Annotated in this window: 95 protein-coding genes and 1 pseudogene (1 of these 96 running past the window's edge); 56 read left to right on the forward strand and 40 right to left on the reverse strand. The window is 64.6% G+C overall.

All coding sequences use genetic code 11. The annotated features are described in order from the left end of the window. Positions 1-154: 154 nt before the first annotated feature. Positions 155-1102, reverse strand: coding sequence for a phosphotransferase (locus JQ627_RS28600; RefSeq protein ID WP_212487697.1), 948 nt, complete (start codon positions 1100-1102; stop codon positions 155-157). Between the two features lie 182 nt (positions 1103-1284). Beyond that, positions 1285-2607, reverse strand: a complete 1323-nt coding sequence (gene ugpB, locus JQ627_RS28605; RefSeq protein WP_212487699.1) for a sn-glycerol-3-phosphate ABC transporter substrate-binding protein UgpB — start codon at positions 2605-2607, stop codon at positions 1285-1287. Between the two features lie 209 nt (positions 2608-2816). Here ugpB and JQ627_RS28610 point away from each other — a divergent pair, with 209 nt between their 5' ends. From JQ627_RS28610 to JQ627_RS28655, 10 genes are all read left to right on the forward strand, one after another. Continuing rightward, positions 2817-3812: a TRAP transporter substrate-binding protein gene (locus JQ627_RS28610; protein WP_212487701.1), complete on the forward strand. Its 996-nt coding sequence runs from the start codon at positions 2817-2819 to the stop codon at positions 3810-3812. Between the two features lie 83 nt (positions 3813-3895). After that, complete coding sequence (locus tag JQ627_RS28615; protein ID WP_249143468.1) at positions 3896-5896, forward strand: ATP-binding protein; 2001 nt, start codon at positions 3896-3898, stop codon at positions 5894-5896. After that, positions 5866-7611: a DUF3369 domain-containing protein gene (locus tag JQ627_RS28620; protein WP_212487704.1), complete on the forward strand. Its 1746-nt coding sequence runs from the start codon at positions 5866-5868 to the stop codon at positions 7609-7611. Before JQ627_RS28615 ends, JQ627_RS28620 begins: the two co-directional genes overlap by 31 nt. A gap of 24 nt (positions 7612-7635) precedes the next feature. Further along, positions 7636-8373 carry a response regulator gene (locus JQ627_RS28625; protein ID WP_212487706.1) on the forward strand — a complete coding sequence of 246 codons (738 nt, stop codon included), beginning with the start codon at positions 7636-7638 and terminating at the stop codon, positions 8371-8373. 280 nt (positions 8374-8653) lie between these two features. Then, on the forward strand, positions 8654-9265 hold the full coding sequence (locus JQ627_RS28630; RefSeq protein WP_212487708.1) for a sigma-70 family RNA polymerase sigma factor: 612 nt from the start codon (positions 8654-8656) through the stop codon (positions 9263-9265). A 540-nt stretch (positions 9266-9805) separates the two neighbouring features. Then, positions 9806-10504, forward strand: coding sequence for a cytochrome c biogenesis CcdA family protein (locus tag JQ627_RS28635; protein WP_212487710.1), 699 nt, complete (start codon positions 9806-9808; stop codon positions 10502-10504). A 31-nt stretch (positions 10505-10535) separates the two neighbouring features. Beyond that, positions 10536-11099 (forward strand): thioredoxin family protein, encoded by a 564-nt coding sequence (locus tag JQ627_RS28640; protein ID WP_212487712.1) that lies wholly within the window; start codon positions 10536-10538, stop codon positions 11097-11099. Between the two features lie 84 nt (positions 11100-11183). Next, complete coding sequence (locus JQ627_RS28645; RefSeq protein ID WP_212487714.1) at positions 11184-12158, forward strand: hypothetical protein; 975 nt, start codon at positions 11184-11186, stop codon at positions 12156-12158. Positions 12159-12415: 257 nt separating this feature from the next. After that, entirely contained in the window at positions 12416-13009 is a 594-nt protein-coding gene (locus JQ627_RS28650; RefSeq protein ID WP_212487716.1) for a L,D-transpeptidase, read from the forward strand. A gap of 85 nt (positions 13010-13094) precedes the next feature. Beyond that, positions 13095-14132, forward strand: a complete 1038-nt coding sequence (locus tag JQ627_RS28655) for an amino acid ABC transporter substrate-binding protein (RefSeq protein ID WP_212487829.1) — start codon at positions 13095-13097, stop codon at positions 14130-14132. A gap of 289 nt (positions 14133-14421) precedes the next feature. Here the strand turns inward: JQ627_RS28655 and JQ627_RS28660 are convergent, their stop codons facing one another. Next, complete coding sequence (locus JQ627_RS28660; protein ID WP_212487717.1) at positions 14422-15561, reverse strand: acyl-CoA dehydrogenase family protein; 1140 nt, start codon at positions 15559-15561, stop codon at positions 14422-14424. A gap of 182 nt (positions 15562-15743) precedes the next feature. Continuing rightward, positions 15744-16943 carry an acyl-CoA dehydrogenase family protein gene (locus JQ627_RS28665; protein WP_212487719.1) on the reverse strand — a complete coding sequence of 400 codons (1200 nt, stop codon included), beginning with the start codon at positions 16941-16943 and terminating at the stop codon, positions 15744-15746. A gap of 135 nt (positions 16944-17078) precedes the next feature. Here JQ627_RS28665 and JQ627_RS28670 point away from each other — a divergent pair, with 135 nt between their 5' ends. Then, positions 17079-17624, forward strand: a complete 546-nt coding sequence (locus tag JQ627_RS28670; RefSeq protein ID WP_212487721.1) for a carboxymuconolactone decarboxylase family protein — start codon at positions 17079-17081, stop codon at positions 17622-17624. A gap of 90 nt (positions 17625-17714) precedes the next feature. Continuing rightward, complete coding sequence (locus tag JQ627_RS28675; protein WP_212487723.1) at positions 17715-18209, forward strand: VOC family protein; 495 nt, start codon at positions 17715-17717, stop codon at positions 18207-18209. Between the two features lie 156 nt (positions 18210-18365). Here JQ627_RS28675 and JQ627_RS28680 read toward each other — a convergent pair whose 3' ends face one another. Together JQ627_RS28680 and JQ627_RS28685 are read right to left on the reverse strand one after the other, a co-directional pair. Next, complete coding sequence (locus JQ627_RS28680; protein WP_212487725.1) at positions 18366-19604, reverse strand: MFS transporter; 1239 nt, start codon at positions 19602-19604, stop codon at positions 18366-18368. Between the two features lie 183 nt (positions 19605-19787). Further along, on the reverse strand, positions 19788-21035 hold the full coding sequence (locus tag JQ627_RS28685; RefSeq protein WP_212487728.1) for an MFS transporter: 1248 nt from the start codon (positions 21033-21035) through the stop codon (positions 19788-19790). 196 nt (positions 21036-21231) lie between these two features. Here JQ627_RS28685 and JQ627_RS28690 point away from each other — a divergent pair, with 196 nt between their 5' ends. Continuing rightward, entirely contained in the window at positions 21232-23298 is a 2067-nt protein-coding gene (locus tag JQ627_RS28690) for a prolyl oligopeptidase family protein (protein ID WP_212487729.1), read from the forward strand. Positions 23299-23348: 50 nt separating this feature from the next. Here JQ627_RS28690 and JQ627_RS28695 read toward each other — a convergent pair whose 3' ends face one another. Then, on the reverse strand, positions 23349-24020 hold the full coding sequence (locus JQ627_RS28695) for a DUF938 domain-containing protein (protein ID WP_212487731.1): 672 nt from the start codon (positions 24018-24020) through the stop codon (positions 23349-23351). A 250-nt stretch (positions 24021-24270) separates the two neighbouring features. Between JQ627_RS28695 and soxX the strand changes: the two genes are divergently transcribed. The 11 genes from soxX (at position 24271) to JQ627_RS28750 (ending at position 33978) form a co-directional block, all read left to right on the forward strand. Further along, positions 24271-24627 (forward strand): sulfur oxidation c-type cytochrome SoxX, encoded by a 357-nt coding sequence (soxX, locus tag JQ627_RS28700; RefSeq protein WP_212487734.1) that lies wholly within the window; start codon positions 24271-24273, stop codon positions 24625-24627. Positions 24628-24652: 25 nt separating this feature from the next. Further along, entirely contained in the window at positions 24653-25144 is a 492-nt protein-coding gene (soxY, locus tag JQ627_RS28705) for a thiosulfate oxidation carrier protein SoxY (protein ID WP_212487736.1), read from the forward strand. A gap of 10 nt (positions 25145-25154) precedes the next feature. Then, a complete protein-coding gene (gene soxZ, locus JQ627_RS28710) occupies positions 25155-25466 on the forward strand; it encodes a thiosulfate oxidation carrier complex protein SoxZ (RefSeq protein WP_212487738.1) in 312 nt (103 codons plus the stop codon). Continuing rightward, a complete protein-coding gene (gene soxA, locus JQ627_RS28715) occupies positions 25466-26329 on the forward strand; it encodes a sulfur oxidation c-type cytochrome SoxA (protein WP_212487740.1) in 864 nt (287 codons plus the stop codon). The genes soxZ and soxA overlap by 1 nt, the downstream gene beginning before the upstream one ends. Continuing rightward, complete coding sequence (locus JQ627_RS28720; RefSeq protein WP_212487742.1) at positions 26326-26631, forward strand: hypothetical protein; 306 nt, start codon at positions 26326-26328, stop codon at positions 26629-26631. The genes soxA and JQ627_RS28720 overlap by 4 nt, the downstream gene beginning before the upstream one ends. 136 nt (positions 26632-26767) lie before the next feature. After that, on the forward strand, positions 26768-28519 hold the full coding sequence (gene soxB / locus JQ627_RS28725; RefSeq protein WP_212487744.1) for a thiosulfohydrolase SoxB: 1752 nt from the start codon (positions 26768-26770) through the stop codon (positions 28517-28519). Further along, entirely contained in the window at positions 28516-28974 is a 459-nt protein-coding gene (locus JQ627_RS28730; protein ID WP_212487745.1) for a hypothetical protein, read from the forward strand. The genes soxB and JQ627_RS28730 overlap by 4 nt, the downstream gene beginning before the upstream one ends. Before the next feature lie 291 nt (positions 28975-29265). Further along, a complete protein-coding gene (locus JQ627_RS28735; RefSeq protein ID WP_212487746.1) occupies positions 29266-30303 on the forward strand; it encodes an MBL fold metallo-hydrolase in 1038 nt (345 codons plus the stop codon). Between the two features lie 81 nt (positions 30304-30384). Further along, entirely contained in the window at positions 30385-30552 is a 168-nt protein-coding gene (locus JQ627_RS28740) for a hypothetical protein (RefSeq protein WP_212487747.1), read from the forward strand. A gap of 280 nt (positions 30553-30832) precedes the next feature. Continuing rightward, positions 30833-32038 carry an MFS transporter gene (locus tag JQ627_RS28745; protein ID WP_212487748.1) on the forward strand — a complete coding sequence of 402 codons (1206 nt, stop codon included), beginning with the start codon at positions 30833-30835 and terminating at the stop codon, positions 32036-32038. A 221-nt stretch (positions 32039-32259) separates the two neighbouring features. Next, positions 32260-33978 (forward strand): amidohydrolase family protein, encoded by a 1719-nt coding sequence (locus JQ627_RS28750; protein ID WP_212487749.1) that lies wholly within the window; start codon positions 32260-32262, stop codon positions 33976-33978. A gap of 188 nt (positions 33979-34166) precedes the next feature. Here the strand turns inward: JQ627_RS28750 and JQ627_RS28755 are convergent, their stop codons facing one another. Then, complete coding sequence (locus JQ627_RS28755; RefSeq protein WP_212487750.1) at positions 34167-35516, reverse strand: MFS transporter; 1350 nt, start codon at positions 35514-35516, stop codon at positions 34167-34169. A gap of 144 nt (positions 35517-35660) precedes the next feature. Here JQ627_RS28755 and JQ627_RS28760 point away from each other — a divergent pair, with 144 nt between their 5' ends. The 4 genes from JQ627_RS28760 to JQ627_RS28775 are packed head-to-tail and all read left to right on the forward strand — an operon-like array spanning position 35661 to position 40263. Then, entirely contained in the window at positions 35661-36314 is a 654-nt protein-coding gene (locus JQ627_RS28760; protein WP_212487751.1) for an ABC transporter ATP-binding protein, read from the forward strand. Continuing rightward, entirely contained in the window at positions 36311-38773 is a 2463-nt protein-coding gene (locus JQ627_RS28765; RefSeq protein ID WP_212487752.1) for an FtsX-like permease family protein, read from the forward strand. Before JQ627_RS28760 ends, JQ627_RS28765 begins: the two co-directional genes overlap by 4 nt. Next, positions 38763-39845 carry a lipocalin-like domain-containing protein gene (locus tag JQ627_RS28770; RefSeq protein WP_212487753.1) on the forward strand — a complete coding sequence of 361 codons (1083 nt, stop codon included), beginning with the start codon at positions 38763-38765 and terminating at the stop codon, positions 39843-39845. Before JQ627_RS28765 ends, JQ627_RS28770 begins: the two co-directional genes overlap by 11 nt. A 28-nt stretch (positions 39846-39873) precedes the next feature. Further along, positions 39874-40263: an MAPEG family protein gene (locus tag JQ627_RS28775; RefSeq protein WP_212487754.1), complete on the forward strand. Its 390-nt coding sequence runs from the start codon at positions 39874-39876 to the stop codon at positions 40261-40263. Between the two features lie 82 nt (positions 40264-40345). On the opposite strand, the gene JQ627_RS28780 is transcribed toward JQ627_RS28775, so the two are convergent. The 3 genes from JQ627_RS28780 to JQ627_RS28790 all read right to left on the reverse strand — a co-directional run bounded on the left by JQ627_RS28780 (position 40346) and on the right by JQ627_RS28790 (position 46232). Beyond that, complete coding sequence (locus JQ627_RS28780) at positions 40346-41539, reverse strand: ABC transporter substrate-binding protein (protein ID WP_212487755.1); 1194 nt, start codon at positions 41537-41539, stop codon at positions 40346-40348. Between the two features lie 311 nt (positions 41540-41850). Next, complete coding sequence (locus JQ627_RS28785; protein WP_212487756.1) at positions 41851-45018, reverse strand: efflux RND transporter permease subunit; 3168 nt, start codon at positions 45016-45018, stop codon at positions 41851-41853. Then, positions 45015-46232 carry an efflux RND transporter periplasmic adaptor subunit gene (locus JQ627_RS28790; RefSeq protein ID WP_212487757.1) on the reverse strand — a complete coding sequence of 406 codons (1218 nt, stop codon included), beginning with the start codon at positions 46230-46232 and terminating at the stop codon, positions 45015-45017. The genes JQ627_RS28785 and JQ627_RS28790 overlap by 4 nt, the downstream gene beginning before the upstream one ends. Before the next feature lie 482 nt (positions 46233-46714). On the opposite strand from JQ627_RS28790, the gene JQ627_RS28795 reads away from it, so the two are divergent. The 7 genes from JQ627_RS28795 to JQ627_RS28825 all read left to right on the forward strand — a co-directional run bounded on the left by JQ627_RS28795 (position 46715) and on the right by JQ627_RS28825 (position 55184). Next, positions 46715-47869, forward strand: a complete 1155-nt coding sequence (locus tag JQ627_RS28795) for an iron-containing alcohol dehydrogenase (RefSeq protein ID WP_212487758.1) — start codon at positions 46715-46717, stop codon at positions 47867-47869. Positions 47870-47887: 18 nt separating this feature from the next. Further along, a complete protein-coding gene (locus JQ627_RS28800) occupies positions 47888-49438 on the forward strand; it encodes an AMP-binding protein (protein WP_212487759.1) in 1551 nt (516 codons plus the stop codon). Positions 49439-49709: 271 nt separating this feature from the next. Continuing rightward, positions 49710-51308: an ABC transporter substrate-binding protein gene (locus JQ627_RS28805; RefSeq protein WP_212487760.1), complete on the forward strand. Its 1599-nt coding sequence runs from the start codon at positions 49710-49712 to the stop codon at positions 51306-51308. A gap of 35 nt (positions 51309-51343) precedes the next feature. After that, positions 51344-52291, forward strand: coding sequence for an ABC transporter permease (locus JQ627_RS28810; protein WP_212487761.1), 948 nt, complete (start codon positions 51344-51346; stop codon positions 52289-52291). Between the two features lie 9 nt (positions 52292-52300). Next, the gene (locus tag JQ627_RS28815; protein ID WP_212487762.1) at positions 52301-53194 is read left to right on the forward strand and encodes an ABC transporter permease; all 894 of its coding nucleotides are present in this window, start codon (positions 52301-52303) and stop codon (positions 53192-53194) included. Further along, positions 53194-54201 carry an ABC transporter ATP-binding protein gene (locus tag JQ627_RS28820; protein ID WP_212487763.1) on the forward strand — a complete coding sequence of 336 codons (1008 nt, stop codon included), beginning with the start codon at positions 53194-53196 and terminating at the stop codon, positions 54199-54201. The genes JQ627_RS28815 and JQ627_RS28820 overlap by 1 nt, the downstream gene beginning before the upstream one ends. After that, positions 54198-55184 (forward strand): ABC transporter ATP-binding protein, encoded by a 987-nt coding sequence (locus JQ627_RS28825; protein WP_212487764.1) that lies wholly within the window; start codon positions 54198-54200, stop codon positions 55182-55184. The genes JQ627_RS28820 and JQ627_RS28825 overlap by 4 nt, the downstream gene beginning before the upstream one ends. Here the strand turns inward: JQ627_RS28825 and JQ627_RS28830 are convergent. The 8 genes from JQ627_RS28830 to JQ627_RS28865 form a co-directional block, all read right to left on the reverse strand. Continuing rightward, a complete protein-coding gene (locus JQ627_RS28830; RefSeq protein WP_249143464.1) occupies positions 55156-56091 on the reverse strand; it encodes a hypothetical protein in 936 nt (311 codons plus the stop codon). The genes JQ627_RS28825 and JQ627_RS28830 overlap by 29 nt on opposite strands. A gap of 132 nt (positions 56092-56223) precedes the next feature. Further along, positions 56224-58200, reverse strand: coding sequence for an acetyl-CoA carboxylase biotin carboxylase subunit (locus tag JQ627_RS28835; protein WP_212487765.1), 1977 nt, complete (start codon positions 58198-58200; stop codon positions 56224-56226). Further along, positions 58197-59813 (reverse strand): acyl-CoA carboxylase subunit beta, encoded by a 1617-nt coding sequence (locus JQ627_RS28840; RefSeq protein WP_212487766.1) that lies wholly within the window; start codon positions 59811-59813, stop codon positions 58197-58199. Before JQ627_RS28840 ends, JQ627_RS28835 begins: the two co-directional genes overlap by 4 nt. 114 nt (positions 59814-59927) lie before the next feature. Next, a complete protein-coding gene (locus JQ627_RS28845; RefSeq protein WP_212487767.1) occupies positions 59928-60794 on the reverse strand; it encodes a 3-keto-5-aminohexanoate cleavage protein in 867 nt (288 codons plus the stop codon). A 197-nt stretch (positions 60795-60991) separates the two neighbouring features. After that, positions 60992-61795, reverse strand: coding sequence for a helix-turn-helix domain-containing protein (locus JQ627_RS28850; RefSeq protein WP_212487768.1), 804 nt, complete (start codon positions 61793-61795; stop codon positions 60992-60994). 173 nt (positions 61796-61968) lie between these two features. Further along, positions 61969-62625, reverse strand: coding sequence for a glutathione S-transferase family protein (locus JQ627_RS28855; protein WP_212487769.1), 657 nt, complete (start codon positions 62623-62625; stop codon positions 61969-61971). Next, complete coding sequence (locus JQ627_RS28860) at positions 62622-63788, reverse strand: acyl-CoA dehydrogenase family protein (RefSeq protein ID WP_212487770.1); 1167 nt, start codon at positions 63786-63788, stop codon at positions 62622-62624. The genes JQ627_RS28855 and JQ627_RS28860 overlap by 4 nt, the downstream gene beginning before the upstream one ends. Before the next feature lie 142 nt (positions 63789-63930). Then, complete coding sequence (locus JQ627_RS28865) at positions 63931-65067, reverse strand: acyl-CoA dehydrogenase family protein (RefSeq protein WP_212487771.1); 1137 nt, start codon at positions 65065-65067, stop codon at positions 63931-63933. 267 nt (positions 65068-65334) lie between these two features. Between JQ627_RS28865 and JQ627_RS28870 the strand changes: the two genes are divergently transcribed. Then, on the forward strand, positions 65335-66885 hold the full coding sequence (locus JQ627_RS28870) for a long-chain fatty acid--CoA ligase (protein WP_212487772.1): 1551 nt from the start codon (positions 65335-65337) through the stop codon (positions 66883-66885). Between the two features lie 87 nt (positions 66886-66972). Continuing rightward, the gene (locus JQ627_RS28875; protein WP_212487773.1) at positions 66973-68193 is read left to right on the forward strand and encodes an ABC transporter substrate-binding protein; all 1221 of its coding nucleotides are present in this window, start codon (positions 66973-66975) and stop codon (positions 68191-68193) included. A gap of 119 nt (positions 68194-68312) precedes the next feature. On the opposite strand, the gene JQ627_RS28880 is transcribed toward JQ627_RS28875, so the two are convergent. Further along, positions 68313-69083, reverse strand: a complete 771-nt coding sequence (locus JQ627_RS28880) for a helix-turn-helix transcriptional regulator (protein WP_212487774.1) — start codon at positions 69081-69083, stop codon at positions 68313-68315. 186 nt (positions 69084-69269) lie between these two features. On the opposite strand from JQ627_RS28880, the gene JQ627_RS28885 reads away from it, so the two are divergent. From JQ627_RS28885 to JQ627_RS28905, 5 genes and pseudogenes are all read left to right on the forward strand, one after another. Further along, positions 69270-71534 (forward strand): marine proteobacterial sortase target protein, encoded by a 2265-nt coding sequence (locus tag JQ627_RS28885; RefSeq protein ID WP_212487775.1) that lies wholly within the window; start codon positions 69270-69272, stop codon positions 71532-71534. 135 nt (positions 71535-71669) lie between these two features. Then, a complete protein-coding gene (locus JQ627_RS28890; protein WP_212487776.1) occupies positions 71670-72239 on the forward strand; it encodes a class GN sortase in 570 nt (189 codons plus the stop codon). An 85-nt stretch (positions 72240-72324) separates the two neighbouring features. Beyond that, positions 72325-72687, forward strand: a pseudogene (locus tag JQ627_RS28895) (glycosyltransferase); the annotation flags it as partial. Positions 72688-72902: 215 nt separating this feature from the next. Next, complete coding sequence (locus tag JQ627_RS28900) at positions 72903-75122, forward strand: acetate--CoA ligase family protein (RefSeq protein ID WP_212487777.1); 2220 nt, start codon at positions 72903-72905, stop codon at positions 75120-75122. Between the two features lie 135 nt (positions 75123-75257). After that, positions 75258-76088 carry an MlaD family protein gene (locus JQ627_RS28905; protein WP_212487778.1) on the forward strand — a complete coding sequence of 277 codons (831 nt, stop codon included), beginning with the start codon at positions 75258-75260 and terminating at the stop codon, positions 76086-76088. 43 nt (positions 76089-76131) lie between these two features. Here JQ627_RS28905 and JQ627_RS28910 read toward each other — a convergent pair whose 3' ends face one another. The 9 genes from JQ627_RS28910 to urtA all read right to left on the reverse strand — a co-directional run bounded on the left by JQ627_RS28910 (position 76132) and on the right by urtA (position 87271). Next, on the reverse strand, positions 76132-79269 hold the full coding sequence (locus JQ627_RS28910; RefSeq protein WP_212487831.1) for an autotransporter outer membrane beta-barrel domain-containing protein: 3138 nt from the start codon (positions 79267-79269) through the stop codon (positions 76132-76134). A gap of 185 nt (positions 79270-79454) precedes the next feature. Next, complete coding sequence (locus JQ627_RS28915) at positions 79455-80495, reverse strand: aliphatic amidase (RefSeq protein WP_212487779.1); 1041 nt, start codon at positions 80493-80495, stop codon at positions 79455-79457. Positions 80496-80539: 44 nt separating this feature from the next. Continuing rightward, entirely contained in the window at positions 80540-80917 is a 378-nt protein-coding gene (locus JQ627_RS28920; protein ID WP_212487780.1) for a zinc ribbon domain-containing protein, read from the reverse strand. Positions 80918-81010: 93 nt separating this feature from the next. Beyond that, complete coding sequence (gene fmdA / locus JQ627_RS28925) at positions 81011-82240, reverse strand: formamidase (RefSeq protein ID WP_212487781.1); 1230 nt, start codon at positions 82238-82240, stop codon at positions 81011-81013. A 27-nt stretch (positions 82241-82267) separates the two neighbouring features. After that, positions 82268-82957, reverse strand: a complete 690-nt coding sequence (urtE, locus tag JQ627_RS28930) for an urea ABC transporter ATP-binding subunit UrtE (protein ID WP_212487782.1) — start codon at positions 82955-82957, stop codon at positions 82268-82270. 70 nt (positions 82958-83027) lie between these two features. Further along, on the reverse strand, positions 83028-83783 hold the full coding sequence (gene urtD / locus JQ627_RS28935) for an urea ABC transporter ATP-binding protein UrtD (RefSeq protein WP_212487783.1): 756 nt from the start codon (positions 83781-83783) through the stop codon (positions 83028-83030). A gap of 10 nt (positions 83784-83793) precedes the next feature. Next, a complete protein-coding gene (urtC, locus tag JQ627_RS28940; RefSeq protein WP_212487784.1) occupies positions 83794-84936 on the reverse strand; it encodes an urea ABC transporter permease subunit UrtC in 1143 nt (380 codons plus the stop codon). 18 nt (positions 84937-84954) lie between these two features. Next, positions 84955-85881: an urea ABC transporter permease subunit UrtB gene (urtB, locus tag JQ627_RS28945; RefSeq protein WP_212487785.1), complete on the reverse strand. Its 927-nt coding sequence runs from the start codon at positions 85879-85881 to the stop codon at positions 84955-84957. Between the two features lie 130 nt (positions 85882-86011). Then, entirely contained in the window at positions 86012-87271 is a 1260-nt protein-coding gene (urtA, locus tag JQ627_RS28950; protein WP_212487786.1) for an urea ABC transporter substrate-binding protein, read from the reverse strand. 168 nt (positions 87272-87439) lie between these two features. Here urtA and JQ627_RS28955 point away from each other — a divergent pair, with 168 nt between their 5' ends. Beyond that, entirely contained in the window at positions 87440-90811 is a 3372-nt protein-coding gene (locus tag JQ627_RS28955) for an ATP-binding protein (RefSeq protein WP_212487787.1), read from the forward strand. Further along, complete coding sequence (locus tag JQ627_RS28960) at positions 90795-91721, forward strand: response regulator (protein ID WP_409363824.1); 927 nt, start codon at positions 90795-90797, stop codon at positions 91719-91721. The genes JQ627_RS28955 and JQ627_RS28960 overlap by 17 nt, the downstream gene beginning before the upstream one ends. 230 nt (positions 91722-91951) lie before the next feature. Here JQ627_RS28960 and JQ627_RS28965 read toward each other — a convergent pair whose 3' ends face one another. Then, on the reverse strand, positions 91952-93454 hold the full coding sequence (locus JQ627_RS28965; RefSeq protein WP_212487788.1) for an NAD(P)/FAD-dependent oxidoreductase: 1503 nt from the start codon (positions 93452-93454) through the stop codon (positions 91952-91954). 125 nt (positions 93455-93579) lie between these two features. Then, positions 93580-94335, reverse strand: coding sequence for a trypsin-like serine protease (locus tag JQ627_RS28970; RefSeq protein ID WP_212487789.1), 756 nt, complete (start codon positions 94333-94335; stop codon positions 93580-93582). A 107-nt stretch (positions 94336-94442) separates the two neighbouring features. On the opposite strand from JQ627_RS28970, the gene JQ627_RS28975 reads away from it, so the two are divergent. Then, positions 94443-95078, forward strand: coding sequence for an HAD-IA family hydrolase (locus JQ627_RS28975; RefSeq protein WP_212487790.1), 636 nt, complete (start codon positions 94443-94445; stop codon positions 95076-95078). Positions 95079-95203: 125 nt separating this feature from the next. On the opposite strand, the gene mtnA is transcribed toward JQ627_RS28975, so the two are convergent. The 3 genes from mtnA to JQ627_RS28990 form a co-directional block, all read right to left on the reverse strand. Next, on the reverse strand, positions 95204-96310 hold the full coding sequence (mtnA, locus tag JQ627_RS28980) for an S-methyl-5-thioribose-1-phosphate isomerase (protein WP_212487791.1): 1107 nt from the start codon (positions 96308-96310) through the stop codon (positions 95204-95206). A gap of 18 nt (positions 96311-96328) precedes the next feature. After that, positions 96329-97204 carry an S-methyl-5'-thioadenosine phosphorylase gene (locus JQ627_RS28985; protein WP_014491154.1) on the reverse strand — a complete coding sequence of 292 codons (876 nt, stop codon included), beginning with the start codon at positions 97202-97204 and terminating at the stop codon, positions 96329-96331. A 303-nt stretch (positions 97205-97507) separates the two neighbouring features. Further along, the gene (locus JQ627_RS28990; protein ID WP_212487792.1) at positions 97508-97780 is read right to left on the reverse strand and encodes a phosphopantetheine-binding protein; all 273 of its coding nucleotides are present in this window, start codon (positions 97778-97780) and stop codon (positions 97508-97510) included. A 359-nt stretch (positions 97781-98139) separates the two neighbouring features. Here JQ627_RS28990 and JQ627_RS28995 point away from each other — a divergent pair, with 359 nt between their 5' ends. From JQ627_RS28995 to JQ627_RS29025, 7 genes are all read left to right on the forward strand, one after another. Then, entirely contained in the window at positions 98140-99357 is a 1218-nt protein-coding gene (locus JQ627_RS28995; RefSeq protein ID WP_212487793.1) for an acyl-CoA dehydrogenase family protein, read from the forward strand. A 65-nt stretch (positions 99358-99422) separates the two neighbouring features. Beyond that, positions 99423-100403 carry an amino acid--[acyl-carrier-protein] ligase gene (locus JQ627_RS29000; protein WP_212487794.1) on the forward strand — a complete coding sequence of 327 codons (981 nt, stop codon included), beginning with the start codon at positions 99423-99425 and terminating at the stop codon, positions 100401-100403. Positions 100404-100498: 95 nt separating this feature from the next. Next, positions 100499-101374, forward strand: coding sequence for an acyl-CoA acyltransferase (locus JQ627_RS29005; protein ID WP_212487795.1), 876 nt, complete (start codon positions 100499-100501; stop codon positions 101372-101374). A 252-nt stretch (positions 101375-101626) separates the two neighbouring features. Then, positions 101627-104494: a PAS-domain containing protein gene (locus tag JQ627_RS29010; protein WP_212487796.1), complete on the forward strand. Its 2868-nt coding sequence runs from the start codon at positions 101627-101629 to the stop codon at positions 104492-104494. A 203-nt stretch (positions 104495-104697) separates the two neighbouring features. Then, on the forward strand, positions 104698-105672 hold the full coding sequence (locus JQ627_RS29015) for a tripartite tricarboxylate transporter substrate binding protein (protein WP_212487797.1): 975 nt from the start codon (positions 104698-104700) through the stop codon (positions 105670-105672). 174 nt (positions 105673-105846) lie between these two features. Continuing rightward, complete coding sequence (locus JQ627_RS29020) at positions 105847-106332, forward strand: tripartite tricarboxylate transporter TctB family protein (RefSeq protein ID WP_212487798.1); 486 nt, start codon at positions 105847-105849, stop codon at positions 106330-106332. A gap of 4 nt (positions 106333-106336) precedes the next feature. After that, positions 106337-107845, forward strand: coding sequence for a tripartite tricarboxylate transporter permease (locus tag JQ627_RS29025; protein ID WP_212487799.1), 1509 nt, complete (start codon positions 106337-106339; stop codon positions 107843-107845). Here the strand turns inward: JQ627_RS29025 and JQ627_RS29030 are convergent, their stop codons facing one another. After that, positions 107846-108310: a MarR family winged helix-turn-helix transcriptional regulator gene (locus tag JQ627_RS29030; RefSeq protein ID WP_212487800.1), complete on the reverse strand. Its 465-nt coding sequence runs from the start codon at positions 108308-108310 to the stop codon at positions 107846-107848. Between the two features lie 97 nt (positions 108311-108407). Between JQ627_RS29030 and JQ627_RS29035 the strand changes: the two genes are divergently transcribed. Beyond that, positions 108408-108776, forward strand: coding sequence for an antibiotic biosynthesis monooxygenase (locus JQ627_RS29035; protein ID WP_212487801.1), 369 nt, complete (start codon positions 108408-108410; stop codon positions 108774-108776). Positions 108777-108929: 153 nt separating this feature from the next. On the opposite strand, the gene JQ627_RS29040 is transcribed toward JQ627_RS29035, so the two are convergent. Continuing rightward, on the reverse strand, positions 108930-110624 hold the full coding sequence (locus tag JQ627_RS29040) for a bifunctional diguanylate cyclase/phosphodiesterase (protein WP_212487802.1): 1695 nt from the start codon (positions 110622-110624) through the stop codon (positions 108930-108932). Positions 110625-110845: 221 nt separating this feature from the next. Here JQ627_RS29040 and JQ627_RS29045 point away from each other — a divergent pair, with 221 nt between their 5' ends. Further along, positions 110846-111106, forward strand: coding sequence for a hypothetical protein (locus JQ627_RS29045; RefSeq protein ID WP_212487803.1), 261 nt, complete (start codon positions 110846-110848; stop codon positions 111104-111106). A 129-nt stretch (positions 111107-111235) separates the two neighbouring features. Here JQ627_RS29045 and JQ627_RS29050 read toward each other — a convergent pair whose 3' ends face one another. The 3 genes from JQ627_RS29050 to mtgA form a co-directional block, all read right to left on the reverse strand. Continuing rightward, on the reverse strand, positions 111236-111889 hold the full coding sequence (locus JQ627_RS29050) for a hypothetical protein (RefSeq protein WP_212487804.1): 654 nt from the start codon (positions 111887-111889) through the stop codon (positions 111236-111238). Between the two features lie 143 nt (positions 111890-112032). Beyond that, positions 112033-112215: a 50S ribosomal protein L32 gene (rpmF, locus tag JQ627_RS29055; protein ID WP_007598106.1), complete on the reverse strand. Its 183-nt coding sequence runs from the start codon at positions 112213-112215 to the stop codon at positions 112033-112035. Between the two features lie 162 nt (positions 112216-112377). Further along, entirely contained in the window at positions 112378-113052 is a 675-nt protein-coding gene (gene mtgA / locus JQ627_RS29060; protein WP_212487805.1) for a monofunctional biosynthetic peptidoglycan transglycosylase, read from the reverse strand. A 161-nt stretch (positions 113053-113213) separates the two neighbouring features. Here mtgA and JQ627_RS29065 point away from each other — a divergent pair, with 161 nt between their 5' ends. Then, positions 113214-114137, forward strand: coding sequence for a polyprenyl synthetase family protein (locus JQ627_RS29065; RefSeq protein WP_212487806.1), 924 nt, complete (start codon positions 113214-113216; stop codon positions 114135-114137). A 9-nt stretch (positions 114138-114146) separates the two neighbouring features. Next, positions 114147-114836: a DUF1345 domain-containing protein gene (locus JQ627_RS29070; protein ID WP_212487807.1), complete on the forward strand. Its 690-nt coding sequence runs from the start codon at positions 114147-114149 to the stop codon at positions 114834-114836. A gap of 45 nt (positions 114837-114881) precedes the next feature. On the opposite strand, the gene JQ627_RS29075 is transcribed toward JQ627_RS29070, so the two are convergent. Beyond that, on the reverse strand, positions 114882-115343 hold the final stretch of the coding sequence (locus JQ627_RS29075) for a caspase family protein (protein ID WP_212487808.1). 1365 nt of this gene lie beyond the right edge of the window; the window shows 462 of its 1827 coding nt (coding positions 1366-1827); its start codon lies beyond the right edge, outside the window; the stop codon is at positions 114882-114884.

A 115343-nucleotide genomic window follows, 5' to 3' on the forward strand; every position in this document is an offset into this window, starting at 1 on the left:
AGCTATTATCCCGCATCGGATCGGCCTCCAGTGGAGCGATCCAATCAGCGAATTAGTGAACATGCACAATTGCGAGCGCAGCGAAGCAATCCAGAATCTTTCCGCGGTGACAGTCTGGATTGCTTCGCTGTGCTCGCAATGACGGCCGGGATGGTCAGCTTGCCCAGATCAGCTCTTGCAGCTCGACCAGATCGCTCGCCTTGTCCTGCCAGCCCTCGATACAGACGTGGCTATTGAGGTCGCTGGCGCGATGCAAAAGCATGAGCGCCATCAGCCGACGCTTGAGCGCGAAGTCCGGCTTCGCATAGCCAAAACCCTTGAGCAGGCTGCGCACCCTCCCCGGCCGGCCAGCCGCCATGAAGGCGCCGGGGCCGAGCAGGTCGTAGTCGCGCCATCCCGCCAGCACATCGCCGAAGTCGAACAGGCCGACTAGCGACCATTGATCGTCATGGCAGGCGAGCAGGAAATTCTGGGGGATATATTCGCCGACCAGGATCACCGGCGGCGCATCCATCGGAATCAGCTCGGCGGCATCGCGCAGGAGATCGTCGAGGCCTTCGAGGAATTTCGGCGCAAGGCCGAGGCGTGTATGCCGCGCCCTGCAGCCCTGAATCTGGGCGCGCATGAAGTCGTCCCAGCGCGGCTGGATTTGCGCGAGCGGTCCGAGCGGCGCGCGCTGCACGGCGGCGATGGTCTCGCCGATCTGGCGCAGCAGGCGCTCCTTCTGCGCCTCCGGGAGCTGCGGCCACACCTCCGAGCCGAGCCTGCCGGCAAGGCGCGTGATGACGAGATAAGGCCAGCCATCACGCTCCCCTTCCGCGACGATCTCGGGGATCGGCAGATGAAGACGGCCGGCGAGCTGCGTCAGCGAGGCGCGCTCGGAGACGAACTGTGTGCGCAAGTGCGGCGGGAAGATTTTCAGGATCAGCTTTTCGCCCAAGCCCACGACGAGATTGGTGCCGGTCGCAAACACCTGCGGCGCGCTGACATCGAGACCGTGGCTGCGCGCGATGTCGAGCGCGATCGGCAGCCATCGCGACGAATCGGAGCGGAAGGCGCGGAAGCTTTCCGCGTCGGCGAGGTGGGGGAGTTTCATCGACATCGCGAGCTTAATCGTTTGAGTCCGTCATGCCCGGGCTTGCCCCGGGCATCCACGTTCTTCGTGCCAAGGCGTGGATGGCCGGGACATAGGCGAGCGAAGCGACGCCGTCCTTCGGACGACTATGCCCGGCCATGACGACGTGGAAAGGTTTCGCGCTCCAACCAACGTCAAGCTTCCCGCCGCTAACGGTCCGGGCTGGCGCGCTCGAACTGGCGCAGCAGCTTGTTGCCGCGCTCGACCGCGGCATCGAGCGCAGCCTGCGCGCCCTTCTGGCCGGTAAAGGCCTGTTCCAGCTCGTCCTCGATTGCGCCGCGGATCAGCACGAAGGAGCCGAGCCGGATGCCCTTCGAGTTCTCCGTCGGCGGATGCAGCGTGATCTCCTCGAACGAGATCGCGGAGCCCGGATTGCGCTCGTAAAAACCCTGTGCGCGCGTCAGCTCGAAGGCGGCACGGGTGATCGGCAGGTAGCCGGTGTTCTGGTGCCAGGCCGCCTGCACGCCGGGCTGCGACAGATAGGCGAAGAACCGCGCCACGCCCTTGTATTCCGCGCGCGGGCGGTCGCGCAGCACCCACAGCGTGGCGCCGCCGATGATCGAGTTCTGCGGCGCGTTCTTCACGTCGGGCCAGTACGGCATCATGCCGTAGCCGATATCGAACTTCGAATTCGCCTTGATATCGGCGCGCGTCGCCGAGGAGCCGATGAAGATGCCGCATTCGCCATTCTGGAAACGCGGCTCGGCCGACTGCCCGCGGCCGCCGTAGTCGAACACCTTGCCCTTCTGCCACTCGGCGAGCTGGGCGATGTGTTGCACGACGGCCGGATTGTTGATGGTCAGCTCGGCATCCAGCCCCGCAAAGCCATTGGTCCGCGTCGCGAGCGGCAGATCGTGGAAGGCGGAGAAATTCTCGATATGGATCCAGGACGGCCAGGACGTGGTGAAGCCGCACACCGCGCCGCGCTCGCGCAGGCGTTTTGCAGCAAGCCCAAGTTCGGGCCATGTCTTCGGCGGCGTCTCCGGATCGAGGCCCGCGTCGCGGAACATGGTCTTGTTGTAATAGAGGATCGGCGTCGAGGAATTGAACGGGAAGGACAACAGATTGCCGGCCGCATCGGTGTAATAGCCGGAGACGGCGGGAAGGTAATCGCCCAGCGAGAACGGCTCGTTCATATCCCGCATCATTGTGAACACGGGATAGATCGCGCCCTTGGCCGCGGTCATGGTGGCGGTCGCGACCTCGTTGACCTGGACGATCGCGGGCTGGCTGCGCGAGCGGAACGCGAAGATCGCCGCCGTCACGGTCTCGGTGTAGTTGCCCTTGTAGCTCGGCACGATGCGGTAATCGGACTGCGAGGCATTGAAGTCGGAGGCGAGCTTCTCGAGCTGCCGGCCGAGCTCGCCGGACATGGCGTGCCACCACGCGATGTCGGTGGCGGCGCTGGCCTGCCCGGTGAATGTGAGGGCCGCGGCGGCGGCAACGATCTGCAAGAGGCGCCATGCTGACATCACGATCGATGATCCTGTCTCGCGCGAACAAAAGGCGATCCTGCCCGCCACATGCTTAAAGCGCCGCTTTTGCGGATTCAATCAGGAATGACAACCGGCCGCGTCGTACAATCGGATAACGCCCCGCGGGATAGCCTTCCCTTAACCTTCTGCTAGATTGCGTTGAACCTTTTGGTCCCGCCATAGACTCCACCACTGAGGGGTTGAGTGTGCCAGTGCTGAACCGTGCCGAACTCTCGCGGACCGGGGTGATCTTCGTCGCGCTTCTGCTCGCGATCTGCGCGACGGGCGCTGCTGCGCGCGAATTCCGCGCCGCCGACACCCAGGCCGAGGATTACCCGACCGTCCAGGCGCTGCGCTACATGGGCGTCCTGATCGCCGAGCGCACCGGCGGCCGGCACGAGATCAAGGTGTTCCACTCCCGTCAGCTTGGCGAGGAGAAGGAGACCATCGAGCAGACCAGGGTCGGCGCGATCGACCTCAACCGGACCAATGTGGCACTGGTCGGCAACTTCGTTCCGGCGATGAACGTGCTCGCCATGCCGTTCCTGTTCCGGTCCATCGAGCACATGCAGAAGGTGCTGGACGGGCCGATCGGCAGCGAGATCCTCGGCAGTTTCGAGCCCTACGGCTTCGTCGGGCTCGCCTTCTACGATTCCGGTGCGCGGTCGATCTACAACGGCGTCCGTCCGGTAAGGGGTGTCGCCGACCTCAGGGGATTACGGATCCGGGTGCAGCAATCGGAGTTGATGAGCCAGATGATCCGCTCGCTCGGCACCGAGCCGGTCGAGATGCCCTATGGGCAGGTGCTCACCGGGCTTGCCAACCATCTGATCGACGGCGCCGAAAACAACTGGCCATCTTTCGTGACGACAGACCATTACAAGCATGCCGGCTATCTCGCACTGACCGAGCACACGATGAGCCCGGAGGTGCTGGTGATCTCGCTCAAGGCCTGGCAGAGCCTGTCACCGGACGACCGGACGGTCTTCCGCGACGCCGCGCAGCGCTCCAGCCGGTTCATGCGCGAGAAGTGGCGCGACCTCGAGGAGCAGTCGCAGCGCAAGGCTGAAGCCGCCGGCATCACCGTCGCCAGGGATATCGACCGCAAGTCGTTCGAGGACGCGATGGCTGCGATCTATGCCAAGGCGGGGCGTGATCCCGCCGCGGCCGCGCTGATCGAACGCATTCGCAAGGTGGAGTGAGCCTCTTGGCTGCACTTGGACACAGCGAGCACGCAGACAGGCCGACCGGCCCGCTCGGGCGGCTGCGGGCACGTCTGGTCGGCATGCTCCGCGCGGTGCCGATCCGCTGGCGCATCCTGTCGATCGCGGCCCTGAACTCGGCCGTGGTCGTGGTGCTGGTGGGGCTGATCTGGAATGGCACGCAGGTGCTGGGCTCGGCCTGGGGCGACGTCCGCCAGGTGCGCGAGTCCGACCGTATCCTGGCGCTGCTCGAAAGCGAGACCGGGCGCCTGCACAATCTGATCCACCGCTACATCAACCAGCCGAGCCCGGACCTGTTCGCCGAGATCTTGCTGCTGCGCGAGGCGGTGCTGGGCACGCTGACCGACCGGGCCGCCAAGGACCCGATGCTGTCGGGCTCGGTCGAGGAGCTGGAGCGCACCACCGACCGCTTCCTCAACGGCTTTGGCGAGCTGCGCAGCGTGCAGGCGACCATCGCCAAGACCTATGAGGAGCAGGTGCAGGGCCCGGCCAGGGACATGGCCGGTCTCTATTCCATCATCGAAGGCGCCACCGGCCATCGCGACGCGCTGATCTGGCCCTCGCTCGGCAAGTCCCGCGAGGCCTTCACCGCGATGCTGGTGGCCGCCAACTCCTACTATCTCTCGCTCTCGCCCGGTGCTGCCGACGACGCGCGCCGCAACACCGAGACGATCGAGAAGACCATTCCGGTCATGATCGATCTCGCCGACAACGACCTGCAGCGCATGGCGCTGCAACGGCTCGGGACCCGCACCACGGCGCTGCGCGAGGGTTTCGCCAAACTCTCCGAGCAGCTGACGAACCGCACCGAATTGCTGCGCAACACCATCGACGCCAGCCAGGCCGAGGCGATCGGCGCCATCGACGACCTCTCCACCAAGATGCGCCAGCGCGAGCAGAAGGCGCAGGAGACGTTTGATCGTACACTGGCCGATATCTCGCGGCGGGTGCTGTCGATCGCTGTGATCTTCCTCGGCATCATCCTCACCGCGGGCGTGCTGATCGCGCTGTCGATCCGCCTGCCATTGCAGCAGATCATGACCGCGATGCGCGCGATCACGCTCGGCGACCTCGACCGCGAAGTGCAGGGCACGCGCGCGCGAGACGAGGTCGGGGCCATGGCGCGCGCGGTGGAAGTGTTCCGCGAGAACGCGATCGCCAAGCGTGAGACCGAGGACGAGCTGCGCGCATCCAAGGAAAAGGCCGAGAGCGCGCTGCTCGAGCTCAACACCGCGCAGCAGAATCTGATCGACGCCGAACGGCTCGCGGCACTCGGCGGCCTCGTCGCCGGCGTCGCGCACGAGGTCAACAACCCGATCGGCATCAGCCTGACGGTCGCCTCCAGCTTCGCCCGGCGCACCGAGATCTTCGAGGCCCAGCTCAAGGGCGACGGCGGCCTGCGCCGCTCGCAGCTGGACGAGTTCGTGCAATCCTCGCGCGATGCCTCGCAGCAGCTCGTCGCCAACCTCACCCGCGCCGGCGAGCTGATCCAGTCGTTCAAGCAGGTCGCGGTCGACCGCTCTCATGCCGAGCGGCGGCAATTCTCACTCAGCGAAGCCACCGACCAGATCATCGCCAGCCTGCGGCCGGTCCTGAAGCGCTCGCCGATCACGCTCCAGGTCGACGTGCCCGAGGGGCTCTTGCTCGACGGCTATCCCGGCTCCTACGGCCAGATCCTGACCAACCTCTTCCTCAACGCCGCCAACCACGCCTTTGCCGACGGCCGCGCCGGCACGATCACGATCTCGGCCAAGCCGCGCGGGGCCGACGACATCGAGATCATCTTCGCCGACGACGGGGCCGGCATGACCCCTGACGTGCAACGCCAGGCCTTTGACCCATTCTTTACCACCCGGCGCAATGAAGGTGGTACGGGACTCGGGCTCCATATCGTCTATAACCTCGTCACCCAGCAGCTTGGCGGACGCATGATGCTGGAATCCAAGCTGGGACAAGGCACTACTTTTCGGATTATCATGCCGCGGATCGCCAAGGGCGGCACGCAAAGCACAGAGACTGACGGGACTTCTCAATGGCCGAACAGGACGATGTCCTCCACCTGATCGACGACACCGGTACCGCACCGGAGGACCAGAACACCAGAAGGTGGAAGATCGCCGTCATCGACGACGATCCGGCCGTGCATGACGGCACCCGCTTCGCGCTGTCCGACTACAGCCTCAACGGCCAGGGGCTGGAGATCCTCTCCGCCCATTCCGCGGCGGAAGGTCGCAAGCTGATGGCCGCGCACGGCGATATCGCCGCCGTGCTGCTCGACGTCATCATGGAGACTGACGTCGCTGGCCTCGAGCTGGTCGAGTTCATCCGCAACGAGCTCAAGAACGAGACCGTGCGTATCATCCTGCGCACCGGACAGCCCGGCCAGGCGCCGGAGCGGCGCGTGATCGTGCAGTACGACATCAACGACTACAAGGCCAAGACCGAGCTCACCGCCGACAAGCTGTTCACCTCGCTGACCGCGGCGCTGCGCTCCTATCAGCAGCTCGAGCGCATGGTGCAGACGCGGCGCGGGCTCGAGATCATCATCGACGCGGCGTCGACGCTGTACGACTTCAAGTCGATGCAGCGGCTCGCCGAGGGCGTGCTGACCCAGCTCGCCTCGCTGCTCAATGTCGATTGCGCCGGTATACTGGTCTTGCGCGACAATGGCGGCATCGACCCCGAACTTTCGGTGCTCGCCGGAAGCGGCTGCTACAGCCGCTTCATCGGCACGACCTCCTCGAAGGCACTCGACCCTGATCTGCGCGCGATGGTGGAAGCCGCCTTCCAGGGCCGCAAGAACGAATTCGCCGACCATCGCAGCGTGATCTATTTGCGCACCGGAAGCGGCCGCGAGGTCGTGGTGCTGCTCCAGGCCGAACGCGAGCTGTCCGAGACCGACCGCTCGCTGGTCGAGATCTTCTCCAGCCGGCTCTCGATCGCGTTCGACAACGTGATCCTTTATCAGCAACTCCAGGACGCCAACACGCAGCTCGAGGACCGCGTCGCCCAGCGCACCCGCGCGCTGATGCAGGCCAATCGCCGCCTGTCGGCGCAATGGCTGCGGCTGCAGCGCGCCAACGGCTTCAAGAACGAGATCCTCGGCACCGTCGCGCATGATCTGAAGAACCCGCTCGGCGTCATCCTCGGCCGCACCGAGATGCTGAAGGAGCTGATCTCGACCGGCGCCTCGTCCGACGGCGTGGTCGCCCAGGTCGATCACATCCGCGATGCGACGAAGCGCCTGACCACGATGGTCGATCATCTGATCTCGGACGCGATGGCCGATGCCTTCGACATCACCATCCGCCGCGAGCCGGTCGACGTCGCGGCGCTGGTGAAGGAGGTCGCCGACGCCAACCAGCCGCTCGCGGTCAACAAGCAGCAGGCCATCCACGTCACGGCGCCGCCCAACATCGTCACCATGTGCGACACCGACCGCATCCGCGAGGCGATCGACAATCTGATCAGCAACGCCATCAAATACTCACCGATCGGCGGCAAGATCATCGTCGCCGTCACCCATGAGGCCAGCGATACCGTCGTCCGCGTCAGCGACGAGGGCGCCGGCCTGTCGCCGGAGGATCTCGGCCGCCTGTTCGGCCGGTTCCAGCGGCTGTCGGCCAAACCGACCGCTGGCGAGAGCTCGACGGGGCTTGGGCTTTCCATCGTCAAGCGTATTATCGACATGCATGGCGGCGAGGTGACGGCCGAGAGCGACGGTCCCGGCAAGGGATCGACCTTCACCATCACCCTGCCCGCGACCGAGTTGCCGTGATTCGAGTACCGAGATCTGAGTGATATGACCCAAAGCCAGCACATCATGATCGTCGACGACGAGGCCCCGGCCCGGGAGATGGTCGGTGATTACCTCAAGATGCACGGCTTCACCGTGACGCTGTGCGATGGCGGCAAGAGCTTGCGCACCGCGATCGACGGCAGCATGCCCGACCTCGTCGTGCTCGACCTCAACATGCCCGAGGAAGACGGCCTCTCGATCATCCGCGACCTCAAGAGCCGCATCAACGTGCCCGTGATCATGCTGACGGCAACCGCGAGCCCGATCGACCGCGTCGTCGGTCTTGAGCTCGGCGCCGACGACTACGTGGCCAAGCCGTGCGAGCTGCGCGAGCTGATGGCGCGCATCCGCTCGGTGTTGCGGCGGAGCACACCGGTGAAGGCTGCCGCGGCCGAGGCGGCGCCTGCGAAATCGGACAAGGAACAATTGGTGCGCTTCGGCACCAAATGGCTTGACCTGGAAGCGCAGGCCTTGCGCGACGACGAGGGCAACGAGCATCCGCTCACCGCGTCCGAATTCGGGCTGCTCAAGGTGTTCGCGGCCAATCCGAAGCGCGTGCTGTCGCGCGAGCGGCTGCTCGAATTGGCGAATGCACGCGACGCCGAAGCGTTCGACCGCGCCGTGGATCTGCGCATCATGCGCATCCGCCGCAAGATCGAGCCCGACCCGACCAAGCCAGCCGTGATCCGCACCATCCGCGGCGGCGGCTACCTGTTCTCGCCCGCGGGCGAGAAGCCGTAAGGCGCGCGCGACAGCGGAGAGTGTGGCGCAACCGAACGCAACATCCGGAAATGCGTTCCCGCAGGCTCCAGGCGCTTTCCAAGCCCACCCCGTATTTTCCGTACATTGAAATTCCACGACTTTTAGCCCCGAATGTTTCGTCGCGCCCAGTCCGACGAAACAATTTGGCGGCGCACGAAACCATTTTCCCCTTTTCGTGCAGACGTCCCGAAACGTTCGCTCATTAACACTTTGGTCCAAGGAAACGCCGCTCGGTTGCGGCGCTACGGGGAGCAAGTCCATGCCGAACGTCATCGCCATCAACGCCCAAGCCAGCCAGAGCATCATCGCCGCTCAGGCGACCTCGGACGACATGCTTCTGGAAAGCATTGCCGACGGCAACCGGACAGCGATGCACATCCTCTATTGCCGGCACAATGTGCGGGTCTATCGCTTCATCCTGCGCATCGTGCGTGACGCGACCACGGCGGAAGACCTCGTCAGCCAGGTGTTCCTCGACGTGTGGCGCACCGCAGGCCAGTTCCAGGGCCGCTCGCAGGTCTCGACCTGGCTGCTCTCGATTGCCCGATTCAAGGCGCTGACCGCGATGCGCCAGCGCCGCTTCGAGGACATCGACCAGGACGACGTGCGCCAGATTCCTGACGATGCCGAGACGCCGGAGAGCTCGCTCGACCGCAACGACACCAGCGCCATCCTGCGCGCCTGCGTGCAAAAACTGTCGCCCGCGCATCGCGAGATCATCAACCTCGTCTACTACCACGAGAAGTCGGTGGAGGAGGTCGGTCAGATCATCGGCATCCCGCAGAGCACGGTGAAGACCCGGATGTTCTATGCCCGCAAGCAACTGGCCGATTTGCTTAAGGGCGCCGGCGTCGACCGGTTCGCCGCCTAAGATCAATGATTTCAATGGGATAGGACCGATCTTTCGGCCCTGTCCCGGACACGGAAGTGTTACCGCCGACGAAACAATTGAAACAAGGCACAACATCAGGCGGAAAAACTTCCCTCCTATAAAGCTCACATACGGTTTTCGTTAAACCTCCCAAGGACCTCCAACGACCCGGACGATGCCCCCGTCCGGGTCGTTTTGTATTTGGGTTTTGCTGATGCCGTGGCTCCGATGATTTTTGCCGCACCTGAGTGAGGCGGCCTCCGCTCTTTCATTCCCTCCCCCCTTGCGGGGAGGGGCAGGGAGAGGGGGCCACACGGGGGCTCTCTCGATTGGTGCGCGCGGTACGATCGCAGGTGGATAGACCTCGCCCGGGGCCACCCCTCTCCCCCGCCCTCCCCCGCAAGGGGGGAGGGGGCGCACCATCGCTGTGGTCGGCAGAGTGCCTCCGCCAAGCAATCGCCCGTCACGAAGGCGTGACGGCACGTAACGACCGCACCGCCACGCGCGAACTGCCCTCGTGACCTCCTTCACGAGTGCCTCATGCTCGACCTGATCTTCGCCGTCCTCGCCGGCATCCTGACCATCGCCGCGCCCTGCACGCTGCCGATGCTGCCGATCCTGCTCGGCGCCTCGATCGGGCGCGCGGGGCATCTGCGGCCCGCGATGATCGCGCTCGGCTTCGTCGTCTCGTTCTCGGCGACCGCACTGCTGCTCGGCGCGATCACGCGGCTGTTCGATTTCGATCCGAACGTGCTGCGCGAGGCCGCCTCGATCCTGCTGCTCGGCTTCGGCCTGCTGATGCTGTGGCCGGCGCCGTTCGAATGGCTGTCGATCCGGCTCAATGGCTGGCTCGATCTCGGCAACGCCGGCGCCATGCAACGCGAGGGCGCGCTCGGCGGCCTCGTGCTCGGCACCACGCTCGGCCTGGTCTGGACGCCCTGCGCCGGCCCCGTGCTCGGCTCGATCCTGACCCTGGTCGCGACGTCGAAGAACGCCAGCTGGGCCGGCGTGCTGTTGATTGCCTATGCCATCGGCGCAGCGATCCCGATGCTCGCGATCGCCTATGGCGGACAGGCTGCGACCACGCGGGTGCGCAGCCTCGCGCGGATCTCGCCTCGGCTGCAGCAGGGCTTTGGTGTCGTCGTGATCGCCTTCGCGGTCGCCGCCTATTTCCAATACGACACGCTGATCGTGGCGTGGCTCACCGGCTTCTACCCCACCGGCCAGATCGGCCTGTGATCATCCCTCACCTTCACCGGAGGATTTTTCCATGACTTTCAAGCTGCTCACTGTGACCGCCGCACTGATCGGCATGGCCGCAACAGGCGCCGTCATCCCCGGCATCTGCGACGAGGCCGCGCGCGCCACCCCTGTCGTCACCGCTGCCGCGAGCCAGCAGACCGCGCCCGATTTCGCCGGCATCAACAATTGGTTCAACTCGAAGCCGCTCAGCATCGCCGACCTCCGCGGCAAGGTCGTGCTGGTCGACTTCTGGACCTATGGCTGCGTCAACTGCGTCAACACGCTGCCGCACGTCACCGACCTCTATGCCAAATACAAGGACAAGGGCCTCGTCGTGGTCGGCGTGCACACGCCGGAATTCCCGTTCGAGCGCTCGGCCTCCAATTTGCAGGCCGCACTGAAGCGCCACGGCATCACCTATCCCGTGGCGCAGGACAATGATTCCAAGACCTGGAACGCCTACAGCAACCGGTACTGGCCGGCGCAATACATCATCGACCAGACCGGCAAGATCGTGTTCCAGCACGAGGGCGAGGGCCGCTACGACGAGATCGACCGCACCGTGGCAAAGCTGCTGAGCGCCAATAGCTGAGGCCGGATTGCCGCGTCCGCCGTTGTTGCTTGACTCCACGGACCCGTCCGTGGAGTTTCGCCAGCGACGGAATCAGCGCCCGCAATGGACGACGCGACCACCAGCACCGACATTCGCCTTCGCGAAGGCTCCTCGATCGCGCAGCGGCTGGTCATGGCCGGCTCCGCGGCCGCCGTTGCGCTGTGCTTCACGCCGGGCCTGTTCACGCACGACACACTGGAAATCATCATCTCGGCGGTCGCGCTGATCGTGGGTGCAGGGTTCGTTATCGGCATCATGCTGGCGCCGGCGGTGGTGTGGATCATCACCGCGAACGAGATTCTGATCGGACGGCAAAGTCCATTCGGAAAGCTGCGCACGCGGGTCGTCGCGAAGGACGACATCGCCGGATTGCAGGTTCCCGGCAGCAAGAGGGTGAAAGCCCGCTTTCAACTCGTCTTCACGCTTGTCTCGGGGGAACGCCTGACGTCCCCGCCGATCTCCGATGTCACGCATGTCCGCGAGACTGTGGCCCGGATCGCCACGCAGTTCGACGTCCCCAATTTCGAGGAGCCGGTCAATCCGCTCGATGCCAGCAATCCCGAGATGCATCTCGGCGAACCCCTCGAGGCGTTTTCCACCCGGGACATCCGGATCGTGTCACTGATCGCGGTCGCGCTGTGCGCCGTGCCCTACGCCTACAAGCTCTGGCGCGGATGGCCGCCCAGCCATGTCGACATCCTGCTGCTGCCGCTCGGCGCGCTCGCCGCGTTCGCCGTGCACCGATACGCCAACCTCGTGACCGGCGCCTTCTGGATCATCCGCGAGAGCGATATCCGCGTCGAACGCCTGTGGGGTGACGGTACGCCGCGCGCGGACCACATCGAAGGGCACGAGGTAAAGACGATTACCGTCGACCGCCGCGGCCGGTCCGAGGACGAGCACTGCATCGTCACGATCCGCCTGCGCTCGGGGCGACGCTTTCGCAGCCCCCGCATCGGCTCACGGGTCGAGGCCCGCGCCGTGGGGACGGAGATCGTGCGACGGCTCGGGATCGCGGCGGAGAGCAACAAGATTTAGAGCACGCTACGTCCACATCGTCATGGCCGGGCTTGTCCCGGCCATGATGGATGCAGATTTGACAGCCTGCCACCCGGAGGACGTCGCCGACACTGCTTTTGGCGCCATCCCCTGTTTGTGGCATTGCGAGGGCCCGTCAAAAAACCAAAGCATTCTCGTGACATACCAGCCGGGCGCGCCATCAACTTGCCATGAACATGCCCCTGAGATTTGATGGTTTCGAATGAATTGCGCTGTGGCAGCGGGGAGAGCTTGAAATGACGGATTTTCGTCGCCTGACCGGGATGTTTGTGGCCGCGATCGGCCTGATCCTATCCGCACCACAGGCCATCGCCCAGCAGCCCGACCGCGGCGACGAGCCCGGCCTGGTCGCCGACGACGCCTACCAGCTCGATCCGGAATGGCAGAAGCAGGTGGTCTACTTCCGCACCACCGAGACGCCGGGCACCATCATCATCTCGACCGCTGAGCGTCATCTCTACCTGGTGCAGCCGGGCGGGCGCGCCATCCGCTACGGCATCGGCGTCGGCCGCGACGGCTTCCAGTGGCAGGGGCTGGTGAACATCACCAACAAGAAGGAGTGGCCGGATTGGACGCCGCCGCCGGAGATGATCCAGCGCCAGCCCTATCTGCCGCGCTTCATGGCCGGCGGTCCCGGCAATCCGCTCGGCGCCCGCGCCATGTATCTCGGCACCACCGTCTATCGCATCCACGGCACCAACCGCCCTGATACGATCGGCACCAAGGTGTCCTCAGGCTGCTTCCGTCTCGTCAATCACGACGTCGCCGATCTCTACGACCGCGTCCCTGTTGGCACCAAGGTGGTCATCCGGCAGAAGCCCGAGCTCTAAGTTTATCGTTTGAGCATGATCTTCCGGATCATGCTCTTCGCCCTCCTCCCAATTCCTTTTCCCGATTTTTCGAGAGAGCAACATGATGCGCACATTTCGAGGCGGCCTGCTGATCGGGCTCGCAGTCGCCGTGCTGGTCGCTGTCCTGGCCATCATCTATGAATTCTACGATACCCGCACGCTGAAGCGCACCGTTCGCCGCGGCGAGGTGCTGTGCGGCGTCAACAGGGGCCTGCCAGGCTTCTCGATCCCGGACGACAAGGGCAACTGGACCGGCTTCGACGTGGATTTCTGCCGCGCTGTGGCGTCGGCGATCTTCAACGATCCGGCCAAGGCGAAGTTCGTTCCGCTCGATGCCGGCGAACGCTTCAAGGAATTGCAGAGCCGGAAAGTCGACATCCTCTCGCGCAACTCGACCTGGAGCATGGCGCGCGAGCTCGACTACGACCTCTATTTCCCGGCGGTCGCCTATTACGACGGCGCAGGCTTCATGCTGCCGCGTTCGCGCAACAAGGAGACGTCGCTGGACCTGACCGGCAGCAAGGTGTGCGTCCAGGCCGGGACCACGACGGCGCTCAACGTCGCCGACTACTTCCGTGCCAACAACATGAAGTATGAAGAGATGAAGTTCGACAAGCTGGACGATGTCGTGAAAGCCTACGACACCGGCAAGTGCGACACGCTTTCCGCCGACGTCTCGCAGCTCTACGCCCTCAGGCTGAACCTCTCGAAACCCGGCGACAACATGATCCTGCCGGACATGATCTCCAAGGAGCCGCTCGCCCCCGTCGTGCGCCAGCGCGACGACGACTGGATGATGATCGTGAAGTGGACGCTCTACGCGATGATCAACGCCGAGGAGCTCGGCGTCACCTCGGAGAACATCGACGAGGCCCTGAAGTCGAAGAAGCCTGAAGTGATGCGTCTCGTCGGCACCGAGGGCAATTACGGCGAGCAGCTCGGCCTCACCAAGGACTGGGTTGTCCGCATCATCCGCAACGTCGGCAATTACGGCGAGATGTACGAGCGCAATATCGGCGAGAAGTCCAAGCTGAAGATCCCGCGCGGCATGAACCAGCTGTGGAATGCCGGCGGCGTGCAGTACGCGCCGCCGATGCGGTAACGGCTTCTGGCTCGGCCACGCTCTCAATCGTCATGCCCGGGCTTGTCCCGGGCATCTACGTTTTTGAGGCACCGTAAGAACGTAGATGGCCGGGACAAGCCCGGCCACGACGGAGCTTGGGGCAGGCACTCTCCACCTTCTCAACTGTCATCGCCCGGCTTGACCGGGCGATCCAGTATTCCGAGACGTCAATCGTATCCGGAGGGGCCGCGGCGTACTGGGTCGCCCGGTCAAGCCGGGCGACGACACTGCGTGTGAGGCACGTCCTCGCGCCTCACATCCACTCGCCTCAATACCCCCGCGCTCTTGCCAGCTGCTCGGTGTGGTAATTCGCGTCGCCGAACAGCTCCTCGCACACCCTGGCGCGCTTCATGAAGAAGCCGATGTCGAACTGGTCGGTCATGCCCATGCCGCCATGCATCTGCACGCCTTCCTGCACCGCGCGCGTGGCGGTGGTGCCGGCACGCGCCTTGGCCACTGCGACGGCTGAGGCGGCCTTGGTGACATCGGCATCCAGCGCCTGGAGGGCCTTCATCGTGGCGGCGCGGGTGATCTCGATGTCGACATAGAGCTCGGCGGCACGGTGCTGGAGCGCCTGAAATTCGCCGATCAGCTTGCCGAACTGTTTTCTGTTCTTGAGGTACTCGACGGTGCGGTTGAAGACCTCTTCGCTCAGGCCCACCATTTCGGACGCGACAGCGCCGCGACCGATGTCGAGCACACCGTCGAGCAGGCCAGCGCCCTGATCGACCTCGCCGAGCACGCTGTCGGCGGTGACCTCGACATTGGCAAGCTCGATCCGCGCCGCGTTGTGCGCATCGACCATGATGGTGCGCTCGATCGAAACGCCCTTGGCCTTGGGGTTGACCAGGAACAGCGTCAAGCCGTCACGCTCGCCGGCAGAGCCCGCGGTGCGCGTGGCGACGATGAGGAGATCAGCGACATGGCCGTCAACCACCAGCGCCTTGGCGCCGGAGAGCTTGAAACCGTTGCCGGCGCGCACCGCCTGGAGACTGGTCTGGAGCGGGCGATGCTTTGCGCCCTCGTCGATCGCGAGCGTGGCAAGCAGCGAGCCGTTGGAAATCTTCGGCAGATACTCCGACTTCTGTGCGGCATTGCCGCCGAGGTTCAGCGCCGAAGCTGCGACCACGCTGGTGGCGAGGAACGGCGACGGCATCAGCGTGCGGCCGATCTCCTCCATGACGATTCCGGCCTCCATGAAGCCGAGGCCGCTGCCGCCGAACTCTTCCGGCACCATGAGGCCGGCAAAGCCCATCTCGGCGAAGGAGTGCCAGAGCTCCTTGGAGAAGCCGGTCGGATCCTTGGCGTCGCGCAAGGATCGCAGGTGCGACACCGGCGCCTTGTCGCTGATCAGCCCGCGCGCGGAGTCACGGAGCATCGATTGTTCTTCGGTGAGGACGAGGGCCATGTGCGTGTTTCCGGTTCGAAATCTACTTTTTGTTCGTCATTCCGGGATGGCCCGTAGGGCCAGGCCCGGAATCCATAACCACGATCGAGAGTATGGCTTCCGGGCTCGCGCTTCCGCCTTCGCTCTTCGAGCTTCGGCGGGCAAGTCGCGCGTCCCGGAATGACCGGTGATGAGGGGACGCCTCACGCCCCCGGCAAATCCAGGATGCGCTTGGCGACGATGCCGAGCATCACCTCCGTCGTGCCGCCCTCGATCGAGTTGGCCTTGGTGCGCAGCCAGGCGCGCGGGCGGGCGCCCTGCTTGGAGCGCTCGCTCTCCCATTCCAGCGCGTCGACGCCGCCCGCCGACATCAGGATCTCGTAGCGGCGCTTGTTGAGCTCGGTGCCGTAATATTTCATCGCGGACGAAAACGCCGGATGCGCCTGGCCTGCCTTGGCGAGATCGACCGCGCGTTCGGCGCAGGCGGCGAGCGCGGCTTCATCGACGTCGAAGCTCGCGATCTGGCCGCGCAGCATGGAATCGTCGAGCTTGCCCTGTGCATCGGTGCCGACGGAATCCGCTGCGATCTGGCCGAGCGGCCGGCCGACGCCGCGCTCGCCCATGCCTGATATCATCGCGCGCTCGTGCTGGAGCAGATATTTTGCGACGTCCCAGCCGCGGTTGACGGTGCCGACCACGTGCGACTTCGGCACGCGGACGCCGTCGAAGAAGGTTTCGCAGAACGGCGAATAGCCCGAGATCAAGAGGATCGGCTTGGTCGTCACGCCCTTCGAGGCCATGTCGAACAGGATGAAGCTGATGCCGTCGTGCTTCTTTGCCGCCGGATCGGTGCGGACGAGGCAGAAGATCCAGTCGGCGTAATTGGCGTAGGATGTCCAGATCTTCGAACCGGTGATGACGAAATCATCGCCGTCGCTCTCCGCGCGGGTCTGGAGCGAGGCGAGATCGGAGCCGGCGTTCGGCTCGGAGTAGCCCTGACACCAGCGGATCAGGCCCGCCGCGATTTTTGGCAGATGCTCCTGCTTCTGCGCCTCGTTGCCGTATTTGAGCAGCGCCGGCCCCAGCATCCAGATGCCGAAGCTCGACAGCGGTGGCCGCGCGCCCATCCTGGCCATTTCGGCACGCAGCACCTTGTGCTCGGCGGCGCTCAAGCCACCACCGCCATACTCCTTCGGCCAATCAGGCACGGTCCAGCCCTTGTCGCGCATACGCTCGAACCAGATGCGCTGCGGCTCGGAGGAGAATTTCGTATTGCGTCCGCCCCAGAACACGTCGCCGTCCGAGGTCACGGGCTTGCGCATCTCCGGCGGGCAGTTGGCTTCCAGCCAGGCGCGCGTTTGCTTGCGGAATTCTTCGAGATCGGCAGCTTCAGATTCACTCATGGTCGTTTCCATCAATCAAAAAGACTTGTTGGGCGCGACTCTGGGCCATCGCACCGTGGAATTCAACCACTTCCGTGGCGCGCGTTCGGCTATAGTCGCCGCCACGGCGAGCTTGAAAACAAAGAGGAAATAACAATGCGCCTGAAACTACTTTCGCCTGGCGAAATGAACGAGAGCCAGCGGCAGACCTATGACGAGTCGATTGCCGGCAAGCGCGGCAAGCCGCCGGCGCCGATGATGGCCTGGCTCAACAGCCCCGACATGGCCCGTCACGCCACGCGGCTCGGCGAGGTCTTGCGCTACGACACGATCTTCCCGGCAAAGCTTTCGGAGATCGCGATCCTGGTGACGGCGCGGCACTGGACCGCGCACTACGAATGGTATGCGCATAAGCGCCTCGCGCTCGCGGGCGGCATGGATCCTGGCATCATCGACGCGATCCGCGATCGCCGCACGCCTGTCTTCGACGATCCCAAGGGAAAGATGATCTACGACGTCGCGAAGTCGCTGCACGAGGGCCATGGCGTCGAGAAAGGTCTCTACGACGAGGCGGTCAAGCTGCTCAGCGAGCGCGGCGTCGTCGAGGTGATCGGGCTGTGCGGCTATTACACGATGGTATCGATGACGCTAAACACGTTCGAGTTCGAGCTGCCCGAGGGCGAGGTGCGGGAGCTGTCATAGTTTCGCATCTGGAAACGATGGGTTTCAGGATGGGCCCGTAGCGCCATCCCGAGACCCGGCCTATCTGGAGTTCAGCAACGGAGCAGCAACATGTCGCAGAACCCAGCCGTCAATGCCGGCACCCGGATCGGCCACGTCCACCTCAAGGTCGCCGATCTCGACCGTGCGCTCGGCTTCTATTGCGGCGTGCTCGGCTTCGAGCTGATGCAGCGCATGGGTTCGGGCGCGGCCTTCATCTCGGCCGGCGGCTATCATCACCACATCGGGCTCAACACCTGGGAGAGCAAGGGCGGCTCGCCGCCGCCGCCGGGCACGACCGGGCTGTTCCACACCGCGATCCTCTATCCGACGCGGCCGGCGCTGGCGGACGCGCTGCATCGCGTGCTCACGGCCGGCATCGCGCTCGACGGCGCCAGCGACCACGGCGTCAGCGAGGCGTTGTATTTGCGCGATCCCGACGAGAACGGCGTGGAGCTGTATTGGGACAAGCCGAAAGAGCAATGGCCGTTCGGGCCGGATGGGAAGCTTGCGATGTTCACGAAGCGGCTGGATGTCGAGGCGTTGCTGAAGCAGCGCGAGGCGTAAACTTCGCTCACTCCTCGTCGTTGCGAGAAGCCCGCGACAAAATTGCGAAGCAATTTTGCGCTGGCGACGAAGCAATCCAGCATCTTTCCGCAGTGGCAGTCTGGATTGCTTCGCTGCGCTCGCAATGACGGAGTGTGTTGAGGCGCCGTCGCGCCTCTATGCCGTTTTCGCTCGCGGCGCCCCCCGCACCATGATCAGCGCCGCGGCCGCCACCTCCAGCGCGATACAGAGGTAGAACGGCAGCGAATAGCCGCCGGAGAGATCGCGCAGGAATCCGACGATGCCGGGGCCGAACGCGTAGGTCACCTGGTTGATCGCGGTATTGAGGCTGATCAGCACGCCGAACGAGGCACTGTCGAACTCCTGCTGCACGATCAGCGACGGCAGCGTGATGAGATTGCCGACCGAGAAACCGAACACCGCGCAGGCCGCGATCAGCACATAGTCGTTGTGCAAATTGATGACGACGAGAAGCGCCGCGGCCTGGCTGAGGAACGACAGCGCCGAGGCAAGGCGCTGGTTGAGGCGGTCGATCACCATCGAGAACAGCACGCGGCCGATCACCGCCATCGCGGTCAGCACCGCGACCGCCACCGCTGCGCGCTCGCGGCCGATCACGGGATCGAGGAACGAGATCAAATGCACGATGAAGCCGACCTGCGCGAACAGCACCAAAGCGAACGCAATGGTCACCGTGAGAAAGCCGACGTCGCGTAGCGCCCATGCGCGGATCTGCGTCGACGATTGCGGTTTTGCCTTCGCCGTCGCGTGCCAGCCGTGAAGATCAGGCGGCCGGCCGACGAGAAGGAGGATCACCGGCAGCATCAACACCAGCATGGCGCCGGCGGCGGCGTACATCGCGCTGGCGAAGCCGACGTGGCCGATCAGGGTGACCAGCAGCGGCACGCCCACGATGCCGCCAAAACTGGCGCCGTTGAGTGCGAGGCTAATCGCCATGCCGCGCTTGTGGTCGAACCAGAGACTGATCGTGTTGGTGATCATGGCCAGACTGGTGCCGGCCCAGCCGAAGGCGAGCACGGCGTCGGCGACATAGAGTTGCCAGGGCTCGCGCACCGCGCCGATCGCGACCGCGGCGGCCGCCATTGCCAGCGTGCCGGCGATCAGGCAGAGCCGCGGGCCATGTTTCCGGACAGCCTCGCCAACGAAGACGACGAGCAGCGCGCCGAACAGATAGAAGAACGTGGTGCCCGAGGAGATCAGCGAGGCCGGCCAGCCGCGCGCACGCTGCAGCTCGGCGACATAGACGCTCTGGCCGTAGAAGCCGAGCCCCCAGCCGAAGGTCGCGAGCAGAAAGCAGACCGCGACGATGCGCCAGCCTTCGTAGCGGAGCGAAGATTCGTCGATGGGCGCGTCGTGCCGGGGATTGTCGAGCATTGGCGCTTTTCCTTCGCTGTCCCCGTGTCGGGACAACTTCTCCATGACGACCATCATGTAACGATGCAGGACCAGAAAATCACTTCGACCGCGATCGAAGTGTCAACGCTGCTGACAGCCTCCCGCCAACCTATTGAGCATGATCTTATCGGAGAACCGCTGCGCACTTTTCCGGATCATGCGTCAGATCGCATCCGGGAACTCGCCCATCGCCGCGTCCAGTCGCGCCTTGCGGCGGCGGTCCCAGGACGCCAGCGAGAGCACGGCGAGGCCGAGCACCACCGGCGGGAACACCACCATGTTCACGGCCGACCAGCCGTAGTTCGCAAGCAGCTGGCCGGACGAGAACGAACCGATCGCCATCATGCCGAACACCAGGAAGTCGTTGAAGGCCTGCACCTTGTTCCGCTCCTGCGGACGATGCGTCTCCAGCACCAGCGCGGAAGCGCCGATGAAGGAAAAATTCCAGCCGACACCGAGCACGATCAGCGTGGCCCAGAAATGCATCGCGGTGATGCCGGAGAGGCCGATGCCGGCGGCCACTGCCTCCAGCAGCAGGCCGGCGGCGACGATGACAGGTGCGCCGAAGCGGGCGATCAGCGCGCCGGTGAAGAAGCTCGGCCCGTACATCGCGACGATGTGCCATTGAATGCCGAAATTGGAATCGCTGACACTGAGGCCGCACAACTTCATGGCGAGCGGCGCCGAGGTCATGACGAGGTTCATCATGGGATAGGAGATGACGCCGCACAGCGCCGCCGCGATGAAGCGCGGTTGGGTAACGATGTCGAGCAGCGGCCGGCCGCCGTGCAGATCGGCCGGCGCCGGCTTCGGCATGTCGACGCCAGCGACGATCCCCATCGCGACCAGCGCCACGGCGGCCTGCACCAGGAAGCTGAAGGCGAACAGATAGGGCGACCAGACGTCCATGGTCCATTGCACGAGCTGCGGACCGAGCACGCCGGCGAACACGCCGCCCGCCATCACCCAAGACACCGCCTTGGGTCGGTAGGCCGCGCTCGCGCCGTCGGCGGCGGCGAAGCGATAGGATTGCGCCACCGCGCCGTAGAGGCCGCCGAGGAAGGTCGCGACGCAGAACAGCGCGAACGAGGCATGCAGGATCGCGAACGAACCGGCGAGCCCGGTCAGCGTGCCGAGGCCCGTACCGACGATGAAGGCCGCACGGCGGCCGAAGCGGCGCGAGATCGCGCCGGTCGGCAGTGTGCCGGCCGCAAGCCCCAGCACATACATCGAGATCGGCACCGTCGCGAAGGACATGTCGTGCGCGAGCGTCGCGCCGACGATCGAGCCAGTGGCGAAGATCACCGCGGAGTTGGCGCCGGTCAGCGCCTGCGCCGCAGCGAGGCGCACCACATTGGTACGCACGCGGGCGTCGTCGGCGATCTCATTGGCTGTCGTCACGTCTAGCATCGGCATTTCCGCCCAAGGGTCTTTAAGGCGCTCTGTTGATTCCCGGCACTATGGAGGGGCACGGGAGGGCGGGCAACCGGCGCAAACGGGCGCAGGCCATGCCTCTGACGCAATCGGAGGGATCATAGCGAGCCGCGCTCTTGACGGCTTGCGCTCGATCAAATCCTATCCGCCGCGATCCCAGGGAGTTTCGTTCATGTCCGTCGACGACAGGCCTACGCTCAGCGCTCCCGACGACGATCCCTGGCTCTGGCTCGAGGAGATCGAAGGCAAGCAGGCGCTCGATTTCGTGGCGCGGCAGAATCAGCTCACGCTCAGCGCGTTTGGCGGAAAAGCCTTCGAGCGCGACCGCGACATCCTCGCGTCGATCTACGATCGTCCCGACAACATTCCCTATGTCAGCCGGCGCGGCACCGACCTGCATAATCTCTGGAAGGACGCCACCAATCCGCGCGGCCTGTGGCGGCGGACCACGCTGGCGGAGTTTCGCAAAGCGAGTCCTGCGTGGGAGGTCATGCTGGATATCGACCAGCTTGCGGCAAAAGAAGGCGAAGACTGGCTGCTGAGCGGGATCGCCACGATGCCGGGAAGCTCGCGAGCGATCCTGAGCCTGTCGCGCGGGGGCAGTGACGCCGTGACGTTGCGGGAATTCGACCTCGCCACGAAGAGTTTTGTGGCGGGCGGCTTTGCGCTGCCGGAGGCAAAGGGCGGTGCTGACTGGCTCGATGCCGACACGCTGCTGCTGTCGAGCGCCCATGGCGAGGGCATGGCGACTGCTTCCGGATATTCGCGGACCGTTCGCGTATGGCGGCGCGGCCAGCCCGTCGATCAAGCGCAGGTGGTCCTCGAGACCACCGCCGATCACATGGCGATGTCAGGCATGGCCGACGACACCGGACCGGCGCCGCGGGTCTGGATCGTCGACCAGATCGACTTCTTCAATCATGCCATCTGGCTGCGCGATGCCGCCGGCGCGTTGACGAAGCTCGATCTGCCGACCGGCATCTGGATGCAGGCCCATGGCGACTGGTTCGCGATCAAGCTGCGCAAGGACTGGACGGTTCAGGGGCGGACCTATGTCACCGACACCGTGCTTGGCACGTCGCTGTCAGCCTTCCTCGCAGGCAATCGCGATTTCGCAGTTCTGTTCGAGCCATCGCCGCGGCGCGCGCTGCAAGGTCTGTTCTGGGTGGCGGGCAAGCTGCTTCTCTCGATCCTCGACGAGCTCAAGCCGCAGTTCGAGATTCGCACGCCGTCCGCCGCAGGCTGGAGCCGCGAGACGCTTCCAGGCCTGCCGCAGATCGGCGTCGTCGACGTCTGGCCGCTCGACCGTCATCCTTCGGAGAGCAATGGCGATCTGCTCGCCAATGTCCAGGATCCGCTGACGCCGCCCTCGCTGCTGTTGATCGAACGCGGCGTCGCAAGCCCGACCGTGCTGAAGCAGGCGCCGAAGACGTTCACCGCCGACGGCCTCGTGGTCACACAGCACGAGGCGATCTCGATCGACGGCGAGCGCATTCCCTATGTGCAGACCGGTCCCACCGGGGAGACCGGCGATGCGCCGGTCTATATGAGCGCCTATGGCGGCTTCGCCCATTCGGTGAAGCCGTACTACAACCCCTCGCTCGGCAAGCTGTGGCTCGAGCGCGGCGGCACCACCGTGCAGGCGAATTTGCGCGGCGGCGGCGAGTTCGGCACCCGCTGGCACGACGCCGGCCGCCTCGCCGGCAAGAAGCTCTCGCACGACGATTTCGCGGCCGTTGCTGCCGATCTCGTGCGACGCGGCGTGACGAAGCCAAGGCGGATCGCGGCCCAGGGCGGGTCGAACGGCGGCATCCTGATCACCAACATGCTGGTCCGCTACCCCGAGCGCTTCGGCGCGCTGTTCTGCACCATCCCGCTGATCGACATGCGCCGCTACACAAAACTGCTCGCGGGCGCGAGCTGGATCGCGGAATATGGCGACCCTGACAAGCCCGAAGAGTGGGACTGGCTGAAGACCTACTCGGCCTATCACAACGTCAAGGCCGGCCAGCCCTATCCGCCGATCCTGATCGCCACGACACGGCGCGACGACCGCGTTCATCCCGGTCACGCGCGAAAGATGGCCGCAAAGCTCCAGGCGATGGGCTACGAAGCGTGGCTCTACGAGCCGGAAGCCGGCGGCCACGGCTACGGCAAGGACAACAAGGAGCGCGCCGGCTTCGAGGTGCTCGGCTTCCGGTTCTTGAAGGAGAGGATCGGCTGGCGGGACGAAGGCTAGCGTTCGGGCGCTGCCGCTTCCGCATCGTCATGGCCGGGCCTGACGAACTCCTAACGCGCAAACACCAGCGTCAGATTATTCGCGGGCATGTCGATCGTATCGACGAGGCGAAGACCCGCGCCGCGTGCGAGCGTCTCGACGTCGCTGATATCACGCACGCCCCATTCGGGATTGCCTTCGCGCAAGGAGGTGTCGAACACGGCATTGCTGAGAGCGGTGTGCTTGCCGTCGCGCTTGAACGGGCCGTAGAGGAACAGCTTGCCGTCGGCGCGGAGATAACGGCCAGCACCGGCGAACAGGCCCTCGGCCACGCTCCACGGCGCGATGTGGATGACGTTGGCGCAGAACAGGGCGGCGAGACTCGTCGGGCCCTGCCCGCTTCGCATCTCTGGACACCAGTCGGGGTCGGTGAGATCAATCCGCAAGGGCGAGCGGATGTTTTGCAGGCCCGAATGGACGCGCCAGGCCTCGATGCTCTTGAGGTGGCGCTGGTTGAGGTCGCTCGGCCACCAGACCAGGCCGGGCGTGTGCTGCGCGAAATGGACCACGTGCTGGCCGGTTCCGCTGCCGAGCTCGACCACGTCGCCGGTCAGGCCTGTGAGATGCTTTTCCAGCGCGGTCCAGAGCGGCTCGTGATTGCGATGAAATGCCGGCGCATCGAGCCGCCCATCCGGCTCGACCCGTCCGCCGTCCCTGCCAAATTCGACGACATATTCAGCCAATTGAGGTCCCCTTGAAAAAACGAGAACGGGAAAAAAAGACACGATGGGCGCCCAAACGCCCTGAAAACAGCCGGCCACAGCGCTCCTGGCCCGAATCCGCCGAACAAGCAGTCTCCTTAGTTGCAATGCGGAAGATATTAACTCCATTTTGCCGCGCGCATAGTCTTGATTGTCAGCCGATGCCCTTTGTGCTTTGGAACACTATATTTCCGCGAACGAGATCATCGACATAACGCCTCGGAACGACGCCTTGACCGCCTTTCCACGGACGCCCGTCCTTTACCTCCTGCTGGCCATCGCCGCCGGCCTTGCCGCAGGCCCCGTACGGGCGCAATCCGCCGTGGCCGACGGCCAGAAGCTCGCCTTCGACCGCGGCAAGGGCAACTGCCTGACCTGCCACGTCATCAAGGGCGGCGACCTGCCGGGAACGATCGGACCGGAGCTGAAGGACATCAAGTCAAAATACCCTGATCGCAACGAGCTGGTCGCGATCATCTTCGACGAGACCAAGCGCAATCCGCAGACCATGATGCCGCCGTTCGGCCGGAACCGGATTTTGACCGAGCAGGAGATCAGCGCGATCGTTGATTTCCTCCAGACCCTGTGACTTCAGGCACGCCAGGAGACCTCCGATGACCACGACCAGCGGCCCACTCGCGACGCGTCGCCTGATCCTTCAGGGCGCAGCCGGCGTCGCGCTGCTCGGCCTCGGCAACCTGCCGTTCGGCGCCACGTCCGCACTCGCGGCGGCGAACGACAAATATCCGGAAGAAGCATTCAAGCAGAAGAGCGAGGCGGACGCGATCAAGGCGCTGTATGGCAAGACCGCCGAGCCGTCCGACAAGGTCAAGCTCGACGCTCCCGAGATCGCCGAGAACGGCGGCGTCGTGCCGATCTCGGTGACGACGACGCTCGACAAGGTCACCTCGATCTCGTTCTTCGTGGCCGAGAACCCGAGCGCGCTCGCAGCGTCCTACAGGATTCCTGATGGCACCATCCCTGCTGTCGCCAACCGCCTGAAGATGGCGAAGACCACCAACGTGACTGCGATCGTGGAAGCCGACGGCAAGCTCTACAGCGCGACCAAGGAAGTGAAGGTCACCGTCGGCGGCTGCGGCGGCTAGGAGAATAAAGATGGCATCCAGCATTCGCGTACGCGCCACGGCCAACGGTGACATCACCGAAGTGCAGACGCTGATCCAGCACCCCATGGACACCGGCCTGGTCAAGGACTCCAAGGGCGAGGTGATCCCGGCGCACTTCATCCAGCAGCTGAAGTTCGAATGTAACGGCAAGAACGTCTTCGTCGCCGATTGGGGCACCGCGGTCTCCAAGGACCCCTATGTGAAGTTCAGCTTCAAGGGCGCCAAGAAGGGCGACGATCTCAAGGTCACCTGGACCGACAACAAGGGCGGGTCGGACACGACCACCGCGAAGATTTCCTGATGAAGGCCCGCTTCTTTCTCCTGCTTGGTTCGGTGAGCGCCGCGCTGGTCGCGTTCGCCCTCACCTCTCCGCGCGTGATCGCGGCCGACAAGGTCGATCCCGCGGCCGATGCGAAAGCGTTCCAGGACTTCTTCTTCCAGAAGTTTCCGACCGTGAAGCACGACGACTTCGTCAACGGTCCCTATTCCATGAACGAGGACATGAAGCGGCAGTGGCAGGAGAAGGAGGAATTTCCGCCCTACGAGTTCGCGCTCGATGCCGGCAAGGAGATGTTCGCGACCCCGTTCAAGAACGGGAAAACCTATGCCGACTGCTTCCCGAACGGCGGCATCGGCATCCGCCAGAACTATCCTTACTTCGACGAGAAGGAAGGCAAGGTCGTCACGCTGGAGCTCGCGCTCAACCGCTGCCGCGAGGCCAATGGCGAGGCGCCCTATTCCTACGTCAAGGACGAGATGGCCTCGCTCACCGCCTACATGGCCTTCACCTCGCGCGGCAAGCCGATGGACATCAAGATCCCCGATGACCCCCGCGCGCTCGCGGCGTTCGAAAACGGCAAGCGCTATTTCTACACGCGCCGCGGCCAGATGAATTTCTCCTGCGCGAGCTGCCATGTGCAGAGCCCGGGCGAGCGCATCCGCGCCGAGATCCTGGCGCCAGCGCTCGGCATCCTGAATGCGATGCCGATCTACCGCTCCGAATGGAGCGGCATGGGCACGACCAGCCGCCGCTTCGTCACCTGCAACAGTCAGACCCGCGCGGTTCCGCTGGAGCCGCAGGCGGATGAATATCGCGATGTCGAATATTTCCTCTCCTACGTCGCCAACGGCCTGCCGATTTCCGGCCCGGGAGCGCGGCCATGAAGCTGTCACTTCCTCTCGCCATGGTGCTTGCCCTGAGCCTCGCACCAGCAGCGCGCGCGGCCAATGAGGCGGACTACAAGGCGGCCTATGCCGCTGCGGAAGCTGCTTCCAAGGAGGCAGCCGGCATGCGCAACCAGTGGACCGTGACCGTATCTGCGCTGGCCGCGGCCAGGAAGGCGGCCGACGGAGGCGATTTCGACCGCGCGGTTGCCGCTGCGAAGGAGGCCGAGGCGCTGGCGAAGGCCTCGATTGTCCAGGCAACGTCTGAAAAAGAAGCCTGGAAGGCGATGGAAATCCGCTAGACTGGCCTGGAGCGCGACAAGATCGCGCTCCGGAGTATTGTTTGAGCATGATCTTGTCGGAAAACCGCTGCACACTTTTCCGGATCATGCTTGTGGAACCGTCGAACTGCCGAGAATAGGCGCGGAGATTTTTGGGATGGCCATCCGCCGCCGCGATTTCCTGAAGAGCACAGCCGCTGCTGCCGTGTCGCTTGGCCTGCCGCGGCTCGCGCGCGGCGCCGACACTGCGAGCATTTACGACCTCGAACGGTTCGGCAATGCGCGCATCCTGCACACCACCGACACGCATGCGCAGCTCAACCCGGTCTATGTCCGCGAGCCCAGCGTCAATATCGGCATCGGCGAGATGGCAGGACGGCCGCCGCATCTGGTTGGCCGCGCCTTCCTCGAACGGTTCGGGATCCGCTCGGACAGCGCCGATGCCTATGCCTTCAGCTGTTTCGAATTCGAGAAGTCCGCGGGCCGCTTCGGCAAGCTCGGCGGCTTCGCTTATCTGAAGACACTGATCGATCGCTTGCGCGGCGATGCCGGCGAAAAGCACTCCGTGCTCGTCGACGGTGGTGATCTCTGGCAGGGCACGGGTCTTGCCAACATCATGCAGGGCCGCGACATGGTCGAGGTTGCCAATCTGCTCGGCATCGAGGCGATGACCGGGCATTGGGAATTCACCTATGGCGAGCAGGCGCTGCGCGACAATCTCGAGCGCTTCAAGGGCGAATTTCTGGCGCAGAACGTCTTCCTGACCGAGGAAGCCGCGTTCAACGACGCTCCCGCGTTCGACAAGGCGAGCGGGCGCGTGTTCAAGCCCTCCGTGATCAAGGAGCTCGGCGGCCATCGCGTCGCCATCGTCGGCCAGGCTTTCCCCTACGTGCCGATCGCGCATCCCAAGCGTTTCACGCCGGACTGGACCTTTGGCATCCGCGAGGAAGAGCTCCAGAAGCATGTCGACGGCCTGCGCGGCACCGACAAGGTCGATGCGGTCATTCTGCTGTCGCACAACGGCATGGACGTCGATCTCAAGCTCGCGAGCCGCGTCACCGGCATCGACGTCATCCTCGGCGGCCATACCCATGATGCGATCCCGCAACCCATCGCGGTGAAGAACGCCAGTGGCACGACGCTCGTCACCAATGCCGGCTCCAACGGAAAATTCCTCGGCGTCCTCGATCTCGCGCTCGACAAGGGCAAGGTCGGCGATGTCAGGTACCATCTGCTGCCGGTCTATTCCGAGTTGCTGAAGCCCGACCCTGGCATGGCCGAACTGATCGGCCGGGTGCGCGCGCCGCATGTGACCGACTGGTCGGAGAAGATCGCAACGCCAGACCGCCTGCTGTATCGCCGCGACAATTTCGCCGGTCCCGTCGACGAGCTGATCTGCACCGCGCTGCGCAGCGAATTCGACGCCGAGATCGCGCTGTCGCCGGGCTTCCGCTGGGGCGTCACCGCACTGTCCGGCCAGCCGCTGACCATGGAGGATGTGCTCGCGGAAACCGCGATCACCTATCCCGAGACCTATGTGCAGGAGATGACCGGCGCCCAGATCAAGGAGGTGCTGGAAGACATCTGCGACAATCTCTTCAACCCCGATCCCTACTACCAGCAAGGCGGTGACATGGTGCGCGCCGGCGGGCTTAGCTACACCTGCACGCCGACGGGTGCGATCGGCAGCCGCATCTCCGAGCTGAAGCTCAATGGCGGCAAGGCGCTCACCGCGAGCCACCGCTACAAGGTCGCGGGCTGGGCCTCGGTCAACGGCCAGCAGGGCGCGCCGGTGTGGGATGTCGTCGCCAAATATCTGCGCTCGGGCCGGATGTTTCAGGAGCGGCTCGGCTCCGGCGTCACGCTGAAAGGCGTCGAGGGCAATCCAGGCATTGCAGGACAGGGATGATGCGGTCGCAGATCTTATCCGCGATGCTGCTGGCGACGTTCGCCTTCGTCGCCACGCCATGGGCCTCGGCACAGCAGGTGCCGCTCCAGGACAAGCCGTTCGCCGAGCACAGGATCGTGCTTCAGCTCTCCGACGGCGATGTGAAGAAGCACGCGCTGGTGCTGAGCGTCGCCAACAATCTCCTGAAGGCCTACGATCCCGACAAGGTCGCGATCGAGGTGGTGGCGTTCGGCCCCGGCATTGATCTCCTGTCATCAGGCAGCGAGCGCCGCAAGCAGGTCGAAAGCCTGATCGCACAGGGCGTGCGCTTCGATATCTGCCTCAACACGGTCGACACGATCGAGCGGGAGACCGGGAAGCGGCCGGAGTTCATCCCGTCGGCGACGCCGGTGCAGGTCGGGGTCGGGCAGATCCTGTTCCTGGCGGAGAACGGGTACACGGTGGTGCGGCCCTGAGCCTTCGGCCGTGGCACGACGCCGCGACACCCTCGGTGTCATTCCCGCGAAAGCGGGGAATCCAATACGCCGCGGCCCCTCCGTATCCCACCACTGCCTCTGGAATACTGGATCGCCCGCCTTCGCGGGCGATCCAGCGGTGGTGGGGCGAGGATCTGCGGCAAAACCGCCCCCACCCCATCACGCAGAGTAAGAATTTTCTAAATTCTACTCTCCACACAGTGAATTGCTTCTCTTTCCAGCCTCTGGCGTAGTAGAATCCTCGGAACCAGTTCCACACCGGGTTTTGCCATGATCTTTCGCCAGCTCTTCGACAGCGTTTCGGGCACCTACAGCTACGTCCTCGCCAGCCGCCCCGGCGGCGAGGCGCTGATCCTCGATCCCGTGCTGGAAAAGGTCGACCGCTACTGCCAGCTGCTGCGCGAGCTCGACCTCAAGCTGGTCAAGGCGGTCGACACCCATCTCCATGCCGACCACGTCACCGGGCTCGGCGAGCTGCGCGACCGCACCCATTGCATGACCGTGATGGGCGACCAGACCAAGGCCGACGTGGTGGCGATGCGGGTCGCCGACGGCGACAAGGTGACGATCGAGGGCCTGTCGCTCGATGTGATGTACACGCCCGGCCACACCGACGATTCCTACTCGTACCTGATGGGCGACCGTGTCTTCACCGGGGATACGCTCTTGATCCGCGGCACCGGCCGCACCGATTTCCAGAACGGGTCGTCGCGTGCGCAGTACGATTCGATCTTCAACCGCCTGCTCAAGCTGCCGGACGAGACGATGGTCTTCCCGGCGCATGACTACAAGGGCGATACCGTCTCCACCATCGGCGAGGAGAAGCGCTACAATCCGCGGCTCCAGGTGCGCTCGGTCGACGAATATATCGAGCTGATGGCGAACCTGAAGCTGCCCAATCCGAAGATGATGGACGTGGCGGTGCCCGCCAACATGCATGTCGGCCTGCATCAGGAGGAGCTGGAGAAAGAGGGCCGCGCAGTCAGCGCCGTCGAGGCGATCCGCATCCTCGGCCGTCCCGATATCCTGCTGGTCGATCTGCGCGAGACCAATGAGCGGACGAAGCACGGCATGCTCGAAGGCGCGCTGCATACGCCCTATCCGTCCGTTGAAGACAGTCTCAAGCCCGGCGGCATGCTGCGCGAGGTCGCGGCCGCCACGGGCCGCCGCGTCGTGTTCTTCTGCGCCTTCGGCGAACGCTCGGCGATGGCTGTCGCCGCCGCCAAGGAAGCCGGCCTTTCCAACACCGCCCACATCGCCGGCGGCATCGATGCCTGGAAGAAGGCGGGCGGGCCGGTGGTGCACTGACGCCCCCTTCTTGCGGTAAGTCAGGAACCGCACATATTTTCGGGGTAGAAGCGGGTGAGGCATCACCATCCGGGATCACCCATGGCCAAGATTGGCAAACCGGGCAAGCCGCCCAAAGTCGCTGATAACCAGCAAGCGGACGACAGGGCGAAGAAGCCCCCGCCTCCGCTCGACGACGACGATTGCGACGACGGCGACATCGCGACGCCGAAACGCGACCGATACGGCAATGATGACGAGCCGTTGTGAGGGATCGCTGCTGGTTTTGACCCGACCCTCGCGCCACACTCTCCGCTGTCGTCCCTGCGAAAGCAGGGACCCATAATCCCAGGCAGTAGTTTGGCGGGGAATCGTCGTTCGGTACTGCGACCAATCACGATCGATAGATTCCGCGGTATGGGTCGCTGCGTTCGCAGGGACGACAGGGGGATGCGTCCGCGCTACCTGCCATGCGCCCGCGTTCATGGACAAATAACGGCTCTCCCCGATAGTTTGCACGTCTCCCTTAAGGACGTGAAACGGAACTGCAATGGTCGACGTTCTCGCCGCACCGCAACAAGGCAAGGCGGACAGCGCGCTGCGCACGCTGACCGGGATTTCGATCGCGCATTGGGTCAGCCATTTTCATCTGCTGGTCCTGCCGATGCTGTTTCCGTTCCTGAAGAGCCAGCTCGGCGTCGGCTATATCGAGCTCGGCTTCGCACTCACCGTATCGGCGGTCGTATCCGGCCTGACGCAGGCGCCGACCGGCTATCTCGTCGACCATTTTGGCGCACGCAAAATCCTGCTGGGCGGGCTCACGCTCGGCGGCTTCGCGCTGATCCTGCTCGGCGTGCACCTCAGCTATACCTCGCTGATTGCCTGCGCGGTGCTGCTCGGGCTCGCCAACAGCGTCTATCACCCCGCCGACTACGCGATCCTCGCCGAACACATGGATGAGGCGCGGATGGGACGTGCCTTCTCGATCCACACCTTCGCCGGCTATCTCGGCGGCGCGCTGGCACCGGCGATTGTTGCCGCACTGATCACCGTCTCCGGCGGGACAGGCGCGATCATCGCTTCGGGTGCGATCGGCGTGCTGGTCGCGGCACTGCTGGTCGTGATGAACATTCCCGATGCCGGCGCATACAAGAAGAAGCCCGGCGCCGCGGATACGCCGAAGCAGGCCGTCATCACGCCGGCGCTGATCACGCTCACCGTTCTGTTCACGCTGCTCAGCCTGTCGGTTGCCGGCATCAATAATTTCGGCGTGGTGGCGCTGATGAGCGGCTACGGCTCGTCCTACTCCGTTGCCAATGTCGCGCTGACGGCATTTCTCGGCTCCAGCGCCGTCGGCGTGCTCGCCGGCGGCTTCCTCGCCGATTACACAGAGCGCCACGGCTATGTCGCCGCCGCCTGCTTTGCCGCAAATGCGCTGATCGTGCTTCTGATCGCGCTGGTGACGCTGCCGGGCTGGGCTTTGACCGTCACGATGGCGAGCGCGGGCTTCCTCTCCGGCGTGATCGCGCCCTCGCGGGACATGCTGGTGCGCAACGCCGCGCCTCCCGGCGCCGCCGGCCGCGCCTTCGGCATCGTCTCCACCGGCTTCAATCTCGGCGGCATCGTCAGCCCGCTGCTGTTCGGCTGGATCATGGACCAGAGCGCGCCGCACTGGGTGTTCGGGGCGTCCGTGATCTTCATGCTCGCAACCGTGGTGCTGTCGCCGTTCACCGAGCGGAAGCCTGCCAAGGCTTAAGCTACAAACTCAACTGTCGTCCCTGCGAAAGCAGGGACCCATAACCACAGGGAGGAATGCGGCGCGAGACTGATAACTCCGAGTCTTCGCCAAACACCTCCCTGTGGTATCGCGACGAGCGCAAGCGCTCGCGCGGGGGTCCCGGATCTGCGCTTCGCTTGTCCGGGACGACGGCCGCGAGAGATGCGCACAACAAACCAAACAAAACGGGAAGAAACACCATGAGCACCCCTGATCTCGTGATCCGCGGCGGCACTGTCGCGGACGGCAACGGCGGCGAATTGTTCGAGGCTGACGTCGCCATCACCGCCGGCAAGATCACCGAGGTCGGCAAGGTCTCCGCCAAGGGCAACGAAGAGATCGACGCGCGTGGCAAGCTCGTCACGCCCGGCTTCGTCGACGTTCACACCCATTATGACGGCCAGGTCACCTGGAGCCAGGACATCACGCCATCGTCGCAGAACGGCGTCACCACCGCGATCATGGGCAATTGCGGCGTCGGCTTTGCGCCGTGCAAGCCCGCCGACCACACCCGCCTGATCCAGCTGATGGAAGGCGTCGAGGACATTCCCGAGCCGGTGCTGAGCGCCGGCATTCCCTGGGCCTGGGAGAGCTTTCCGGATTACATGAACTGGCTCGGCAAGCGCGACTTCGATATCGATGTCGGCGCGCAGCTGCCGCACGCCGCGCTGCGCGTCTATGTCATGGGCGAGCGCGGCGCGCGCCGCGATCCCTCGACGGCGGAGGACAACGCCGCAATGGCGAAGCTCGCGGGCGAAGCGGTGCGTTCGGGAGCACTCGGTTTCTCGACCTCACGTACGCTCAACCACCGCACCTCGACCGGCGACTTCACGCCGACGCTGAAGGCCGGCGAGGACGAGCTCACCGCGATTGCCGGCGCCATGCACAGCCAGGGCCGCAGCGTGCTGCAATTCGTGCTGGACCTTTCAACCATTCACGAAGACCTGCCGATGATGCTGCGGGTCGCGGATGCCACCAAGTGCCCGATCTCGTTCTCGATCACGCAGAACGACAAGGCGCCAAACCGCTGGCGCCAGACGCTGGACGAGATCAATGCGGCCGCCAGGCGCGGCCTCTCCATCACCGCGCAGATCGCGGCGCGCCCGGTCGGCCTGCTGCTCGGTCTCGAGCTGTCACGCAACCCGTTCCAGACCCATCCGAGCTACAAGGCAATCGCGCATCTGCCGCTGAAGGAACGTCTCGCACGGCTGCATCAGCCGGACGTGCGCAAGGCCATTTTGAGCGAGACGGCGACCGCGACCGACGATCCGCTGTTCTTCCGGCCCAACTACGACAAGATGTTCTTGCTCGGCGATCCCCCTGACTACGAGCAGCCGCCGGAGAACGCGCTGGGCCCGCAGGCGCGCAAGCAGGGCCGGCAGCCGGAAGAGCTCGCTTACGAGGCGATGCTCTCCGACGAAGGCCGCGGCATGCTCTACGTGCCCTTCCTCAACTATGCCGACGGCAATCTCGACGCGACGCGCGAGATGCTGATCGATCCGCAATCGGTGCCCGGCCTCTCCGACGGCGGCGCGCATTGCGGCATCATCTGCGACGCGAGCTTCCCGACCTATCTGCTGACGCACTGGACCCGTGATCGCAAACGCGGCGAGAAGCTCTCGATCCCGTTCGTGGTCGCGGCGCAGTCGCGCAAGACCGCGCTCTCGGTCGGCCTCACCGATCGCGGGCTCGTTGCGCCCGGCTACAAGGCTGATGTCAATGTGATCGACTACGACCGGCTGCATCTGCATCCGCCGAAGGTGCATTACGATCTGCCCGTCGGCGGGCGGCGGCTGTTGCAGGATGTCGACGGCTACGAGGCGACGATCGTCTCGGGCGTGGTGACGCGGCGGCACGGTGAGGCCACGGGACGCCGGCCGGGGAAGTTGATTCGCGGCGCGCAGGGGATGGCGAGCTAGCGCGGCGTGGCCGCTTACCCTCCCCTGGAGGGGGAGGGTCGATCGCGCGCAGCGCGAGCGGGGTGGGGTGATCTCTCCACTCGGGCACTGTTCGTCGCGGAGGGACCGTCACCCCACCCCGCTACGCATTCCGCTTCGCTACATGCGTAGCGACCCTCCCCCTCCAGGGGAGGGTAAGACAGCGCCCCTTACGTCGGCGAGACCGCGCCCTTCAGCGCTGCGCCTTGCGGGGCCGCACCGCGGGTCAGCCTGGCCTTTTCCGTGTTCGGCCAGAGCAGGAGCAGACCGATGACACCGGAGCCGACCATGACCACCGCATTGATGGTGAAGCCGGTCATGTAGCCGTCGAGCATGCTGCCGGCACGCTGGATCACGGTGCCCATGACGTTCGGCGCGATGATCCCCGAGAGCGTATAGAGGGCGCCGTAGATCGCGATGACCGCGCCGCGCTGCGAGGCCGGGGTGAACTCGCCGAGCATCGGCGGGCAGACGACATAGATCGCGCCACAGAGGCCAGAGCCGACGACGAGCGCCGCGATCTGAAGACCAGCGCCTTGGACGTGCGGCATCATCGCCAGGATCAGGCCGCCGATGATCAGCGGCACCGAGCCGAGCACGCCGCGCGAGATGCGCGTGGTATAGCCGCGCGCCATCATCACCTGCGAGATCCACCCCGTGAGGATGACGATTGTGGCGCCGAACACCCAGGGCAGGATCGAGACGAAGCCGGCCTGACTCTGCGAGAAGCCGAGGCCCTTGACGATGAACGGCGTGAACCAGGTGAGGCCGAGCGACAGCGCCCAATAGGCCCCGAAGGTCGCGATCACGCAGCCGAGGAAGGTGCGCGAGGTCAGAAGCTGAACATAAGGAATTTTCGGCTCCGTGACGGCGAGAACCTGCGTGTCCTCGAGCGGGCCTTCCTTGCCGAACGTCAGCCAGGCGCAAACCCACATCAGGCCGACGACGCCGAGCGCGCCAAAGGCGTAGTGCCAGGAGTGGTTGACGATGACCCAGTTCAGCGCCGGCACGGCCAGGATGACGCCGAAGGCCGAGCCTTGCGACAGGATCGCGGTCGGCAGCGTACGCTTCTCGTCGGGAAACCATTTGTAGATCGCGTGGGCTGCGACCGAGAAGGCAGGTCCCTCGCCCGCGCCCAGCACGATGCGGCAGATCAGGAGCGTGGTGAAGGAGACGGTGCCAACCATCGGAAACTGCGCCAGCGCCCAGATCACCGCCAGCGTCAGCAGCACCCAGCGCGTCGGCACCTTGTTGACGATGAAGCCGACCACGATGGCCGAGATCGAGAACAGGAAGAAGAACGAGGAGCCGAGCAGGCCGAATTGCTCGGCGCTGAGCTTCATGTCGGTCATGATCGGCACGCCGGCGAGACCGACGACGATCTTGTCGGCGAAGTTCACGACCATGAAGAGAAAGAGGAGAAAAGTGACGGTCCAGGCGCCCTTCGGCGTTTGCGTTGCCAAACCCTTAGATTCCCCCGCCGTCCTGCCCGCAACGTCGGGCGTTCCCTGAGCGCTCATCGTTCTCCCCGTATGTCTTCTTGTCGGCACTTTTGATTTGGCCGTCTTTGGAGCTAACAACGGCTTGAAAGCCAACGCAACCCCGGCATTTCCACGGCAAGTGTGCTACGCAGCATTGAGTTAATTCCGTCCGGCGCATTGACCTTGCTGAGCATCCGAAACCTCTCAAAGACCTTCTCCTCGGCCGGCGAGCCGGTCCATGTGCTGCGCGGGGTCGACCTCGACCTCAAGGCCGGCGAGCGCGTCGCGCTGACCGGCGAATCCGGCAGCGGCAAGAGCACGCTGTTGCATCTGATCGCAGGCCTGGATGCCGCCGACGATGGCTCGATCCGGCTGGAAGATATCGAGGTCACTGAGCTCTCCGACGCGGGGCGCGCAGGTTTGCGGCGCGACCGGATCGGCCTCGTTTTCCAGCAGTTCAACCTGATCCCGAGCCTGTCGGTCGCGGACAATCTCGCCTTCCAGGCCCGGATCGCCGGCCGGCATGATGCGTCCTGGACCACGGAGCTGGTCGAACGGCTCGGGCTCAGCGGCCTGCTCAAGCGATATCCAGAGCAATTATCAGGCGGCCAGCAGCAGCGGGTCGCGATCGGCCGGGCGCTGGCGACAAAGCCCTCACTGCTGCTCGCGGACGAGCCGACCGGCAATCTCGACGAGGATACCGCCGAGGACGTGCTGGCGCTGACGCGCGATCTCGTCTCGCGGACCGGCTGCGGCTTCCTGATGGTGACGCACAGCCTGCATCTGGCCGGCACGCTCGACCGCCACGTCACCCTGCATGCGGGGCGGATCGCATGAGGCGCGCGCTGTGGGTCCTCGCGGTGCTCCTGAGCCATTGGCGACGGCACAAGATGCAGTTCGCCACGCTCCTGATCGGCCTGATCGCGGCGACGGCATTGTGGAGCGGCGTGCAGGCGATCAACCAGCAGGCCCGCAATGCCTATGATCGCGCAGCGGCGACCTTCGGCGGCGTGCGCACGGCCATGCTGGTCGCTCCGAACGCCGCAACCTTCCCACAAGAGCTGTTCGTCAAGCTCCGCCGCGCGGGCTGGCCGGTTTCGCCCGTGCTGGAAGGACGCGTTCAGGTCAACGGGCGCTCGGTGCGCCTGCTCGGCATCGAGCCGGTGACAATGCCGACCGATGTCGGCAACGCGCCGCGCCTCGGTGCCTCGGATTTGAGCAGTTTCGTTGCGCCGCCCGGTCAGACGCTGGTGGCGCGGGAAACGCTGACCGACTTGCAGGAGCAGGAAGGCACAGCACCCCCGATCAGCAGCGGCGCAAAGCTGCCGCCGCTACGCGTGCTGCCGCAGCTGGTGCCCGACGTGCTTGTCGTGGATATCGGCGTGGCGCAGCGGCTGCTGAACAAGCCGGAGCAGGTCTCGCGACTGCTGATCGGCAAGCCCAAGGGCAAGCCGGCGCCGCTTCAAAGTGTCGTCGGTGAGCAGTTGCAGCGAGTCGAGCCGAACGCGGAGACGGAGCTGGAACGCCTTACCGACAGCTTTCATCTCAACCTCACCGCCTTTGGCCTGCTGTCGTTCTTCGTCGGCCTCTTCATCGTCAATTCCGCCGTCGGCCTCGCCTTCGAGCAGCGGTTGCCGATGCTGCGCACCTTGCGGGCCTGCGGTGCCTCGGCGCGGCTGGTCAACACGGTGCTGGTGGTCGAGCTGGTGGCGCTGGCGCTGGTCGCAGGATTGATCGGGCTGGTCTGCGGCTATTTCATCGCGGCTGCGCTGTTGCCCGACGTCGCGGCGTCGCTGCGGGGGCTGTACGGCGCGCAGATCCCGGGACAACTCACACTGCGTTCGGAGTGGTGGCTCGCCGGTATCGGCATCAGCATTGCGGGTGCGCTGGTCGCTGCGGCCACCAGCCTGATCAAAGCAATCAGGATGCCGGTGCTGGCAACGGCGCAGCCCCGCGCCTGGCAGCAACGGCAGCGGCGCTGGCTGGTCCTGCAAAGCCTGGCGGCCTGCGCTGTGTTCGCAGTAGCTCTCTTGCTCCTACACTACGGACAATCCTTGATCGCGGGCTTTGGCGTGCTGGCGGCGCTGATGTTCGGCGCGGCATTGATCCTGCCGGCCTTCCTCGAAATCATCCTCCTGGTGGGCCAGCGCTGGGCGCGGAAACCGCTCGCGCTGTGGTTCTGGGCTGACAGCCGGCAACAGCTCTCGGGGCTCTCGCTGGCGCTGATGGCGCTGCTGCTCGCGCTGGCCGTCAATGTCGGGGTGTCCACCATGGTGGAAACCTTCAGCCGCACCTTCATCGGCTGGCTCAACGGGCGGCTTGCCGCCGACGTCTACATCAGCGCCTCCGACAATTCGCAAGGCGTTGCGATCCGGAGCTGGCTGAAGGAGCGCAACGACGTGCAGGCGATCCTGTCGGGCGGACGCGCCGAGGCGCAGGTGCAGGGACAGCCGGTGGAATTGCTCGGCCTGCCCGATCACGCGCTCTATCGCGAGCGCTGGCCGCTGCTGGAGACCGCGCCGCGCGCCTGGACCCAGCTCGTGCCGGGCAATGCCGCCTTCATCAGCGAGCAGCTGAGCCGCCGCCTCAACGTCCGCGTCGGCGACGTCGTCGATGTGCCGGCGCCCGGCGGAAGCTGGGAGCTCGACATCGTGGGCATCTATGCCGATTACGGCAATCCCAAGGGACAGCTCGCCGTCAACGTCGCGGCGCTGATCCGGCACTTTCCGCAGACGCCGCAGACGCGGATCGGCCTCATCGTCGCGAAGGAGAATATTCCCGGCCTGATCGCGGCCTTGCAGAAGCAGTTTGCCCTCGACGACCGCAGCGTCGCGGATCAGGCAACAGTGAAGGCGGAATCGATCCGGATCTTCAACCGCACCTTTGCGGTGACGTCGGCGCTGAATGCGTTCACGCTCGGCGTCGCCGGCATTGCGCTGCTGACAAGCCTTTTGACGCTCGCGAATTCCCGCCTGCCGCAGCTCGCGCCGCTCTGGGCGATCGGCATCACCCGGCCGCGCCTTGCCGCGATCGAACTGACCAAGACGCTGTCGGTCGCGCTGTTCACAGCGCTGCTGGCCGTGCCGCTCGGATTGCTGGTGGCGTGGTGCCTGATCGCGATCGTCAACGTGAAGGCATTCGGCTGGCGGCTGCCGTTCCACGTGTTTCCGCTGCAATTGGTGGAGCTGGTCGCGGTCGCGCTGATCGCTTCGCTGCTTGCCGCGTTGCTGCCGATGATACGGCTGGCGCGGATGCAGCCGGCCAGCCTCGTCAAGGTGTTCGCCAATGAGCGCTGACAAGATTTCGCGGCGCGCGTTCGCCGGCGGCATCGTCGCCCTCGCGGCGGCCCGCCGCGCTGGCGCGCAAGGCTATGCCGGGCTCGGCGAGACCGCCAACGGCTTTGCGAAGGTGACCCCGGGAAAGCTGTTCAGCTTCCCGGCCGATCACGGCCCGCATCCGGAGTTCCGCATCGAATGGTGGTATCTCACGGCGAACCTCGTCGACAGCAGCGGCGCGGCGTGCGGCCTGCAATGGACGTTGTTCCGCCAGGCGGCGCAGCCGGGGCCGCAAGGCGAAGGCTGGGCCAATCAGCAGATCTGGATGGCCCATGCGGCGGCGACGCGCGCCGACACCCATCGCTTCAACGAGGTGTTTTCGCGCGGCGGCATCGGGCAGGCCGGCGTCACAGCAAAGCCGTTTGCTGCCTGGATCGACGATTGGGAAATGAAGGGGTCCGAGCGCACCGACGATCGCTCCTTGGCGCCGGTGACGCTGAAGGCCTCGGGCACCGATTTCAGCTACGCGCTGACGCTTGAAGCCGATCGTCACCTGGTGCTGCAGGGCGATCACGGCTACAGCCGCAAGTCGGAGCGTGGCCAGGCGTCGTATTATTACAGCCAGCCGTTCTACCGCGCGCGCGGCACGCTCGTCATCGACGACAAGCCGGTCGGCGTCTCAGGCCAGGCCTGGATGGATCGCGAATGGAGCAGCCAGCCGCTCGATGCCGACCAGACCGGCTGGGACTGGCTGTCGCTGCATCTCGCGTCCGGCGACAAGCTGATGCTGTACCGACTGCGCCAGAAGGACGGCAAGGATTATCCGTTCGGCAACTGGATCACCGCCGCCGGCGACACGCAGATGATCGCGGGTGGCGACATCCAGATGACTCCGAAGGCGACGGCGGAAGTCGCGGGCCGCAAGCTGCCGGTGGAATGGCAGATCGCGATCCCCTCGCGATCGTTCTCGATCTCCTGCAAGCCGCTCAATCCCAGGGCCTGGATGGGGACCGGCTTCTCCTATTGGGAGGGGCCGATCAGCTTTGCCGGCACGCATGACGGCGTTGGCTATCTCGAGCTGACCGGGTATTGAAGCGCGACCTGTTTGAAGGAATCCCGCGATGTACGATTTCACCGCCCTCGTCACGCTGCTGGCGATTGCATTTTATCTTTTCGTCACCATCAACGTCTCGCGAGCGAGGTCGAGGACGGGCATCAAGGTGCCGGCGACGTCAGGTCATCCGGATTTCGAGCGCGCCTTCCGCATCCAGGCGAACACGCTGGAATGGATGCCGATTGTCCTGCCGTCGCTCTGGCTGTTCGCGATCTATATCGGCGACGCCATCGCAGCCGGCATCGGCGCGGTCTGGATCATCGGCCGCATCGTCTATTTCATCGGCTATTCGAAGGCGGCGGCAAAGCGCGGCCCGGGGTTTGCTATCCAGGCGCTCGCGGCGCTTACGCTATGGGCGGGGGCGCTGGGCGCGGTGGCGTTGCGGCTGGTGAAGTGAAGCGCGGCAACACGCCCGCTCGTGTCCCGGTTCTGCGGTGCACCGCTAAGAAGCGCTGCACCGCGTCCGGAACACGAGAGGTTCACTTCGTCAGCGGGCAGCCGCTTTCCTTGGCGGTGAAGAAAGCCTTTTCACCGGGGACTACGGCGAGCTGCTTGTAATAGTCCCACGGCTTCTTCGATTCCGACGGTTTCTTTACCTCGAACAGATACATGTCATGGACCATGCGGCCGTTCTCGAGCACCTTGCCGCCTTGCGCGAAGTCGTCGTCGACCGGCAGCTCCTTCAGCTTCTTGGCGACCGCGTCGGGATCCTTGGTGCCGGCGGCCTTGACCGCCTTGAGATAGCTCAGCGTCGCCGAATAGGTGCCGGCCTGGATCATGTTGGGCATCCGGCCGGTGCGCTTGAGGAAGCGTTCGCCGAGATTGCGCGTGCGGTCGTTGACGTCCCAGTAATAGCCTTCGGTCAGCACCAGGCCCTGCGCGGCCTGCAGGCCGAGACCATGCACTTCGGCGAGCGTCATCAAGAGGCCTGCGAGCTTCTGGCCGCCGGCGACGATGCCGAATTCGGAGGCCTGCTTGATCGAGTTGGTGGTGTCGAGGCCGGCATTGGCGAGGCCCACGATCTTCGCCTTCGAGCTCTGCGCCTGCAGCAGGAAGGAGGAGAAGTCCGAGGAGTTGAGCGGCACCCGCACCGAGCCGACCACCTTGCCGCCATTGGCGGTGACGATCTCGCTGGTGTCCTTCTCCAGCGCATAGCCGAAAGCGTAATCCGCGGTGAGGAAGAACCAGGTGTTGCCGCCAGCCTTGGTCAGCGCACCGCCGGTGCCGACGCCGAGCGCGCGGGTGTCATAGGCCCAGTGGAAGCCATAGGGCTGACAGGCATCGCCGGTCAGGCGCGATGTCGCGGCGCCCACCACGATGTCGATCTTCTTCTTTTCCTTTGAGAGCTCGTGGATCGCGAGCGCGACCGAGGAGGTCGTCAGCTCCGTGATCATATCGACGTTCTCGACGTCGTACCAGCGACGCGCGATCGAGGTGGCGAGATCCGGCTTGTTCTGGTGGTCGGCGGTGACGAGCTCGACCTTCTGACCCAGCACCTCGCCGCCAAAATCCTCGATCGCCATCTTGGCCGCTTCGACCGACCATTTGCCGCCGTAATCGGCGTAGACGCCGGACTGGTCATTAAGGATGCCGATCTTGACGCCTTGCGCGAAGGCCGGCGCAGCCAGCAACATAGCAGACGTTGCGACAGCGGCCAAAAGTGCTGATTTCATATGTTGGCTCCCAGCAGTTTTCTGTTCTGAAATCGCGCGGATACTAGTGAAGAACCCCGCGCCTGCCCATCCATTTCATGTTGGTCGTTAGTATGGAGGATGGTGCGACAAAAACGATGTCGTCCCGGTGCCCGCGAAGCGCGAGCCCGGGACCCATAACCACCGGGAGACGTTTGGCGACGACTCGTGGTTACCAGCTTCGCCCCGCAACTTCTCCCCGGGGTTATGAGTCCCCGCGCCCCGTGCGCAATTGCGCACGAGGCGGGGACGACAGCGGAGAGTGTCTTGCGATCGTGGCCCCCTGACTTACGTCAGGCCGCCACCTCCGGCTTCTTCCCCTCGTTCCGCCCTTCGGCGAGGTTCCGCACCACCACATAGAAGATCGGGGTGAACAGCAGGCCGAACAGGGTGACGCCGATCATGCCGAAGAACACGGCGACGCCGACCGCCTGCCGCATCTCCGAGCCGGAGCCGGACGATATCACCAGCGGCAGCACGCCGAGGATGAAGGCGAAGGAGGTCATCAGGATCGGCCGCAGGCGCAGGCGGCAGGCGTCGATCACGGCCTCCAGCCGCGGCTTGCCTTCCTTCTCGATGTCGCGCGCGAACTCGACGATCAGGATCGCGTTCTTGGCAGCTAACCCCACCAGAACGACGAAGCCGATCTGGGTGAGGATGTTGACGTCCTGCCCCATGATGCGCACGCCGATGGTGGCCGCCAACAGGCACATCGGCACGATCAGGATCACCGCGAATGGAAGCGTCCAGCTGCCATATTGCGCGGCGAGCACGAGATAGACGAACAGCACGCAGATCGGGAACACGAGCAGGCCGGCATTGCCGCCGGTGATCTGCTGGTAGGAGAGGTCAGTCCATTCGAAGGTGAAGCCGCTCGGCAAGGTATCGTCCGCCAGCTTCTTGATGGTGTTGAGCGCGGTGGTCGAACTGACGCCCGGCGCCGGTTCGCCCTGGAGCTCGGATGCCGCATAGAGATTGTAGCGCGCGACGCGGTCGGGGCCGGAAACGTCCTTGAACTCGACCACGCTGCCGAGCATCACCATGTCGCCGGAGGCGTTACGCGTGCGCAACCGCGAGAGGTCGCTGGGTTCTTTCCGGAACGGGAAGTCGGCCTGCGCGGTGACGTGATAGGTGCGGCCGAATAGGTTGAAGTCGTTGACGTAGGTCGATCCGAAGTAGGTCTGGATCGTGTCGTTGATGCCAGCGATGGGCACACCGAGCTTCTGCGCCTTGGTGCGGTCGATGTCGACGAAGAGCTGCGGTGTGTTGGCCGTGAACGGGGAGAACACCGTGGGGCCGAGCAGCAACGGCGATTTGCGCGCCGCGGCGACAAGCTCGTCGGTGGCTGCGGCGAGCAGCTCGGGCCCGCGGCCCTGGCGGTCCTGGATGCGGATGGTGAAGCCGCCGCCGGTGCCGATGCCGGGCACGGCCGGCGGCGGAATGACGATGATGAACGCGCCCTGGAGCGCGGCGAGCCGCTTGCGCAGTTCGGCCGTGATGGCGTTCGCCGTCAGCCCCTTCTTCAACCGCGCTTCGGGCTCGTCGAACACCGGAAACAGCGCCGCTGCGTTGCCCTGCTGCGTGCGCGTGGCCCCCGAGAATCCGGCGAAGACGGCAACACGGATGATGCCCGGGGTATCCAGCGCAATCCGCTCGATCTCGCGCACGATCTCAGTGGTGCGCGCGAGCGACGCCGCGCCGGGCAATTGCACGGAGACGATGACGTAGCCGCGATCCTGCGCGGGGATGAAGCCCTGCGGCGTGGTCCCGATCAGCCAGCCGGCGCTGCCGATCAGCACGACGTAGATCAGCAGCATCGCGACGGAATGACGGATCACGAAATTGGCAAGGCCCGCATAGCCATGCGAGAGCCGGTCGAACACGCGGTTGAAGACGCCGGTGAAGGCACCCCAGGCCCGCGCGATGACGTTCCAGGCCGCCGGCGGTCGCTTCTCCTCGTGCGGCGTGAGGATCAGCGAGGCCAGCGCCGGCGACAGCGTCAGCGAGCAGAAGCAGGAGATCGCGGTCGCAACCGCGATGGTGACGGCGAATTGCTGGAAGAACTGCCCGGAAATGCCGCCGAGGAATGCCGTCGGCACAAACACGGCGCAGAGCACCAGCGCAATCGAGACCAGCGCGCCGCCGACCTCCTCCATGGTTTTGAGTGCCGCATCGCGCCGGCTGAGGCCACGTTCGAGGTGCCGCTCGACATTCTCGACCACCACGATGGCGTCGTCGACGACGATACCGACGGCGAGCACGAGCCCGAACAGCGTGAGATTGTTAATGGAGAAGCCGAGCGCCGCCATCACCGCAAAGGTGCCGACCAGCGAGACCGGGATGGCGATGATCGGGATGATCGCCGGCCGCCAGCCCTGCAGGAACACCAACACGACGACGACCACCAGCAGCATGGCCTCGTAGATGGTCTTGATCAGCTCATGGACGGACTGCGCGATGAACTCGGTCGGATTGTAGCCGATATTGTAGTCGAGGCCCTTCGGAAAACTCTCCTTCAGCTTGGCCATGGTGTCGGAGATGCTTTTCGCGGTCGCCAGCGCGTTCGACCCGGGCCGCTGGGTCACCAGCATGCCGACCGCCGATTTGCGCAACAGGAAGCTGTTGGTGGAGTAGGAGAGCGCACCGAGCTCGATGCGGGCAACATCGCGCAGGCGCACGGTTCGGCCGTCCGAGCCGGCCTTGATCAGGATATCCTCGAACTGTCTCTGGTCCTTCAGCCGTCCGGTGAAGACGAGGTTCGGCTGGAAGGCGCGATCGGTGATCGGCGGCTCGGCGACCTGGCCGCCTGCGATCTGGATGTTCTGCGCGCGGATCGCGGCGATGACCTCGGTCGAGGTCAGGCCGAGATTGGCGATACGGTCGGGGTCGAGCCACAACCTCATCGAATAGTCGCGTGCGCCGAAGATCTGGATGTCGCCGACGCCGTCGAGCCGCAGCAGCTGGTCGCGGACCTGGAGCAGCGCGTAATTGGAGATGTAGAGCTGGTCGAACGTGTCGTCGGGCGACAGCATGAACACGACCATGAGGATGTCGGGCGAGTTCTTGCGCGTGGTGACGCCGTTGCGCTGGACTTCCTCGGGGAGCCGAGGCTGCGCGATCGCGACGCGGTTCTGCACCAGCACCTGGGCCTTGTCGAGGTCGGTGCCGAGCTTGAAGGTGACGGTGATGGTGAGCTGGCCGTTCGAGGTCGCCTGGCTGTAGAGATACAGCATGTCCTCGACGCCGTTGATCTCCTGCTCGATGGGAGCTGCGACCGTGTCGGACACGGTCTGGGCGGAGGCGCCGGGGTACTGCGTGGTGACGACCACGGTGGGCGGCACCACTTGCGGATATTCGGACACCGGCAGCGTGGTGTAGGCGAGCGCGCCGATGATCAGCAGCACGATCGACAGCACCATCGCCAGGATGGGCTGGTTGATGGAGAGACGGCCAAGATTCATGACTTGCCACCGGCCGGGGCTTGAGCCGTCTGCGGGGCGACCTTGGCGCCGACGCGGGCGCGCTGGATGCCGTTGACGATGACGCGGTCCTCGGCCTTCAGCCCGTCGCGGATTACGCGCAGGCCTTCATCGAGCGGACCGAGCACCACGGGACGCGCCTCGACGGTGTCGTCCGGCTTGACCACGAACACGATCTTGCGGGACTGGTCGGTCGCGACAGCGACATCGGGAATCAGCAGCGCCTCATAGGGCGCGCTGCCGATCAGGCGGACACGGCCGAACTGGCCTGGCAGGATCGAGAGATCGGTGTTCTTGATCACGGCGCGGCTGCGCAGCGTGCCGGTGGAGACATCGAGGCGGTTGTCGAGGAAGTTGATGGTGCCCTCATGCGACGGCTTGGTCTCGCCGGCGAGCGTCACCTGCACCGGGTTCGCGGTGTCGCGCGAGCTCGGGCGGCGGCCTTCGAACCACAGCTTGCTGTATTTGATGAAGGTCGCCTCATCCATGTCGAAATAGACGTAGATCGGGTCGAGCGCGACGATCGAGGTCAGCAATGTCGAGGTGCCGGTATCGCTGCCCTGCACGAGATTACCGGGGCTGACGAGATGGCGACTGACCCGGCCGGTGAGCGGCGCGGTGACATGGGTGAACTCGATATTGAGCCGGGCGGCCTTCAGCGCACCTGCGGCCTGCGTCTCCGCGGCATGCGCCGCCTGCAGGGCCTGCCGGCGCTGGTCGACGGCCTGCTCGGAGACGGCGCTGGTCTGGACCAGGTTCAGGCCACGGTCGAGCTCGCGCTTGGCAAGCTCCACCTTGGCACGCGCGTCGGACAACTGGCCGTCCGCCTGCTCGGCCACCGCCTCGAACGGGCGCGGGTCGATGACGTAGAGCAGGTCGCCCTGACGCACGATCGCGCCGTCCTGGAATTCGACGGAGTTGACGAAGCCGCCGACACGGGGGCGCACCTGCACCTCCTCGACCGCCTCGAAGCGGCCGGTGAACTCGTCCCAATCAGTGACAGTGCGCTTGACAGGTTGGGCGACGGTCACCGGCGCGGGCGGTGGCGCCGACGCTTGCGAGGCGGGCTGCCCGCAACCGGCGAGCGCGAAGGCCGCTACGAGGAGGCCGGCAATTGCATAAGGCATTACGCAGGGCCCGGGCTGGACGAAATCGTGCCTTTTGACAAACTGCTCGCTTCCGTCCGGTTCAGTCATCCCAGGTCCTCGCATAAGAGCCGCCGAAAAACGCAGGGTACGCCTCTACCCGCGGGCGCCACAAGATGATTGGCAATGATGAACTCTTCAAGACCAATGCACGCGCAATGCTTCGAAGAATGCCCTGGCCGGATGGCGGGTTGACAGGAAGCGAGATGATGACAAGCGGCGGCTGATGCGCGTCGGCGTAACGTCAGCAATCAAGACGCGACGTTCGCCCCCCTGGAGCGGGAGGGTCGGCTCACATGGAGCGCAAGCGAAATGTGAGACGGGGTGGGGTGATGGTCTCTCCGCGTTGAGCAGCGCCCGTGTGGATAGATCACCCCACCCCGCTCGCGCTGCGCGCGATCGACCCTCCCCCTCCAGGGCCCCTCCAGGGGAGGGTGGGAGCGTGGCCAGCGTCTTCACACATGACGGATACCGTCCGCTCGGCTAGATTACTCCCAGAAAAAACAGAGCCGAATTGTCCTGGGAGGACAGGCGTGCACCAGGGACGTGTCGTTTACGGCGCGATCGAGGAGGTCGTGTTCGGCCATCCCGCGGCCGAGGCCGTCGTTGCGCAGATGGACCGGCTGGGGACGCGCCGCGCCTTCCTGATGGTGTCCGGCACGCTGAACCGGCAGACTGACGAAATCGAAAAGATCAAGCAGGCCGTGGGCGCGCGCTGCGCGGGGCTGTTCGACGCCATGCCGGCGCATACGCCGCGCGAGGCGGTGATCGCCGCCACCAACGCGGCGCGCGACGCAGGCGCGGACCTGATCGTCACCGTGGGCGGCGGTTCGATCACCGACGGCGCCAAGGCGGTGCAGCTCTGCCTTGCCAACGGCATCGACGATATCGAGGGCATCGAGCGCATCCGCGTCCACAAGGGCGTCGCACCCGAGATGACCGCTCCTTCCGTGCGCCAGATCAGCGTGCCGACCACGATCGCCGGCGGCGAGTTCAGCGCGATCGCCGGCGTCACCGACCGCGGCACGCATGTGAAGCAGATGCTGCGGCATCCGCTGACGGTGCCGCGTGCGACCATCCTCGATCCCGCCATCACCGTGCACACGCCGGAATGGCTGTTTCTCTCCACCGGCATCCGCGCCGTCGACCATTGCGTCGAGGCGATCTGCTCGCGCGAGACGCACCCTTATGCCGACGCGCAGTCGGTGAAGGGCCTCGCCATGCTCGCCGACGCGCTGCCGCGGGTGAAGGCCGACCCTGCCGACCTCGACGCCCGCATGGATGCGCAGATCGGCACCTGGCTGTCGATGGGCGCGCTCGCGGCCGGCGTGCCGATGGGCGCGAGCCACGGTATCGGCTATGTGCTGGGTGCGGCCTTCGACGTGCCGCACGGCTACACCTCCTGCATCATGCTGCCGGCGGTGATGCGCTGGAACGCGCGCGACAACGCCGAGCGCCAGATGATCGTCGCCGCTGCGATGGGTTTTGCCGGCCACAACGCCGCCGACGTGCTCGATGCCTTCATCCGCTCGCTCGGCATGCCCCGCAGCCTCGCCGACGTCCGAGTCTCGCCTGAGCATTTCGACGCCATCGCCGAGCAGGCGATGCGCACGAACTGGATCCCGCGCAACCCGCGCAAGATCGACGGCCCCGCCGACATTCGCGAAATCCTGCTTCTCGCCGCATAATTTCAAGCCGGAGGACTGATGTATCCAGGTCAGCATGCCCGTCTACGCCCGCTCCAGCCCGCCTTCATCATGGCTGCGACCGGCGAGGCCGTCACCTATCGCGAGCTCGATGCGCGCAGCAACCGCCTGGCGCATCTGTTCCGCAAGCGCGGCCTGAGGCGGCTCGACCACTACTCGATCTTCATGGAGAACAATTCGCGCTACCTCGAAGCCTGCGGTGCGGGCGAGCGCTCCGGGCTGTACTACACCTGCATCAACTCGTTCCTGACGCCGGGCGAACTCGCTTATCTCCTCGTCAACAGCCAGTCGAAAATCCTGATCACGTCCGTTGCAAAACTCGACATCGCCCGCGAGGCGATCAAAGCCTGCCCGGACATCAAGCTCTGCATCGTCGCCGACGGTCCCGGCGAGAGCGATCGCATCGTCGGCCTTGCCGAGGCGACGGCCGACCTGCCCAAGGCTCCGATCGCCGATGAATGGCTCGGCACCGCCATGCTCTATTCCTCGGGCACGACCGGACGCCCGAAGGGCATCCTGCGCCCGCTGCCTGAGGAGCCGCCAAAACACAATCTGCCGCTGTTCGATTTCCTGACAAAGCTTTGGCACTACCGCGAGGGCATGGTCTATCTGTCGCCGGCACCGCTCTATCATTCGGCGCCGCAGGCGGCCGTAAACCTCACGATCCGCATGGGCGGCACCGTGATCATCATGGAGACGTTCGATCCCGAGCGTTATCTCGAGCTCGTCCAGCAATGGGGTATCACCCACACCCAGCTGGTGCCGACGATGTTCTCGCGCATGCTGAAGCTGCCGGAGGGGGTGCGCGACCGCTACGATCTGTCGTCGCTGGAGATCGCGATCCACGCCGCCGCGCCCTGCCCGGCGCTGGTCAAGGACGACATGATAGAATGGTGGGGACCGATCATCCACGAATATTACGGCGCGACCGAAGGCCTCGGTTTCACCGCCTGCAACAGCGCGGAATGGCTTAGCCATCGCGGCACCGTCGGCAAGGTGCTGCTCGGCGACCTCCATATCCTCGACGAGAACATGAAGGCGTGCCCGACCGGCACGCCGGGCCAGGTCTGGTTCAAGACCGCATCGCCGTTCGAATATTTCAACGACCCCGAGAAAACCAGGGAGGCACGCTCGGCAGACGGCAGCATGAGCACGGTCGGCGACGTCGGCTATGTCGACCAAGATCGTTTCCTCTATTTGACCGACCGCGCAACCTTCATGATCATCTCCGGCGGAGTGAACATCTATCCGCAGGAATGCGAGAATCTGCTGATCACCCATCCGAAGGTCGCCGATGCCGCGGTGTTCGGCGTGCCCAATCCCGATCTCGGCGAAGAGGTGAAGGCGGTGGTGCAGCCGATGCCGGGCGTCGTGCCGGGCGAGGGGCTCGCCGAAGAACTGATCGCCTTCTGCGGCCAATCGCTGTCGCGGCAGAAGGTGCCGCGCTCGGTCGATTTCGAGAAGGAACTGCCGCGGCTGCCGACGGGCAAGCTGTACAAGCGGCTGCTGCGGGACCGCTATTGGGGTAACAAGACGTCGCGGATCGTGTGAGCCGCACTGTCGTCCCGGGGCGCGACGAAGTCGCGAGCCCGGGACGACAGCGGAGCTCGTCGATCGACTGCGCGCAACATCCGCACAGGAACCATCCGTTCGCACCTGCACTCTCACACGATGAGAGCGTGAAGCCCCCCGCGACCTTCCGTCATCCGAATTGTCGAGAGCGCAAGCGGCCTTGCCGGTTGCCTCGCTGTGCTCGCGTCGCTATCGTCCTGACAAACAGGCCACAAAAGGCCCAAAAAACTAATGTCCAGGGAGGACGAGGATGCGGAGCGTACGGGCGCTCGCCGCGACGGCGGCGCTATCTTTGCTGGCGTTTTCGACCATTGCCTACGCCGGCGAGCCCAAACAGGGCGGAATCCTGCGGATGTACCACCGCGACAGCCCCGGCAATGCCTCGATCCATGAAGGCGCGACCTATTCGCTCAATGTTCCCTTCATGCCTGTGTTCAACAACCTCGTCATCTACAAGCAGGACGAGGCGCAGAACAGGATGGACAACATCGTCCCGGAACTCGCGGAGAGCTGGGCCTGGGTCAACGACAACAAGACGCTGACCTTCAAGCTGCGCCAGGGCGTGAAATGGCATGACGGCAAGCCGTTCACCTCCGCGGACGTCAAATGCACTTTCGACATGCTGATGGGCAAGTCGCAGCAGAAGTTCCGGCAGAATCCGCGCAAGACCTGGTACGAACAGGTCAACGACATCTCCACCAACGGCGACCTCGAAGTTTCCTTCAACTTGAAGCGGCCGCAGCCTTCGCTGCTAGCCCTGCTCGCCTCGGGCTATACGCCGGTCTATCCCTGCCACGTCTCGCCCGGCGACATGCGCACGCACCCGATCGGCACCGGCCCGTTCAAATTCGTCGAGTTCAAGGCCAATGAATCGATCAAGCTGACCCGCAATCCCGACTATTGGCGCAAGGGGCGGCCCTATCTCGACGGCATCGAGTTCACCATCATCCCGAACCGCTCGACCGCGATCCTCGCCTTCGTCGCCGGCAAGTTCGACATGGCATTCCCGACCGAAGTGAGCATTCCGCTATTGAAGGACGTCAAATCGCAGGCGCCGAATGCGGTCTGCGTGGTCGAACCCAACAATGTCGCGACCAACATCATCGTCAATTCGTCCGCGCCGCCGTTCGACAATATCGACATCCGCCGCGCCATGGCGCTGTCGCTCGACCGCAAGGCGTTCATCTCGATCATGTTCGAGGGCCAGGGCGACGTCGGCGGCACCCTGCTGCCGCCACCGAACGGGCTGTGGGGCATGCCTAAGGAGATGCTCGAGAGCATTCCCGGCTATGGCCCCGATGTGAACGCCAACCGCGAGGCAGCCAGGAAGCTGATGCAGAAGGCCGGCTACGGACCGGACAAGCACCTCGCCGTCAAGGTCTCGACCCGCAACATCCCGGTCTACCGCGATCCTGCGGTGATCCTGATCGACCAGCTCAAGAGCATCTATATCGACGGCGAGCTCGACGTGGTCGAGACCGCGAACTGGTTCCCGAAGATCGCACGCAAGGACTACATGCTCGGGCTCAATTTGACCGGCAACGCCGTCGACGATCCCGACCAGTCGTTCTACGAAAACTATTCCTGCGGTTCCGAGCGCAACTACACCAATTACTGCAACAAGGAGATCGAAAAGCTGTTCGACGTGCAGTCGCAGGAGACCGACGTCAACAAGCGCAAGAAGCTGGTGTGGGACATCGACAAAAAGTTGCAGGAGGACGTCGCCCGTCCGATCATCTTCCACGCGCGCACCGGCTCCTGCTGGCAGCCTTACGTCAAGGGCGTGACCGTGATGTCGAACAGCTCCTATAATGGGTATCGCTATGAGGACGTCTGGATGGACAAGTAGCGCAGGCGACTGACGGTTTCGACAGGAGGCGATGCATGTTTGCCTATCTGGTGCGGCGCCTGTTCCTGATGCTCGTGACCCTGTTCGGGATCTCGGTCGTCATCTTCTTCCTGCTGCGCGTCGTGCCAGGCAACATCGTCGACATCCTGTTTGCCGCGGCCGGCTACGTCGATCCCGCCGACAAGGCCAATCTGGAGAAGGAGCTCGGCATCGACCAGCCGCTGATCGTGCAGTACTGGCACTGGATCAGCGGTTTTCTGCGCGGCGACTTTGGTTACTCCTATGTCTCCGAAAAACCGGCGCTTCAGGAGATATTGCCGCGGATCCCGATCACCGCGCGGCTCGCCGGCCTGGCGCTGCTGTTCTCCGCGTCGATCGGCATTCCGCTCGGCGTCATCAGCGCGGTGAAGCAGGGGACACGGCTCGATTACGCGCTCCGGGTCGTCAGCCTCAGCGGCTTGTCGCTGCCCTCGTTCTGGCTCGGCCTGCTGATCCTCACCGCCTCGGTCGCCATGTTCGGCCAGATGCCGATCTTCAATCCCAATCCGCAGACCTGGCTCGAGGCGTTCGCGACTTACGCCGTGCCGGCCGCCGCGGTCGGTTTCCGCAGCGCGGCACTGACCATGCGCATCACCCGTTCCTCGATGCTGGAGGTGCTGCGGCAGGATTATATCCGCACCGCCCGTGCCAAGGGCGCATCGGACGCGGCCGTGAACTATCACCACGCGCTGAAGAACGCGATCCTGCCCGTCATCACCGTGATCGGCATCGAGGCGGCGTTCCTGATCGGCGGCCTGATCGTGACCGAGACCGTGTTCAACATCCCCGGCGTCGCGCGCTTCCTGGTCGAGGCGATCCGCTGGCGCGACTATCCGATCGTCCAGAACCTCGTGATGCTGATTGCGGTCGTGGTGGTGAGCGCGAACTTCATCGTCGACATGCTCTACGCCGTGTTCGACCCGCGTATCCGGTATACGGATTAGGAGATCAGTTTGGCCGCGATTGACTATGATCTTGAACTGAGGCGCGCCGGCGCGCATGCGACCGGCGGCTGGCGGCGCGTGCTGTATTTGGCGCAGCGGCACGTGCTGGGTGCGGCCGGGCTCATTATCATGACGCTGTTCGTGTTCACGGCGATCTTTGCCGACTTCATCGCGCGCTACGATCCCCTGACGATCGACGCCGCCCGCGCGCTGGCGCGCCCGAGCGCGACGCACTGGATGGGCACGGATTCCTTCGGCCGCGACGTGTTCAGCCGCATCATCCACGGCGCACGGATCTCGCTCGCGGTCGGCATCGGCTCGACCGCGCTGGGCGGGACGATCGGGGTCATCGTGGGGCTGACGTCCGGTTATCTCTCCGGCTGGGTCGATCTGGTGTTCCAGCGCGTCTCGGATATTTTGCAGGCATTACCGCTGCTGGTCCTGGCCCTGATCATGACGGCCGCGCTCGGTCCATCCCTGCCAAACGTCATCATCGCCATCGCGATCCCGCTGATCCCGACCGTGTCGCGCGTCATCCGCGCCAACACGCTGGCGCTGCGCGAGCAGCCGTTCGTCGAGGCCGCCAAGTCGATCGGCATGAGTGAGGTCCGGATCGCGCTGCGCCACGTGCTGCCGAACACGCTGGCGCCGCTGATCGTGCTCGCAACCGCGCAGCTCGGCTCGACCATCCTCACCGAGGCTTCCCTCTCCTTCCTCGGCCTCGGTATTCCCGAGCCCTATCCGTCGTGGGGCCGCATGCTCTCTGAATCCGCCGCCGAATATGTCCGCACGGCGCCATGGCTCGTGATCTTCCCGGGCATCGCGATCAGCCTCGCCGTGTTCGGCGCCAATCTGTTCGGCGACGCCCTGCGCGACATCCTCGATCCCCGGCAGCGCGGCTGATGGCTGAAAAATCCGATATCGTGCTCGATGTGAAGAACCTGAAGACGGTGTTCTTCACCAATTCCGGCCTGTTCAGGGCGGTCGACGATCTGTCGTTCACCGTGAAGCGCGGCGAGACGCTGGCGATCGTAGGCGAATCCGGCTGCGGCAAGAGCGTCACCGCGTTGTCCCTGATGCGGCTGGTGCCCGATCCGCCGGGCCGCATCGTCGGCGGGTCGGTCTCGCTCGAAGGCACCGACCTGCTCGCGCTGGACGAAGCCGACATGCGCGCTGTCAGGGGCAATCGCATCTCCATGATCTTCCAGGAGCCGATGACCTCGCTCAATCCGGTGATGCGGATCGGTGACCAGATCGTCGAGGCCGTCCGGCTGCACAGGAACTTGTCGTCCAAGGAGGCCCAGAACATCGCGGTCGAGATGCTGCGGCTGGTGCGTATCCCCGAGCCGGCACGCCGCGCGCGCGAATATCCGCATCAGCTTTCCGGCGGCATGCGCCAGCGCGCGATGATCGCGATGGCGCTGGCCTGCCGGCCGGTGCTGCTGATCGCGGACGAGCCGACCACTGCGCTCGACGTCACCATCCAGGCGCAGATCCTGGCACTGATCCTCGACCTTCAGAAGGAGCTCGGCACCGGTCTCGTGCTGATCACGCATGATCTTGGCGTCGTGGCGCAGACCGCACAACGCGTGATCGTGATGTATGCGGGCCGCAAGGTCGAGGAAGCCAGCGTCGAAGCGCTGTTCGCCGCGCCAAAGCATCCCTATACGCGCGGGCTGATGGCTTCGATCCCGGCGGTGCCGGCATCCGGCGTCACGGCGCAGGCGCGGCTCAACGAAATTCCCGGCACCGTGCCGTCGCTGGTGCGGCTGCCGAAAGGCTGCGCCTTCGCGCCGCGCTGCAAGCTTGCGATCAAGCGCTGCGAAGCCGAATATCCGCCGCTCGCGGATTGGGGCGGCGGCCATCTCGCGGCGTGCTGGCGTGCCGCAGAAGTGGCGGAGGTGGCATGACCGAGGCGCTGCTCGAAGTCACCGATCTCAAGAAGCACTACGCGGTGCGCGCCGGCGTGTTGCGGCGGCAGGTCGGCACCGTGCACGCGGTCGACGGCGTCTCGTTCTCGGTTCATACCGGCGAGACGCTCGGCCTTGTCGGCGAATCCGGCTGCGGCAAATCGACGGTGGCGCGCAGCGTGCTGCGGCTGGTCGAGCCGACGTCGGGCCAGATCCGCCTCGAGGGAGAGGACATCACCCGTCTCTCCAAAACCGCGCTGCGCCCGCATCGCCGCTCGATGCAGATCGTGTTCCAGGATCCTTTCGCTTCGCTCAATCCGCGCATGACCGCGGGCGACATCGTCGGCGAGCCGCTGGCCGTGCATGGGCTCGCCACCGGCAAGGCGCTGGAGGCGCGCGTCGCAAAGCTGTTCGAGCAAGTGGGACTGCGACCCGATCAGATGCGAAACTTCCCGCATCAATTTTCGGGCGGCCAGCGCCAGCGCATCTGCATCGCGCGGGCGCTCGCGCTGGAGCCGCGCCTGATCGTCTGCGACGAGCCGGTCTCCGCGCTCGATGTCTCGATCCAGGCGCAGGTGATCAATCTGCTGATCGACCTGCAGCGGCAGCACGGCTTCTCCTATCTCTTCATCGCCCACGACCTCGCCGTGGTCGCGCACATCAGCCACCGCGTTGCGGTGATGTATCTCGGCCGGATCGTCGAGATCGCCGACAAGGACGAGCTGTTCCGCAATCCGCGCCATCCCTACACGCAGGCGCTGCTCGCTTCAGTGCCGGTTGCGAACCCGTTTGCCAAGAAGCTCGCGCCGCTCGTCGACGGCGACGTGCCGAGCCCGGTCAATCCGCCGCCGGGCTGTGCGTTTCACACCCGCTGCCGGTTTGCGATGGAGCGGTGCAAGACGGAACGGCCGGCGCTGGTGGAGGCCGGCGCCGGACATCAGGTGGCGTGTCTGCTCAACGAGGGGACGGGGCGGGGCCAGTAGGAACAGGCCGCAACGCCCGGATCACCGGCCAGGCCGCCAGCGCGGCGGAGAGATGCTTGAGCGTGTGGCCCGAGACGATGTGTCCGGTCGCTTCGAACACGGTCACGTCACCCAGCTCGAAAAGCTTGGCCAGCGCATAGAAGAAGATCACGCCGCCGAGCGGCACCCCAAGCGCGCCGGGCCGGGGCCGTGTCAACGCCAGTCCCACAGCGAGCGCCATGCCGCCGAACTGCACGACCACCCACGGCGTGAGGTTCTCGCGGGCCATCCAGGCCGCGAGCAGGCCCGCAACCGTCATCAGCACCACCACCGCCCGACCGGCGCGCACGCTGACGCGCTCGCCGGCCGCGATGCCCAGAAAGCCGGCGAACGCGACCGCCATACCGAGACGATCGGCCACGAGCCGCTGCGGCGCGTCGGGGACGAGATGATAGATGCTCGACCCGACACAAGTGAGGATCAAGCCCACGAAGAGGCAGCTTGCACCCACGGGCGCATCAGGACGGGCACGAAGGCGCGCCAAACCCCAGACGCCCATTGTGAGGAAGGCGAGATTGCTCAGCACGTCGCCGGCATTGGGCACGCCCAGCCAGGCGCGAGTGTCGACGAAATGCGGGACGTGCCAGGCGGAAGCGGGCAGCGCGGGCGCCAGCAGCGCCACCAGCATCAGGACGGCTAGCGCGCCGAGCAGGCATTTTTCGCGGATTTGGAGTGGGACGAACGAGAATCGGCGCGACGTCGACGGGAGCAAGGCATTGGTCGCTTGGGCTTGGTCACGGGCGCGCAACATGCTGGCCTCCAGACTGATTGCACAGCCTTCTACATTAGTAGCCGATACATGAACAATGTTCAATATAGATTCGACGCAATCCGGAGTAGATTCTAAAATATTGAAATTATTCAGCATCCTAGCGCAACTTGGGGAGCTTCCGTAGGGTGGGCAAAGCGAAGCGTGCCCACCCTACGGGTGTGCCTGCCGTATGATGGTGGGCACGGCGCTGCGCGCCTTTGCCCACCCTACGGCACCGCGGTCGCCGCGCTAGCCTGCCGCGATCTCCGCCACGATCCTGCCCGTCGTGACCTGCTCGCCCTCGGCGACGTCGATCGCGGCGACCACGCCGTCGATGCCGGCCTTGTGGACGTGCTCCATCTTCATCGCTTCCAGCGTCAGCACCGGTTGACCGGCGGTGACGCGGTCGCCAGGCCTGACCAGGACGGCAACGACGCGGCCGTTCATGGCGGCGCGGACTTTGCCATCTCCGCCATTGCTCGCAGCGGCCCTTGGTGCGGCGAGGGTGAGATCGGTGACCGCGAGCGGGATGCCGCGATGCTGGACGTAAAGCCGGTCGCCGTCGCGCAGGAATTTTGCGCTGTCCATCACGCCGTCATGACGGAAACGGATCGCATCGGGATCGAGCTGGTCGATCTCGAACTTGTCCTGACGGCCTTCGGTGGCGACAGTGTAACTGCCATTGCGCTCGCGGGTGACTTCAAGCTCACGCGTCTGGCCGGCGATCTCGATTTTCGCAGGCAGCGGGAATGTTGCCGACAGGCTTCGGCCACCTTGCCATGACGGCGCGCGCGGATTGGTGACGTAGAGCAGCAGGGCCGCGAGCGCCGTATCGAATGCGGCATTCGCCGACGGCGCCAATAGCTCGTCGCGATGCGCGCCGATGAAGGCCGTGGTCGCCTCGCCGCGTGCAAATCCGGGATGGCGCAGGCAGGACATCAGGAACGCCTGATTGGTAGTCACGCCAAAAGCGGTGAGTTGCTCCAGGCCGACGATCAACCGCCCCCTCGCCTCCTCCCGTGTCGTGCCATGGCTGATCACCTTGGCGATCATGGAATCGTAGAATGGCGGAATCTCCGTGCCCGATTGCAGCGCGTGCTCGACGCGGATGCCGTCAGGCACCTGCCAGCGCGCCATGCGGCCGGACTGCGGCATGAAGTCCTGCGCGGCATCCTCCGAGCAGAGCCGCACCTCGATGGCGTGACCCGTGAAGCGGATGTCCTGCTGCTTCACCGGCAGATGCTCGCCGCGCGCGACGCGCAATTGCAGCTCGACCAGATCGAGCCCGGTGATGGCCTCGGTCACGGGATGCTCGACCTGGAGGCGCGTGTTCATCTCCATGAAGTAGAACTCGCCGCTGGCATCGAGCAGGAATTCCAGCGTACCGGCGCCTTCGTAACGCAGCGCCTTCACCGCGGCGACTGCGACCTCGCCCATTTTTGCACGCAGCTCCGGCGTCACGGCCGGTGACGGCGCCTCCTCGATCAGCTTCTGGTGCCGCCGCTGCACGGAGCAGTCGCGCTCGCCGAGATGGATGGCGTTGCCATGGCTGTCGCCGAAGACCTGGATTTCGATGTGGCGCGGGTTCTGGATCGCGCGTTCGAGGATGACCGTGGGATCGCCGAACGCCGCCTTCGCCTCCGACCGCGCGCTGCGCAAGGCATCGGGGAAGGATGCGGCATCGGTGACGAGCCGCATGCCGCGGCCGCCGCCGCCGGCAACCGCCTTGATCATCACGGGGAAGCCGATCTTCCTGGCTTCCGCGAGCATGACCTCGTCCCCCTGGTCCGCGCCCTGATAGCCCGGCACACATGGCACGCCGGCCTTCTTCATGATCTCCTTGGCGCCGGCCTTGTTGCCCATCGCCTCGATCGCCTGCGCCGAGGGGCCGATGAAGACGAGGCCGGCCTCCTTGCAAGCTTGCGCAAAATCCTCGTTCTCGGCCAGAAAACCATAGCCGGGATGAACGGCATCCGCGCCGCTCGCTTTCGCAGCGGCAACGATCGCGGGAATGTTGAGATAGGATTGTGCAGGCAGCGCTTCCCCAATGCGCACGGCCTGATCGGCCCGTCGCACATGCAGCGCATCGCGATCGGCATCGGAATAAACCGCGACGACGCCGAGGCCGAGCTGCCGCGCGCTGCGCATGACGCGGAGCGCGATCTCGCCGCGGTTGACGACCAAAACCTTGAAGAACGGCCGGTGCTGCACTGATCCGTTCCTCATGGGCGGGCCACCGAGAATTGCATGCGCTGGGGCGTTCGCGCGTCGCCTTCACGGCAGATCGCGAGCACCTCGGAGAGGACCGCGCGGGTATCACGCGGATCGATCACCCCGTCGTCGAGCACGCGGGCGCTGGTCGAGAACACGTCCATCTGGCCGTCGAAAACGCCGATGATCTGCGCCTTCATGGCGTCCAGCTTCTCTTTCTCGACCGGCTTGCCGCGGCGCGCCGCGGCGGCTTCGGTCACGATCGCCATGGTCTCGGCGGCCTGCTCGCCGCCCATTACGGCGGTCTTGGCGTTCGGCCACGAGAAGCAGAAGCGCGGATGGAAGCCGCGTCCGCACATGCCGTAATTGCCGGCGCCGAACGAGGCCCCGCAATAGATGGTGATCTGCGGCACCGTCGCCGACGTCACCGCCTGGATCATTTTCGAGCCATGCTTGATCATGCCGGCTTCTTCATAGGCTTTGCCGACCATGTAGCCGGTGGTGTTGTTGAGATAGAGGATCGGCGTGCGCGTCTGGCAGCAGGCCTGGATGAAATGCGTCGCCTTGTTGGCGCCGGCGGGATCGAGCGGCCCGTTGTTGGTGATGATGCCGATCGCCTGGCCCTCGATGCGGGCATGGCCGCAGACGGTGGCAGGACCGTAATTCGGCGCCATCTCGGTGAAATCGGAATCGTCGATGATGCGCGCGATCACCTGCTTCATGTCGACCGGGCGCTTGTGGTCCATCGGCATGATGCCGAGCAGCTCGTCCTGGTCGTAGCGCGGCGGCTTGAACTCTGGAGGCGCCTTGTCCGGCCGCTCCCATTCCAGCGCCGCCATGATTTCGCGCGCAATGCGCAGGGCGTCGCGGTCGTCCTCGGCGAGGTAGTCGCCGAGGCCGGAGATTTGCGTGTGCATCTCGGCGCCGCCGAGCTCTTCCTCGGTCGCGATCTCGCCGGTTGCGGCTTTCAGCAGCGGCGGGCCGGCAAGGAAGGCACGGGTGCGGCCGCGGACCATGACGATGTAGTCGGACAGGCCCGTTTGATACGCGCCGCCAGCGGTGGACGAGCCATGCGTGACGGTGACAACCGGAAGGCCCGCGGCCGAGAGCCGCGCGAGATTGCGAAAGATGTTGCCGCCGCGGACAAAATCCTCGACGCGGTAACGCAGCAGATTGGCGCCGGCGCTTTCGACGAGCTGGACGTAAGGCAGCTTGTTCTCCAGCGCGAGCTCCTGCACGCGGATCGTCTTGTCGAGGCCATAAGGCTGCAGCGCACCGGCGTCGATGCCGGCGTCATTGGCGCTGACCATGCAGCGGATGCCGGAGACGAAGCCGATACCGGCGATGACGCCGCCGCCGGGCACGCTCTTGCTCGCATCTGGCACGTCGAACATGTAGCCGGCGAGCGTCGACAGCTCGATGAAGGGCGCACCGGGATCAAGCACCAGCGCGACGCGCTCGCGCGGCAGCAGCTGGCCGCGCTTGTGGAAGCGATCCTTGGCCGCCGCCGACGCCGCCCGCGTGCGCTCTTCCAGCGCGCGCATGCGGTCGATCAGCGCGAGCATGCCGTCGCGATTGGCGTGGTAGGCGGTGCTGCCGGGGGAAATGGTGTTGTCGAGAATGGACATCATTCAATCCTGCTCGTCATTGCGAGGAGCGAAGCGACGGTGCAATCCAGACTGTTTCCGCGGAGAGATTCTGGATTGCTTCGCTTCGCTCGCAATGACGGGTGAGGCGATAGCTTACCTGTTCGTCCCAAAGATCTTCCGCGCCTCGGCGGGGCTCGCGATCTCGCGGCCGGCGCGGCGGGCGCAGGCGGCGATGGCTTCGATCAGCTGGCCGTTCGAGGTCACCTTCTTGCCGTCGGCGAGATAGAAGGCATCCTCCAGACCGGTGCGCAAGTGGCCGCCGAGCTCGGCGCAGCGCTGGTGCAGCGGCCAAATCTCCTCGCGACCGATCGCCGTGACCTGAAAATGCGCCTCGGGGCGCTTCAGCTTGATCAGGATCGGCAGCAACTCCGGATCCGACGGCATGCCGGAGGCGACGCCCATCACGAAATTATATTCGAGCGGGCCCTTGTACATGCCAACCTGGTGGTACATGCCGACGCAGCGGACGATGCCGACGTCAAAGCACTCGAACTCAGGGATGGTGCCGACCGCGTTCATGACGTCGAGATAGTCCTTCACCTTCTCGACCGCGTTGTCGAACATCATCGGCGGCCAGGCCCAGGTATTGTCGGCCTTCACCTTCAGATAATTCAGCGAGCCGGCGTTGCAGGCGGCGATTTCCGGCCTGGTCTCGCGGATGCAGTCGAGCGCGCCGCTGTAGTTCGGCCCCGACACGCCCGAGGTGTGGTTGATGATGACGCCGGGGCAGGCTTCGCGGATCGCTTGCTGGATCTCCTTGCTAACGCTGACGTCCCAGGACGGCAGATGCCCCTTGTCCGGCGCCTGCTGGCGCAGATGGATGTGCATGATGGACGCGCCGGCATCGAACGCGGTCTTGGCCTCGCGCGCCATCTGCTCGGGCGTCACGGGCACGTTGTGCTGCTTGGGGTCGGTGAGCACGCCGTTCAGCGCGCAGGTGATGACGGCCTTGTCGCTCATGCCAAAAATATCTCGCACGTTGAGAATTCAACGTTTGCGATCATGTGATGTGGGACATGCAGCTTCTTGCGCGGAGAAGCTGGAAAATGACGAGCTCTCATAGGGTGGGCAAAGGCGTATGCGCCGTGCCCACCGCGTCTCGGCGTTTGGCGAAGATGGTGGGCACGCTTCGCTTTGCCCACCCTACGAGAGCGGTGCTAGCCCGCTTCCGCGAGCTCCCGCACCGTCTCGCTGCTGCGATAGATCGCAAGGTCGCGCGAGCCGACGAAGATCGCGCGCGGCTTCAATCCGTAGAAGCGGCGGATCGAATGGCTGAAATGGGTGCTGTCGGGATAGCCGATGTCCTGCGCGAGATGGGCAAGATTGAGATCCTGGTTGGCGAAATGCAGCAAATGCCGCGCACGCTTCCAGGCGCGGAAGGAGCGGAACGAGATGCCGGTCTCTTCCTTGAACAGATGCAGGAAGCGCGAGGCCGAGAGACCCGCTTCCGCCGCGCAGGTATCGGCAGTCACCGGCTCGCCGGAGAAGCGCTCGATGCGTGCGACGGCACGCGTGACCCGCGGGTCGAGCACACGGCGCGGCAGCGCCTCGCCAAAGCACATCTCGTCGAATTCGGCCGTGGTGATGTCGCCATAGCGGCGCTGGCGCAGCAGGGCGTAGGCGGCGAGGATCTTTCGGGCATAGACGGCCCGATCAGGTCCGGTCAGCCGCTCGGCCAGGGCCTCGATCACGCCATCCGGCATGCTTTCCGGCTCGAGCGTCACGCTGATTGCAGTGCGGTAGTCGCTGGCAATGGAATGCCGCTGGTTCGGCAGGGTGACGAACAGCTCGGCGGTGGCGAGGGTGTCGTCGATGGTCAGATGCAAATTGCCTTTGACCGCCACATAGACGTGGCAGCAGCCGGGGGTTCGCTTGCGGGGGCGTCCGAGCAGGCCGGCATAGAATACCCGCTCCGGCGTGATCAGCATCAGATGGTCGGATTCGCGACCCTTATCTTCCATTGGGATCCTCCTCGCGCGGCTCTTTGGCCGCTGCGGACGGAGGTCACCTTAGCGGAAATTTGGGCGGTGTCACGGCGCGATAGCGCTGTCATGGAGCGCAAAGCGTTGGCATCCCAGGACAGCGATGCATCCGCCTGGAACCGTCGTGAGACTACAGTCCCACCTGCGGCGGCTTACGCCCTCACGCGCGGCGCAACATTCTGCTCTGCGCCGGCCTTCTGTTCGGCAGCAACCGCGCGCTTGAAGCCGTCGCGTTGCTGCAAGCGCGCCCAATAGGTTGCGACATTTGGCCCAAAGTCCTTGGCGAGCCCGATATTGCTGGCGAGCCGCAGCGCATAGCCGATGACAATGTCAGCGGCGGTGAAACGGCCCGCGCACAATGTTTCGGCATTCGTCGTCGCTGCCTCGACGGCGCGCAGCCGACCCAAGAACCATTTTGCGTAATCGGTCGCGACCTGCGAATTGCGGCGCTCCTCGGGCTCGAGCTGGGTGTATCGGAGCACCAGCGTCTGCGGGAAGGTTAACGTGGCGTCGCTGAAATACATCCAGTTCAGGAACGCGCCATAGGCGGGATCCTCGACGTCCACCATCAGCGGCGTCGGGGCGTATTTGCTGCCGAGGTAATGGCAGATGCCGGAAGACTCCGTCATCTTCGTCTCGCTGTCGACCATGAAGGGAATCGTGCCCAGCGGATTGAGCGCGAGGTACTCCTTGGCGAACACCCGCGGCGGAAACGGCAGCATCTTCAGCTCATAGGGAAGCCCCATCTCCTCCAGCATCCAGAGCGGGCGGAACGAGCGTGCGCCATCGCAGTGATAGAGCGTGATCATGATGCCTTCCCTTTACTGCCGGGCAGCGTGCCCATCATCTTGCACAGGACCATCAGCATGACCTCGTCGGCGCCGCCGCCGATCGAGGTCAGACGGCTGTCGCGATAGGCACGGCTGACCGGCGTCTCGTTGGTAAAGCCCATTCCGCCCCAATATTGCAAGCAGGCATCGGTGAGCTCCCGGCCGAGCCGGCCGGCCCTCAGCTTGGCCATGGTCGCAAGCCGCGTCACGTCCTCGCCGGCGACCAGTTGTTCGGCCGCACGATAGATCAGCGCGCGCAACAGTTCGACTTCGGTTTGCATCTCCGCAAGCTTGAAATGCACCACCTGGTTGTCGAGGATGCTCTGGCCAAAGGCTTTTCGGTTGCGGGTATATTCGATGGTCTCGTTGATGATGTATTCGTGTGACTTGAGGCAGGCGGCCGCGCCCCAGAGCCGCTCCTCCTGGAACTGGATCATCTGATAGGTAAAGCCCTTGCCCTCCTCGCCGATCCGGTTGCGCTTGGGAACGCGGACATTGTCGAAGAAGATCTGCGCGGTGTCCGACGAGCGCATGCCCATCTTGTCGAGCTTTCGCGCGACCGTGACGCCCTTGCTCTTCATGGGCACGCAGATCAGCGACTTGTTGCGGTGGACGGGCCCGTCGCCGGTGTTGGCGAGCAGGCAGATCCAGTCGGCCTGGGTGCCGTTGGTAATCCACATCTTGCCGCCATTGATGACGTAGTCGTCGCCGTCGGCTTGCGCGTTGGTCTTGATCGAGGCGACGTCGGAGCCCGCGCCGGGCTCGGAGACGCCGATGCATGCAACAAAATCGCCGGCGATTGACGGCGTCAGGAATTCACGCCGCACCTCGTCCGAGCCGAACCGCGCCAGCGCCGGCGTCGCCATGTCGGTCTGTACCCCGATCGCCATCGGCACGCCGCCGCAGGTGATGGCGCCAAGCTCCTCCGCCATCATGAGCGCGTAGGAGTAGTCGAGCCCCGAGCCGCCGAACTCGGTGGGCTTGTTCAGCCCGAGAAAACCGAGGCTGCCCATCTTCTTGAACAGCTCATGCGCCGGGAAGATGTCGGCCTTCTCCCATTCATCGACATGAGGATTGATCTCGTTGGCGATGAACTTTTGCAGGGAGCGACGGATGTCGTCGTGGTCGGCGGTGAATAGCATTTCTTCCTCTTCGTCATTCCGGGGCATCGCGAAGCGATGAGCTATGGTGCGCAATTGCGCACCTGAGAATCCATTTCTCTACGGTATGTGCGGCCCGATGGATTCCGGGCTCGCGCTACGCGCGCCCCGGAATGACAGAAAGTCACAACCCCATCTGCCTCGACGCCAGATCCTTCATGATCTCCTCGGTACCGCCGCCGATGGCGTTGACCTTGACTTCGCGGTAGATGCGCTCGGCCTTGATGCCGCGCATGAAGCCGGCGCCGCCAAAGATCTGCACGGCTTCCGAGGCGCAGAAGGCCATGGTCTGCGTCGCCTGGTTCTTCATCATGCAGATTTCGGCGACCGGGCTCTCGCCCTGCTCCAGCCGCCAGGCCAGCATCTCCAGCATCGACTGGGAGGCTGCGACCTTCTGCGTCATGTCCACGATCTTGTGGCGGATCACCTGGTGCTGGGCGAGCGGCTTGCCGAAGGTCTTGCGCTCCTTGGCGTAGGCAATCGCTTCGTCGAGGCAGACGCGGGCAAAGGCGGTGCAGCCCGCCGCCATGCCCATGCGCTCGCTGTTGAAATTCTGCATGACGATCTTGAAGCCCTGGCCCTCCTCACCAATCAGATTTTCGGCCGGCACACGGCATTCGTCGAAGTGCAGCGTCGCGGTGTCGGAGGCCCACCAGCCCATCTTCTTCAATTTGGTCCGCGACAAGCCCGGCGTGTCGCCCTCGATCAGGAGCAGGCTGACGCCGCCGGCGCCCTCGCCGCCTGTACGCACCGCAACGGTCAGATAATCGGCGCGCATGCCCGAGGTGATGAAGGTCTTTTCACCGCTCACGACGTAGTGATCGCCGTCGCGCCGTGCCTTGGTTCGGAGACCCGCGACGTCAGAACCGCCGCCGGGCTCGGTGATCGCCAACGCGGAGATCTTCTCGCCCGACAGCACCTGCGGCAGGACGCGTGCCTTCACCTCCGGCCGCGCCGCCCGCGCGACCGGGGGCGAGCCGATGGTGTGGCTCATCAGGCTGGCGCTGACCCCGCCGGCGCCGGCGCGCGCCAGTTCCTGGCTGGCGACGATCTTCATGAACTGGTCTGCGGCGATCCCGCCATATTCCTCGGGGAATCCGAGCCCCAACAACCCAATCTCGGCCGCCTTGCGATAGAGCACTCGCGGGAATTCGCCAGCCTCGTCCCATTCATGGGCGTACGGCGCGATCTCCTTGTCGACGAAACGGCGCATCACATCGCGGAACGCGTCGTGCTCGGCGGTATAGAACGGGCTTTTCATTGCGCTTTCGCCTCGGGGACGGATTCGTCTCGCCCACCATGGCTGGAACAATAGCGGTTCACTTGCGCCGAGTGGCTGGCTGGGGGAACCACTCCGCGCTGTCCTTATCCTAGCAACTCAACGCAAGACGATTTTCGCCCCTCGCAGGCCAACTCCGGGTCAAAAAAAGACGTCGATGCACAAACTCCGGCTGGCCCCAGGGCCACGCCGGGCATGGTGCCGGCAAATAGGGACGCAGGCGGCACAAGACCGCCGAGGGAGGGACTTTTGGCCGTTCGTTATTACGACTGGATCGTCCATCACGGCCGCCGCACGCCTGACAAGGTCGCCGTGATCGACCTCGCGAGCGCGCGCCGCTTCACCTATTCGCAGCTCGATTCGCGCATCTCGCGCCTGGCCGGCTTCCTCCGTGATACGCTTAAGGTCTCGCGCGGCGACCGCGTCGCGGTGCTGGCGCTGAACACGACCGATACGCTGGAGGTGCAGTTCGCCTGCGGACGGTTAGGTGCGATCTTCGTCCCCCTGAACACCCGCCTCACCGTGCCCGAGCTCCAGTTCATCACCGGCGATTGCGCACCGAAGGTGATGATCCACGATACCGATCTCGCCGAGACCGCGCTTGCCGTCGCAAAACTCTGCAACATCCCGACGAGCCTGCTGCTGGGCGCCGGCGGCAGCTATGAGGCCGGCATCGCAGCGGCCAGGCCGCTCGCCCGCGCCGAGGAGGTCACGCTCGATGACGTCTCGACCATCATGTACACGTCGGGCACCACGGGCCATCCCAAGGGCGCGACCATCACCCATGGCATGACCTTCTGGAATTGCGTCAACCTCGGCGGCCCCGCCTGCATCGGGCCGTCCTCGGTGCTGCTCACCGTGCTGCCGCTGTTCCACACCGGCGGGCTGAATTGCTACACCAACCCGGTGCTGCATGCCGGCGGCACCGTGATGATCATGCGCGCTTTCGATCCCGGCACGGCGCTCGGCCTGATCAACGATCCCGCGCAGGACATCAACGTGTTCTTCGGCGTGCCCGCGATCTACCAGTTCATGGCGCAGCATCCGGCCTTCGCGACGACTGACCTGACCCGGCTGATCGTATGCGGTGTCGGCGGCGCGCCGATGCCGGTGCCGCTGCTCAAAGTCTGGGAGGCGCGCGGCGTCGCGCTGCAGCAGGGCTACGGCATGACCGAGACCTCGCCGGCCGTGCTGGTTCTGGATCGCGAGGATGCGGCACGCAAGGCGGGCTCGGCCGGCAAGCCGGTGCTGCACACGGAAGTCCGCATCGTGCGCCCCGATGGCAGCGACGCCGCTATCGGCGAACTCGGCGAGCTCTGGGTCAAGGGCCCGAACATCACGCCGGGCTACTGGAACAGGCCGGAGGCGAACAAGACGTCCTTCACCGACGGCTGGCTGCACACCGGCGATGCGACGCGCGTCGACGAGGAAGGCTTCTACTATATCGTCGACCGCTGGAAGGACATGTACATCTCGGGCGGCGAGAACGTCTATCCGGCCGAGGTCGAGAACGTCCTGCATCAGCTCACCGCGATCGCGGAAGCCGCGGTGATCGGCATTCCCGATCCGCAATGGGGTGAGGTGGGTCTCGCCATCGTCGCAGCCAAACCCGGTCAGCGGCTGACCGAGGCGGATGTCTTCGCCCATTGCGCGGCCAATCTCGCGCGCTTCAAATGCCCGCGACAGGTGCGCTTCGTCGATGCGTTGCCGCGCAACGCCACCGGCAAGATCCACAAGCCGACCTTGCGGAAAGAATTCTCGGTGGCGTCCGAAATCGACAAGAAAGTCGCCAACGCCTGATCGAAGCGCCCCTCGCGGGCGCTTTTCTTTTTCGACGTGCCTGCTCCGCCCCAGAAGAAACCCCAAAGAAAACCCCAAGGAATTTTCATGAACAAGAAACTCTCTTTGCTTGCCGCAGCAACGGCGATGACGCTGCTTGCGACCCCATCCGCCTACGCGCAGAAGGCGTACGACACCGGAGTCACCGACACCGAGATCAAGATCGGCAATGTCGAGGCCTATTCCGGTCCCGCCTCCGCCTACGGCATCATCGGCAAGACCGAGGAAGCCTATTTCAAGATGATCAACGACCAGGGCGGCATCAACGGCCGCAAGATCAACTGGATTTCCTACGATGACGGCTACTCGCCGCCGAAGACTGTGGAGCAGATCCGCAAGCTGATCGAGAGCGACGAGGTCTTCCTGGTCTTCAACGCGCTGGGCACGCCGACCCAGACCGCCGTGCAGAAATATCACAACGCCAAGAAGGTGCCGCAGCTCTTCCTCGCCACCGGCGCCAGCAAGTGGAACGACCCGAAGAACTTTCCCTGGACCATGGGCTTCCAGCCCAGCTACCGGGTCGAGGCTCAGATCTTCGCAAAATACATTCTGAAGGAGAAGCCGGACGCCAAGGTCGCGATCTTCTATGCCAACGACGATTTCGGCAAGGACTACCTCGCCGGCATCAAGGACGTGTTCGGCGACAAGGCATCGAAGCTGATCGTAGCCGAGGAGAGCTACGAGACCTCGGAGCCGTCGATCGACGCCCATATCGTCAAGCTCAAGGGCACCGGCGCCGATGTCTTCGTGAACATCGCGACCCCGAAATTCGCGGCGCAGGCGATCAAGAAGATCGCGGAGCTGGAGTGGAAGCCGATGCACCTGATGACTGACGTCTCGGTGTCGATCGGCGCGGTGATGAAGCCGGCCGGCCTCGAGGCATCCGAGGGTGTGCTGTCGGCCGGTTATCTGAAGGACGCATCGGATCCGCAGTGGAAGGACGACGAGGGCATGAAGAAGTTCATGACCTTCATCGACAAGTACATGCCCGGTGCGAACATCTCGGACGCCAATCTGGTCTACGCCTATGCCGCGGCCCAGACGATGGTGCAGGTGCTGAAGCAGTCGGGCGACAATCTGACCCGTGAGAACGTGATGAAGCAGGCCGCGAGCCTGAAGGACTTCGTTCCCGATACGCTGATCCCGGGGATCAAGATCAACACCTCGGCCACCGACTTCGCGCCGATCGAGCAGCTCAAGATGTGGCGTTTCAAGAAGGGCCAGTGGGAGCTGTTCGGCGACATCATCAGCGCCGAAACGGGTGGCTAGCCACGCATCGCAGCAACGGGCGGAGACGTGCAGCTGACGTCTTCGCCTGCACTGACGTCGATCCCCGCGACCGGCAGGCCGAGCCGGCGCGACGCCATTTCCGGACTCTTTCTCGCGGACTATACCGACAGAAACAACGCGAACGATTCTTCCAGCGTGCGGCGCAGATGCTTCCCATACAACGCGTGGTTGGCATCGTCGGGTCCGACCCGTCCCAGCGACGGCTTCGCGACGTTGCGGAGCGGCACATAGGCGATCGGCGCTGCGATCGGCGTCAGTTGCGAGCCGGGGCCGGCGCGGAGCGTCGAGATGATGCCGTACATTTCGCCGGCAACCGTCGGCCGCGACACCGTGATCACGCGATGCTGGCCGTGCTTGATGATGACGAGATAGATGAAGCCGGACTGATGCGGCACCGCAACCTCGCCGGTATGCTCATAGGCGGCATCGGTCCGCTCGCCCTCGCGGAAGACCAGTGAAGACACCTTCGGCTCCCAGACGATCTCGGTGCGGTAGGCGAAGATCGCGTCCTTGTCGCCGAAGGACGGCCGCAGCGTGATGTAGACGTCCTCGAGCCAGGTCACCGCGCGGTGCGCATAGGAGCCGAGGCTGTCGGGCGCGACATCGTTCGCGGCCGGAGGCGACGCCACGGCGGCGTTCTTGCGTAACGACACGCCGAGTGCCTGCTCCAGCCGCACAGTCGTCGCCAGCGTGAACGGCCGGCGGCCGCCGAGCACCTTCTCCAGTGTGGACAGGCTGAGCTTGGCCTGCTCGGCCAGCGCCTGCCGGGAGATCCGGCGCCGGGCGAGCTCCTCCCGAATTGTCTCCGCGATCTCGCGGCTCTGCTCGTCCGACAGCTGCTTGTCGGGGGATCTGTCCTGGATCTGCATCGTCAACCCTGCCTTGCGAGAACCAGTCTAGCAGGGCGGACAAACCAGCACAAAACCGCACATGGCCACCTCGGCCACGGCCTGCCCGGGCCGGCCGTGGCGGAACATTGCCGATCAATCTGCTCGCGGGATCGGGCCCGCGGGCGGATGCTTCGGGTCAGCGAACATCCCTCGGGAGCAAGCGAAATGGATACCTACGACACAGCCGACAGCGATGCACACCCGATCCTGGGCCGGCTGATCAAGATTGGATTGTTTCTCCTGGCGCAGGGCATCGCGGTTTTGCTGGTCTCCCTCGTCGCCCTGCTGGTCAGCTTCGGAACGAGTTGGTCGGCAACAGCCGTGCAGGCCAGCCTGCTCCAGCCCGGCGACGCCAAATCCGGCAGTCTCCTGCTGAAGGAAGACGGTGCCACCACCGAAGCGATCCGCCTCGGTACCGATATCGACATCACGGTGTCGGGCCCGACACTCCGCGCCCGCGTCACCCAGGTCTTCCGCAATCCGACCAAGGACTGGGTCGAGGCGACCTATGTCTATCCGCTCCCCTCCGGCGGCGCCGTCGATACGCTGAAGATGGTGGTCGGCGACCGCGTCATCGTCGGTGACATCAAGGAGCGGCAGCAGGCACGCGTGATCTACGAGCAGGCGCGCCGCGCCGGCCAGAAGGCCGCGCTCACCGAACAGGAACGGCCGAACATCTTCACCAATTCGGTCGCTAATATCGGTCCCGGCGAAACCGTGCTGGTGCAGATCGAATACCAGGAGCCGGTGCATCAATCCGGCAGTGAATATTCGCTGCGGCTGCCGCTGGTGGTCGGGCCGCGCTACAATCCGGCGCCGATCGTGCAGAGCGTCGACTTCCGCAAGGACGGCTCGGGCTGGGGCGCGACCAATTCGGAGCCGGTGCCGGACCGCGACCGCATCTCGCCGCCGGTGCTGGATGCCGCCAGGAACGCGCCGGTCAATCCGACCAGCATCACGGTGCGCCTGAAGGCAGGCTTCGCGCTCGGCGAGGTCAGGAGCCACCACCACAACGTCAAGGTCGAGAGCCCGGACAATGCGACGCGAATCGTCTCGCTCGCTGAGGGCGCCGTGCCCGCCGACCGTGATTTCGAGCTGACCTGGAAGCCGGCTGCGGAGAAGGCGCCGTCGGTCGGTCTGTTCCGCGAGCGTGTCGGCGATGCCGATTATCTGCTCGCCTTCGTCACCCCGCCGAGCGCCGAGCAGGCGACGCAAAGGCCGCTGCCGCGCGAGGTCGTGTTCGTGATCGACAATTCCGGCTCCATGGGCGGCACGTCGATCGTCCAGGCCAAGGCCAGCCTGACTTACGCCCTCTCTCGTCTTCAGCCCAACGACCGCTTCAACGTCATCCGCTTCGACGACACCATGGATTTGCTGTTCCCGGCCTCCGTGCCGGCCGACGCCACCCATGTCGGTGAAGCCACGTCGTTCGTCAGTGCCTTGCAGGCCCGCGGCGGCACCGAGATGGTGCCGGCGATGCGCGCGGCGCTGACCGACAAGCTCGGCGACACCAGCATGGTCCGCCAGGTCGTCTTCCTGACCGACGGCGCGATCGGCAACGAGCAGCAATTGTTCGAGACGATCACTGCGATGCGCGGCCGCTCGCGTGTGTTCATGGTCGGCATCGGATCCGCACCCAATACCTATCTGATGACGCGCGCCGCCGAACTCGGCCGCGGTGCCTTCACCCGTATCGGCTCCGTCGAGCAAGTCGAGGAACGCATGCGCGGCCTGTTCGCCAAGCTGGAGAACCCTGCCGTGACCGGCCTCAGCGCGAAATTCTCCGAAGCGAAGGCCGACGTCACGCCAGCGATCATTCCCGACGTCTATCGCGACGAGCCCTTGGTGCTGGCGGCAAGACTCGACAAGCTCGCGGGCTCGCTCGAGATCAAGGGCCGCGTCGGAGATCGTCCCTGGTCGGTGACGCTGCCGCTGCAAAACGCCGCGGAAGGCAAGGGCCTGTCGAAGCTTTGGGCCAAGCGCAAGATCGGCGACGCGGAAGTGACGCGCACCATGCGCGAAATGACGCCCGAAGACTCCGACAAGGCGATCCTGGCGCTGGCGCTCGACCATCAGATCGTCACGCGCTTGACCAGCCTCGTCGCGGTCGACAAGACGCCGAGCCGCCCCGAAGGCGAGCCGCTCAAGCTCAGCGAGCTGCCGCTCAACCTGCCGGCCGGCTGGGATTTCGAGAAGGTCTTTGGCGAGCGACCGCATCTGACGCCCACACAGTTGCGCGAGCGCCATGCAGATGCGCGCAACCAGCCGACGGCCCGGCGTCCGACTCCCGCCACGCCCGATGCGATCCGCCTGCCCAAGACTGCGACTTCGGCCGAGCTGAAGATGATCGGAGGCTTCATCCTGATCGTGCTCGCCCTGATCCTGTTCGTGTTCAACCGGCGTCAGCCCTTGCTCACTGACGCCGCTTGAGAGAGGAGCCCCCCCGAACTCCTCTGTTAGCGCGCGCGGTCGCCCGTCCCACACCAACGGCCGCGCGCGCCTTTTTATCAGCCGTCATTGCGAGGAGCGACGCGACGAAGCTCGCAATGACGGGGAAGGACCATTATGCCCCGCTTCATCTCCCCGCTCGTTCTGGCACTGATCGGCCTCATCCTGTTCGGCGACGGCGCCTACATCCACGCCAAGGCATGGCTCGCGCAGGTGCTGCTGGAGCGCGCGTTCGACAGGAGCGCCGCGACCGGCGAGGTGGTCAAGCCATGGTCGTGGGCCGACACCTGGCCGGTCGCGCGGATTGAGGTGAAGCGGATCGGCGCCGGCGCCATCGTTCTGGAGGGCACCAGCGGCCAGGCACTCGCTTTCGGACCCGGCCATATCCACCAAACGGTCGATGCCGGCGAGCGCGGCATTGCGGTATATGCTGCACACCGCGACACCCATTTCCGTTTCCTGCGGAATGTTGCCATTGGTGACGTAATCGATGTCACACGCCGTGACGGAAAGCACTTTCGCTATCGAGCGGATTCCTCCACTGTGGTTCGCTTCGATGAGTCCGGCATCGATCCCGCGACGCAGGATGTCGAGCTTGTGCTCACGACCTGCTGGCCCTTCGACGCCGTCACGCCCGGACCCGAGCGCTACGTCCTGCATGCCACCTTGATTGAAGCCGGTGAATAGCGGTTCGCAATCGGCCATCCGGGATCAATAGAGGCCACGCCGAACAGCCGGGCATCCGCACTTGATGAAACCGCTGCGCTGCAAAGCGCTGCAATATGCCGACTACATCCCGCAGGAGACGATGTTCTGGCGCAAGCGCGTGTGGGACATGATCGGGCCCATCGACGAGAGCTTCCACTACGCGATGGACTGGGATTTCATCCTGCGGGCGCAGGCCGCGGAATTCAAGTTCGTGCGCCTGCCGCGATTTCTCGCCTGCTTCCGAATCCACGATGCACAGAAGACGGCTTCGACCTACGCGCTCGGCGTCAGGGAGATGGGCAGCTTGCGGCGCCGCGTTCTCGGCTTCGATCCGACCCAGATGCAGATCCGGCGCGCCATCGCTCCCTATCTCGCAAAGCAATTGGCCTATCACTACGCCTACAAGCTGCGCCTGCTGCGTTACTGAACGACGGCAGAGGCATGATCACGATTTGAATGAATGAGCGTCACGGAGTCGTGGCACGTCGTCCGATCGTTCGCACTTTCGCCAAAAGCCTGGTGATGCTAGCCTTGTCGCGAAGCAAGCACCATTCCGTCACGCGGCATGGAGCCATCACGATCAGTCCCGCCAGACGCCGGCGCAAGACAGGGCGCTGCAACAAGAACAAGGGGTAAAGCGCCATGGAAGCCCAGGTACCTGCTGCGTCCGTTTCTCCGCGTCCATGGTCTCCAGCGCCCGATGCCAGCGACGTCGTCAAGGGCATCCACGCCATGCTGCACCCGCACAACATCGTGCTGGTGGGCGCAACCGACAAACCCGGCAATTATGCCGAGCGCATCTGGAACAACCTGGTCAAGTACGGCTACGAGGGCGGGCTCTATCCGGTCAACGCCAAGCGCGAGACGATCTGGGGCGTGCCCTGCTACAAGGATTTTGCGAGCCTCCCGGAAAAGCCCGATCACGTGCTGGTGCTGGTGCCCGCGCGCTTTGCCGTGCAGGTGATCCGCGACGCCGCCGCGGCCGGCGCGCGCTCGGCCACCATCGTCACTTCGGGCTTCAGCGAGCTGCAGGATGAGGAGAGCCAGAAGCTCGCTGCCGAGTTGCAAGCCGCGATACGCGAAACGGGGCTCGCCGTCACCGGCCCGAACTGCCTCGGCAATTTGAGCGCGGGCGAAAAGCTCTTCACCAATATCGACGACCGTGTCGTCACCATGGAACAGGGTGCGGTGGCGATTGCCGGGCAATCCGGCGCCATCGTGATGGCGATCCGGCAGGCGCTGGAGGATCGCGGTGTCGGGGTCGGTTACATGGTGACGACCGGCAACGAGGCCGGGCTCGAGACGCCGGACCTGATGCGCTATTTCGCCGAGGATCCGAGCATCAAGGTGATCGTGGTCTATCTCGAAGGCGTGCGTAACACGAAGGCGTTTCGCGACGCCTGCAAGGCCGCGCGCGCCGCGAGCAAGCCGGTCATCGCGCTCAAGCTTGGTTCGTCCGAGGGTGGCCGCGCGGCGGCGATGGCCCACACCGGCGCGCTCGCGGGCTCGATCGAGACGTTCGATGCCATCGCAACGCGCGAAGGCGTGATCCGCGTCGGCGGGCTCGACGAGCTGATCGAGACCACCGAATGCTTCGTCCACTCTGTCGTGCCCAAGGGCGACCGGCTCGCCGCGGTCACGCTGTCCGGCGGCAAGCGCGGCATGCTGCTCGACGCCTTCTATGCCGAGGGCCTGAACTTTGCGCCGCTGAGCCCGCATGTCGGCTCCGAACTTGCGAAGATGCTCGGACCGGGCTCGATCGTCGGCAACCCGCTCGACGCCGGCTTTGCCGCAGTGGTCGATCCCTCCGTCTACATGAAGTCGATCAAGCTGATGATCGACGATCCCGATATCGACATCGTCATCATCGATTCCGAGATGCCCAAGGCACCGCATGAGCAGCGCGAGCGCAATTTGCGGATCGTCAACGAGATGGCGAGCCAGGCTTCGAAGCCGGTGATCTACATCAGCGCGATGTCGATCGGCTTCACCGAATTCACCAAGAGCTTGCGCAAGTCGCTGCCGCATCTCGCAGTCATGCAGGGCATGGACCGTGCGGTGACCGCAATCAAGTCGCTGCTCGCCTATGCAAAGCTGCGCAAGGAAGTGCCCGACATCGTCTCCAGCTCGAAACCTGCCGCACGCGCCGTGCTGGAGAAGGCGTTGAAATCGGCGAGCGGCGCCGCGCTCGACGAGGTCGCCTCGAAGAAGCTGTTAAAGGCCTACGGCATCCCGATCTCGAAGGAAGCGATCGCGCAGACGGCGGCAGAGGCCGCGAAGATCGCCAAGCAGATCGGTTTTCCGGTCGTGGCCAAGGTCGTCAGCGCCGAGATCCTGCACAAATCCGACATTGGAGGCGTGGTGCTGAACCTCACCAGCGCGGCAGAGGTGAAGAAGGCATTCACCGACATCACCGCACGGGTGGCGAAGTTGAAAGGCAAGCCGAAGCTCGACGGCATCCCGATCGCCCAACAGGTCAAGGCCGATCTCGAGCTCGTGGTCGGCGCCTCGCTCGATGCCGAGATGGGGCCGGTCGTGCTGTTCGGCACCGGCGGCATCGACATCGAGCTGATGAAGGATGTCGCGCTCGCCGGCGCACCGCTGGACGAAGCCGAGGCCCGGCTCCTGATCGGCCGCACCAAGGCCGGTAGCAAGATGCGCGGCTATCGCGGCAAGCCGGCCTTGCACGAGGCATCCGCGGTGAAAGCGCTGGTCGGCCTGTCCAACCTGATCGCAGATGCCGGCGACCGGATCGCCTCGATCGACGTCAACCCGTTCCTGATCAACACCAAAACGGGTGTCGCCGTTGACGCCCTGATCGTATTGAACAATGCTGCGGCGAAACGCGCGGCAGGGCATTGATGTCGCGTTGGCGGGTTACGCTTCCGCCTTCGCGCTTCGAGCTCCAGCGGACAAGTCGTTAACCCGCCCGCTCTAGTATTGCGGCCGCAGCATCGTCCTTCCAACCATCCTGCTTTGGCCGTAAAATCGCCCTGCATGGCACGCGCGAGCAACCTCGTAATCGGAACGGCGACGCTGGCGGTCATCGCCGTGGCGTTCGGCGGCGTGCTCGGCGTGCAGAAATGGCGTACCGCCCAGAGCCGGAGCCAGTTGCGCGTGGTGTTCGAGGGCGGCTCCGCCAGCGGACTCCGCCGCGGCGGGCCGGTCAATTTCGACGGTGTTCCCGCGGGCCAGATCCTGTCGATCAAGCTGGACAATCCGCGCAAGATCGTGGCGCTGGTGATGCTCGACAATACCGCGCCGATCCGCAAGGACACGGTTGCGGGCATCGAGTTCCAGGGCCTCACCGGCGTCGCCGCGATCTCGCTGATCGGGGGCGCGCCCTCCGCGCCGCCGGTGCCGCTGGACGTGGACGGCGTCCCCGTGCTGACCGCCGATCTCAGCGACGCCGAATCCATCGTCGACACCCTGCATAGCGTCGACCGCACGATCGTGAGCAACGCCCCCGCGATCAAGGACGGCCTGCGCACGTTCGAGAACCACACCGCCGATCTCAGGAGCAAGGGCAGCGAGATCGACTCCGTCATGGCCAAGGTCGACACCGCCTTCGCGGGCTTCGACAAGGCGGTCACGAAGATCGAGAGTGTGGTGCCCGGCTTCGTCGACGGCAAGGCCGACGAGCTGTTCGAGAAGATCAAAGGGCTGCACGAGCTCGCCGACACCATGAAGAAGAAATCGGCGAGCTTCCTCGAGGACACCCGCCGCTCGCTGCTCGACGTCAGCGAGGCCGCCAACAAGATGAGCGGCACGCCCTCGCCCGCTGCCGCCCCGCGCCCGCCACGCAAGCCTCCGCAGAAGAAGCAATAGCGCTCTTTCTTATCCTCCCCCTCCAGGGGAGGGTGGCCGCAGCTCACCACGCGTAGCGCACGACGCCCTTGCCGGCGTAGGAGCGGGTGACGTTCGAGAACTCGCCCTCGAAGGTCGCCGACGCAGACCAGCCGTTCATCCAGTTCATCTGCACCGCCGCCGTGGTCAGCGCGGAATCGCGCGCCTGCGCGGCGCCGTTCACGACGAAGGCCGAACCCGGCAACGTCTGGAATACCGCACCGACGGTGCGGTCGGGATTGTAATCGTGCGCCCAGGCGACGCGGCCGCGCAGGGTCATCAGGCCGCCGGCCGCGGCAAATGACTTGTCCGCGCGCAGGCCGAGCTCGGTGCGGGTGCTGGTCACGTCCTTGGCGGCATAGTTGAGCGCGAACGTGTTGTTGCCGACCACCGCGAACTCCGAATAGTTCGGCAGGCTGAACATGGTGGCCTGTGCCGCAGCATAGGGCGTCAGGCCGATCCATTGCATCGCATAGCGGTAACCGCCCTCGACACGCCCCGAGAGCGCGTTGGCATTGAACTGCGCACGCAACTGATCAGTGCCGGCAGCCGTGACGATGCGGTTGGTGGTGACGTCCTGCCAGCCATAGGCCAGCGCGGCCGTGATGTAGGCCGGTCCCATCGTGTGACGCACGAAGGCGCCGGCCTGGAACAGGTCGGAGCGGCCCCAGCCGAGCCCGTTGACATTGAACCCGGTACCGCCGCCAGCCAGCGCGAAGCCAGCGATCGTCGACGGCGAGAACCGGTAGTCGAGGCCGACGGCCGTGCCATAGACGCTGCTGCTGGTGTTGTTCGAGCCAAGCGCGGTGTTGCCGTCGGTGGTCTGCGAGCCGCCGTAGCCGGCCGCCCACACATCCCAGCGCTGCTCGAACGTCGCAGCCGGTGCCTTGCGGTAGATCGAGGCAAAGGCGTCGCGCGCGTTCCTGTCACGCGCGGCCTTGCCCGTCGCGGCATAGGCATTCGCGCTCGTGTCGTCGGCATAAGGCGTCGCACCCGGCGTGCTGCTGCGCCCCGAGCCGAACACGTCGGTCAACAGGTTGATGAACAGGTTCATCGCGTCAAAGGTCGTCTGCTGAGAACCCGTCGCGGACTCGCCGGAAGCCTGCGTCAGGCCGGCCGGCGAAAGGTTGGCGAACGCCACAGGCAAGCTGCCAGTGCTGTTGAAGTGATTCGTCAGCACGTTGGCGACGTTCTGCTGGTTGATATTGAGGCCGCTGCCATAGCCCAAGGCGAGATCCAGGAACACGTTATTGGGATCGTAGCTGAGCGTCGCGTGCAGGTTCGACGACAGGCCCGCGACAACGGGATTGAACGCATCCGGCAGCGTTCCCGCGCTGAGGATCGTGTAGTGCTTCGCAATCGAGCCGGTCGGAACGACGACGACGGTGGCGCCGTTGAGCGTCGCCGTGCCGGTCACGACCGCGAGGCCGTTGCTGGCGCCCGAGATCTGCACCATGTAGCTCGACGCGCTGGTGAACGAGAGGTCGCCGGACACGGTCAGCGTCCCGGTCGGACTGCCCGGCGCCAGCGTGCCGCCATTGACGGTGGTCGTCCCGACCGTGCCGACACCGCCGAAGGTACCGCCGGCGGCGATGGTCACGGTACCGTTGATGGTGCCCGCGAGCATCAGCGTGCCGCCAAGCACGTTCCAGTCTTGATTGCCGGTACCGGTCACGGTCCAGGTCGAGCTGTCGATCTTGTTGAAGGTCGAGAAGCCGTCGTACTGAAGACCGGTACCGATCAGGTCGAGATTGAAAATATCCTTGCCGATGCCGCCGAGCTGGAAGGTGTCGGTGCCGGATGCAAGCACCTGGCCGTTGATGACGCTGCCGGGGCCAAGGGTGAGCGTGTTGGAGGCGCAGCCGCAGAAATCGATCGCGATCGCTCCGGGCGCGCCGGCATTGATCGTGCCGGAGTTGAAGACGCTGCCGCCGCCACTCAGCATGATGCCGGTGCCGTTGGCACCGACGGTGATGGTGCCGGTGTTGACGATCTGGTTGGTCGTGCTGAAGGAGCTTACGTCGATGCCGACGCCCGTGTCGCCGACGGTAATCTTGCCCTTGTTGGTGACGACGTTTGAATCTCCAACGACGAAGATGCCCTCGACAAAATCGGCGCCCGTGATCTGCCCGCTGTTGGTGATCGTGGAGGCTGAGCCGGTATAGGCGATGCCCGCCCCGCCCAGGCCGACATTGATCGTGCCGCTTTGGCTGATCGTGGCCCGGTCACCCTGCAGCGAAATGCCGGCCGTGCCGCTGCCTCCGACCGTGATCGTGCCGCCGTTGGTGACCATCGAGTCATCGCCCAACACGGCAATGCCGACGCCAAAGTCGCCGGCCGTGATCGTGCCGAAATTGCTGACGGTCTGGAAGTCGCCTTGCAGGAACATGCCGGCGGCATTCTGCCCGACCGTGATCGTGCCGGTGGCGGTGTTGGTGACCGTGTTGTTGTTGCTGACCGCCAGAATGCCGCCGGAGAACCCGCCGGAATCGCCGACGGTGATCGCGCCGGCATTGGTGATGGTTGCACTGCCGAACGCAAAAATGCCGCTTGCACCGTCGCCGCCCGCGATCGTGCCGGTCGCGGCGTTGGTGATCGTGTTGTTCTGGCCGGCGAAGATGCCCGCGCCGGACGCACCGGTCGACAACGCGCCGCTGTTGGTGACGGTGTTATTGTCGCCAACCGAGATCGCGGCACCGCTGTCTCCGGTCGTGATCGTTCCGGCATTGGTGATGACGTTGTGGTCGATCGCCTGGATGCCGAGGCCATTGTCGAGCACCGTGATGGTGCTGTTGTTGGTCGCGGTGTTGAAATTTCCAACGGCAATGCCGGTGAGGCCCGAGCCCGCCGACACGGTCCCGTTGTTGGTGACGGTGCTGGAATTGTTGACGCCGATCGAGAGCGCGCCGTTGTCGTTCACGATCGCGCCGGACAGCACGTTGACATTGAGGCTGTCGACACCGGCTCCGGCCTGGAAGCCGTCCGCGTCGGTGCCGCTGCAGGTCACGGTCTGGCCGCTCGTGGCCGGGTCGGGCGTACAGGCCGCGTTGGCCGGCGTCGCGTAGAGGCTGAATCCCAAAAAGAGCGCAGATGCGCTGACGAGCAACGCGGTGCCGCGCCGACGCAGTCGACCCTGCCGCCTTGATAGCCCTTCGCCCCTCACGTCACGCACCCCACTCCCCAGTTCCACGGGAACTTAGGCCATGAGGAGGCCCCGTAGAACTACGGCGGCGCCAGAATGCATCCGTTTGGCGCACAACCGAAGCAGAATCCCGCGGTCATGTTGCAACCGCGCCACGGTTTGCAGGGCAAAATTCCCATTTCGCGCATGAAGCCGGCCGCAATAGCTCAGTAATTGCTTGGCGCCGCCTCGTTCGGGATGCCGTCGATCGGACACTCGTCGGTGCCCGGCGTCGAACGGGTCATCGCCTCGACCATGTCCCGCGTCCCTTCCGGATCGGCGATCCAGTTCTTGTAAAAATCATAGGGGCAGGCCGCGACGCCGCGCGCGCTCTCGCCGGAATTGATCATGCCGGTGTAGCCACGGTGGACCAGCTTGTAGAGATGGTTCTGCGACTGGCCGTTGCGGCGCGCATCGCGGATCAGATGCTTCGAGAGTTGCGCATACTGGATGCCGTAGTCCTCCTCACCGCACTCGCCGAGCGTCCGGCCGTCGAAGCCGATGATCGCGGAGTGACCGAAATAGGAATAGACGCCGTCGAATCCGGCGGCGTTGGCGACGGCGACATAAACGTTGTTGGCCCACGCCATCGCCTTGGAGATCATGACCTGCTGCTCCTTGGCCGGATACATGTAGCCCTGGCAACGCACGATCAATTCGGCGCCCTTCATGGCGCAGTCACGCCAGATCTCCGGAAAGTTGCCGTCGTCGCAGATGATCAGGCTGACCTTCATGCCTTTCGGGCCTTCGGAGACATAGGTGCAGTTGCCGGGATACCAGCCCTCGATCGGCACCCACGGCATGATCTTGCGGTACTTCTGCACGATCTCACCCTTGTCGTTCATCAGGATCAGGGTGTTGTAGGGCGCCTTGTTCGGATGCTCCTCGTGGCGCTCTCCGGTCAGCGAGAACACGCCCCACACTTTCGCCTTGCGGCAGGCCTCGGCGAAGATCGCGGTCTCCTCACCGGGCACGGCGGACGCCGTCTCGTACATCTCCTTGGAGTCGTACATGATCCCTTGCGTGGAATATTCGGGAAAGATCACCAGGTCCATGCCGGGCAGGCCGGCCTTCATGCCCACCAGCATGTCGGCGATCTTGCGGGCGTTGTCGAGCACCTCGGCCTTGGTGTGCAGGCGAGGCATCTTGTAGTTGACGACTGCGACGCCGACCGTGTCGTTGCTGCTGGAAATGTCACCGTGAAGCATCTTGAGCGCTCCTGTCTTTTATTTGCTTGAGGTCATCGCACGCGCTAATGGCTGATCATCCAGGGCCGCGCGGTAGGAAAGCCCTTGGTGCCGCTCCTGGTCTTGGTCATGAGTCGCGCGGGCTTTGTCTTGTCCGTCGAGCTCTTGTCCTTCACGGTCTTGCCCGTGGAGCAGCAGCCGCAGCCGGGTCCATGCGAGGCCTTGTATTGCGCGAGCGTCTGCGGTGCATGCGAGCTGCGCTCGTTGACGGCGTGCGCCTTGCGCTTGTCCGCGGGCATGCAGAAGAAATTCGGCGCGGTCAGGATCACCCGCGGCGCCATGGTCTCGCAATGCGGGCAGCTTTGCGGATCGTCGCATTCCGCCATCGGGCGCAGATCCTTGAACGGACCGCAATCGTCACAGAGATATTCATAGACCGGCATCGCATCATCCCTACGCTCTTGCCTGTTTCAACGCATCCGGCGGCGGATGCGGGGCGGCAGATACGCGCCGTCCCGCATCCCGTCGCACAGGGATTACTTGTCCGGCGAGATCGGCATCTGGATATCGCCCTTGATGTGCTTGATCGGTCCCGCCGCCGACGGCATCACGTCGAAGTCGAAGATCTCCGTCGGCAGCCACAGCGTGGCGCAGGCATTGGGGACGTCGACCACGCCTGAGATGTGGCCCTGGCACGGCGCGGTGCCGAGGATCGAATAGGCCTGGGCGCCGGAGTAGCCGAACTTCTTCAGATACTCGATCGCGTTGAGACAGGCCTGGCGGTAGGCGATGTGGACATCGAGATAATGCTGCTTGCCGGCCTCGTCGACCGAGATGCCTTCGAAGATCAGATAGTCCTTGTAGTTCGGCGTGATCGGCGACGGCTTGAAGATCGGGTTCTTGATGCCGTATTTCGCCATGCCGTCCTTGATCACCTCGACCTTCAGATGCAGCCAGCCGGCCATCTCGATCGCGCCGCAGAAGGTGATCTCGCCGTCACCCTGGCTGAAGTGCAGATCGCCCATCGAGAGACCGGCGCCGGGCACGTAGACCGGGAAGTAGATCTTCGAGCCGCGCGACAGGTCCTTGATGTCGCAATTGCCGCCATGCTCGCGCGGCGGCACGGTGCGCGCGCCTTCCGCGCCGATCTTGGCCTTGACGTCGCCCTTGGCGCGGCCGCCATGGGCAGTCGCCGCGAATGGCGGGTTGGCAAGCCCGGGCACGCGGGTCGGGTTGGTCGAGATCAGCTCGGCCTCGCGCTTGTTCCAGGTCTCCAGCATCTTCGGATCGGGCAGACAGCCGATCAGGCCTGGATGGATCAGGCCGGCGAAGTTGACGCCGGGCACGTGACGCGACGAGGTGTAGAGGCCCTTGATGTCCCAGATCGACTTCTGCGCCAGCGGGAAATGATCCGTGAGGAAGCCGCCGCCATTCTGCTTGGAGAAGAAGCCGTTGAAGCCCCACAGGCTCTCCTTCATCGGGCCGACGTCGAGCAGATCAACGACGAGGAGGTCGCCGGGCTCGGCGCCCTTGACGCCGATCGGGCCGGACAGGAAGTGCACGATCGACAGATCGATGTCGCGCACGTCGTCGGCGGAATCGTTGTTCTTGATGAAGCCGCCGGTCCAGTCATAGGTCTCGATGATGAAGTCGTCGCCGGGATTGACCCAGGCCACGATCGGGATGTCGGGGTGCCAGCGGTTGTGCACCATGTCATTTTCGTAAGCCGACTTGGTGAGATCGACCTTGATCAGCGTCTCTGGCATCGAGATGGTCCCCTTTTACACGGTTGGTTAGACGGACAGATATTTCGAGACCTGCGCGGCATCGACGGCGTCGCGCGGATCGTCACGCACGATCTCGCCGTTCTCGATCACCAGCACGCGGTCGGCGATGTCGAGCGCAAAACTCAGAACCTGCTCGGACACGACGATCGAGAGTCCCTTCTCATCGCGGATGCGCTTCAATGTCCGCGCCATGTCCTTGATGATCGACGGCTGGATGCCCTCGGTCGGCTCGTCAAGCAGCAAGACTTTCGGCTTGGTCGCGAGCGCACGCGCAATCGCGAGCTGCTGCTGCTGTCCACCGGAGAGGTTGCCGCCGCGCCGGCCCTTCATCTCGAGCAGCACCGGAAACAGTTCATAGATATCGCCGGGCACCTCGGATTGGCCGGAGACGACGAGACCGGTCTCGATGTTCTCCTTCACCGTCATGGTGGAGAAGATCATGCGGCCCTGCGGCACATAGGCGAGGCCCTTGGCGACGCGCTCGTAGCTCGGCAAGCCACCGAGCTCGGCACCGTTCATGGTCACCGACCCGCTCTTCGCCGGCAGGATGCCCATCAGAGACTTCATCAGCGTGGTCTTGCCCATGCCGTTGCGGCCCATGATCGCCACGATCTCGTTCGCGGCGACCTTGACGTTGAGCCCGTGCAGCACCTCGCTCTGGCCGTAGGCGACGTGAAGATCGGAAATTGCCAGCATCGTCGCGCGCTCCTTACTTCTTGCACATCATCTTGCCCGGAAACCGGACGCCACTTAACGGGATCATGTGCTAATGGCCCAGATAGACTTCGACGACCTTGGGGTCGTTCTTCACCTTCTCCATGGTGCCCTCCGAGAGGATCTGGCCCTGGTGAAGCACGGTGACCTTGTGCGCGATGTCCTCGACGAATTTCATGTCGTGCTCGATTACCAGCACCGAACGGTTCTTGATGATGCGGTTGAGCAGCTCGGCGGTCTTGGCGCGCTCGGACACGCTCATGCCGGCGACGGGCTCATCCAGCATCAGCAAATCCGGATCCTGGATCAGCAGCATGCCGATCTCGAGCCACTGCTTCTGGCCGTGGCTGAGCAGATCGGCGTTCACGTTGAGCCGATCCTTCAGAAAGATCATTTCGGCGACTTCGTGGACCCGGTCGCGCACCGCGGCGTCGCGGGTGAAGGTCAATGCGCCGAACACCGAGCGGCCGCGCGGATAGGAGATCTCCAGATTCTCGAACACCGTGAGATCGTCGTAGATCGAGGGGTTCTGGAATTTGCGACCGACGCCCGTCTTGACGATCTCGTTCTCCTTCATCCGCGTCAGCTCCTTGCCGCGGAACTGGATCGAGCCCGACGTGGCTTTGGTCTTGCCGCAGATCAGGTCGAGCACGGTGGTCTTGCCGGCGCCGTTGGGACCGATGATGACGCGGATCTCGTTCTCGTCGACGTACAACGAGAGGTCGTTGACCGCCTTGAACCCGTCGAACGACACGGTCAGTGCCTCGACGGCGAGCAGGAATTCCTTGGGCTGATGACCTACGAGCATGATGACCTCCTCACTCCGCAGGGGCGCCGTCGGCGACCGAGCTGTCGGTCCACCCGTCAGGTTTCGGTTTGCGCGACGTGATCAGGCGATCGATACGCGGCTGCACGTAGTCGCCCCAGATCCCGGCAAGGCCGTTCGGGAAGGCCAGGACCACGGCGATGAACAATCCGCCGAGGCCAAACAGCCACAATTCGGGGAAGGTTTCCGACAGGCTGGTCTTGGCGAAGTTGACCAGCAGCGTGCCGTACACCGCGCCGAGGATCGACAGCCGGCCGCCGACGGCGGTGTAGATCACCATTTCGATCGACGGCACGATGCCGACGAAGGACGGCGACATGAAGCCGACATTGAGCGCGAACATGGCGCCGCCGATCGCGGCGAACACGGCGGCAATGCAGAAAGCGAAGATCTTGAAATTCGCGACGCTGTAGCCGGAGAAGCGGACCCGGTCCTCCTTCTCGCGCATCGCGACCAGGATACGCCCGAGCTTGGAGTGCCGGACAAACTGCGCGATCATGATGCAGGCGAACAGGAGACCAACTTCGAAGAAGTACAGCACGATCTTGGCGTGATCGGGCCGAATGTCCCAACCCTTCAACGTCCGCAAATCGGTCATGCCGTTGATGCCGCCGGTGTAGCCCTGCTGCCCCACGATCAGGATGGTGAGGATGGCCGCCACCGCCTGGGTGATGATGGCGAAGTAGGTGCCGCCGACCCGGCGCTTGAACATCGCGGTGCCGATGATGAGAGCGAAGATGCCGGGCACGAGGATGATGGCGGCGATCGTGAAGGTGAGGCTGCTGAATGGCTTCCAGAACAGCGGCAGCGCGGTGATCTGATTCCAGTCCATGAAATCGGGAATGCCGGGGGTCGACTGGATCTTGGTATTCTCCACGCTCGATGCCTCGAGCTTGAGGAACATCGCCATGCAGTAGCCGCCGAGCCCGAAGAACACGCCCTGACCGAGGCTGAGAATGCCGCCATAGCCCCAGCAGATCACCAGCCCCAGCGCGACGAAGGCATAGGTCAGATATTTCGCGACCAGATTGAGCCTGAAGACATCGAGTGTGAGCGGCAGGACCACCACCAGGAAGACCGCGAGCACCAGAATTCCGATGAACTCCGATCGGTTGAAGAAGCGATTGTCGGTCATTGCATCAGCCCCAGTTTCTCACTTGCGGACCTTGAGGGCGAACAGCCCTTGCGGCCGCAGCATCAGGATTCCGACAACCGCGAGCAGCGTCAGCACTTTCGCCATCGAGCCCGACATGAAGAATTCGAGGGTGGACTGCGTCTGCGAGATCGAGAAAGCCGAGGCGATGGTGCCGATCAAACTCGCGGCGCCGCCGAACACGACCACCAGAAACGTATCGACGATGTAAAGCTGTCCGGAGGTTGGCCCGGTGGAGCCGATCATCGTAAAGGCGCTGCCGGCGACACCGGCGATGCCGCAACCGAGACCGAAGGTGTAGCGATCGACTTTTTCGGTGTTGATACCGACCGCGCCCGCCATGATGCGGTTCTGCACGACGGCGCGCACCTGACGGCCCCAGCGCGACTTGTACATGACATAGGCGACGCCGATGGTGATCAGCACGGTGAGGCACATCACGAAGACGCCGTTGATCGGCACTTCGATGCTGTCGGTGACGTGCAGCGAGCCGAGCATCCACTGCGGCAGCTCGACGCCGACCTCGCGGGCGCCGAACACGGAACGATAGGCCTGCTGCAGCATCAGGCTGAGGCCCCAGGTGGCAAGCAGCGTATCGAGCGGGCGCTTGTAGAGATGCCGTATCAGCACCCACTCCACCAGCATTCCCAGCGCGCCGGATGCGACGAAGGCCAGGATCATCGCGAGGAAGAAGTAGCCGCTGAACAAGCCTGGCAGGTAAGATTGGAAGAAATTCGAGGTCATCCAGGTGACGTAGGCCCCGAGGATCATGAACTCGCCATGGGCCATGTTGATGACGCCCATCTGGCCGAAGATGATCGCGAGCCCGAGCGCCATCAGGACGTAGACCGAGAACAGGATCAGTCCCGCAAAACCCTGCATGACGAAGATGGAGCCAAGGTCACCAAGCGAGTAGTCGCCGAACATCGATGTCCTCCGTCAGGGGTAAGGTCCCGCGTCGCGAGCAGGTTCGCGACGCGGGGGTCTTGGGCGTGGATTTGCTGTCCACGCCAGGGAGAGGCTTGGTCTTGGGAGAAGGCGCGACTGATGCCGCGACTTACTGATAGCCCTTGGGGAACGGATCCGGCTCGACGAGATCGGCGGTCTCGTAGATCAGCTCGAACTGGCCATCGAGCTTGGCGCGGCCCACCCGGGTCTTCGACCAGAGGTGATGGTTCTCGTGAATCCGCACATAGCCTTCCGGAGCGCCCTTGAACTCGACGCCCGGCGAGGCCGCGGCGATCTTGTCGATGTCGAAGGAGCCGGCCTTCTCCACCGTCAATTTCCACAGCCACGGGCCGAGATAGGCAGCCTGGGTGACGTCTCCGATCACGGTCTTTTCGCCCCACATCTTCTTGAACGCGGGCACGAAGGCCTTGTTGTTCGGATTGTCGAGCGACTGGAAGTACTTCATGCAGGCATAGGCGCCCGCAATGTTCTCGCCGCCGATGCCGTCGATTTCGTCTTCGGTCACCGAGATCGTCAGCAGCGCCTGCTTGGAAAGGTCGATGCCGGCTGCCTTGAGCTGCTTGTAGAACGCGACGTTCGAGCCACCGACGACGTCGGTGAAGATCACGTCCGGCTTAGTCAACTTGATCTTGTTGATGACCGAGTTGAACTGGGTGTTGCCGAGCGGATAATACTCCTCGCCGACGACCTTGCCCTTCAGCACGTTCTCGACGTGCTTGCGCGCGATCTTGTTCGAGGTGCGCGGCCAGATGTAGTCGGAGCCGATGAAGAAGAACGACTTGGCACCCTTTTCCTTCGCGATCCAGTTCAGGCCGGCGAGAATCTGCTGGGTCGCTTCCTGGCCGGTGTAGATCACGTTCTTGGACTGCTCGAGGCCTTCGTAGAAGGTCGGGTAATAGAGCATGCCGTTGTACTGCTCCATGACCGGCAGCACCGCCTTGCGCGAGGCTGAGGTCCAGCAGCCCATGATGGCCGCGACCTTGTCGTTGACGAGCAGCTTCTTGGCCTTCTCCGCAAAGGTCGGCCAGTCGCTGGCGCCGTCTTCCTGGATGAACTTGATCTTGCGCCCCAGCACGCCGCCCATGGCGTTGATCTGCTCGATGGCGAGCTTTTCGGCTTCGATCGAGCCGGTCTCGGAGATGGCCATGGTGCCGGTCGCCGAGTGGAGGATGCCGACCGTCACCTCGGTGTCGGTGACCGCGAGGCCCGTGGTGTTGACCGCCGAAGTGGCCGGGGCCTGCGCAAAGGACGCCCGCGGCAGCATCGTGATGGCCGGCACGGCGGCCATTCCCATCAATAGTTTGCGCCGTAACGGCGACAACAGGCCCTTGTTTGCTTCGTCTGACATGAGCACCCCACTGTTTGTTCGAGGACACGCGATTGGTGCCGTGAGGATGGCTCGAATTTGTGCAGCGCAAGCATACGCAAGATCGCGTATACTGCACCGCAAAATACCGACGTAGGCTTTTGGTACGGAATTTGCGAGGCGTCCGGGTCCGTATCGGGAGTGGGGTTAGTGGCAGGGCGGCAGCAAATAGACCGCGTCAGGCGCCAGTACAATCAATGGGTCGCCAACCAGACGCTGGAAGACTACGCGCTGCGCTTCACCGCCAAGAGCGCGCGGCGTTGGTCCGCCGCCCGCGTCGCCAATACTGCACTCGGCGCCATCTCCTTCCTGGCGCTGGAAGCGATCGGCGGTACCATCACGCTGAACTACGGCGTCACCAACGCCAGCGCCGCGATCCTCGTCGTCTCCACCATCATCTTCTTCTGCGGCGTCCCGATTGCCTATTACGCAGCCAAATGCGGCATCGACATTGACCTGCTCACCCGCGGCGCCGGCTTCGGCTATATCGGCTCGACCGTCACCTCGCTGATCTACGCCACCTTCACCTTCATCTTCTTCGCCATCGAGGCGGTGATCCTGGCAACGGCGCTGGAGATGTGCTTCGGCATTCCGCGCCCGATCGGCTACCTCATCAGCGCGGTGGCGATCATTCCGCTCGTGACTTACGGCATCACGCTGATCAGCCGCTTCCAGCTCTGGACGCAGCCGATCTGGATCATCCTGCACATCCTGCCCTTTGCCGCGATCGCCTGGGCCAACCCTTATTCGTTCACGGAGTGGCGCAAGTTCGCCGGCGAGCATGGCGACGCGAGCGGGCATTTCGATCTGTTGCTGTTCGGCGTCGCATCCTCCGTGGTGTTCTCGCTGGTGGCGCAGGTCGGCGAGCAGGTCGACTTTCTCAGGTTTTTGCCGCGCGACCGCCGCACGTCGCGAACGTCGTGGTGGATCGCTCTGCTGATCGCGGGCCCCGGCTGGATCATCTTCGGCGCGCTGAAATTGTTGCTGGGCTCCTTTCTCGCCTTTTTTGCGCTGAGCCACGGCCTCTCGGGCGAGCTGGCGGCCGAGCCCGCGCACATGTATCTCGAAGCGTTTCGCTACGTTCTGTCGCAGCCGGACCTGGCGCTGGCGCTCACAGGCACGTTCGTGATCCTGTCGCAGCTCAAGATCAACGTCACCAACGCCTATGCCGGCTCGATCGCCTGGTCGAACTTCTTCTCGCGTCTGACGCATAGCCATCCTGGCCGGGTCGTCTGGCTGGTGTTCAACGTGATGGTGGCGCTGCTCTTGATGGAGATCGGCGTCTACAAGGCGCTGGAGCACACGCTGGCGCTCTATTCCAATGTCGCGATTGCCTGGGTCGGCGCGCTCGTCGCCGATCTGGTCGTCAACAAGCCGCTCGGCCTGCGGCCGCCGCAGATGGAGTTCAAGCGCGCCCATCTCTACGACATCAACCCGGTTGGCGTCGGCGCCATGACGATTGCGACCATCGTCTCCATCGCGGCGTTCTACGGCCTGTTCGGCCCGACCATGAAGGCGCTCGCGGCCTTCGTCGCGCTGACGGTCGCCTTCGTCACCGCGCCTGTCATCGCCTGGCTCACCGACGGAAAATACTACATCGCGCGCAAGCCGAAGAGGAGCTGGGTCAATATTGAAGCGATTCAGTGCTGTATCTGCGAGCACAGCTTTGAACCGGAGGACATGACGTCCTGCCCCGCTTACGCCGGCCCGATCTGCTCCTTGTGCTGCTCGCTCGATGCACGCTGCCACGACCTATGCAAACCGCACGCGCGGGCGCAGGTGCAGTTCTCCGACGCGCTCGGCAGGATACTGCCGCAACCGATCTATCAGCGGATCAACTCGCAGTTCGGGCACTATATCGGCGTCTTCGTGGTCTCGGCCGGCCTTGTCGCGCTGGTGCTCGGGCTGATCTATCTCCAGACCTCGGCAAGCGTGCACGGCGAGAACATGCTTGTCTCCAACGTGCTGTGGAAGGTGTTCTTCTCACTCAGCATCATCATCGGCGTTGTGGCCTGGTTGTTCGTGCTGGCGCAGCAAAGCCGTCGTGCTGCGGAAGCCGAGACTCGGCGGCAGACCGCGCTGCTGATCCAGGAGATCGACGCACACAAGCGCACCGACACCGAGCTCCAGCGCGCCAAGGAGGTCGCCGAGTCCGCCAACCTCGCCAAGAGCCGCTATGTCGTCGGCCTGAGCCACGAGCTGCGCTCGCCGCTGAATGCGATCAGCGGCTATGCCCAGCTCCTCGAGCAGGACGCGACGCTGAACACCAAGCCGCGCGACCAGGTCCGCGTCGTCCGCCGCAGCGCCGATCACCTCTCCGGCCTGATCGACGGCATTCTGGATATCTCCAAGATCGAGGCCGGGCGGCTGTATCTCTCGCGCGACGAGGTGCGCTTGAGCGAATTCCTCGACCAGCTCGTCGGCATGTTCCGTCTTCAGGCTGCCGCCAAGGGCATCGACTTCGTGTTCAGGCGGCCCGCGCATTTGCCGGTCGTGGTCTATGCCGACGAGAAGCGGCTGCGCCAGGTGCTGATCAATCTGCTCTCCAACGCGATCAAGTTCACCCAGACCGGCAGCGTGCAGTTCGTCGTGCACTATCGCAGCCCCGTCGCCGAGTTCGAGGTGATCGACACCGGCCCCGGCATCCAGGGCGACGATCTCGAGCGCATCTTTGCGCCGTTCGAGCGCGGCGCGCTCGGCGTCTCGCAGCCGCAGACCGGCACCGGGCTGGGCCTGACCATCAGCCGGCTGCTCGCCGGTGTCATGGGCGGCGACATCAAGGTCTTGAGCACGGTCGGCGCCGGCAGCACGTTCAAGGTCAAGATCCTGCTGTCGGAGGTCACCAATCCGCAACGCATCGCGCCGGTGGAGGCGCCGGTCTCCGGCTATCACGGCGCACGCAAGACCATCCTCATCACCGACGACGACCCCGTGCATCGCGACCTCCTGCGTGAGGTGCTGGCACCGCTCGGCTTCATCCTGCTCAGCGCCACCGACGGCCCGGGATGCCTGGCGCTGGCGCAGCATTGCCGGCCCGATCTGTTCCTGCTCGACATCTCCATGCCGGCCATGGACGGCTGGGCGGTGGCGGAGGCGTTGCGCACGAGCGGCCATCACCAGGCCCGCATCCTGATGGTATCGGCGAGCGCGCTGGAGGCGCACGGCACGCCGCTGGCGCAGCCCTTCCATGACGGCTATTTGATGAAGCCGATCGACATCCCGCGGCTCTTGGAGACGATCCGCCAACTCCTCCGGATCGAATGGCAGTACGGCTCGGACGAGATCGCGGTGCCGTTCTGGCGGCCCGAGAGCGGATCGAGGCCGCCGGTGCGGCACATCGAGGCGCTGCTCGGGCTCGGCCAGATCGGCTACGTCAAGGGCATCCAGTTGAAGCTGGACGAGATCGGCAGCGAGCACCCCGAGCATGCCGACTTCGTCGCGGAAATGCGGTCGCTGGTCGACCGCTTCGATCTCGACCGGTACATGGCCACATTGAAGACGTTGCATGCGCATGAGCATTGAGTCGAGGAAGCGCGATGTCGCGCTCGTTGTCGATGACTCCCCGGAGACGCTGCGGCTGCTCACCGACGCGCTCGACGGCGCCGGGATGACGGTGATGGTGGCGCTCGACGGCGCGGCCGCGATGCGCATCGTCGACCAGATCACGCCCGACATCGTGCTGCTGGATGCCGTGATGCCCGGCATGGACGGCTTCGAGACCTGCCGCCGGCTCAAACGCGATGCGGGCGTTGCCAACGTGCCCGTGATCTTCATGACGGGCCTTGCTGAGACCGAGCACATCGTGCGCGGGCTGGAGGCCGGCGGCGTCGACTACGTGACAAAACCGATTGTGATCGAGGAGATGCTGGCGCGCATCCGAGTCCATCTCGGCAACGCCCGCCTGACCCAGAGCGCGCGCGCCGCGCTCGACGTCTCCGGCCGCTTCCTGTTCGCGGTCAATCGCCAGGGTCACATCCTCTGGGCCACCCCGCAGGCACAAAAACTGCTGTCCGATCATCCCGCCGCGCAGACTGACGACTTCGTCCTGCCGCCATCACTCTTGCAATGGCTGGAGCAGGCGAAGGGCAAGGGCAGCTCGAAGTCGCAGGCGGCTCCCCTGCCCGACAATCCGCAACTGCGGCTCTACTACATGGGCGAAACCGCGCCGAACGAGTTCCTGCTGCGACTGTCCAAGGAATCCGGCACCGCGCTGCCGGCCGAATTCACCAGCGAGCTCGGCCTCACCGCCCGCGAGGGCGAAGTGCTGGCCTGGCTCAGCAAGGGCAAGACCAACCGCGACATCGCGCAGATCCTGGGCTTGAGCCCGCGCACCGTCGACAAGCATCTGGAGCAGATCTACGCCAAGCTCGGCGTGGAGAACCGGACCGCGGCGGCGGCCATAGCGACGAATGCGACGAGAAGGAATTCGTAGCAGCACTGCAGATGAGTTGGTGCGCCGTTCGCTCAAGCAAAAGTGTCGTCCCGGACAAGCGCAGCGCATATCCGGGACCCATACCCACAAGGAGATGTTTGGCGAAGACTCGGAGTTGCCCGTTCGCCCTATAACCACCGCCTGGGAGTATGGGTCCCGGGCTCGCTTCGCGCCCCGGGACGGCGGCGGAGTGTGTGGCGATCGTCCCGCCTCCTACACCAACAACCCTCTCACCCGTACACGAACGCCTTGTCATCCAGATCCGTCTTCGGAATCTCGTCCTTCTCGGTCCAGTAATCCTGGCTGTGCTGCCATTCCGGCTTGTCGCCGCGCTTGGGGAGCAGGTCCATGTTGCGCATCATGTAGCCGGGGTTGAAGTTTTCCGGATCGATCCAGGGCAGGATCGGCATGTTGTGGTCTTCGGCGCGGAGCTTGACTTCGACCTTCTTGGTGCCCTTGGCCTTCATGTGGCCGAGGAGACGGCAGACGAAATCGGCGACGAGGTCGACGCGCAGCGTCCAGCTGGCGCGGAAATAGCCGAACACCCAGACCATGTTCGGTACGCCCGTGAACATCATGCCGCGATAGGTCACCGTGTCGCCGAAGGCGAGCGGCTTGCCGTCGATCTCGAAGGCGATGTCACCGAGTGCGGCGAGATTGAAGCCGGTCGCGGTGACGACGACATCGGCTTCCAGCAGCTTGCCCGATTTGAGCTGAATGCCGTTCTCGACGAAACATTCGATCTCGTCGGTGACGACGGAGGCCTTGCCGCTGGCGATGCCCTTGAACAGATCGGCATCCGGCACAAAGGCGATGCGCTGCCGCCACGGCCGGTAGCTCGGCGTGAAATGCGTCTCGACGTCATAGTCAGGCCCGAGCACCGCGCTGATCTGGCCGATCAGCTCCTTCTTCACCTGCTCCGGCTTGGAGATGCAGAGCTTCGTAAAGGCATCCTGCTCGAACAGGATCTTGCGGCGGACGATCTCGTGGATCCAGGCCTCGTCGACCTGGAGCCTGCGCAGCTCCTCCGCGATCTCGATGGCGTTGCGGCCGAGACGGAAATAGGTCGGCGAGCGCTGCAGCATGGTGACATGCGCGCACGTGTCCGCGATGTTCGGCACCAGCGTCGCCGCCGTCGCGCCGGAACCGATCACGACCACCTTCTTGCCCGCGAGGTCGATATCGTCAGGCCAGCTCTGCGGATGGACGATGCGGCCCTTGAAGCGGTCCGTACCCTTCCATTCCGGGGTGTAACCCTCGGAATGGCGATAATAGCCCTGGCACATCCAGAGGAAATTCGCGGTAAAGGTCCTGGGCTCACCGGTGTCGGTCGTGACCGCCTCGATGGTCCAGAGATTCTGCTCGCTCGACCAGCTCGCCGAAATGATCTTGTGCTTGTAGCGGATATGCCGCGCGATATCGTTGTCGTCGATCACCTCGTTCATATAGGCGAGGATTTCCTCGGCGGTCGCGATCGGCGGGCCGACCCAGGGCTTGAAGCTATAGCCGAAAGTGTGGAGGTCGCTGTCGGAACGGATCCCGGGATAGCGATGCGTGCTCCAGGTGCCGCCGAACGTCGCTTGCGTTTCCAGGATGACGTAGCTCGTGCCCGGCAGCTGCTTTTCGATGTGATAGGCACTGCCGATGCCGGAGATGCCGGCACCGACGATCAGGACGTCGAAATGTTCCGTGGCCTGCTTGGTGGTGGCGTGACTGCGTACAGCGACATTCATTGTTGCTTCTATGCCTTGCTTGTTTTTGTGGCCGCCCTTGACCGGACGGCGCGTTTCCTCCGCGACGGACAAGATCGCCCATCGCGCTTCCGCTTTAAAATGACATAGATCAAGTCGCGATCAAACTACAACGCCGCACCCCAGCTCCGCGCGGTCTGCAAAATCCAGTCGCGATAGAGCGTGAGTGGCGTGACGCCGGTCAATCCACCGCAGCCGGCGGCGCCGTTCGGCCCCGTCGACCAGCTGATGACGCCGACGAGCACAGAGCCGCTCGGCTTGTCCTCGAACACGGGACCGCCGGAATCACCGGTGCAGGCGCCAATTCCGTCGCGAACACCGTTGGTTACGGGATCGACCAGCCGGATCTGGAGCGTGCCGGGCTGCCCCGTGGCAACGAGCCCGGCAACACGCGTGGCGCCGCCGCTCTTGCCGTCACCGCGCACGGTGACGCCGATACCGGCGATGACGAAGCGGCTGCCGACCTGGATTGGAATATTCGGCGCGCCGACCGACACCGTCGATTTTCCCTTGAGTGGAATTTCCAGTTGCAGCAATGCCACGTCCGCGGTGGCGCGGTGCGCCTGCATTGCCTGCATGTTGAAGTTGGGATGGATCGCGACTGTACGGACATTCAGCAATTGCGGCGCACCGTCGGCGCCGCGATCAACGATCTTGTAGTCCGCGCCCGGTTGCACGCAGTGGGCGACGGTCAGCACGAGTTTTGGCGCGATCAGGCTGCCGGTGCAGAAATTGCCCCGCGATCCGACGATGGTGACGACCGCGCGCGCAACGCCATCCGTCTGCGGCGTGCCGCCGCCCACGATCGCATAAGCGGGCGTCGCAAGCAGCGCGGCTGCGATGAGAGTTGCAAGCTTCTTCATGGGAACACGCTTTGACGTCGGCATCGGTGGCGGGAGATTGCTTCAGACTGGCCCTTGCCGATAGCGCATGCTAGCCCTCTTGGAAAGGAATTGACGAGGGCAGGATAGTGGCGATCGAGGCTGTGATCTTTGATTTTGGCGGCGTGCTGACGAGCTCCCCGTTCGAGGCGTTCGCGCGGTACGAGCAGGAACGCGGCCTGCCCGTCGACATCATCCGGCGCACCAACGCCGCCAACCATCTGGAGAATGCCTGGGCCAAGTTCGAGCGGGCCGAGGTCGATATCGACGCGTTCGACAAACTGTTCGCCGAGGAATCGCGCGTGCTTGGCGCCGAGGTGCGCGGGCGTGACGTGCTGCCGCTGCTTCAGGGCGATCTGCGTCCCGAGATGGTCGAAGCGCTGAAGCGCATCAAGGCGCAATTCAAGACCGGCTGCATCACCAACAATCTGCCGGCCAACGCGATCGGCAGCCTGACCGGACGCTCACTCTATATCGCCGAGGTGATGGTTCTGTTCGACCACGTCATCGAATCCGCCAAGATCGGGCTGCGCAAGCCCGACCCGCGCATCTACAAGATGATGGTCGAGACGCTGAAGGTCGATCCGAAGAATTGTGTCTATCTCGACGATCTCGGCGTCAATCTGAAACCCGCGCGCGAGATGGGCATGACCACGATCAAGGTCGCCAATGGCGCGCAGGCGATTCGAGAACTCGAGGCGGCGACGGGCTTGAAGCTGGGGTAGCTGGCGCGTCATTCTCCGTCGTTGCGAGCGCAGCGAAGCAATCCAGACTGTCTCCGCGGAGGGATTCTGGATTGCTTCGCTGCGCTCGCAAGGACTGCGCGGCACGGTCTTGCCTGGCTGACTGACTACCCCGCCGCTGCCGCGATCCGCTCCGGAAACGCTGCCGCGAGCGAGGCACGATCCGGCTTCAGCACACCACGCTCGGTGATCAGCCCGGTAACCAGCCGCGCCGGCGTCACGTCGAACGCGTAATTCGCGACAGGCGAGCCGTCCGGTACGATACGCACCGTCTCCAGCCTTCCGTCCGCAGTACGGCCGGTCATGTCGGTGACCTCCGCGCCGCTGCGCTGCTCGATCGGAATGTCGCGGATGCCGTCATCAACGGCGAAATCGATCGTCGGCGACGGCAGAGCGACGTAGAACGGCACTTTGTTGTCGTGCGCGGCGAGCGCCTTCAGATAGGTGCCGATCTTGTTGCAGACGTCGCCATTTGCCGCGACGCGATCGGTGCCGACGATGGCAAGGTCGACCATGCCGTGCTGCATCAGGTGTCCGCCGGTATTGTCGGGGATCACGGTGTGCGGCACGCCGTGATGGCCGAGCTCCCAGGCCGTGAGCGAGGCGCCCTGGTTGCGCGGACGGGTCTCGTCGACCCAGACATGGATATTGATGCCACGCTCATGCGCGAGATAGATCGGCGCGGTCGCGGTGCCCCAGTCGACGGTCGCGAGCCAGCCGGCATTGCAATGGGTCAGCACGTTGACCGTCTCGCCCGGCTTCTTCGCGGCAATCGCCTCGATCAGCTTCAGGCCGTTGCCGGCAATGCCCCGGTTGATCTCGACGTCCTGCTCGACGATCTCGTCGGCGCGCGCATAGGCCGCCTCGGCCCGTTCGACGGGATCGACCGGCGCGAGCGCCGTGCGCATCTCGTCCAGCGCCCATTTCAGGTTGATGGCGGTCGGCCGCGCCACGACAAGCGTGTCGTAAGCACGCTTCAGGCCGGCGTCGGAGGCGTCTTCACGCATCGCCAGCGCCATGCCGTAAGCCGCGGTCGCGCCGATCAGCGGCGCACCGCGCACCAGCATGTCGCGGATCGCGACCGCGGCGTCTTCGCATGACGTCAGCTTCGCAACGATGAACTCATGCGGCAGCCGGCGCTGGTCGATCGCGCCCACCGACCAGCCGTCGCGCTCGCGCCAGATGCTGCGGAAATGCTTGCCGTCGACTTTCATGGCATTCTGCCTTTCGTATCACGCCCGCAGGATGCGCCCGGCCACCGCATCGAGCTTCTTCAAGAGTTCGGGATCGCGCGCCTCGGGCGCCGTGATCAGCGCGGTGTCGAGCGCGCGGTCCGAACCGATCGGGCACGGCTCGTGCTCGCGCGGAAAATCCCTCGCGAGACGTGCCACCAGCGCCTTCGCCTTGTCGGCATTCGACGTCAGCACGCGGATGATGTCCTGGACGGTGACGGCATCGTGGTCGGGATGCCAGCAGTCGAAATCCGTCACCATCGCGACCGTGGCGTAGCAGATCTCGGCCTCACGCGCGAGCTTCGCCTCGGGCATGTTGGTCATACCGATCACGGAATAGCCCGATGTCTTGTAGGTCATGCTTTCCGCGTAGGTGGAGAATTGCGGTCCCTCCATGCAGAGATAGGTGCCGCCACGCGCAAACGCGATGCCCTCGGCTTCAGCTGCCGCCGCGAGATGGATGCGCAGCCGCGGCGAGACCGGGTGCGCCATCGACACATGCGCAACGCAGCCCCTGCCGAAGAACGAGCTCTCGCGCTTGTGGGTGCGGTCGACGAACTGGTCGACGAGAACGAAGGTGCCAGGTGGCAGCTCCTCCCTGAACGAGCCGCAGGCCGACAGCGAGATCAGGTCGGTGACGCCGGCCCGCTTCAGAACGTCGATGTTGGCGCGATAGTTGATATCGGAGGGCGACAGCCGGTGACCCTTGTCGTGCCGCGGCAGGAACACGATCGGCAGGCCGGCAATCGAGCCGCGCCGCAGGGGGGCCGACGGCTCGCCCCAGGGGCTCTTGATCACTTCTTCGCGCGCGCCCTCGAGACCCGGCAGATCGTAGATGCCGGAGCCACCGATGATGCCCAATACCGCCTGCGTCATGCCTGCTCCACCCTGTCAGCTATGTGCGACATGGTTAAGCTATGCCAGTTTTGCGGCGGTTTTGGAACGGGGGTGGTGGGGCGATGCCGGTGCTGTGAGGAGCGGAAAGGCGGCGCTGCATACTCACTGTCGTCCCCGCGAAAGCGGGGGACCCATAACCTCAGGGCGCAGTTTGGCGAGGATTCGTCGTTCGGTACTGCGACCTTCAACGATCGATAGATTCCGCGGTCTGGGTCCCTGCGCCCCGTGCGCAATTGCGCACTAGGCAGGGACGACGCCGGGGGGAGAGATAGGTACGTCTAATTAGGCCGCGTTCGCCGGCTGCAACTGCGTCGAGACCATGCGCTCCAGCGTCTCGACGGACTGGAAATTCTCCGGCGTGATCTCGGACTGCGGGATGGTGAAGTCGAACTCGGCTTCGACGCCGAGCATCAGATTGACCATGTCCATCGAGGTCAGGCCGGCGTCGACGAGCTTCGCCGATGGCGTGATATTCGCGACGAGCGAATTCTGTTCGAGGATGCCCTTCACCAGCTTGATGATGCGATCACGCACGTCGGTATCGAAGGCCTGCATCGGCAATTTCCCATCTGTCTATTAAGCGGTCGGACCGGCTGCCGGCTACGATGGGCACGACGGCCCGATCCCACAATGGGCGCCACCATTACTTCGCCTTTCTTAGTAAACGATGACTCAGATTGTCTGGAATTCAGGCTTCTTCCAAAACCCTAACGCGATCGCGGAAATTCCGCCGATGCAGACAACCGGACCTTAACTGTTCGTTCGGAATTGGGCTTTGTTTACCCTCTATTTCATCGACGAATTTGAATTAAATCCGTAGCCTCGTCTCACAACTAAAGATGGTCGGAGGATCGCTTCAGCGGCATCGCGAATGATGCCTGCGATCCTGAACGGCAAACTGGAGGCGGACGAGTATGAACGTGCGTGAAGCAGTCCTCACTGTCGACGAAACGCAAACGAGCTTTCTCGAACACGGCCCCTCCCTCATCGAACGCGCCGCCCGGACCGCCGCTGCGGCAGCAACCGACGCCGACGGGGTCGATCGCGACGCCCGCTTCCCCCATAAGGCTTTCGAAGTGGCGCGCGAGCAGAAGCTGCTCGGCGTCATGATCCCGGTCGAGTTCGGCGGCTTTGGCGCCTCGATCTACGACGTCACCGATATCTGCTACACGCTCGGACGCGCCTGCGCCTCGACCGCAATGATCTACGCGATGCACCAGACCAAGGTCGCCTGTGTTATCAGGCATGGCCACGGCATCCCCTGGATGGAAACCATGATGCGCCGGGTCGCCCGCGACCAATGGCTGCTCGCCTCCTCCACTACCGAAGGCCAGAACGGCGGCAACATTCGCGCCAGCGCAGCGGCCGTCGACCACGCCGGCGACACAGTCTCGCTGGTGCGCGACGCCACCGTGATCTCCTACGGCGCGGAGGCCGACGGCCTCGTCACCATCGCCCGCCGCGCCACCGAGGCCGCCGCCTCCGACCAGGTTCTGCTGGCGCTCGCCAAGGACGATTATTCGCTGAAGCAGACGCAGGGCTGGGAGACACTCGGCATGCGCGGCACCTGCTCGACCGGCTTCGCGCTGAAGGTCGATTGCCCGGCCGACCGCGTCTTCCCGGAATCCTATGACAAGATCCATGCCCAGACCATGACGCCGTTCGCGCATCTGTGCTGGTCGTCGGCCTGGGCCGGCATCGCGGCTGCGGCCGTCACCCGTGCGCAGGCTTTTGTACGCAAGGCGGCCCGCACCTCGGGCGGCCAGATGCCGCCGGCCGCGGCGCATTTCACCGCCGCGAAGATGTCGCTGGCCAAGCTGCGCGCGCTGATCGCGGCCAATGTCGACAGCTTTGCCCGCGCCGAGCATGACGAGCGCGCGCTGAGCTCGCTCGATTTCCAGTCGTCGATCACGCTGTTGAAGGTGCAGGCCTCCGAGCTCGCGGTCGAGACCGTGATGCATGCGATGCGCACCGCGGGCCTTTCCGGCTACCGCAACGACGGCGAGTTCACCATGGGCCGCCACCTGCGCGACGTGCTCTCCTCGCCGATCATGATCAACAACGACCGCATTCTCGCCAATGCCGCCACTTCGACGCTGATGAGCGGCATTCCGGCAAGCCTTCGAGACTAGAAAGCCTTCGCGACTGACGTGCCTTTCGGCCAAAAAGAACAATTTCAGATACCAGGAAGTCGAACATGAACATTGCTGTTCTCCCCAGCTCGCCCGAGACCGCGCCGCAAATCGCAGATCCGCTCGATCATCTCGCCGACAAGCTGTTCCACCCCATGGGCTCGGACGGCGTTTACGCCCGCACCGCGCTCTATGAGGGCGTCGTCGAGAAGCTCGCCGCGCTGATCACCAGCCATCGCGAAGCCGGCACCGAGGTGATGCGCTTTCCGCCGGTGATGAGCCGGGCCCAGCTCGAGAAATCCGGCTATCTCAAGAGCTTTCCGAACCTGCTCGGCTGCGTCTGCGGCCTGCACGGCACTGAACGCGAGATCAACGCGGCGGTGAGCCGCTTCGATGCCGGCGGCGACTGGACTTCATCGCTCTCGCCGGCCGACCTCGTGCTGTCGCCCGCAGCCTGCTACCCGGTCTATCCGATCGCGGCGAGCCGCGGACCTTTGCCGAAGGGCGGCCTGCGCTTCGACGTCGCCGCTGACTGCTTCCGCCGCGAGCCGTCGAAACATCTCGACCGGCTGCAATCGTTCCGGATGCGCGAATATGTCTGCATCGGCACGCCCGACGACGTCGCCGATTTTCGCGAGCGCTGGATGGTGCGCGCGCAGGCGATTGCCCGCGACCTCGGCCTGACCTTCCGCGTCGACTATGCCAGCGACCCCTTCTTCGGCCGCGTCGGCCAGATGAAGGCGGTGAGCCAGAAGCAGCAGCAGCTAAAGTTCGAGCTCCTGATCCCGCTGCGCTCGGAAGAGCAGCCGACCGCCTGCATGAGCTTCAACTATCACCGCGAACATTTCGGCACGACCTGGGGCATCCAGGATACCAACGGCGAACCGGCCCACACCGGCTGCGTCGCCTTCGGCATGGACCGGCTCGCCGTCGCCATGTTCCACACCCACGGCACTGATCTTTCCGCCTGGCCCGCCAAGGTGCGGGAGATCATGGGCATGCAGCCGTTAGCCACGGCCGATGCCCATGGTGAAGGCTGGCGCTAGAGCATGATCCGTAAAAGTGCGAAGCGGTTTTCCGAAAAGATCATGCTGAAACGATAGAGCGAACGAGGCCTCCCATTTCCACGGGCAAGACGAGCGTGATCCACACCAAGGTCCGATGCCGCGAGATCGCCGAGGCCGACGTCGAGAAGGTCGCTGACCTCTTGACCCGCGGCTTCGTCGGTCGCTCGCGCGACTACTGGATCCAGGGCCTGCGCCGGCAGGCCTTTCGGCCCGTGCCGGAGGGCTATCCACGCTTCGGCTACATGCTCGACAACGACGGCGAGCCCGTCGGCGTGCTGCTGCTGATCTACACGGCGCGGAAGCACGGCGAAGAGACCGCCATCCAGTGCAATCTGTCGAGCTGGTATGTCGATCCGGCCTACCGCAACTACGCCCCGCTGCTGACCAAGATCGCGCAGCGGCACAAGGATGTCACCTATCTCAACATCAGCCCGGCGCCGTGGACCTGGCCGATCATCGAGACCCAGGGCTTCCGTGCCTATTGCCACGGCATCTTCTTCTCCGTGCCTGCACTCGCGCGCGCCCCGCGCTGGAGCAGGATCGAGGTCATCTCGCAGCACACCAAGACGATCGAGGGGCTGACCGACGACGAGACGCAGCTCCTCACGCGGCATGCTCGCTACAATTGCCTCAGCCTCGTCTGCCGTACGCCGAAGGGAACGTTCCCTTTCATCCTGCAACCGGTGCGCATCCGCCGCGGCTTCATCGCACCGCCCGCGATGAAGCTGATCTATTGCCGCAGCGCCGCCGAGTACGCCGCCTGCGCAGGCCGCATCGGCCGGCTGCTGCTGCGGCTCGGCAAGCTCTCGGTGGCGATCGATGCCAATGGCCCGATTCCCGGCCTCGCCGGCATCTACACCGAGCGGCGCGGCCGTAAATATTTCAAGGGCCCGCACCGGCCGCAGCTCGGCGACCTCACTGACACGGAGCTCGTGCTGTACGGGCCGTAGGGGTGCAACCTGGGCCTCAACCTCCGCTGTCGTCCCTGCGTTCGCAGGGACGACACCTGATTTGTCGCGCGCTCTCGGCCAATTCTGGCTTGCAGGCGCCACCGCATTCGCGCGCTCGGCACACGCCGCTCCGCATCCCCAGTCACCCTCCGTAAACTACTGCGCTTAAGGGAATTTTCCGGCCTCTTCGCTACGCTCAGTGGCTGAATTACGTTGCGTTAAGTCTATTGCCGGCCGAGACCCGTCGATCCCATGACGCCGATCCGCGATAACGAGCTTGGTGCACGCCGCGCAGAGGGCCCGCAGGCCCTCGTCGGGCTGAGCCAGCTTGCGCTCGACCACATGGAGCAGGGCGTCTGCGTTTACGACGCCGACAACCGGATCGTGCTGGTCAACCAGCGCTATCTGTCGCTGTTCGACATGTCGGCCGACATCGTGCATGTCGGCACGAGCTACCGCGAGGTGCTGGCGCACAGCGCGTCACGCGGGAACTTTCCGCAACACGAGCTCGACGCGCTGTATGCGGCGCGGATCGCGCAGATCGCGGGAGGCAAGCCGTTCCGTACCGAGCAACGGTTGGCGAGCGGCCTCGTCATGTCGCTCGAGCTGAAACCGTTTCCCGGCGGCGGCTGGATGACGATCTGCGATGACGTCAGCCGCCTCGCTCGGCTCGAGGCGGAATTGCGCGTGCAGACGGAGCGCAGCCAGCACGCGCTCGCCAACATGTCGCACGGCCTCATCATGTATGACGCCGACAGCCGTATCGTCGTTTACAACGAACGCTTCCTGGACCTCTACAATCTCGACCCCCAGATCGTGAAACCGGGCGTCACGCACAGCACGACCATCGAGCACTGGCTGTCGCGCGGCAACCTGCCGGGCATGCCGAGCGACGAATTCCACCACGCGCGCCTGGAGGACGTGCGCGCCAGGAAGGCGAAAACCCTGCTGGTGATGCGCTACGACGGCCGGATGGTGCAGGCAGTGTCCCGCTTCCTGCCCGACGGCGGCTGGGTGACGGTGCATGAGGACGTCACCGAGCGGCTGCAATACGAAGAAGCGCTGAGGCAGCAGAACTTCATCCTCGATGCGGCGCTGGAAAACATGGCGCACGGGCTCGCCTTCTACGACAGCGACATGCGCTTGCGCGTCTGCAACACCACCTACCGCAAGATCTACCGGCTGTCGCCGGAGGAGACCCGGCCCGGCACGCATCTCAGCGAGCTGATCGAGCGATCAATGGTGAACGGCGCTTTCTCTTCGGAATACTCTCCGAAGCAGGTCCTGGAAGCCGCTCGCGAGCGGCTCGCGCGCCGCGACTCTTCACCGATGCGCCGGCGCATGTCAAACGACACGATCATCTCGGTGCGCTATTGCGCGCTGGACGAAGGCGGCTTCGTGGCCACCTACGAAGACATCACCGATCGCGAGAACGCAGTCGAGGAACTGAGCGAGCAGTATCGACGCTTCGACGCGGCCCTGAACAACATGAGCCAGGGCCTGTGCATGCTCGATTCGAGCCTGCGCGTGATCGTCTGCAACCGGCGCTATATCGAGATGTATGGGCTATCGGACGATGTCGTGAAGCCCGGCGTCTCGATGCGCGATATCATGGAGCACAGCTGCGCGCTCGGCATCCATCCGAACACGACCGGCGCCAGGCTCTATGCCGACTACGTCGAGAGGCTGCGCGAGGGCGAACATACGCTGCACCGCCACCTGAACGACGGCCGCATCATCAAGCTCAATCACAAGCGGATGGAGCATGGCGGCTGGGTCGTCACCTATGAGGATGTCACCGAGCGCCACAAAGCCCAGGCCCGCGTGGCGCACATGGCGCAGCACGATTCACTCACCGACCTGCCCAACCGCACGCTGTTCCGCGAGAAGATGGGCGAGGGACTGAACCAGGTCGCGATCGCCGGCGGTGTGATGGCCGTGCTGTGCTTCGACCTCGATAATTTCAAGACCGTCAACGACCGCCTCGGCCACGCCGCCGGTGATCGGCTTCTGCGCTGGGTCGCGGCACGGCTGAAGGAGAATGTCGGCGAGGATGACACCGTCGCCCGCCTCGGCGGCGACGAGTTCGCCGTTCTCCAGCGCGGACCGCAGCCGTTATCGGCGGAGCGGCTCGCTCGCCGCCTGGTCGAGATCATCGGCCACCCGCCGCCAATGGAAAGCCAGTCGATCCATGTCGGCGTTTCCGTCGGCATCGCGATCGCGCCCGATCACGGGCTCGATGCCGATGAGCTGATGAAATGCGCCGACCTCGCGCTGTACCAAGCCAAGGCCAAGGGCCGCGGCGCCTATCAGCTGTTCGAGCCCGAGATGGAGGAGGAGGCGCGTAGCCGTCACGCGCTCGAGCACGATCTGCGCGGGGCGCTTGAGGCCAACGAATTCCACCTCGTGTTTCAGCCGCAGGTGCGGCTCGACACCACCGAACTCACCGGCTTCGAGGCACTGCTGCGCTGGAAACATCCCTCGCGCGGCTTCGTCTCCCCGGCCGAATTCATTTCAATCGCGGAAGAGAACGGGCTGATCGTCCCGATCGGTGAATGGGTGCTGCGCACGGCCTGTGCGACCGCCGTGTCCTGGCCTGATATCACCGTCGCGGTGAACCTGTCGCCGCTGCAATTCCGCTCGCGCGGGCTGGTGGCGATGGTCACGAGCGCCCTTGCGGAAGCCGGCCTGCCGCCACAACGGCTCGAGTTCGAGGTCACCGAGACGGCGCTGCTCGACGACAGCGAGGCGACGATCGAGATCCTGCACCAGCTCCGCGCGCTTGGCGTGCGCGTCAGCCTCGACGATTTCGGCGTCGGCTATTCCTCGCTGAGCTATTTGCGCAAGTTTCCGTTCGACCGCATCAAGATCGACCGCTCCTTCGTCGGCACGCTCGGCGAAAGCCCGGAGAGCGTCGCTATCGTCCGCACCATCGCCAGCCTCGGCTCCGTGCTCGGCGTCGAGACGACGGCCGAGGGCGTCGAGACCATCGAGCAGCTCGACTTCGTCCGCGAATGCGGCTGCACCGCGGTACAGGGCTATTATTTCGGCAGGCCATGCCCGGCCGCCGAGGTCGGCCGCACCATCGAGACGCTGAACGCGGTTCGGCGCGTAGCGTAAGGGCTTCGGCCCTCCAAATTCCGCCTCTCGGCACACGTCCAAACGACCAATTGTCGCACGTGCTTTTTCCCGCGGGATCGCCGTCTCGTCCCCTGCGGGCAGTCCGCGCAATACGCTTTTCTTCTCCCATGATTTCAGGGACAATCCCGTCATAACAACGAGAAACGGCGGTCCAACGAGGCCGCCGCGAGGGAGGAGTTTGGATGTCGCGATACGGGCTGAAGACGATTGCCTTTGCCGCCATGCATGTCGTGGGCGCGCTGCTCGCGACCGCCGCCGGTGCACAGGACTATCCCGTCAAACCCATCACGCTGATCGTGCCCTGGCCGGCCGGCGGATCAACCGACATCTCCATGCGCGCGATCGCCGACAGCGCCTCGAAAGTGCTGGGGCAGCCGATCGTGATCGACAACAAGGCCGGCGGCGGTGGCACTGTGGGACCCGCGACCATGGCAGCCGCCGCGAAGCCGGACGGCTACACCATCGCCCAGATTCCGATCACCGTCTTCCGCCTGCCCCTGATGCAGGAAGTGTCATGGGATCCGGCCAAGGACTTCAGCTACATCATCCACCTCACCGGCTATACGTTCGGCGTGACCACCAACGCGGAGTCGCAGTTCAAGTCCTGGAAGGACGTGGTCGAGTTTGCCAAGGCCAACCCGGGCAAGGTGACCTACGCGACGCCGGGCACCGGCACCTCGCTGCACATCGGCATGGAGCAGATCGCGGCGATGTCCGGCATCAAGCTGACGCAGGTGCCGTTCAAGGGCGGCGCCGAGACCAACGCCGCCGTGCTCGGCCAGCACACCATGCTGCAGGCCGACTCCACTGGCTGGCGGCCGCTGGTCGACGCCGGCAAGTTGCGATTGCTGATGGTGTGGACCGGCGCACGGTCGCCCAACTATCCCGACGTGCCGACGCTGAAGGAGCTCGGCTATCCCATGATCTACGATTCCCCGTTTGGCATCGCCGGCCCGAAGGGGATGGATCCAAAGATCGTCGCCAAGCTGCACGATGCGTTCAAGAAGGCGGTCGAGGACCCCGCGGTGATCGCGACGCTCGCCAAATACGACATGGTGCCGAATTACAAGAACACCGAGGACTACAAGAAATTCGTCGTCGAGGTCACGGAGTCCGAGCGCAAGGTGATCGACACGCTCGGGCTTGCGAAGAAGTAGGGTCGCGCCGCCACATATGCTGACGTCATCCTGAGGTGCGAGCCGCGCTTGCGGCTCGCCTCGAAGGATGGATCGGGGCACCGTCGCCCTTCGAGGGCCGCTCAAGAAGCGACCACCCCAGCGACAACGGCTTCGCCGTTGCGCAGGGGTGACGGTGGTCTAGGAGTGCTTCACATGAACAACCCATCCAACGTCAAACTCCGCCTCTCCAACTCCGAACTGTGGGGCGGGTTGATCGGGCTCGCGCTCGGCGGCTTCGTGACCTGGTCGGGGCTGAAGCTGAAGCTCGGCACCATCAACGATCCCGCCTCCGGCTACGTGCTGTTCTACACCGGCATCCTGATGTGCGTGTTTGCGACAAGCATCATCGTCTCGGCGATCACCGAGGGCGGGCCGACGCTGGCCTCGCGCTGGGAGAACGTACGCTGGAGCAAGCCGCTTCTCGTCATCGCCTGCCTCATTGCGTTCTCCTTCGCCCTGGAGCCGCTGGGATTCCTGCTGTCGTCGATCCCGTTGATGCTGCTGCTGTTGCGGCTGATCGATCCCGTGCGCTGGACGCTGGCGATCCCGATCGCCGTGCTGGTGCCATCAGGCATGTGGTGGGTGCTCAAGCGGCTGCTTCTGATCCAGTTGCCCTCGGGCCTGTTCGGGATCGGCTGAGGCCATGGATACGCTTGCCAATGTCGCGCACGGGTTCGGCGTCGCGCTGACCGGGATCAACCTGCTCTACTGTTTCATCGGCGTCTTCATCGGCACGCTGGTCGGCGTGCTGCCCGGCATCGGGCCGATCTCGGCGATGTCGCTGCTGCTGCCCGTGACGCTGTCGGGCACGCCGGAATCCGGCATCATCATGATGGCCGGCATCTACTACGGCTCGATGTATGGCGGCTCGACCACCTCGATCCTGGTCAACATCCCCGGCGAAGCCGCCTCCGTCGTCACCTGCATCGACGGCCACCAGATGGCGAAGCGGGGTCGCGCCGGTCCTGCGCTCGGCATCTCCGCCTTCGGCTCCTTCATCGCCGGCACGTTTGCACTGGTCGCGCTGATGCTGGTGGCGCCGAGGCTTGCCGGCATCGCGATCGCGTTCGGCCCGGCCGAATATTTCAGCCTGATGGTGCTTGGCCTCGTGGTGCTCACCTTCCTGACCCAGGGCTCGATGCCGAAGGCGCTGTTGATGGCGTGCATCGGCGTCGTGCTCGGGCTGATCGGGCTCGACAGCATCACGGCGCAGCCGCGGCTGACCTTCGGCCGCATGGAGCTGATCGACGGTATCGGTCTCGTGCCCGTCGTGATGGGCCTGTTCGGCGTCGCCGAGGTGCTGCTCAACACCGAGCAGGCGATCAAGCGCGATATCATCAACGCCAAGATCACGCAGTTGTTGCCCAACAAGGCCGATTGGCAGGCGAGCGCCGGCCCGGTGGCGCGCGGCACGCTGCTCGGCTTTTTGCTCGGCATCCTGCCTGGAGGCGGCGCGGTGGTGGCCTCGTTTGCGTCCTATGCGCTGGAGAAGCGGCTGTCGAAAACGCCGGAGCGTTTTGGCCATGGCGCGATCGAGGGTGTCGCAGGCCCCGAATCCGCCAACAACGCGGCGGCCGGCGGCGCCTTCATTCCGCTGATGACCTTGGGCATCCCGCCGAACGTGGTGATGGCGCTGCTGCTCGGGGCCTTCGTCATCCACGGCCTCCAGCCAGGGCCGCTGCTGATCACGCAAAACCCCGGCCTGTTCTGGGGCATCGTCGCCAGCATGTATATCGGCAACGTCATGCTGCTGATCCTGAACCTGCCGATGATCGGCATGTGGGTGCAGCTCCTGAAGCTGCCCTACAACATCCTGTTCCCCCTGATCATCCTGTTCACGATCCTCGGCGTCTACTGCTCGAGCAACAACGTGTTCGACGTCTATGTGATGATCGCGTTCGGCATCATCGGCTATTTCATGCGCAAGCTCGGCTACGAGCCCGCGCCGCTGGTGCTGGCGTTCGTGCTCGGGCCGATGCTGGAAAACAATCTGCGCAAATCGCTGATCCTGTCGCAGGGCGATCTCTGGACCTTCGTGCAGCGGCCGATCTCGGCGGCGTGCCTCGCGCTGGCGATGGTGCTGCTGATCGCGCCCCTGTTGCCCGCGCTGCGCAAGAAGCGCGAGCTGGTGGCGCTGGATGAAGGCGCGTGATCAATCCTCGCCGGCTCCTTCGAGTCGATCACGCAGAGCGTTGAGGACCCGGTGGGCGATCTCGATCTCCTTCACTGACAAGCCATCGGACAGGCCGTTGACCCACGGGACCTGCGAGCGGCCGGCGGCCTCATAGGTCTGCCTGCCCTTTTCGGTGAGCACCACGAGCTGCGCCCGCCGATGATGCGGGTTGACCTCGAACACAACGAGACCATCGCGCTCGAGGTCGTTGACGATGCGCTGCACGTTCTGGCGATTGGCGCCGAGATTGCGGGCGAGCCAGGCGACCGGCTCCGGGCGCTCGGCGTCGGCGATCGCCCCAAGGATCTGCCAGCGCGCACTGGTGAGGCCGAGCGACGCCACCAGCCGATCGCCGGCGGTCAAAAGCAGGCCGTTGGCCCGGAACAGGTCGAGGATGAGGCCGGTCAGGGCTTCGCCCGCCGGGGTCCGCTTGGTCTTGCTCATTTGTCGCGATTATTCCGCATTGACATCATGATGTCAAACTTCTATGTGATGAATGGTCAAATTGACATGATGATACCAAATTGACCGGAGTAATGTCATGCCCCAGATGCGTCCCCTCGACCCTGCCTTCCCGATCGACCGTCAGATCGCGCTCGAAACCGGCACCGTGGTGCTCGTGAACGTGTTCACGCTCGCCCCCGAGGATGAGCAGAGCTTCCTCAAGACGTGGCAGGACGACGCTGCCTTCATGAAGCGCCAGCCCGGTTTCATCTCCACCCAGCTTCATCGCGCCCTCGGCGACAGCCCGACCTATCTGAATTACGCGGTGTGGGAGTCCAACGCGCATTTTCGCGCGGCCTTCACCCACCCCGAATTCCGCGCAAAGATAGCGGTCTACCCCGCATCGGCCGTCGCGAGCCCGCACCTGTTCCAGAAGGTCGCGGTGCCCGGCATTTGCGTGGCGTAGCGGCCACATCGTCATTGCGAGCGCAGCGAAACAATCCGGGCTGCTGCCACGGAAGGACTCTGGGTTGTTTGGCCGTGGCGCGAATGGTGGGCACGCTTCCGCCTTCGCTCTTCGCGCTACGGCGGACAAGTCGCTTTGCCCACCCCGCGATCCCTACCCAGCCGCAGGCAACGCGCTGTCCGGCGGCGCGCCCCATGGGCGGTCGGCTGAGGCGAGCCCGATCAGGCGGCCCTGGATATAGTCGCAGCCCCAGTCGCGCAGCATGTTTGCGGCCTCTTCGTCCTGCACCCATTCGGCAACCGTCTTGATGTCGAGGCGGCGGGCAAGGTCGATCAGGGTCTGCACGAAGGCGCGATCGTCGGCGGAACGGGTGATGTTCTGCACGAAGGCGCCATCGATCTTGACGATATCGACGCCGAGCTTGCGCAGGTTTCGGAACGAGGTGTAACCGGCGCCGAAATCGTCAATGGCGATGCGGCTGCCGAAATTCTTCAGCCGAGTCACGAAGCCGCGAACGTCGTCGATGTCCTGGATCGCGACCGTCTCGGTGATCTCGACGATCAGCCGTTCGGCAACGCCGGGATGCGCGTGCATGAGCGATTCGATGCCCGCCCACCAGTCCGGATCCATCGTCGTATCGGGCGAGATGTTGAGGCTGAGGCAGATGCCAGGCGCGGCCGCGAGCTCGGCGACCACGAGCTCGAGCACGCGGTGATCGACCAAGCGGATCAATCCGAGCCGTTCGGCGACCGGCACGATGTCGGGCGCAAGCAGCACCTGGCCGCCCCCCTGGTCCATCCGCACCAGGCATTCGTGGAACGCGCGCTCGCGCGAGCCGGCCGCCACCACCGGCTCATAGGCGAGCTTGATGCGGCGTTCGTTCAGCGCCGTGACGATCTCGTCGGTGACACGGATATTGACGCGGCGCTGTGCGTCACGTGCGGCATCCGGGCGCCACGCCGCAAACGAACCGACGCGGCGTTGTTTGGCCGCGTCCAGCGTTTCATGGGCGCGATTGACGGCCTCGTCGGTGCTGCGGGCATAGCGCGGCACGCTGACCGCGCCGATCGACGCGGTGACCGAGACCGGACCGGATTTGGTCGGGACCACCTCATCGCGGATGCCGGCGAGAAAGCGCTCGGCGGCGACATTCATGTCGTCGACGGTGCAGTTCTTCAGGATCAGGCCGAACTTGTTGCCGGAGAAGCGGCCGAGCACGTCGCCGCCGCGCAGCCGCGCGCGGATGCGCTTGGCGACGTCGAGGATGACGGCATCGGCAACGTCGAAGCCGAAGGCGTCGTTGACGCGGGCGAGATGATCGATACCGACCAGCATGAAGGCTGCGGTCGAGCGGAAGCGGGTCGTCTCCTCGATCGCCTCGGCCAGCGCCGCGATCAGGTGGGAACGATTGAGCTCTCCGGTCAGAGGATCGAGCCGAGCCAGCTTGGTCAATTCCTCGTCGCGGGCGTGGCGCTCATTGTTGATGCGGATGGAGCCGATCGCGCGCACCGGGCGGCCATCGGGGCCGGCGAACCAGCGGCCGGTCTCCTCGATCCAGACCACGGGATCGGCGGCGCTCATGCGCACGCCGTATTCGACCCGGTAGGGCGTGCCGTCGGCGCCGTGCACCGGCGAGGTCTGCGCCAGCGCGGCGGTCCGCAGCGTCTGCACGGGCTCGATCAGCCTGGCGAATTCGGCGCCGGTCGCCAGCCGCTCGGCCGGGATGCCGGGAAAGACGCTTGCGACCTGCTCACCCCACACGATGGAATCGCTGGCGATGTCCCAGGCGAAAACGGCCTGACCGAGCGCGGCCAGGATGTCGGAGGCTTGCGGCAATGCAGGGGTCAAAATCGCCTCGTTTCGGGACAGCAGGGAGTCCTGAGTCGGCACAGAATACGGCCAGATTCGCCTCCTACCCTAGGCAAAGTTCATAAACAATTTGGAAACCACGTTTCGCAGGCCCTCGGAACCAAACCGGCCCCGCCGGCATAGGCCTTGCGAGTACATGACACGCACCGGCGCCAGCGTCTCGAAACGCGACAGGCCTCGCCGGATCAACGGTGATAGCGATGTTGAGTACTGATCGATCGGACGGCGCGGACAACGGCACGGGCACGGCCCTGGTGCCGCATCTGCCGACGTTGCAGTGGGTCCACAAGGCGCCGCTGCCCCGTCCCGATCCGAGCTTCGTCACCCAGCTCATCGCTAATGCCGAGCACCTGCCCCAGGCCAGCCGGCTCCGCCGCGCCTCTTCCGAAGATGCGCAGGTGGCCTATGGCAGCAAGCGCCCGCTTCCGAGCGTCACCGCGCGCACGCGGCAGGTGGCTTGAGATTAACTTGAACTGCGAACAGCCTTTATTACCTCCCCCGCCTGCGGGGAGAGGTCGGAATTCGCGCGTCGCAAGCGGGGCGACGGAGCGGACCACCGCCGCGGCGACGGACGGTCTCAAGTTCGACGATCAGCGCGGCGGCGCGTCGGGAGGCGACGGGGTGCCGTTGCCCGGCTGCAGATGCGGCGAGGGAATCTCCGGCGAGGGCGGGGTCACCGGCTTCGGCGCCGGGTGATCCATCAGCACGGACTCGGCGACCGACTGCGCGGTAGGCGCGGGCGGCACCACCGGGGCTGCTTGCGGCGTGGTCACCGGCTCGAATTTGGGCTCGGCGGCGGCTTCATCGTCCGTTGCCGCTTCGGCCTGGCGCTTGGCCTTGCGCGGCGCCGGCACTGTCGTCTCCGCGACATAGGTGACGCGGCGGCGCGTGCGCTGGGCGATACCGCCGAGGAAATCGGCCATCGCGAGCAACACCAGCAGGAAATAGGTGGAGTTGCCGAATTTGGGCCACATCACGAATTCAGCCGCGGCGGCACCGAATATGATGAGCGACAGCAGATGATCCATCAGGAATTTCGAGCCGGGCCGCGCGCCTTTGACCACCTCCAACAGCAGCAGCACGATACCGAGCGCGAGCATCACGTCGGCAAGCGTGACCGGCCAGGTCTCGCCCGTGATCATCGGCACCTTGAACAGCACGTCCGTAAAGGACACGGTCGGCATGAGGAAGGCGATGATGTTGTAGACCGCGAGCGGAATCAGGAGCAGCGGGAAACCGACCATCGGCGAAATGCCTTCTCGATCAAGATATCCAGACAGGACAATGCGGCGGCGAAACATTAGCTCCGCCGCCGTCACTGTCATATCTCATTGGGTGGCCGAAATCAGGCAGGCGACATCGTCCTGCCCGAAGAAAAGTCCTTAACTCAGGACTCTTTCTTCTTCAGGACCTGACGGCCCTTGTACATGCCGGTCTTGAGGTCGAGATGGTGCGGACGACGGAGTTCGCCGGAGTCCTTGTCTTCCACATAGGTCGGCTTCTTGATGGCGTCAGCCGAGCGGCGCATGCCACGGCGCGACGGCGAGGTCTTTCTTCTCGGAACGGCCATTTCAATATCCTCTAGGGATTGGTGTTGTCAGGGCATCGTCCGAGGACGGCTCAGCACCCCAACGGGGCGAGCGAAATGCCGATCAAGGCCGGGCTTATAGAGGAAGGCTGGCCGTAAAGCTAGGGTTCTGGGCCGGAAAATACGCCCGGAATGGGTGCCAAATCAGCGATTTTCCCGCCAGCAGGTCGAAAGCGAGCTCGCCTGCGCCCTCGCCACATAGGTCCCCGCCAGCCGCCGGACGCCAGGCCCGGGGGTCCGGGCGCTGCGCTTGACCGGATTGGGCAAGATCGAGGCCAGAAGTGCCGCCTCCCGGGGCGAGAGATTCGCCGCCGATCTGCCAAAGGCATAGGCGCTCGCCGTCTCGACCCCAAACTGGCCCTGCGGCCCTAGTTCGGCGATGTTGAGGTAAATCTCGAGAATTCGCGCCTTGGGCAGGACGAAATCGATCCACAACGCCAGCGGGAATTCCAGCCCCTTGCGGACGAAATCCCGCCCCTGCCAGAGGAACAGGTTTTTTGCCACCTGCTGGGTGATGGTGGAGGCGCCCCGGAATGGCGTTCCGTCCTCCTTCGCGTCGTCGATCGCCTCGCGCAGCGCGCCCCAGTCGATACCGTGATGCTTGCAGAAATGAGCGTCCTCGGCCGCCACCACCGATCGCGGCAATGAGGGCGACATCGCGGCCAGATCGATCCACTCCCGATGCATCGGCGCACCCCGGAGCGACCGCCAGGCCATCAGCGTCGAAACCGGGTGACCGGTGCGGTAGAACGGCGCGATCACGTAGGGCGCGAGAGCTGCGACCGCGAGCGCTACCAGCAGGATCTTAACGATGCGCAAATCGACCTTTCCGGCGCAAAATGAAACGCGGCCACGGATCCCGGCATTAAGTCTGTGATAATTCGGGTCTTTTCCAGCACTTTTTAGGCCTTCCAAACGATTGACTGGGGCGGGCGCATAAAGGATTGTCCCGCCGAATTTTAGTTCTGGAGCCCTTCTTGATGACCGGCACGTCCCCGTCCGATTTCGCCAAACGTCTGGACAAGACCGCTGATGATACCGAGGCCCTGCTCGGCCGCCTGCTGTCGGACGACATCCTGCACGATGAGATCGCCCGGCCCAAGCGACTGATGGACGCAATGCGCTATTCGAGCCTGAACGGCGGCAAGCGTCTGCGGCCGTTCCTGGTGGTCGAGAGCGCCGCCGTGTTCGGTGTTCCCCGCGAGGCTGCACTGCTCGCCGGCGCGGCGCTCGAATGCATCCACTGCTACTCGCTGATCCACGACGATCTGCCGGCTATGGACAATTCGGACCTGCGCCGCGGCCGTCCCACCCTGCACAAGAAGACCGATGACGCGACCGCGATTCTCGCCGGCGACGGCCTGCTGACGCTCGCCTTCGACATCATCACCCGCGACGAGATCCACCGCGACGCCAATGTGCGGCTCCTGCTGACGCGTGCCCTGGCGCGCTGCGCCGGCATCGGCGGCATGGTCGGCGGCCAGATCCTCGACCTCGCCGGTGAAGGCCGCTTTGGCGGCAACGAACCGATCGATGTCGCCCGCATTCAGCAGATGAAGACCGGCGCGCTGCTGCGCTACGGCTGCATCGCCGGCGCAATCCTCGGCCAGGCCTCGCAAAAGGAATATCAGGCGCTCGACGATTACGGCCGCGCGCTCGGCGAAGCCTTCCAGATCGCCGACGATCTGCTCGACGTCGAAGGCGATGCGGCAGCCCTCGGAAAGCCGGCCGGCGCCGATGCCGCGCTCGGCAAGACCACCTTCGTCACCCAGCTCGGCATCGAGGGCGCCAAGCAGCGCGTCCGCGACCTGCTCGCGCGGGCCGAAGGCGCCGTGTCGATCTTCGGCGACCGCGCCGCCGTTCTGCAGGCCGCCGCGCGCTTCGTCGCCGAGCGGAAGAACTGACGCATTCCGATGGCGACCGGGGGCAAAGACGATCCGGTCCTCGTTCGCTTCCGCCAGATGTCGCGGCCGGTGCGGCTGATTTATGCGCGGCCGCGGACCTTCATCGCGCTCGCCGCCGGAATCCTGGTCTGTCTACTTGTACCGGGCTCGCACCGGCTGGTGACGCGGCTCTTGTTCGGCTGGGATGCGCTGATTGCGGTGTATCTGGTGCTGGTCTACGCGATGATGCTGTGCAACGACCACCAGCACATCCGCCGTGCCGCCGCGATGCAGGACGACGGCCGCTTCGTGATCCTGCTGGTGACGGCCATCGGCGCCTTCGCGAGCATCGCGGCGATCGTCTCCGAGCTCGGCACGCCGCAGCGCGGGGCGTGGGAGCTGACCATCGCGATCAGTACCATCGCGCTGTCATGGGCCGCCGTGCACACGACCTTCGCCCTGCATTACGCTCATGATTATTACCGGCACCCGCCGGGCGGATTGCAGTTTCCGAGCGGCGACAAGGAAGCTCACGCCGACTATTGGGACTTCGTCTATTTCTCGTTCGTGATCGGGATGACCGCGCAGGTCTCCGACGTCGGCATCTCCGACAAGACCATCCGCCGCACCGCGACGGCGCACGGCATCATCTCATTCATCTACAACACGGCGCTGCTGGCGCTGACAGTGAACATCGCGGCGAGCGCAATTTCGAACTGACGTCGTCCCGGCAAGCGCCGAGACGACGGCGTCGATGGCGCGATCCTAGTTGCACACCTCGGCATTGGCGTCGTTGCCGGGGCCGCCACCACCGCGATACTCGAGATGGCAGCCGCGATTGACGGGACGGCAGCCGCCGCTATTGCAATAAACCTGACCGCTACCCGAGGCGCGGCCGGCGCCGGCGGCGGCCGCAATGCCCGCAGCGGCACCATAGCCGCCGGCCGCTGCTGCACCACCGGCCTGACGGCGCGGCCGTGCGGGACGCTCATCGCCGTCGTCGCGCTTGGCGGTTGCGGGCTTGGCAGTCGCGGGCTTGGCGACGCGCTGTTTCTCGCATTCATTGTCGTCGTTGATCGCATAGCCCTCACGGCAAACGATCTTCGTGCACTTGTCGCCGTCGGCCTTGAAGCCGTGCTCGCAGACCAACGGGCAGACGCGCGACGGCTTTGACTTGACGGTATCGAGCGCATCGGTGCTCGCCACTTTCACGTCGAGCTTGGTGCC

This window comes from Bradyrhizobium liaoningense (genome assembly GCF_018130785.1).
GTDB lineage: Bacteria > Pseudomonadota > Alphaproteobacteria > Rhizobiales > Xanthobacteraceae > Bradyrhizobium > Bradyrhizobium liaoningense_A.

Coding starts and splice junctions, on each gene's coding strand:
- JQ627_RS28655 (WP_212487829.1), top strand. CDS start 13,095: ATGCGCACATTTCGAGGCGGCCTGCTGATCGGGCTCGCAGTCGCCGTG.
- JQ627_RS28835 (WP_212487765.1), bottom strand. CDS start 58,200: ATGAGGAACGGATCAGTGCAGCACCGGCCGTTCTTCAAGGTTTTGGTC.
- JQ627_RS28765 (WP_212487752.1), top strand. CDS start 36,311: ATGAGGCGCGCGCTGTGGGTCCTCGCGGTGCTCCTGAGCCATTGGCGA.
- JQ627_RS28755 (WP_212487750.1), bottom strand. CDS start 35,516: ATGAGCGCTCAGGGAACGCCCGACGTTGCGGGCAGGACGGCGGGGGAA.
- JQ627_RS28630 (WP_212487708.1), top strand. CDS start 8,654: ATGCCGAACGTCATCGCCATCAACGCCCAAGCCAGCCAGAGCATCATC.
- JQ627_RS28670 (WP_212487721.1), top strand. CDS start 17,079: ATGCGCCTGAAACTACTTTCGCCTGGCGAAATGAACGAGAGCCAGCGG.
- JQ627_RS28995 (WP_212487793.1), top strand. CDS start 98,140: ATGAACGTGCGTGAAGCAGTCCTCACTGTCGACGAAACGCAAACGAGC.
- JQ627_RS28825 (WP_212487764.1), top strand. CDS start 54,198: ATGACCGAGGCGCTGCTCGAAGTCACCGATCTCAAGAAGCACTACGCG.
- urtC (WP_212487784.1), bottom strand. CDS start 84,936: ATGACCGACAATCGCTTCTTCAACCGATCGGAGTTCATCGGAATTCTG.
- JQ627_RS28810 (WP_212487761.1), top strand. CDS start 51,344: ATGTTTGCCTATCTGGTGCGGCGCCTGTTCCTGATGCTCGTGACCCTG.
- JQ627_RS29030 (WP_212487800.1), bottom strand. CDS start 108,310: ATGAGCAAGACCAAGCGGACCCCGGCGGGCGAAGCCCTGACCGGCCTC.
- JQ627_RS28680 (WP_212487725.1), bottom strand. CDS start 19,604: ATGCTCGACAATCCCCGGCACGACGCGCCCATCGACGAATCTTCGCTC.
- mtnA (WP_212487791.1), bottom strand. CDS start 96,310: ATGAAAGTCGACGGCAAGCATTTCCGCAGCATCTGGCGCGAGCGCGAC.
- JQ627_RS29000 (WP_212487794.1), top strand. CDS start 99,423: ATGAACATTGCTGTTCTCCCCAGCTCGCCCGAGACCGCGCCGCAAATC.
- JQ627_RS28750 (WP_212487749.1), top strand. CDS start 32,260: ATGAGCACCCCTGATCTCGTGATCCGCGGCGGCACTGTCGCGGACGGC.
- JQ627_RS28875 (WP_212487773.1), top strand. CDS start 66,973: ATGAACAAGAAACTCTCTTTGCTTGCCGCAGCAACGGCGATGACGCTG.
- urtA (WP_212487786.1), bottom strand. CDS start 87,271: ATGTCAGACGAAGCAAACAAGGGCCTGTTGTCGCCGTTACGGCGCAAA.
- JQ627_RS28730 (WP_212487745.1), top strand. CDS start 28,516: ATGATGCGGTCGCAGATCTTATCCGCGATGCTGCTGGCGACGTTCGCC.
- JQ627_RS28660 (WP_212487717.1), bottom strand. CDS start 15,561: ATGGCCCTCGTCCTCACCGAAGAACAATCGATGCTCCGTGACTCCGCG.
- JQ627_RS29065 (WP_212487806.1), top strand. CDS start 113,214: ATGACCGGCACGTCCCCGTCCGATTTCGCCAAACGTCTGGACAAGACC.
- JQ627_RS28970 (WP_212487789.1), bottom strand. CDS start 94,335: ATGAAGAAGCTTGCAACTCTCATCGCAGCCGCGCTGCTTGCGACGCCC.
- JQ627_RS29020 (WP_212487798.1), top strand. CDS start 105,847: ATGAACAACCCATCCAACGTCAAACTCCGCCTCTCCAACTCCGAACTG.
- JQ627_RS28640 (WP_212487712.1), top strand. CDS start 10,536: ATGACTTTCAAGCTGCTCACTGTGACCGCCGCACTGATCGGCATGGCC.
- JQ627_RS28735 (WP_212487746.1), top strand. CDS start 29,266: ATGATCTTTCGCCAGCTCTTCGACAGCGTTTCGGGCACCTACAGCTAC.
- JQ627_RS28885 (WP_212487775.1), top strand. CDS start 69,270: ATGGATACCTACGACACAGCCGACAGCGATGCACACCCGATCCTGGGC.
- JQ627_RS28625 (WP_212487706.1), top strand. CDS start 7,636: ATGACCCAAAGCCAGCACATCATGATCGTCGACGACGAGGCCCCGGCC.
- JQ627_RS28840 (WP_212487766.1), bottom strand. CDS start 59,813: ATGTCCATTCTCGACAACACCATTTCCCCCGGCAGCACCGCCTACCAC.
- JQ627_RS29035 (WP_212487801.1), top strand. CDS start 108,408: ATGCCCCAGATGCGTCCCCTCGACCCTGCCTTCCCGATCGACCGTCAG.
- JQ627_RS28960 (WP_409363824.1), top strand. CDS start 90,795: ATGCGCATGAGCATTGAGTCGAGGAAGCGCGATGTCGCGCTCGTTGTC.
- JQ627_RS28900 (WP_212487777.1), top strand. CDS start 72,903: ATGGAAGCCCAGGTACCTGCTGCGTCCGTTTCTCCGCGTCCATGGTCT.
- JQ627_RS29015 (WP_212487797.1), top strand. CDS start 104,698: ATGTCGCGATACGGGCTGAAGACGATTGCCTTTGCCGCCATGCATGTC.
- JQ627_RS28965 (WP_212487788.1), bottom strand. CDS start 93,454: ATGAATGTCGCTGTACGCAGTCACGCCACCACCAAGCAGGCCACGGAA.
- JQ627_RS28915 (WP_212487779.1), bottom strand. CDS start 80,495: ATGCTTCACGGTGACATTTCCAGCAGCAACGACACGGTCGGCGTCGCA.
- JQ627_RS28920 (WP_212487780.1), bottom strand. CDS start 80,917: ATGCCGGTCTATGAATATCTCTGTGACGATTGCGGTCCGTTCAAGGAT.
- JQ627_RS28905 (WP_212487778.1), top strand. CDS start 75,258: ATGGCACGCGCGAGCAACCTCGTAATCGGAACGGCGACGCTGGCGGTC.
- urtB (WP_212487785.1), bottom strand. CDS start 85,881: ATGTTCGGCGACTACTCGCTTGGTGACCTTGGCTCCATCTTCGTCATG.
- JQ627_RS28770 (WP_212487753.1), top strand. CDS start 38,763: ATGAGCGCTGACAAGATTTCGCGGCGCGCGTTCGCCGGCGGCATCGTC.
- JQ627_RS28650 (WP_212487716.1), top strand. CDS start 12,416: ATGACGGATTTTCGTCGCCTGACCGGGATGTTTGTGGCCGCGATCGGC.
- JQ627_RS28790 (WP_212487757.1), bottom strand. CDS start 46,232: ATGACTGAACCGGACGGAAGCGAGCAGTTTGTCAAAAGGCACGATTTC.
- JQ627_RS28685 (WP_212487728.1), bottom strand. CDS start 21,035: ATGCTAGACGTGACGACAGCCAATGAGATCGCCGACGACGCCCGCGTG.
- urtD (WP_212487783.1), bottom strand. CDS start 83,783: ATGCTCGTAGGTCATCAGCCCAAGGAATTCCTGCTCGCCGTCGAGGCA.
- JQ627_RS28720 (WP_212487742.1), top strand. CDS start 26,326: ATGAAGCTGTCACTTCCTCTCGCCATGGTGCTTGCCCTGAGCCTCGCA.
- JQ627_RS28740 (WP_212487747.1), top strand. CDS start 30,385: ATGGCCAAGATTGGCAAACCGGGCAAGCCGCCCAAAGTCGCTGATAAC.
- rpmF (WP_007598106.1), bottom strand. CDS start 112,215: ATGGCCGTTCCGAGAAGAAAGACCTCGCCGTCGCGCCGTGGCATGCGC.
- fmdA (WP_212487781.1), bottom strand. CDS start 82,240: ATGCCAGAGACGCTGATCAAGGTCGATCTCACCAAGTCGGCTTACGAA.
- JQ627_RS28850 (WP_212487768.1), bottom strand. CDS start 61,795: ATGGAAGATAAGGGTCGCGAATCCGACCATCTGATGCTGATCACGCCG.
- JQ627_RS28780 (WP_212487755.1), bottom strand. CDS start 41,539: ATGAAATCAGCACTTTTGGCCGCTGTCGCAACGTCTGCTATGTTGCTG.
- JQ627_RS28985 (WP_014491154.1), bottom strand. CDS start 97,204: ATGACGCAGGCGGTATTGGGCATCATCGGTGGCTCCGGCATCTACGAT.
- JQ627_RS28845 (WP_212487767.1), bottom strand. CDS start 60,794: ATGAGCGACAAGGCCGTCATCACCTGCGCGCTGAACGGCGTGCTCACC.
- JQ627_RS28665 (WP_212487719.1), bottom strand. CDS start 16,943: ATGAGTGAATCTGAAGCTGCCGATCTCGAAGAATTCCGCAAGCAAACG.
- soxY (WP_212487736.1), top strand. CDS start 24,653: ATGACCACGACCAGCGGCCCACTCGCGACGCGTCGCCTGATCCTTCAG.
- soxA (WP_212487740.1), top strand. CDS start 25,466: ATGAAGGCCCGCTTCTTTCTCCTGCTTGGTTCGGTGAGCGCCGCGCTG.
- JQ627_RS28645 (WP_212487714.1), top strand. CDS start 11,184: ATGGACGACGCGACCACCAGCACCGACATTCGCCTTCGCGAAGGCTCC.
- JQ627_RS28620 (WP_212487704.1), top strand. CDS start 5,866: ATGGCCGAACAGGACGATGTCCTCCACCTGATCGACGACACCGGTACC.
- urtE (WP_212487782.1), bottom strand. CDS start 82,957: ATGCTGGCAATTTCCGATCTTCACGTCGCCTACGGCCAGAGCGAGGTG.
- ugpB (WP_212487699.1), bottom strand. CDS start 2,607: ATGTCAGCATGGCGCCTCTTGCAGATCGTTGCCGCCGCCGCGGCCCTC.
- JQ627_RS28745 (WP_212487748.1), top strand. CDS start 30,833: ATGGTCGACGTTCTCGCCGCACCGCAACAAGGCAAGGCGGACAGCGCG.
- JQ627_RS29070 (WP_212487807.1), top strand. CDS start 114,147: ATGGCGACCGGGGGCAAAGACGATCCGGTCCTCGTTCGCTTCCGCCAG.
- JQ627_RS28615 (WP_249143468.1), top strand. CDS start 3,896: ATGCTCCGCGCGGTGCCGATCCGCTGGCGCATCCTGTCGATCGCGGCC.
- JQ627_RS28860 (WP_212487770.1), bottom strand. CDS start 63,788: ATGCTATTCACCGCCGACCACGACGACATCCGTCGCTCCCTGCAAAAG.
- JQ627_RS28830 (WP_249143464.1), bottom strand. CDS start 56,091: ATGCTGAATAATTTCAATATTTTAGAATCTACTCCGGATTGCGTCGAA.
- JQ627_RS28775 (WP_212487754.1), top strand. CDS start 39,874: ATGTACGATTTCACCGCCCTCGTCACGCTGCTGGCGATTGCATTTTAT.
- JQ627_RS28675 (WP_212487723.1), top strand. CDS start 17,715: ATGTCGCAGAACCCAGCCGTCAATGCCGGCACCCGGATCGGCCACGTC.
- JQ627_RS29025 (WP_212487799.1), top strand. CDS start 106,337: ATGGATACGCTTGCCAATGTCGCGCACGGGTTCGGCGTCGCGCTGACC.
- JQ627_RS28990 (WP_212487792.1), bottom strand. CDS start 97,780: ATGCAGGCCTTCGATACCGACGTGCGTGATCGCATCATCAAGCTGGTG.
- soxZ (WP_212487738.1), top strand. CDS start 25,155: ATGGCATCCAGCATTCGCGTACGCGCCACGGCCAACGGTGACATCACC.
- JQ627_RS28865 (WP_212487771.1), bottom strand. CDS start 65,067: ATGAAAAGCCCGTTCTATACCGCCGAGCACGACGCGTTCCGCGATGTG.
- JQ627_RS29045 (WP_212487803.1), top strand. CDS start 110,846: ATGTTGAGTACTGATCGATCGGACGGCGCGGACAACGGCACGGGCACG.
- JQ627_RS28635 (WP_212487710.1), top strand. CDS start 9,806: ATGCTCGACCTGATCTTCGCCGTCCTCGCCGGCATCCTGACCATCGCC.
- JQ627_RS29010 (WP_212487796.1), top strand. CDS start 101,627: ATGACGCCGATCCGCGATAACGAGCTTGGTGCACGCCGCGCAGAGGGC.
- JQ627_RS29050 (WP_212487804.1), bottom strand. CDS start 111,889: ATGGTCGGTTTCCCGCTGCTCCTGATTCCGCTCGCGGTCTACAACATC.
- JQ627_RS28800 (WP_212487759.1), top strand. CDS start 47,888: ATGTATCCAGGTCAGCATGCCCGTCTACGCCCGCTCCAGCCCGCCTTC.
- JQ627_RS28805 (WP_212487760.1), top strand. CDS start 49,710: ATGCGGAGCGTACGGGCGCTCGCCGCGACGGCGGCGCTATCTTTGCTG.
- JQ627_RS28855 (WP_212487769.1), bottom strand. CDS start 62,625: ATGATCACGCTCTATCACTGCGATGGCGCACGCTCGTTCCGCCCGCTC.
- JQ627_RS28600 (WP_212487697.1), bottom strand. CDS start 1,102: ATGTCGATGAAACTCCCCCACCTCGCCGACGCGGAAAGCTTCCGCGCC.
- JQ627_RS28785 (WP_212487756.1), bottom strand. CDS start 45,018: ATGAATCTTGGCCGTCTCTCCATCAACCAGCCCATCCTGGCGATGGTG.
- JQ627_RS28690 (WP_212487729.1), top strand. CDS start 21,232: ATGTCCGTCGACGACAGGCCTACGCTCAGCGCTCCCGACGACGATCCC.
- JQ627_RS28820 (WP_212487763.1), top strand. CDS start 53,194: ATGGCTGAAAAATCCGATATCGTGCTCGATGTGAAGAACCTGAAGACG.
- soxB (WP_212487744.1), top strand. CDS start 26,768: ATGGCCATCCGCCGCCGCGATTTCCTGAAGAGCACAGCCGCTGCTGCC.
- JQ627_RS28880 (WP_212487774.1), bottom strand. CDS start 69,083: ATGCAGATCCAGGACAGATCCCCCGACAAGCAGCTGTCGGACGAGCAG.
- JQ627_RS28890 (WP_212487776.1), top strand. CDS start 71,670: ATGCCCCGCTTCATCTCCCCGCTCGTTCTGGCACTGATCGGCCTCATC.